This window comes from Sphingopyxis panaciterrae (genome assembly GCF_011762125.1).
GTDB lineage: Bacteria > Pseudomonadota > Alphaproteobacteria > Sphingomonadales > Sphingomonadaceae > Sphingopyxis > Sphingopyxis panaciterrae.
In genome coordinates this window covers 67239-182096 of record NZ_JAASQN010000007.1, presented here as the reverse complement: position 1 = coordinate 182096, position 114858 = coordinate 67239, and the positions used below count along the sequence as shown (strand labels likewise).

The window sequence follows — 114858 nt, the reverse complement described above, 5'->3', positions numbered from 1 at the left end:
CCCGCTGGCGAGAGCGATGGAACTCGCCGCCGTGATTGCCGACAAGAATCCGCATGCGATCCGCGGCGCCAAGCGGCTTTGCAATATGCTGGCCGACGCGAGCGACGCCGAAATCCTGCAGGCCGAAAGCGACGAGCAGGTGAAGGTGATCCGCACCCCGAACCAGATGGAAGCGGTGATGGCGGGCATGGAAAAGCGGAAGCCGAATTTTACCGATTGAGGCGGGGCGCTAGCGCTACGGCGAGCGTCTGAAAGCGGCTGTTAGCGGACGTTTATCTCCCCTCCCTTTTAGGGAGGGGCCGGGGGTGGGTAGCCGCCGAAGGCGGCGCTCATCCTCTTGCTCGCTGCGCTCGCGACCCACCCCTAACCCCTCCCTACAAGGGAGGGGAATGTCTCAAATCCACCCCCAAAACCGCCATTCCGGCACGCGATGAATTTGTCCGCGGCACTGGCGCGATATCGTCGGGCATCGCGGCTGCTGTGGATATCAAGCGGACTTGCGGGCGAATCAGAGCAGCGTCAAAAACCGCGCCGCATTGTCCCAGTCGCGTTTATGCGCCGCGCGTTGCGCCTGCGCTTCGGCATCGCTGCCCCAGCGGCGTTCCTGATATAGTTCGTCGAGGCTGACCGCCTGCCACAGCGTGTCGGCGTCGCATGCCGCTTCGGCGAGCGCCAGTCCCGCAACCAGCGATCCGCCGATCGTGACGAGCGGGTTCAGTGCCGTCATCCGCCACGGGTCGAGCGCGAACACCGCCGTCCGCAGCGCGGCGACCGTCGCCGCCGGCTGGTCGATCGGCAATATGCCTTGCGTCAGCGCGAACTCGATCCCGAAGCGTTGCTCGGCCCAGGCGAGCAGCGGGTTCCACGCGGCGGCCTGTTCGGCCTGGAGCATCGTGTCGCGGTCGTCGCGGTAGCAGAGAAGGTCGGTCGCGGCATAGGCAGCGATCGTCTCGGCAAAGCCGGCGGGATCAGCGGCGGCGAGGTCGATCGCGGCGTTGGTCATGCCCGTCATCGGCATCGCGGCGGGGTCGATCGTCTCGCCCTGTTCCTGCCATTCGGAGGCGATCGCTTCGGCAAGCGTGGCGCTCGCGACGACGAGCGGGGCGCGCTGCGGGGTGCGCACCGGCCGCCCGTCGAGCCTAATGCCCCAGCCGCCGTCCTGCGGGGCGGCGGCGGCGTCTTGCCAGAAACGCTTCACCGGCCGGTCACCGATTCTTGGGCGTGCGCCAGCGGCGCGCGAGCAGCACCGGCATCACGGCGAAATCGAAGGCGCCGAGGAGGACGACCGCGACCCCGATCCAGCGATCGGCCGGCTGGCCCGCCAGTTCGAAACCGCCGCGGATCAGCACGAAACCGGCGAGCACGAAGATCGCGCCCATCACGCGCATCGCACCGATCGCGAAGAAGCGTTTTTTGGCGAGCGCGTCGTTGGCCTGGGTCATGCGCCCTCCCTATCGCCGCCGAGGTGGCGCATCAACTGGGCGAGCGCGCCATGGCCGGTCGCCTCGACGCCTTTGATGACGCGTTCGCGTTCGCCGGCCGACTTATTCTGCGACAGCTTGACCGTCGGACGCCATGCGGTGATGCGCATTTCGAAGCCGGTGATCGCGCCGGTCAGCTTGCTGAACAGCGCGGGGTTCATCTTGTCGCGCGTCCACGGCGGATTGGCGCCTGCGCGCGCCTCATGCTCGGCCGACAGCGTGTCGAGCTGGGCGATCAGCGCGGCATCGTCCAGCTTGCTGGCCGTGCCTTCCATTTCGATCGCGACATAATTCCACGTCGGCACCTGGTCGGCGTCGGCGTACCAGCTCGCGCTGACATAGGCGTCGGGGCCCTGCACGACGGCGAGGGCGCTCGCGCCGTCGATGTGGCGGGTCAGGGCGTTGCCGCGGGCGAGATGGAATTGCAGCGAGCGGGCGTCGTCGCTCAGCAGCACCGGCGCGTGCGCGACGCGCGGACCGTCGGGGGTGGCGGCAAAGATCGCGGCGAAGCCGATCTCGCGCACCAGCAGTTCGGCGAGATCGTCCTGCCGCGGCCGGAAGGCGCTGTTCGGATGCATCAGCGCGGCCGGGCAGGGCGCGGCGGATTCTTCTTCGCGCTAGGGCTTTTTCCTGCGGGCTTCCTTGCCGGCGGCTTGCCCGTTTTCGGCTTGGGCTTGGCTTTGCCGACAAAGTCGGTCGGCTTGCTGTCGGCGGTGCGCCCGCGCCGTTCGCCGCGCCGCGCCTTGCGGATCTGCTTGCTATGCGCCTTGGCCTGCGCCTTCAGCGCCGCCTTTGGCGGCGGGCCCTTGGCGGCGTCGTCGATCCCGATCTCGCCGAGCAACCGGTCGAAACCGAGTGCGTCAAGGCTGGCGGCGAAATGTTCGGGTACCTCGGCGCTGATATCGATCGCGCCGCCGTCGGGATGGTCGATCCGCAGCCGCCGGCTGTGCAGATGCATCTTGCGGCTGATCGATCCGGTCAGGAAGGCGCCCTTGCCGCCATATTTGCCGTCGCCGACGATCGGGTGGCCGATCGCCGCCATATGGACGCGGAGCTGGTGGGTGCGGCCGGTCAGCGGCTGCAGTTCGACCCACGCCGCGCTGTTGCCGGCGCGTTCGATGACGCGGTAGCGCGTCTTCGACGCAAGGCCGCTGTCGTGGACATGCATTTTCTCGCCGCCCGATCCGGGCTGTTTGGCGAGCGGCAGGTCGATCTCGCCCTGCTGGATGTCGGGGACGCCGACGATCAGCGCCCAGTAGGTCTTCTTGGCACTGCGGTTCGAAAAGCTCTTTGCGAAATAAGCCGCGGCGCGCGGGGTACGCGCGACGAGCAGCGCGCCCGATGTATCCTTGTCAAGCCGGTGGACCAGCTTCGGCCGCACCGGCGCATCATATTTCAGCGCATCGAGCAGGCCGTCGACATGTTGCTCGGTCTTTGTTCCGCCCTGGGTCGCGAGGCCGGGCAGCTTGTTGAGGACGATCGCACTCGCGTCGCGGTGGATAACCATCCCGGTCGCGAGTTCGATATCGGCGTCGGTCAGCGGGCGGCCCTTGCGCGCCGGACGTGCTTCGGCCTCGACCGGCGGGGTCGGCATGACGAGTTTCTGCCCGGTCGCGATGCGGTCCGATACATCGGCCTTCTTGCCGTCCAACGTCAGCTGTCCCGACCGCGCCCAGCGCGCGAGCAGCGCGTGCGGCGTGCCTTCGCGGTGCCGCTTGAACCAGCGGTCGAGGCGGATGCCGTCATCCTCTTCGGCGATTATCGCCCCGTCGAGCTTGGCAATTTCGAACTTCGCCTTTGGCTCGCTCATGCCGGCACCTGCCGCACGATAAGCAGACCAAGTCCGCACGCGACGATCGCGCCGATCACCGAGGCGAGGACATAAGCCGCGGCCTGTCCGGTCTGGCCGCGTTCGAAGAGCAGCCAGAATTCGAGGCTGAAGGAGGAAAAGGTGGTGAAGCCGCCGAGGATGCCGACGCCGACGAACAGCCGCGCGGTCTCACCGCCGTCGCTGCTGCGCGCGAGGCAACCGATCAGCAGGCCCATCAACAGGCTGCCGGCGATGTTGATCGACAACGTCCACCACGGAAAGCCGGGGCCGAGGCGTGCGAGCATCGCCTGCCCGACAAGGTGGCGGCATCCGGCGCCGACCGCGCCGCCTATCATGACTGGAAACAGGCCGTTCATGCGTTCGCCCTAGCCGCAAATTGCGGCAACGCATAGCACCGCAAATTGCGGCAGGGCATAGCGCCGCAAATTGCGGCGGGGCATAACGGCGTCATTCGTCGGGGCGTTGCGGGGAGGTCAGCGCGGCGGCGGCGCGTTCGTGGCTGGCGCGCCAGTTCGCGGGGAGGATGAACTGGCCCTGCCAGATGCCGCGCCGTTTCGCCTGCGCTTCGGCTTCTTCGAGCAGATAGGCGTCGGTCGTCGCCACCGCCCAGCCGGCGCGGACCATCCCGGCGCCCAGGTCGATGCCATCGGGGAAGATATGCGTTCGGCAGGTGGCAAGCGTACGGCGGTAGATATCCTTTGCTGCCAGTTCGCAGTGCAGCGGCCCGCGCCCGGCGAGCGTCGCGAGTGCGGTACGCGCTTCGCGCCCGCACGGCCAGCGGCTGCCGTCGGGGCGCCCGCAATCCTGCCGATATTCGACCGCGTCGAGCCCGGTCAGACGGATCGTCAGCGCCGCCTCGCCCTGCCGCACCGACAGGCTGTCACCGTCGATGATATGCACCAGCGGGACGGTCGTGACCGGCGCCGGCACCCACACCCACGCCGCCATCGCGAGCCCGCCCAGAAGCAGCAGCGCGGCGAGCGACCGCAAGCGGCGGCGCCAGCGCAGGCGGGTGAGGGGTGACGGTCCGCGGAGCATGGCCACCGGCCTGACCGCCGCCCCTTCGATTGGCAAGCGTGAATAAAGGGTTGACGATGAGAACAAACCATGTCCAAACTGGACTAATTCCTGCACGGCCGACATGCGGCGACTCATGCAACGCACGGGCTTGGGTCCGCATTGGCGGCAAAAAGGAACGAACAAAAGGTGAATAGAACCGGAATGACGACATAGTTACGCCGGGGTGGAGCAAGGCGGAGGGGACAGGCAGCATGATGGACTATCAGACACAAACCCGTATCGACACGTCGGCCTTTCCGGCGGAGGGCTTCGGCGCCTGGAACGCAGGTCCCCCCGAGACGGTAGGCGGACCGATCCCCCATGGCGTCGAGTCCCCGCTCTTGGTCGTCGGGGCGAGGGCGGACTGGCCCGACATGGCTTCGCTTGCCAAAGTGCGCCTGGTGCGGGCGCTGCTTCCGTCCCAGGCGGCGAACTATATCGGGGAAACGGACGTGCTCGATATTGTCTGGCTGGTCGCGCCGGACACGATGGAGGCCGGCGTGCTTGCCGACATATGCGCGGCAGCGGAGGCGCGCTGTTGCAACCTCATTTGCGAGACGTCGCTGCCGATGATCGACCGGCTGGTGGCGGCCATTCCCGAATCGCTTTCCGTCCAGTTCCTCATCGATGCCGATCCAACCGACCGGCTCGTCGCGTTGGCAGCCGCCCGGCGCATCCGGCAGGCGACGGTTCATGACATCGCGCGCGACGATGCGATGGAGCGGATCGACCGGCTGCAGGAAGAGGTGGCGCGGATTTCGCGCCTGCTCGGCGATCTGGCCGGCCAGCGTGCGGCGCTGCCGGGAACGCCCGCCGGCTTTCCCCCGCGATCGGACGATTTTTCCGACTATCCGGGGCAGGTCCGCTCGCCGCCGCGCGATTTCGCAGCAGTGCCGCGCAGCTTCGTCCCCGAAGAACGGGTGATCGAGCGGCAGCGGGCGAAGGCGGTGCGGCGGATGCTGCGCCAGCGGCGAATGCGCGAGCAATATTTTCCCGCCGACCTGTTCGCCGATCCGGCGTGGGATATGCTGCTCGACCTCTATGCCGCGCGGCTCGAACGCCAGCCGGTGTCGGTGTCGAGCCTGTGCATCGCCGCCGCGGTGCCCGCGACGACCGCGCTGCGCTGGATCAAGACAATGACCGACGCCGGCCTGTTCCTGCGCGAGGCCGATCCGCACGATGGCCGCCGCATCTTCATCGGGCTGGCCGAAGGGGCGTGCGAGGCGCTCGCACGTTATTTCGAGGCGCTCGACGAATAGCCGCGCGGCTTGCCAGCGCCCCCAAGCTGTGGCAGGGGCGCGCATCCCGGAAGGGGCGCTTAGCTCAGTTGGTAGAGCATCTCGTTTACACCGAGAGGGTCGGCGGTTCGAGCCCGTCAGCGCCCACCATATGCCGGTCGACCGCAATTGCTCTTGCTGAGCAAGTGAAGCCTGAATAAACGTCGCTATATATCAGTGAGTTAGCGCGTTCTATCGTGCGAGCCGTTGACCTATGCGCCCGGGAAAGCGGTTCTGCAGCAACACCCTCCGGCGCATGCTCAACTCGCCCTTCTGGCCATATATTCTTTGCGCGACCCCGGCTGGCCGGGAGGAACCGGGCTTCCACCCCGACCAGCGTCAGCTTCGACTGGAGGTTCGGCCAGTGTATCGCGCACCGCGATCACATGCCCGCGCTGGCCGCACCCGCAGGTGCTCGACCCATTGGGTCAGAAATATGCTAAAAGATGTCCATATTCTTCTATCTTGATCGAGCCCGGCCCCGCAAATTCATCCCAAGCCGACGCTCCGCGCGACTCCGCCACACGGGTGAGGCGCAGGGATAGGCAGAAGGCTGACCGGGGGCGCCCGAGCAGTCTTTTACATCGATAATCGGGGAGGATGAAATGAACAAATGGTCGATCGGCCTGGCCGCAAGCACTGCGCTTTTGCCGGTCCCGGCTTTGGCGCAAGCAGCCAACGCCAGCGCTCCGGCAGCGGCGGCACCTGATGCGGATGCGCCGGACGCCGCACAAGAGATCGTCGTGACGGCGCAGAAGCGGAGCGAGCGGCTCAGGGACGTGCCCGCGGCGATCACTGCCGTGACGAGCGCGAGCCTGCAAGAGTTGAACGCGGCAAAGCTCGACGATTATGTCGCACGCATCCCGGGCCTGACCGTGTCGCAAGTCGGCGGCGCCAGCGCCGCGACGCAGCTTTCCATTCGCGGCATTACCACGGGTTCGGGCGGCAATCCCACCGTCGGCATCTATATCGACGAATCGCCGTTCGGGGCTTCGACCATTTATGGCGGCTACACCGTGCCCGACCTCGATCCGCAGGACTTGCAACGCGTCGAAGTGCTGCGCGGGCCGCAAGGCACGCTATACGGCGCCGGGTCGCTTGGCGGTCTGCTCAAATATGTCACGGCGGATCCCGATCCGACCCGCTTCTTCGGCCGCTTCCAGGTCGACGGGTCGGCCATCGACGGCGGCGGCGAGGGCTATGGCGTGCGCGCGGCGGCCAATATTCCACTCTCGGACGATCTGGCCTTGCGCATCAGCGGCTATAATCGCCTCGATCCGGGATATGTCGACAACGTCCTGACCGGCGAGCGCAATATCAACGATATGCGCTTTTATGGCGGGCGTGTCGCCTTGGGCTGGCAGAGCGGTGACTGGAAGGTTCGTCTGTCGGGGCTGTTCCAGCATTATGACGGCAACGCGCCCGTCGTCGACTATGATTCGACGACCTTCAAGCCTTTCTACGGCGATCTCAAGCAGTCGCGGGTGCCCGATTCGACCAACGTCAAACAGGACGTCGGCGCGGTCAGCTTGCTTGTCGAAGGCGACCTCGGTTTTGCGACGCTAACGTCGGCAAGCGCCTACAACCGTCAGAAAATGCAGTTCGATAACGACTATTCGCCGATCCTTTCGCCGTCGCTCGCGCCGGTTTTCGGAATCCCCACCCTGGGTTTCGTGTCGGTTTCTCCCGTCAAGGTCGAGAAGTTCACCCAGGAACTTAGGCTTGCGTCACCGGCAACGAACAGGCTCTCGTGGCAACTCGGCCTCTTCTATACGCGCGAAACCCAGAACGCGTTGGGCGATGTGGTCCCGATCGACAGCGAGACCGGTGCGGTGATCGACGGCCTGCCCAATATCGGTCGTTCGGATCTCGGTGCCTCGTTCCGCGAAGTGGCCGTGTTCGGCGACATGACCTATCATTTCAGCAGCGCGTTCGATGTTACCGCGGGCCTCCGTTACAGCCGGAACCAACAGCATAACCTGACCATCACGTCGGGCCTGATCTATGGCGACAGCACGAACAATGTGCGGTCGCGCGACAGCGCCATGACCTTTCTGATCAATCCCCGCCTGCGTCTGGACGAAAACACGATGCTATACGCCCGGATTGCCAGCGGCTTCCGGCCGGGCGGGCCGAACTCCGTCACCCCGGCCCTTCCGCAGAGCTATGCTCCGGACAAGGTCACCGATTATGAGATCGGGCTGAAGAGCGAGTTGTTCGGCAGGTCGCTGAGCCTCGAGCTTTCGGGCTATTGGATCGACTGGCGGGACATCCAGATCCAGCGCATCGCGCCGGAACTGGCTGCGTCCTATATCGACAATGGCCCGACCGCGGTCAGCAAGGGCATCGAAGCGTCCGCCTCGTGGCGTCCGGTGCGCGGGCTCGAAATATACGGTAATATCGCATATAATGATGCGCACCTGACCGAGGATCTGCCGACCAATTCGGCCATTGGCGTATCGGGCGATCGTCTGCCGTTGTCGGCGCGATGGAGCGGTGCCGCCGGAGCGAGCTATTCGCTGCCGCTCTTCGGTGCCTGGAACGGAAGCCTTGGTGTCGACTGGCGGCACGTCGGCGCACGGCTGGGCGCTTTCCCCAATGCGGGGCAGGTCCGCTACCAGCTTCCATCCTATGATGTCGTCGACCTGCGCGCAGGCATCAGCGACGATCGCTGGTCTTTCTCGATCTATGCCAAGAATATCGGCGACGAGCGGGGCCAGGGTGCCGATATCAATCTCGGCCTGACCAGGGTGTCGGTCATCCAGCCGCGCACCTTCGGCGTCTCCGCTGCGGTCAAATTCTGACCCGGCGGCCGCAGCGGCCAAGCTATAAGCGGGCTGACCGCAAACCCGGCCGATTCTTTAAAAGGTAGTGACAATGACCCTGTTAATCACCGGCGCCACGATCATCGACGGCGTTGCGGACAAACCGCTTACGGACGGCGCCATCCTGGTCGAGGGCGGCCGCATCCGTGCGATGGGCCGGCGCGAGGAGCTGGACGTTCCGGAGGGTGCCCGCACCCTCGATATCGCGGGCAAGTTCGTCATCCCCGGGCTGATGAACGCCAACGTCCACCTGCTCGTCAATGCGACGCTCGAAACGCTGCTGCGCTTCGACGGACGTTATGAGGAACTGATTACCGAGGCGGCGCAAGTCGCGCTGAAAGCCGGTATGACCACGGTATTCGATACCTGGGGTCCGCGCCGCGCGCTGATGACGGTACGCGACCGGATCGACCGCGGTGAAACCGTCGGCAGCCGCATTCGCTGCGCAGGCAACATCATCGGTTTCGATGGGCCTTTCTCCGGTGACTTCTTCGGCAAGGCGGCCGAGGTTGCGAGTTCGTGGTTCGTCGATCGCGTCAATGCGACCTGGGTCGAAAACAGCGGCCGCCATCTGATGTGGATGACCCCCGATCAAGTCGGGGAAGAAGTCGCCAGCTACATCGATCGCGGGATCGATTTCGTCAAATATGGCGCATCCGAACATGGCGCACTGGCCGCGGGCGCTTTTCTGCAATTTTCGGAGCGGACGCAGCGGGCGATCGTTGAGGCGGGGCATGCCGCGGGGCGGACCGTCCAGTCGCACAGCACCACGGTCGAAAGCCTGCGCATGTCGATCGAGGCCGGCTGCGACCTGGTCACCCATTGCAACATGACCGGCCCGGTGCCGATCCCCGGCGAGACGCTCGACCTGTTCGCGCGCAGCCAGTGCGGCGCGGTGGTCTTTCCGGTCACCGAAGCGGGACTGGCGCACGTCAAGGGCGTGGTGTCCGATCTCGAATGGACGATGTGGTCGGCGTCGGACATGAATGCCCGCAACCTCATCGGTTCGGGCGCGCCGATCCTGTTGGCGAATGACGGCGGCGTGTTCGCCCCGGAACTCCTGCGCGAGCCCTGGCTGGCGGCCACCTGGAACGGCATGCCCGAACAGGAGGCGCTCGGCCGCCTGGCGACCGGGCACTTCGCGTGGCTTCGAGCCATGGAGGAAAAGGGCATGGCAGCGATGGACCTGCTCCACGCCGCGACGCGCAACATCGCCCGGGCGTACAAGATGGACGCCGATCTCGGCACGCTCGAAACCGGCAAGATCGCTGACATGCTGGTGCTCGACAAGAACCCGCTGGAAGCCGCCGACCATTATCGCAGCATCCATGCGGTCATCAAGGATGGTGCGCTCGTCGACCTCGCTGCGCTCCCTGCAACCCCCCTGTTGACGGCGGACCTTTCGCCGCCGCTCGAAGAGGAAGCCCATTACAAGCGCTTCCTTCACCATGGCACGCGGCTGCCCGGATGCCCGTCGTGCATCAGCGGCGGGCACGGATAGAGATCAATCTGGAAGGACATGGAAATGACCATCGATTTCGCCTCGGTCATCGAGGATATCACGGGAAACGGCGAGGTGACCGGGGCGTCCTTCGCCTACTGGGACGGCGAGCGGTTGCACGAGGCGGTAGGCGGCCTGCGCAACAGCGTGACCGGCGATCCGGTGACGCTCGACACGTTGATGCATATCGGTTCGATCACCAAGGTGCTGAACGCCACCTTGTTCATGCAACTCGTCGATGACGGGCTGATCGACCTCGACGATCCCGTGACCAAGCATCTGCCCGAATTGCAGCTCGGCGATCCGGAGGCTCTGGCAAAGATCACCTGCCGGATGCTGATCAATCACACCAACGGCATCGACTATGACGTTCCCGAATATCGCGATTTTGACGAACAACGCATCGAAAATGCGATCGAGGATTGCGCCGCCAGGCCGCAGATCCATCCGCCGGGCGAAGCGACGGCCTATTCGAACATCGGTACCGTCATTGCTGGCTACATCGCCCAGAAGCTGCGGCGAGAGGGCTGGTACAGCCTGATCAAGTCGCGCATCTTCGAGCCGCTCGGGCTCCGCCATTCGCTGGCCGACATCACCGAACTGCCCCGCTTTCGCGTCAGCGTCGGCGATCAGGTCGACGGAGAAGGCAAGCTCGTTCAGAGCAGCAAGCCTTTCCTGCCCCTGAGCTTTGCCGCGGCGGGCGCCACGGTCATGATGACCGCCGCTGATCTGGTGGCATTCGCCCGCGCACTGATAAACGGCGGCGTCGGCGTCAACGGTGTTCGTATTCTTTCGAAGGCGAGCGCGTTGCTCATGGCCACGGAAACCGCCCGCTTCGCTTCTCCCGCCACATGGCGCGTGGGTCTCGGCTGGTTGCTTCTGCCAGGCGGCGTGCTGTCTCATGGCGGCGGCGGTCCCGGCGTCAATTCGATACTCTACGCTCACCCGGAGAGCGGCAGGACGTTCGCGCTTCTGACCAATTGCTCCCGGCATGGACCGTTCGACGCGCCGCTCATCGAGCCGCTTCTCGCCAGCTGGGGCGCGGCGGTCGAACCTCTGGCACCGGTCGATGGCGCGTTCGATGCTGCAGCCTATGAAGGCAGCTTCCAGAACCAGATTTACCGGTTCGATGTGTTCCGCGAGGGCGGCCGGTTATCGGCCAGAATGGTCGCAAGGTTCGCGGTTTACGAGACTGACAGCGCCCGGGCGCCAATCTATCAACTGGAGCGGGTCGGCGACCATCTTTTCCGGATGAGCCTGAACGGCGAGGCGAACGCGTTCCCGCTGGCCTTCGTCGACCCTGATGCGAACGGAAAGATGCAGCGAATGGGATCGATGGCGCGGATTTTCAATCGTATTCCCTGACGCGATCCGGGCTAAGTCAGGTGGAGGATCTGGATGAGGAAGAATCCATTGACCGATATGATCAAGACCCGTTTCGACGAAATGGAAATCGACAGGATCTTCGCCGATATCGACCAGTCGCAACTGCCGGGCGCGGCGGTCGGAATCGCGATCGGCGGGGTGCCCGTCTATCGCAAGGGTTTTGGCCTGGCGAACATGGAGCTGCCGACGCTGCTGACGCCAGGGATGCGCATGCGCATCGGCTCGACCACCAAGCATTTCGCCTGCTTGGCCTACATGCTGCTGGTCGAGGATGGCCTCGCGGGTCTCGACGATCCGATCGGTAAATATGTCTCCGGCCTCTCGCCGGTGAACGGCGCCGCGACGATGCGCCGCCTGATGGGTCACACCAGCGGCATTCGCGACCTGCTGTCGGTCACCATGTCGGTACACGGCGTCAATCGTCCCGTCACCGACGAGCAGATGCTCGCCTATTACGAGACCATCGACGACGCCGATTTCGAACCCGGCGAACGATGGAGCTACAACAACGGCGCTTATATGCTGCTGACCGCGGCGATCGAGAAAATCACAGCTAAGCCGCTCGACGACGTGCTGCGCGAGCGCATCTTCACGCCGGTCGGCATGCACCAGACGATGCTGCGGCGCTGGGACAGCGACTTTGTACCCAACAGCGCGACGCTCCATTTCCGGGGCGCCACGGGCGTGTTTTCCAAGACCCATATGGGCATGGAGATCAGCGGCGCAGGCGGCATGGTTTCGACCATGGACGACATGCTGTTATGGCTGAGGCACATGGATGCCCCGACCGTTGGCTCCAGCGAAACATGGCAACGGATGATCGAACCGCAGATGCTGAACAGCGGCCATTCGACCAACTATGGCCTCGGCCTGATGCGCGAAACCTATCGCGGCGCCGTGGTGATCCACCACGCCGGCGGGGTGATGGGCGGCAATTCGCAGATGATCAAGATGCCGGACGCGGGGCTCGATATCAGCATCGGCGTCAATCGCGCCGACGTCAGCGGCGTCACGCTCGCGCTCAAGGTCATCGATGCCTGTGTCGAGGGCCTCGCGCCCCAGCCCGACAAGCAGGAATATGCAAAGCGCACCGGCACTTTCGTATCGATGGCCGACGGCCGCGTCATCGCGCTGTCGGCGGCCGACGACATGCAGATGATGTCGGTCGACGGCGGTGCGCCGACGCCGGTCTCGCCTGATGCCGAAGGCACGCTGCACTTGCCCGACGCGGCGGCATTTCTTCAGCAGCGCCTTCGCCTCGATGGCAACAGCCTGATCTTCTCCGACTTTGGCAACGAGGATGTACTGAGCGAGATCGAGACCGACAGCGAAGCGAAGCTCGGCGATCGGGCCGGTGCCTATCGATCGGAAGCGCTCGACGCGACCTTCACGCTGATGGAGGATAGTGACGGCGCGCGGGGCAGGATGCACGGCCGCCATGGCTGGGCAGATTATATGCTGACCCCGGTCACCACCGATATCTGGCGCATCGAACAGACCGTTTTTGCGGCGGTCAGCGGCATCCTGACGTTGGCCACGGACGGGAAGAGCCTGACGCTTGATTTCGGACGCATGCGCCACATGGGCTTCGTCAAAGTTTGATCGCGAGTAGCTCGGTTCGGGGCGAGCTTGGCTAAGTCGTCTGCCATGCCACGCCGCAAGGCCCGAGCGGCCCAATGCTTTTCAAACAAGATTTGCTTGCGCCGTGCCAAGAAAGCGTGCCGCGAAGAATCTCAATCTATTTTGTAGAGAAAATCCAAGCCCCCGGGCTTCGCGGCTTTTGATTCCGTCAGCTTGCTCCGCGTCACCAACGGCTAAAGCGCACGAACACCGTGACCGCCGGATTCGTGCTTCCTGATAGTGGAGATACGAATGAGTCACCGCCGACGTCCCGCCCCCCGCCAGCGCGCTTTTGCCGTGCCGGCCCCGCTTCCCCATCCATCCTGGTCGCCGCCGAACGACGGCCACCGGATTACCCCGCAGGAATTCTGGCAGCGTCTCGGGCTGTGATCATGCTGCGATGCGGGGCAGCCGGGTCGGGTGGGCGCATCGCCCGGCAAGCATCGAGCATGACGAGTTAAAAACTCAATTAAATTAATTGAATTGATAGTTTTTCTTGAGTTTCAATAAGAAATCTTCCGGCGCTCGCTTCCGCCCGCGCCTGCTAGACCCATCGTCGGCCCTCGACCCCGCGGCAAAGCTTTTGTCATCCGGGTCGTTGGCGCCACCCCAGAATATAATATTGACCAGGAGGCTTTCCATGCACCGTTCGATCCCCTTCACTGCCAGCCTGATCGCGATTGCCGCTTTCGGTGCGGTTCCCGTCTTTGCGCAGGACAGCGAGCTTCCAGCCGACGCCGGCGCGTCGCAGGGTGATGAGATCATCGTGACCGGAACGCGTGCGGCGGGCCGTTCGCGACTCGATTCCCCCGCACCGGTCGATGTGCTCAGCGGCGAAACGCTGCGCCGTCAGGGTTCGACCGAGGTCGGGCAGGCGCTCGCGGCCATCGCTCCCTCGATCGACTTCAAGCGATCGTCGGCGGTCGACGGCACCGACGCGATCCGCCCCGCGACGCTGCGCGGCCTGTCGCCCGACCAGACGCTGGTGCTGATCAACGGCACGCGCGCGCACACCTCGGCGCTGCTCAACGTCAACGGGTCGGTCGGCCGCGGTTCGGCGGCGGTCGACCTCAACACGATTCCCACTGTCGCGCTCGACCGGATCGAGGTGCTGCGCGACGGTGCCTCGGCGCAATATGGCTCCGACGCCATCGCCGGCGTCATCAACCTGCGCCTGCGCGAAGCGCGCGAGGGCGGCGGGGTGTCGGCGACCTATGGCATTTACGCGACCGACGTCGATACCGCGCGCGGCAGCCGCAGCGTGACCGGCGAACCTGTGCTGACCGTGTCGGGCTGGCAGGGGATCGGCTTCGGCAACGACGGCTATCTCACCATCTCGGGCGAATATGTCGACCGCAAGCCGACCAGCCGCGGCGATTTCGATCCGCGCGTCACGCCATCGCGCGTCACCAGCCGCTTCGGCGATCCCGAAGTCGAACAGGCGACGGTATTCGCCAATGCCGGCGTCGGCATCGGCGAGGCGCTCCAGCTCTACGGCTGGGTCGGCTATCAGGACCGCGACAGCAAGAGCGCGGCTTTCCCGCGCCTGGCCACCGCGGCGGCGGCGGGGGGCGTCGGCAGCATCTGGCCCGACGGCTTCCTGCCGCTCATCAACACCAAGTCGCGCAACCTGACGAGCGCGCTGGGCCTGCGCGGCGATGTCGGCGAATGGAATATCGACCTGAACCTCAGCTATGGCCGCAACCGCATCGCGTTCCGGACGCTCGATTCGGCGAACTACAGCCTCGGCAGCGCTTCGCCGACCGAATTTTACGACGGCGCGGTCACCTATGACCAGTGGATCGGCGGCCTCGACGTATCGCGCAAGTTCGACGTCTTTGAATCGCTTAACCTTGCGTTCGGCGCCGAATGGCGGCGCGAGGGTTACAAGATCGCCCCGGGCGAACCCGCGTCGTACGAAGGCGGCGGCGCGCAAGGCTTCCCTGGCTTTGCACCGCGGAACGCGGTCGACGCGCATCGCCGCAACATCAGCGGCTATATCGACATCGAGGCCGAACTGACGTCGCGCTTCCTTGTCGCGGTTGCGGGCCGGGTCGAGGATTATTCGGACTTCGGATCGACCGCCAATGGCAAAGTCTCGGCGCGCTTCGACGCGACCGACTGGTTCGCGCTGCGCGGCACCGCTTCGACCGGTTTCCGTGCGCCGTCGCTGCAGCAGCAATATTATACCTCGGTCACCTCGGTGGTGGACAGCGGCAATGTGCTGCTGACTGGCCATTATCCGTCGACCAACCCCGTCGCTGTAGCGCTCGGCGGCCTGCCGCTCGAACCAGAGAAGTCGACCAACTTCTCGCTTGGCGGGGTGATCCACAGCGGACCGTTCAGCCTGACCGTCGATGCCTATCAGATCAAGATTCGCAATCAGATCGCACTGTCAGAAAATATCCGCGGCACGGGCGCGCCGGGCGATCCGATCAACGCGATCCTCGATCCGCTCGACGTTCAGGCGGCGCGCTTCTTCATCAACGGTGTACGCTCGAAAACGCAGGGCATCGACGTCGTCGCCAATTACAAGGCGCGGACCGACAGCCTCGGCACGTTCGATCTGACGCTGGCGGCGAACTTCAACGATGTCGACGTGACCCGGGTACCGACCTCGACCGCGACGCTTGACCCGGCGCCGACGCTGCTCGGACGGTCGCGCATCCTGACGCTGGAGGAAGGCACGCCGCGCACGAAGGTGACCGGCGCTATCGATTGGTCGGATGACCTGCTCGGCGCAACGCTGCGCACCACCTATTACGGCGGGGTCAATCAGCCGGGCACGCCGGCCGACGGATCGGGCGACGTCCTGTCGGGCAAGCATGTGATCACCGACCTTGAACTGCGTTATCAGCCGGTGAAGGGCGCACAGTTCGCGCTCGGGGCGAACAATCTGTTCGACGTCTATCCCGACGCGACGCCGACGGCGCTCAACAGCACCGGGGTGGTGGGTTTCCCCTATTATTCGCCCTTCGGGTTCAACGGACGCTATCTCTATGCGCGCGTCGGGCTGAACTGGTGACGGCCGCGCGGGATCGCTGACGCTTTCTCAGCCCGGCCGCAGGCCCTGATCGGCCCGTAGCCGGGCTGCGCTGGCGTTAACGGCTGCGTGTTTATCGGCGGAGATGGAGGCCATGCCGGGGCCTTCCTTCTCCGCCGATGCCGCCTTCACGCGGTTTCGCGCTCGCGCGGATCCGAAATCCAGCCAGCTTCAAAGGCCGCGGGATCGCTGTCGAAAAAGCTGATCGCTTCCTCGATCACGCCATTGTCGCGCACATAGTCGCGCCAGAGGCCGAGCAGTTCGGCAAGAATGTCGGGGTGCGTTTCGGCCAGGTCGTGCACTTCGCCGCGGTCCTTTGACAGATCGTAAAGCTGCCAGCGCGACTGGCCGTCGCCGTCGGGCACATAGACCGCCTTCCAGTCGTCCCGGCGGATCGCGCGGCGGCCGAACAGCTCCCAGCCGGTCGTCGCGCCCTCCGGATGGATCGTATCCGCGTCGCCGTTCAGCCAGCCTGCGAAACTGCGTCCCGTCGGCTCGGCGATCGTCCGGCCGCGGTAGCTGGTCCCCGGGTGCGCGGCGCCCGCAAGTTCGAGCAGCGTCGGCGTGACGTCCTTCACGGTTCCGAACACGCCCGAAATCTCACCGGCACGGCTGCCGCCCGGGGCGCGGATGATCGTCGGCACGCGGATGCCGCCTTCGGTGGTATAGGTTTTGACGAGGCGCGACGGCGCGGTCGCGGCTTGCGCCCAGCGCGGGCCATACCAGGCATAGCTGCCCGGATGCCCGAGATTGTCCAGGCTGTTGTCGCAATGCTCGGCAATCAGCTTTGCGAATACCGGCCCCATGATCGGCATCGCCTCGACGATCGCCCCCTCGGCGCCATTGTCGGAGAGGAAGATGACGAGCGTATTTTCATATTGACCGCTGCGTTTGAGATGTCCGACGACGCGGCCGACATTCTGATCGATGCGATCGACCATCGCGGCATAGACCTCCATCGTCCGCGCCGAATGCGCGCGTTGTTCGGGGGTCTGTTCGCCCCATTCGGCTTCGCCTTCGGCGACGACGGGCGCGATCGTGGTATCGGCGGCGACGAGGCCCAGCTGTTTCAGCCGTTCGAGCCGGTGTTGACGAAGTGCGTCGGGGCCGTCGTCATATTGTCCGCGATATTTCTGGATGTCGGCAGCCGGCGCCTGGAGCGGCCAGTGCGGAGCCGAGAAGGGAAGATAGGCGAAGAAGGGGCGATCATCGCCCGCGGCGTCGGCTTCCTCGAAAAATTCGATCAGCCGGGTCGCGAAATAGTCGGTCGAATAAAAAGGCGTCGGCAGGTCGGTGACCCATTCGCCGTCCTCGGCATAGATGGGTCCGCGCGCTGCGATGCGGTCGAGCGGGCCGCCGCCGAAATGGTCGGCGCCGCCGGGAAGCAGCGCGAAGCTGCGTTCGAACCCGCGCGCGTGGGGCGACCGGTCGAGCGTGTGGCCAAGGTGCCATTTGCCCGAAAGGATCGTGCGATAGCCGGCATCGCGCAGCAGTTCGGGAAGCGCGGCGACGCGGTCGTTGAGATAGCCTTCATAGCCCGGCGCGCCCGCGAAGTCGGGACGCACCGTCTCGATCATCGATCCGATGCCGGCGATATGATGGTCGACCCCCGACAAAAGCATCGCGCGCGTCGGCGAGCAGGCGGGTGCCGAATGAAAGTCGGTCAGCCGCACGCCCTCGGCAGCGATCGCATCGAGATGCGGCGTATCGATTTCGCTCCCGAAGGCGCCGAGGTCGGAGAATCCCATGTCGTCGACGACGATCAGCAGGATATTGGGACGCGTGTCTTTGGTCGCGGTCATCGCGAACTCCTTCGTTGGGGGAGGGGTTTGCTATTCGGCCTGCGGCACCCCGAGTTCGGCAAGCAGCGTGTCGCGGAGCGCGTCGAAATCGGCACCGCCGGCGCGCCGCGGATGCGGCAGGCGGACGCGGCGGTCGAACGCGATGCGGCCTTCCTTCAGCACGAGAATACGGTCGGCGAGCAGGATCGCTTCCTCGACATCGTGCGTGACGAGCAGCGTCGCGGGACCATGCGCCTGGCACAGTTCGCCGATCAGCCGCTGCATCTTGAGCCGGGTCAGCGCGTCGAGCGCGGCGAAAGGTTCGTCGAGAAGCAGCAATTTGGGTTCGCGGACGAGCGCGCGGGCGAGCGCCGCGCGCTGCGCCTCGCCGCCCGACAGCGTCGCGGGCCAGGCGTCCGCGCGATGATCGAGGCCGACTTCGGCGAGCGCCGCCCCGGCGCGTTCGCGGGAGGCATGTTTGCCGGCGAGGCCGATCACGACATTCTTCCACACCGTCTTTGACTGGACGAGGCGCGGTTCCTGAAAGACGACCGTGCGCGCTTCAGGCACCCACGCTTCGCCGCCGTCGGGCGCGTCGAGCCCGGCGAGGATGCGGAGCAAGGTCGTCTTGCCGCTGCCGGACGCGCCGAGCAGCGCGACAAACTCACCCGAATGGATGGTAAGGTCGAGGCTGTCGAGGACCGGCTGACCCGAAAAGCGCCGCGTTACCTCGCTGGCGTGGACGGCGACGGGGTGGTGCGAGAAATCGATTTCGACGAAATCCCGGGCAGCGAAATCGATCGCGAAGGCGGTGGACATGGGCTTTCTTCCTTAACGAATGGCGACACCCGCCCGCCAGGGCAGGAAGACGCGTTCGAGCGAGCGGACGACAAGGTCGGCGCCGAGGCCGAGGACGGCGTAGATGGCAATGCAGATCAGGATGACGTCGACCTGCTGGTACATTTGGGCGCTGTTGAGGAGGTAGCCGAGCCCCGCCGAGGCGTTGATCTGTTCGGCCGCGATCAGCACGAGTACCGAGACGCCGAGCGAGAAGCGGAGGCCGGTGAAGATTTGCGGCAGCGCGAGCGGCAGCACGACGTCGGCGATCAGGCGCCAGCCCGACAGGCCGAAGCTGCGCATCGCCTCGATCACCTTGCGGTCGACGTTGCGCACCCCGGCATAGGTGTTGAGATACATCGGGAACATCGTCGCGAGCGCGATGAGGAGGAGCTTCGGCGCCTCGCCGATCCCGAACCAGACGATGAACAGCGGGACGAGCGCGAGAAAGGGGATGGTGCGCAGCATCTGGAGCAGTGCGTCGAACAACTCCTCGCCGAGTTTCGAGAGGCCGGCGATGGTGCCGAACACGAGGCCGAAGACGATCCCGACCGCGCCGCCGGCGAGCGCGCGGGTGAGCGAGGTCGCGATCTGCTGCGCCAGCGCCTGTTCGGTCCACAGCTGCTGCCAGCCCTGGACGAGGCCCGAAGGCGAGGGGAGGATCGAGGGGTCGATCCACCCGGCGCTGGTCGCGATCGCCCAGGCGGCGACGAGGATCAGCGGCCCGATGGCGCGGCGGAGGAAGGAGAGCCGCCCCGAATGCTGGCTCGCTTGCCGGACGACGGGCTGGACGAGGCGGCCGGGGTCGATGCCGGGCACGAGGATGGCGGGCGCGCTCACTTGGCCACCTCCTGCGCCGCGATGACGCTGTCGTAACGCTTGTCGAAAATCGCGCGTGCATCGAGCTTTTTGCGGATCAATCCTTCCTTGAAGAAGAGGTCCGCTTCGTCCTGGTGCGCGGCGATGATGGTGTCGTCGATCGGCGCATATTGCGCGGGGGCCCGCGTCAGGATCTTCTCCGCGATATCGACGCCGACATTATAGCGCTTGGCGAGCGCCGGTGCGGCCTTCGACGGATTCTCGCGCTGCCAGCGGGTGGCGCGCGCGGCGCGCTGGACAAGATCGCCGATCGCCTTGGCCTTTGCCGGATCGGCGAGTGCGGCATCGGAGGCGACGAGATAGAAAAAGCCGGGCGTGTTCGGCGGCGCGCCGCTGGCAAGAACCCGCACCTTGCCGGCGTCGAGCGCCTGCGTCAGATAAGGTTCGCTGATCGTGATCGCATCGGCCGATCCCTTGTCGAGCAGCCCGGTCCCGAAACCGGTGGCCTGCACGGGCTTGATGTCCCTCAACGACAAGCCTTGTTTTTCGAGCAGGCGCGCGACGAAATAATGGAGCACCGTGCCCTTCATGAACGACACCGATTTGCCCTTGAGGTCGGCGACGCTGCGGATCGAAGAGTCGGGCTTCACGACCAGCGAATAGGGTGAGCCGCCGCCGTCGATGGTCTTGCTGACCGCGACGACCTTAACCGGGCTGCCTGCTGCCTGTGCGAAGATCAGCGGGGTTTCGGCCATCCAGCCGACGTCGAGCGATCCGCCGGTCTGTGCCGCGATGATCGGTGGGCCACCGACGAAATTGGCCCATTCGATCTTATAATCGGTCGGCAGGCCTTCGCCCGATACATCGAGCGAGGATTTGAGTGCGTGCAGCTGGTCGCCGATCTTGAGCGTCGTGCCGCCGTCGGCCGTGCCGCCGCAAGCCGCGAGCGAAAGGAGCGCGACGGCCGCGAGCCCGCGAAGGGGGGTGAGGGAGAGTTTCATCGTCTGCGCCGGGGTTATGCGGCGCCGGGGCCGACGGGGCGGTCACCGACGATCGTCACGCGCTCCATATGGCGCGCTTCGCTATAGTCGGGGACGGCATAATGCTGGGTCGAGCGATTGTCCCAGAAGGCGATCGAGCCTGGACGCCAGCTCCAGCGGACATGGAATTCGGGACGCTTTACCTGGTTGAACAGCTTTGCGAGCAGGGCGTCGCTCTCCGCCTCGGGCAGGCCGACGATGCGCCGCGTGAACACCGAATTGACGTAGAGCACTTTCTCGCCGGTTTCGGGGTGGATGCGCACCACCGGATGCTCGACGGGCGGGAAGCTCTTTTGCAGCGCATCGCGCTTTTCCTCGCTGTCGAGGAACTGCAGGAAGGTGCGCGTGTCGTGGACTGCGGTCAGGCCGTCGATGCGTTCCTTGGTTTCGTCGTCGAGCGTTTCATAGGCCGCGACGGCGTTGGCGAAGACGGTGTCGCCGCCCAGCGACGGCGATACGCGCTGGAGCAGGATCGACGCCGCCGACGGGTCGGTGCGAAAGGTCGTGTCGGCATGCCAGTTGCCGTCGCTGGTCTGGCGATAGCCGCCGGGCAGCCGCTCCTTCAGCTCTTCCGAAATGAGCGGCAGGATTTGCGGATATCCGGGAAGCGAAAAGACCGGATGTTCCTCGAGATCGCCGAAGGCGGCACCGAGCGCGATATGCTGTTCGCGGGTGAGATTCTGATCGCGAAAGAAGAGGACGCGATATTTGAGCAGCGTCGCGCGGAGGGCGTCATAGGTCGGGCGGTCGAGCGGGCGGGCAAGGTCGATGCCACTGATCAGCGCGCCGAGGCTCGGCTGGAGCGGGGTGATGTCGAAGAGGGCGGTGGCGGTTTCATGGTCGAGCGTCTGGACGGTCATGGAAAAAGGCTTTCGATATGGCGAAACGGCGCGCGTTCTTCGGCTGCAGAACAGGGTCTGCAGCCCCGCGTGCATCGCGGTGCATGAAGGCGCGCGTGGCAGCGCGCCGCGTCAGGAAAGGAAGCGATCGCCTAGGCTGGCTGTAGCCTGACAGTGCTGCCGGGCACCGCTGGAGATCGCTGGAACAAGTGCATCGTATCACCTCATGGACTGAGGGGAACACGATACCTGGCGCTGTCGCCTGAGCATCGCGCGCTTTAGCTGTTGGTAACGCGGAGCAAGCTGCTTCCCGATCAAAAGCCGCGGATCCGGAGGAATCGATGGCGGGTTCCGGATCATGTCCACCGCAATGTCAATTTGATCAGTTGAGATATTCGCGTCAAGCATAGTTTCGCTTTGCAGCGGCAAAGCGTCGCAATGTTCGCTCGCCTCGCCGCCGGAGCGGGGTTAAGACATTGGTAGATTGGAAGTACCGCCATGAAACGCTTGTTCGCACTGTTCGCCGCCGTCGTGCTGACGGCCATCTCGCCCGCGCTTGCCGCGCCGAAAGCGGGCGATGTAATCATCCGTCATGTCACCGTCATCGATGTCGAGGGCGCGAAGACGCTTGCCGGGCAGGCAGTGGTGCTGCGCGGCGGCGACATCGTCGCGGTCGGTGACGACGCCGGCATTGCGAAGCAATGGCGCGCGAAGCGGATGGTCGACGGCAAGGGGCGCTACCTCATTCCCGGCCTGTGGGACATGCATGTCCATTTCGGTGGCGGCGTCGACCTGATCGAGGAGAATAAGGCGCTGTTGCCGCTATACATCGCCAACGGTATCACGACGATCCGCGACTGTTCGGGCGACCTTGCCGATCAGGTGCTCGCGTGGCGCGGTGCGATCGCGAACGGCGACCTGTTCGGCCCGCGCCTGCTGACGTCGGGCGCGAAGATCGAGGGGATTGCGCCGGTGTGGAAGGGCACGATCGAGGTCGGCGGCGACGCCGATGTCGATGCTGCGCTCGCTCGCCTCACGACGCGCGACAAGGTCGATTTCGTCAAGATCACCGACAATACGCTGAAGCCCGAGCTGTTTCTCTATGCCCTGCGGCGGGCGAAGGCGTTGGGGATCAGGACATCGGGGCATATCCCGATGGCGCTGACGGTCGATCAGGCAGTCGATGCGGGGATCAGTTCGATCGAACATCTCGATTATGCTTATAATGCGGGGGCGAAAGACGAGGCCGCGATCGCCGCCGATTTCGCCGCCGGGCGGATAGACCGCGCCGAGGCGAACCGGCGGCTGGGGGCGGGGTTCGACCGCGATACGGCGATGGCGGCCTATCGCCGCTTCGCCGCGAAGGGGGTGTCCGTGACCCCGACGCTCAACGGCAGCCGCATCCTCGACTATCTCGATCGGGACGACCACAGCAAGGATGCGGGGCTCGCCTATATCGGACCGAAGCTGCGCAAGACCTATGATTGGCGAATCGAACGGGCGGCGAAGGCCGACGCCGCGGCGATCGCGGCGCGGCATGCGCAAAGCGACGCGGTCGGCGCCATCCTGCCGATGCTGGTCGAGGCGGGGGTGCCGATCATCGCGGGGACCGATGCCGGCTTTCTGAACAGCTTCAACTATCCCGGTTTCGGCCTGCACGACGAGATCGAACTTTATGTGCAAAAGGGGCTGACCGCCGCGCAGGCGCTCGCTTCGGCGACGCGCGCGGGGCCGGCGTGGTTCGGCTGGCTCGACCGTTATGGGGCCATCAAGCCCGGCATGGCGGCCGACCTCGTCCTGCTCGATCGCAATCCGCTGGACGATATTGCGGCGACGCGCGCGATCGATACGGTGATCGTGCGCGGCGAAGTGCAGGATCGCGGGGCGCTCGACGAGATGCTCGCCGATACGCGTGCGAAGGTTGCGGCATGGAATGCCGAGGCCGCTTCCCGCTAAGGCGCGGTGGCGCGTGCGGCCTGTCCGGCGCGCCGGATGCTCCACAGGGTGAACAGCCCGATCGCAGCCCAGACCACGTTCAGCACCGCCGACGGCAAGGCGCCATTGTAGCCCGAATTGACGATGAAGCCGCTCGCCCCGATTACGTTCAGCCATTGATAGAGTTGGCCACGCGCCGCGAGCTTGCCAAGCGAGAGCAGGACATAGGCGCCGAGGATGAGGACGGCGGCCGCCCAGCCGGTCACCTCGATCAGGATTTCGGAGGCATCCATCGCTTTTCCTTTTGGGAGCTCGGCTGGGAACGCGCCTAGCGCAGCGTACGCTCGATCGCCTCGACCGCATCCTTGGCTTCGGCGAGCCGCATTCCGGTCAGGTCGCGCATCCGCTTGATCGCCTCGATCTTGCGGCCGCGGCGGATCAGGTCGAGGATTTGGTCGTCGCTATGGACTTCGGTGTGGACCTGGACGGTCACCGGCCCCGTGTCGATCGGCGCGGGCCGGGGCGGGGAGGGCGCGCGCGGCGGCGGACCCGTGAGGTCGCGCGCGCCGCTGTCCTTGCGCAGCGCGAGCACGAGACCCGCGCCGCAGAGGAAGCCGAGGGCGAAGAGAAGAAGTCCGCTCATCGCCCTCGGCCGTACATCAAGCCGCGAGCTTGCGCAGCACGTAATGCAGGATGCCGCCGTTCATATAATATTCGACCTCGTTTGCCGTATCGATGCGGCAGAGCGTGTCGAAGCTGAAGGTCGAGCCGTCGGCGCGGGTGACGTTCACGGTGACCGTCTGGCGCGGTTTCAGGTCCGCGACGCCGGTGATGGTGAACTGGTCGTCGCCGGTGAGACCCAGCGTCTCGCGGGTCTGGCCGTCCTGGAACTGCAGCGGCAATACGCCCATGCCGACGAGGTTCGAACGGTGGATACGTTCGAAGCTTTCGACGATCACGGCGCGGACGCCGAGCAGGTTGGTGCCCTTTGCCGCCCAGTCGCGCGACGAGCCGGTGCCATATTCCTTGCCCGCGATGACGACGAGCGGGGTGCCGTCGGCCTTGTGACGCATCGCGGCGTCATAGATCGGCATGACTTCGGCGCCATAGCGCGACATGCCGCCTTCGATGCCGGGGACCATTTCATTCTTGATGCGGATGTTGGCGAAGGTGCCGCGCATCATGACGTCGTGGTGGCCGCGGCGCGAGCCGTAGCTGTTGAAGTCGGCCTTGCTAACCTGATGTTCCATAAGCCATTTTCCGGCCGGCGAGTCTGCCTTGATCGAGCCGGCGGGGCTGATGTGGTCGGTCGTGATGCTGTCGCCGAGGATCGCGAGCGGCTTGGCATCGACGATATCGCTGACCGCTTCGGGGGTCATCGTCATGCCCTCGAAATAGGGCGGGTTCGCGACATAGGTCGATCCGGCGCGCCACTGATAGGTCTCGCTGCCTTCGACCTGGATCGCCTGCCAATGCTTGTCGCCGGTATAGACCTGCGCATAGCGCGCCTCGAACATGTCGCGGTCGACCGCGCCTGCGACCGTCGCGGCAACTTCCTGGTTGGTCGGCCAGATGTCCTTGAGGAACACGTCGTTCCCCGACTGGTCCTGCCCGATCGGGGTGGTGGTGAAATCCTCGATCACCGTGCCCTTCAGCGCATAGGCGACGACGAGCGGCGGCGAGGCGAGGAAGTTCGCGCGCACGTCGGGCGACACGCGGCCTTCGAAGTTGCGGTTGCCCGAGATCACCGCCGCGGCGACGAGACCGTTTTCGTTGATCGCCTTCGAAATCGGTTCGGCGAGCGGACCCGAATTGCCGATGCAGGTCGTGCAGCCATAACCGACGAGGTTGAAGCCGATATTGTCGAGATGCTGCTGCAGCCCGGCCTTGACCAGATAGTCGGTGACGACCTGCGACCCCGGGGCAAGCGAGGTCTTGACCCACGGCTTGGGCTTCAGCCCCAGCGCGTCGGCCTTTTTCGCGACGAGCCCCGCGGCGACGAGCACGCCGGGGTTCGAGGTGTTGGTGCAGCTAGTGATCGCGGCGATGGTGACGTCACCGTCGCCGATGTCGAAATCCTCGCCCTCGACCGGCACGCGCGTCTGTGCCTTTTTATAGGTGTTCGTCATGTCGGCGTTGAACACATCGTCGACTTCGGGAAGCGAGACGCGGTCCTGCGGACGCTTCGGCCCCGCGAGCGACGGCACGACGCTGCCAAGGTCGAGTTCGAGCGTGTCGGTGAACACGGGGTCCGCCGCGCCCTCGACGATCCACAGCCCCTGTGCCTTGGCATAGGCTTCGACGAGCGCGATATTTTCTTCGCTGCGGCCGGTCAGGCGCATGTAATCGATCGTCTTGTCGTCGACGCCGAAGAAGCCGCAGGTCGCGCCATATTCGGGTGCCATATTGGCGAGCGTCGCGCGGTCGGCAAGGCTGAGCGTCGCAAGGCCGGGGCCGAAATATTCGACGAAGCGGCCGACGACGCCCTTGGCGCGCAGCATCTGCGTCGCGGTGAGCACGAGGTCGGTCGCGGTGACGCCTTCCTTCAGGCTGCCGGTCATCTTGAACCCGACGACTTCGGGGATCAGCATCGACACCGGCTGGCCGAGCATCGCGGCCTCGGCCTCGATCCCGCCGACGCCCCAGCCGAGCACGCCGAGGCCGTTGATCATCGTCGTGTGGCTGTCGGTGCCGACGCAGGTGTCGGGATAGGCGACGGTTTCGCCCGCGCCATCATCGCTCGACCACACCGCCTGCGCGATATGTTCCAGATTGACCTGGTGGCAGATGCCGGTGCCCGGGGGCACCGCCTTGAAATTCGACAGCGACTTGGAGCCCCATTTCAGGAAGTCGTAGCGTTCGCCGTTGCGATAATATTCGATCTCGACATTCTGTTCGAACGCTTTCGGGGTACCGAATTCGTCGACCATCACCGAGTGGTCGATGACGAGGTGGACGGGGACGAGCGGGTTGATCTTGGTCGTGTCGCCGCCGAGCTTGGCGATCGCATCGCGCATCGCGGCGAGGTCGACGACGCACGGAACGCCGGTGAAATCCTGGAGCAGCACGCGCGCCGGGCGATACTGGATCTCGCGGTTCGAATGCGGATCCTTCTGCCAGTCGACGAGCGCCTGGACATCGTCGGTCGACACGGTGAAGCCGCCGTCCTCGAAGCGCAGCAGATTTTCGAGCAGCACCTTCATGCTGAACGGCAGGCGCGACACGTCGCCGAGCTTCGCTGCGGCCTTGTCGAGCGAATAATAAGCGTAATTCTTGCCGCCGACGCTCAGCGTCGAGCGGGTCGCCAGCGTGTCGTTGCCCGTGGTCGTCATAGGATTGCAGTCCCCATATTGGCGCGGCGGGGAATGACCATCCGGTGGCAGAGCGGGAGAGCGGGGCCAGCGGGAGTCGCACGCGCAGGTTTATGTCCGCGCCGCCTTACGCCCAGGTCAAGGAAATGCAAGGGGGTGGGGGAGGTTGGGTTTGCGCGAAGGGGCGAGACGCAAAGGAAATCGGGCGGCCTATCCGCGCTTCCTCGCTCTGAATCCTTTGACGGGCTCAGAAGGGGCAGGATTCAGTTCCCGCCTTCGATGTTGTCCGGCGCGATGTCGGATCAAGGCGTTAGAGGCAGGGACCCGCAGGAGCATGAGGAAACGACAGTGGCTTGTCTGCGAAATGTTGCGATGATATCTTACCGGTATGACCAAGGAAACCAAAGTATCCGCCAAAGGGCAGGTCGTCATTCCCAAGGATGTTCGCGACCGGCTGCACTGGGACGTCGGCACCGTGCTGGAGGTCGTTGACGGCCCCGCCGGCGTTATGCTGCGCGCCAAGCCTCAGGCGAAAAAAGCGCTGAGCTTTGAAGAGGCGATGGCGAAAATGCGCCGGACCGTAAACTATAAAGGACCGCGGATAAGCGACGACGATGGAAATGCCGCGATCGACCGGATGTTTCGTGAAGACAAAAACTGGGACCCGCCGGTTTGAAGGCGGTCGACACCAATATTCTCGCGCGTTTCATGCTTGGCGACGACCCGTTGCAGTCCCCGATCGCTCGCGATCTGGTGAAAGCGGGGGTGTTTGTGCCGTTGACGGTGCTGCTCGAACTCGGATGGCTGCTGCAATCTCGTTACGGGTTCGAGCGAACCCATCTTGCCGCATCGCTGCTCGATCTTTTCGATGTTCCGGGAATTGTGCTGGATGATGACGGCGCCGTGCGGAATGCCGTCGCGGCCTATGCAAAAGGTGGCGATTTTGCCGATCATATTCATCTGGTTGCGGCCAAGGGAGTCGAGGCATTTCTGACTTTTGACCGGCGGGTGGCGGCGAACGACGCAGCCGGGATAGGAGTCGAGGTTGTCGGTTGGTGATGACGATCCCCGCCGGCGTATGACCGCCGATATGAAACGGCCGAAGATCGGGCTGATTCGCGCGGGCTGAGCCAGGATAAGTGAAGCGCGGCAAGGGTGCGGTGGACCGGGCGGCGCAGGCACCGGGACGCCTGCCGCCGCCGCAGCCTGACGCGGGTGGGCGTGGGGGGTGGTCGCGTTCGCGTCGGGGCTGTTCGAGTGCGCTGCCTAGAAGCGGTAGGAGAGGAACAATCCGCCGTTCCACTGGTCGCGCGAGCCGCGGCGGGCGACGAGCGGGGCGTCGGCGGCGTCACCGAACAGCCGCGTGTAGCCGCCCGCGGCGGTGATCGTCCAATGATCGCCGATGCGGTAATCGAGGCTGAGCCCGGCGCCGGCATCCTTGAAGCCCGCACCGGCGCGGTAGGCGGGCAGGCCGCTCGCCGCCGCCTGCGCCGCGGTGACGCCGAAATAGCTCGCCATATAATCCTTGTCGGCCCAGCCGACCTGGGCGCTGGCGGAGGCGCCGAGGCTGTCGCTGAGGTCGAAGCGCAGGCCGGCCTCGCCGGTCCCCACCAGCCCTTCGTGGCCGCCCGCGACGTCCTTTGCCAAGGTCACGCGCGCCCAGCTGTTCTGATATTCGATCGACAGCGCACCGCCGAGTTCGACCGCGGTGTCGACATTGCCGAGGCCGCGCAGGTCGCGGTTGCGCTTTTCCTTGCGATCGCGGCGGTAGCGCGCGACGGGGCCGAACTTGACCCGCAGCTCGTCGGCGGGCTCGATCCGCAACAGGTTGGCGCCGATCTCGGCCCCGCGAATATAGACGATGCCGCGATATTCGACCGAGATCGCGGGGAAGGGCATGATTTCATAGTCGTCCGAGCCTTCATAATCGGGCGCATAGATGGCGCCGGCGCCGAGCGAGACCTGCCAGTCGCCGTCGTCGCTGGTCTCCGCCGTCGCGGGCGACGCCGACAGGCAGGCGAGGACGAGACATGGCGCGAGCCAGCGGCGGCGCGGATCGGCCTGGGCGGCGGGACGGCCGGGAGCGTGGAGGGAGATCGGGGGGAGAGACATGAAAGGCTCCTGCGTGACGGGGACCCGGCGCCTATAGCCGCCGCGCTCCCCGTCCCGATTGCGCGGCGGTGTCGGTTTGTTTCAGAATGTTGCGGCTGCTGACTCGCCCCCGCGGCGCGGCTATGGCGGGGCGATGGCAAGGCCGGAACAATCGCACATCCTGATCGTCGACGACGACCGGCAGATCCGCACGATGCTGGCGCGCTACCTGGGCGACAACGGGCTGCGCGTCACCAGCGCCGAGGACGGGCGGCGGATGGCCGAGCTGATGGCGCGGTTCCGTTTCGACGTCGTCGTGCTCGACGTGATGATGCCGGGCGACGACGGCTTTACCCTGTGCCGGCGGTTGCGCGCCGAAAGCCATGTGCCGATCATCCTGCTCACCGCGCGCAGCGACGAGACCGACCGGGTGGTCGGGCTGGAACTGGGCGCCGACGATTATGTCGCGAAGCCGTTCAACCCGCGCGAACTGCTGGCGCGCATCCGTTCGGCACTGCGCCGCGCGGGGATGAATGCGGCGCCGCAGGAGGCGGCCGCGAGCCGGTTCCGCTTTGCCGGATGGACGCTCGACGCCAGCCGCCGGACACTGGTCTCGCCCGCGGGATCGCTCGTCGACCTGACGACGGGCGAGTTCGACCTGCTCGTCGCGCTGGCGCGGCATCCGCAGCAGGTGCTGAGCCGCGACCAGTTGCTCGACCATGTCCACGGCCGGTCGAGCTTCAACATCGACCGCAGCATCGACGTGCAGATCAGCCGGCTGCGGCGCAAGATCGAGGCCGACCCGCAGGCGCCGGCGCTGGTCAAGACGGTGCGCAACGGCGGCTATTTCTTCTCTGCCGAAGTCACGGACGCGGCGGCATGAGCCCCGAGGAGGCGGCGCGCGCGGTGCGGACGAAGCGCGCGGGCGGCCTGCGGCTCGCGCCGCGGCTGGGGCTGGCGGTCGTCGTCGCGCTGGCCGCGACCTTCCTGCTCGACCAGATCTTGCGGACGCTGATCCCGCCGCCGCCCTTCCTGCTGCTGCAGCGGGCGTGGCTGGTCGAGAGCGTGGCGGATGGTGCGCGCGGGCGCGAAAATGGTGCGGCGCCGGTGCGGATGGGAGCGGCGCCCAAATATCTGGCGTTTTCGGCCGGCGCGGCGGCACCCTTCGCCGCCGATGCGGTGCCGAGCCGGCTGTCGGCAGGGCTGGCCGCAGATATCGCGCGCGCTCTGGGCCGGCCGGTGGCCGACGTGCGCGTCCGCGCCGAACCCTATAGCATGAATTTCTGGGAGCAGTCGGCGCGGACGGCAGCGGCGATCGTCCCCGATTTGCCCGCGATGATGACCGCCGAGCAGCTCGCGAGCAGCGAAAGCCATGTGCTCGGCACGCTCGACATCGCGGTGCGGCTTCGCGACGGGCGCTGGCTGTCGGTGTCGCCGCAGAGCCTGACCGATCCGTGGCGCCACTATGCCCGCTCGTTGCTGGGGCTCGGCGGCAATTGCCTGATCATCCTGCTTTTTTCCTTCTGGATGGCGCGGTCGATCATCGCGCCGCTGTCACGCCTCGCGGGCGCGGCCGAGCGGCTGGGACGCGAGCGCGAGCCGACGCTGATCACCGGTATGCGGCTGCCCGAATATGTCGCGATCGCCGACACGTTCAACACGATGCAGATCCGCCTGAAGCATTATGTCGACGAGCGGGTGCAGATGCTCGCCGCGATTTCGCACGACCTGCGCACCCCGCTGACGCGGCTGCGGCTGCTTGCCGAATATGTCGGCGAGGCCGAACAGCGCGATCAGCTGCGCTCGAACGTCGCGGAGATGGAGACGATGGTCGCCGATGCGCTGGCGCTGATGCGCGAAGAGGCGCGGCACGAACCGCGCGAGACGGTCGACCTGGCGGCGCTGCTGATCAGCCTTGCGGACACCTATAACGACCTTGGCGAAGATGTCGTTTACGAGGGGCCCGACCATTTCGACATGGCGTGCCATCCGGTGGCGATAAAGCGCGCCTTCGCCAATCTGGTCGCGAATGGTTGCAAATATGGCGAGGCGGTGCGGATCCGGCTGGTCGCCCAGCCCGGCGCGGTCGCGGTCGACATCCGCGATCGGGGGCCCGGCATCGCGGCGGAGGATAGCGAACGCGCCTTTGCTCCCTTCGCCCGGCTCGAAAGCTCGCGCAGCCGCGAGACGGGCGGGTCGGGGCTGGGCCTGGCGATCAGCCGCGACGTCATCCGGGGCCATGGCGGCGAGATCGGTTTCCATGGCGGCAAGGGCGATTTCACCGTGCGCGTGATATTGCCGACCCGTCCCGCCGACGCCGTGCCTTATCCCGCCGCGATCTCCGCCGCCGGATAATCTTCGTCCGCCGACGGGCATTTGCCCTGTTTCATGATGCTGGCCTTGCCGGGTTCAAACCACTGCGACGATTGGAAATCCTCGTCATAACCGAGGCCGTCATAGATGCAGACTTCGGGTTTCGATCCGTCGGGGGCGATCACGACCGCCCAATTGTAGCGATCCTCGGCGCGCTTGGCGCCGCCCCAGGCGAGGATGCGGCCGCCATCGACCTTGACGATCGGCAGGCCGAGACCATTATCGTCGAACTGGACCGCAGCGCGCTGTTTCGCGTCGGGAACCGCGGCGGCGATCGCCGCCTTGACTGCCGGATTGTCGAGGAAGCGGTGGCCGGCCACGACGTCGAACGGATATTTGCCGATATAGGGGGCGAGGTCGACGGCGGCGCGCTGCGCTTCCTTGACGCTGACCGGCGCGCTCGGCGCGGTTTCCGGCTCGGTGGCGGCGGGTTCGGCCTTGGCGGCGGGCGCGCTTGCCTCCTGTCCGCATGCCGAAAGGGCCAGCAGGGCGACGCCTGCGAGGATGGCGGTTTTCATGGAATATCCTTTTTTTCCGAAGGGGATGGTTTACCTGATCGGCGTTTTGGCGTGGTGCGGTCAATAGAGGATATGCTCGGGCCACAATATGCGTTCGCAGTGCGCTTTCGGTTCGGCGGTCTTGGCGGCGAGGGCGGTGCGCAGCGCGGGCAGCGCCGCGACCGCTTCGCGCAGCGCCGCGATGTCGATCTTGCCGCTTGCCAGGTCCTTGCTGCCGCCGAGCCGGTCGGACGGGTGGATCAGCGTCCAGTCGAGCGCGTCATAGCCGTCGGCATAGGCGAGGAGGTCGCCGAGCGGCAGTTCGCCGTGGCCGTTCTTCAGATCGAAGCTGCCGTATGGAAAGACCTGCGTCGAGAGCGCGGTGCTGCCGATCATGCCATAGGGCTCGACCGGGAAAGGGCGTTTCATCTCGATCAGCGCGATCTCGGGCAGGTCGGTATCGATCCCGACGCGCAGCTTGAGTTCGATCTTGCGCGGCTCGACCGCGGGCTGGCGCGCCGGTTCCCAGATATAGGAAAGCTCGATGTCGAGCGGGCGCTGGGGATGCTGCGGATCATAGGCGGCGGCGGTCCAGCGCATGAAATCGCCGCCGTCGAGTTTGCCGTCGTCGGTATAGAGCCGGGCCAGCCTGACGGTGCCGCCCTGCAGCCGCTGTTCGACGTCGCAGCTATAGCGCCAGCTTTCGCGGACCGGCGGCGGGGTGAGCGTCGGAGTCTGCGTGCCGTCGCGGGGAGGAAGGCGCGCGGCGGCCGTGCAAGGGGCCAGCAAAGCGAGGGCAATCAGGCAGAGATGATGAAATCGCATGGTTTTTCCCGGTCTGTGCGGGCTTTGGACGCCGCGCCTCAATTCCTGCCTGCCAATGCCCGGGATCGGGTGCGGGCGCGGTGACGGCGATCACAAAGGCCCCGGCGGCTGTCATAACTCCGCAATCCTGCCTTTCTAGCGTCGGGCAAAATGCAGGAGCCGATGATGGACAGCATGCTTACCGACCTCGACCGCATCAAGGACGAGATTGCCGACAGCTTCGACGAGGAGCTGGAGATGGAAATGGACGAGACCCGGCTCGACTCGCTGCTTGCCGACCTGTCCGACCATCCGGATCGCGAAGCGATCGACCGGCGTATCTATTTTCGCGAACTGTTCCGGCTCCAGCACGAACTGGTCGTCCTGCAGGACTGGGTCCAGACGCAGGGGCTGAAGGTCGCGGTGATTTTCGAAGGGCGCGATTCGGCCGGCAAGGGCGGCGCGATCAAGCGCATCACCCAACGGCTCAATCCGCGCGTGTGCCGCGTCGTCGCGCTCCCCGCGCCGAGCGAGCGTGAGCGGACGCAATGGTATTTCCAGCGCTATGTCCCGCACCTGCCCGCGGCGGGCGAGATCGTGCTGTTCGACCGCAGCTGGTACAACCGCGCCGGGGTCGAGCGGGTGATGGGTTTCTGCACCGAGGACGAGTGCGAGGAATTTTTCCGCTCGGTCCCCGAATTCGAACGGATGCTGGTGCGGTCGGGGATTATCCTGGTCAAATATTGGTTCTCGATCACCGACGAGGAGCAGCAATTCCGGTTCCAGATGCGGATCCACGACCCGCTGAAGCAATGGAAGCTGTCGCCGATGGATGTCGAATCGCGGCGGCGGTGGGAAGATTATACACGCGCCAAGGAGGATATGCTCGAGCGCACGCATATCGCCGAGGCACCGTGGTGGCTGGTCGAGGCGGTCGACAAGAAGAAGGCGCGGCTGAACTGCATTGCCCACCTGCTGGAGCAGATACCGTATCGCGAAGTCGAGAAGCCGCCGGTCGTGCTGCCCGACCGCGTCCGCCACGATGATTATGCGCGGCACGAGATTCCGCCCGAGATGTATGTGCCCGAACGCTATTGATCGCGGCGCCAGGCAGGCGCGCCGGCATCGTCAGCGGTCCGCGGCCAGCAGATTGTCGCGGAGGCCCGCGATCGCCTTTTGCACCGCGGCGAAATCGGCGCCAAGGCCGGTCGCGTCGATCAGTCTGTCGCCGATGCAGGCGTCCTGCAGCCCCTGACCCTTTGACGTCAGGCGAATGCGGACCTGCCGTTCGTCGGCCGGATCGCGGCGGCGCTCGACGAAGCCCGTCTGTTCGAGCTTCTTGAGGATCGGGGTCAGCGTGTTCGATTCGAGGAACAGTTTCTCGCCGAGTTCGCCGACGGTCTGGTCATCCTTTTCCCACAAGGCGACGAGCGCGACATATTGGGTGTAGGTGAGCCCGAGCGGTTCGAGGATCGGCCGGTAGGCGCGGCCGAAGGCGAGGTTCGCCGAATAGACGGCGAAGCAGAGATAGTCGCTGAGCGGCGGATTTTTACGTTCGGTCATCGGCCTTCCTTCGGGAGCATCGGCGGACATATCGCGGACGCGATGAAATCGGAAGCCGGGCCAGCCTTTCGGCGAACCGGACGGCGCGGTGCGCCGCCCGGATCCACGATCAGACGAGGTTGAGTTCGACGTCGATATTGCCGGCGATCGCCTTCGAATAGGGGCAGATCCCATGCGCGGCCTCGATCAGGTCCTGCGCGACATCGCGGTCAACGCCCGGAACCTGCACGTCGAGACGCGCCCGCAGCACGAAGCCGCCGTCACGGTGGAGAAGATCGATCGTCGTATCGAGTTCGGGTGCGGCGGGCAGCGCGATCTTTTTCTGCGCGGCGGCGACACCGAGCGCGCCGATGAAGCAGGCCGACCAGGCGGCGGCGAAGAGATTTTCGGCGGCGGGGTGCGGATCAGGAAGTGCGATATCGAGCACGCCGTTGGTGCTGCGGGCGTAACCTTCGGCGCCGCCTTTGACGTGGGTGGTGCCGGTGAAGAGAATCTTGTCAGCCATTTGGGAAATCCTTTCGAGATAAAGATCGTATCCGTTTAGATCGGATGCGATGTAAATAAGCGAATCGGGCGTGACAGTCAATAGGACGCGATTAAATCGCACACGATTTAAATGAATCAGAAAGCTATATGATTGAATAGGAAGGAAGAAATTTACGTGCGGCGGCGCAGTAGCAGCCAGGTCGCGCTTGACGCGGCGACAGCGAGAACCGCGGCGAACAGCGTGCCGCCGAAACTATGCGCGAAGGGAAGCCCGCCGGTGTTCATCCCGAAAAAGCCCGTCACCAGCGTCGCGGGGAGGAGCAGCGCGCTCATCACCGACAGGAAATAGAGATTGCGGTTGGTACGCTGCGCGGTCTGGAGGTCGAGTTCGTCGCGCAGCGCGCGAAGCTGTGCCTGCACCCCGCCGACATCGGCATCGAGCGCGTGGAGCCGCTGGACGATATGTTCGGCGACCGGGGCGAGCAGGCGCGGCAGGTCGGGATCCATTTCGAGCCGGTGGAGCGTCGCGCGCATGCCGCCGATCAGGCGGTGGAGCCGGGCGGCGCGGCGGCGCACCGCCATCAGGTCGCGCGTCGCCGGCGATTGATGTTCGTTGAGAAACTCGTCCTCGGCGGTCTGGATATCGGCGCCGAGCGCGTGGACGAGCTGGCTCAATCCATCGGCCATCGCGCCGAGGACGAGCGCCAGCGCGGCAGCGCCATTGGCGATGTCGGCGCCCTGGACGATGCGCTGTTTGACGAGGTCGGCCGAATGGAGCGGGTGATAGCGGCCGGTGAGCATCAGGTCGGGGGTGAGGATGATGTGGAGCGCGCCGATCTGCATCGTCTGCGACGGTTCGAAATCGCGCTCGAAATCCTGGAGGACGAGGCCGACGACGCCGTCCTCGACGATCGCCTGCTGGTGCGTATCGCGCGCGAGCATCAGATCGTGGACGACGCGCGGCAGCCCGGCCTGCCGTTCGATCCAGCGCAAGGTGCGCTGGTCGGCGAGGTTGAGGTGCAGCCAGCGGAAGCGGGCGTCTTCTGCCTCGTCGCAATCCTCGATCAGCTGCGTCCCCGCTTCGGTTCGCACGCAGCCCCAGATCAGCCCGGGCTGCATGACGATGGCCTCGAAGGCCTGGAACGGCGTTGCCTCGCCCCCGGTCGTGACACGATCCTCTTAGAAGATCGCCGACAGCAGCGCGTAGAGGCTGCCCGCGAGGATGATCGACACCGGCAGCGTCAGCACCCACGCCATCAACAGGTTGCGGATCGTCGACATCTGCAATCCCGACCGGTTCGCCGCCATGGTGCCCGCGACCCCCGAGGAGAGGACGTGCGTCGTCGAAACGGGCAGCCCGAGCATATCGGCGGCGCCGATCGTGCCCATCGCGACGAGTTCGGCCGACGCGCCCTGTGCATAGGTGAGGTGCGACTTGCCGATCTTTTCGCCGACGGTGACGACGATGCGTTTCCAGCCGATCATCGTGCCGAGGCCGAGCGCGAAGGCAACGGCGATCTTGACCCAGGTCGGGATGAAGCGCGTCGCGCTGTCGAGCGACGTCTTGTAGGTGGTCAGCGCCTTGGTCTCGGCATCGGTGAAATTCAGCGTCTTTTCCTTGCCGAGCCGCTTGATCGCTTCGGAGGCGAGATACATGTCGTTGCGCATATTCTCGGTCGCGGCGGCGGGGACCTTGGCGAGCGAGCCATAGCCGCTGACCTGCGTTTCGACCTGGTCGACGAGCGCACCGAGCGCGGGGACGGTATCGGGCGACAGCGTCTTGTCGGCAATATAGGCGGTCACGGCACGGCGTGCGTCGGCGGGCGGCGTCGCGCCGCCGCCGTGCGCGGCGAGCGCCTGTTCGGCGGCGTTCGAATGGACGACGAATTCCTGCACATATTTCTCGGGGACCGCACGGTTCAGCGCGTAGGCGGTCGGGACGGTGCCGATGAGGATGAGCATGATCAGGCCCATGCCCTTTTGCCCGTCGTTCGACCCGTGCGCGAAGCTGACGCCGGTGCAGGTGAAGATCAGCAGCGCGCGGATCCACGTCGGCGGCGGCGTGTTGCCCTTCGGCGCTTCGTAGAGTTCGCGGTTGCGGACGAGCGTCTTCATCGCGAGGAACAGCAATGCCGCGACGGTGAAGCCGAGCAGCGGCGAGAGCAGGAGCGCATAGCCGATGTCGGTCGCCTTGCCCCAGTCCACGCCGGCGGTGCCGCTTTTGCCGTGGAGCATCGCATTGGCGACACCGACACCGATGATCGATCCGATCAACGTGTGCGAACTCGACGAGGGAATGCCGAAGTACCAGGTCGCGAGGTTCCAGACGATCGCCGCGATCAGCAGCGCGAAGACCATCGCGAAGCCGGCGTTCGAGCCGACCTGGAGGATCAGTTCGACCGGCAGCAGCGAGACGATGCCGAAGGCGACCGCGCCCGACGAGAGGAGCACGCCGAGGAAGTTGAAGAAGCCCGACCAGACGACGGCATAATTGGCCGGCATCGAATTGGTATAGATCACGGTCGCGACAGCGTTCGCCGTGTCGTGGAAGCCGTTCACGAATTCGAAGCCGAGCGCGATCAGCAGCGCGATGAACAGCAGGATGAAGGGCAGGAAGGCCGTCGCATGCACCCCGGCGGCAGCGGCGTCGGCATAGATGCTATAGGCGACGTACAGCAGGGTCGCGAGAATCGCCGCGCCGAAACCGAGCGTCCCGGCCGCCCCCAATCCCTTGTCGAGGTCGGGGCGTTCGATGCCGGGTTGTTCGAGGGCGATCGGGTCCGCGGTCGTGGCATTCATAGGGGCTTCTCCGGCCTCAAGGGGAATGCGTTCGCGCTAGGCCTGTCGTGTGACAGCAAGGTGACGGCGATCGGTGTGGGCACCTGCGGGGCCTTGCGCCGCCTGTGCTTGTCGGCGAAAGTCGGGCCGAACGGAAGGAAGGCGCGTGAAGGCCGACGACGACAAGACGCTGGGCATGCGAATCATGAAGCTGTCACGCATGCTGCGGCTGCGGTTCGACCGGCGCGCGGCGGGCGCGGGGCTGACGAGCGCGCAGTGGCGGACGATCGCGTGCGTGCGGCGTTTTCCGGGTGCGACGCAGCGCGAGATCGCCGGGCTGCTCGAAGTCGGCGAGGTGACGGTGGGGCGCTCGATCGACCGGCTGGCCGACGCAGGCTGGCTCGAACGGCGCGCCGACCCCGCCGACCGGCGTGCGTACCGTATCCACCTGACCGGCGCGATCGATCCGCTGCTCGGCGAACTGGCGGCGATCGGCGCGGCCGAGGACGAAGACGCGCTTGCCGGGTTCAGCGCTGCCGAGGCCGCGCAACTGCGCGCGATGCTCGACCGGATCGCAATCAATCTGGGCGGCGAGGTCGATCCCGCGGTGGTCGCCGAATGCGGCGTGCGCGAGGCGGGCTGAGGCCTGCGGTCAGATCATAGGTGCCTCCGGGTAGCAGATGGCAGGTTTCGGCTGTTAGTTGCCGTTCCCTTCGTCGTCACCCCGGACTTGATCCGGGGTCCCGCTTGACCTCGAAAACCGTCGGCGCCCTCAAAAAAAAGCGGGATCCCGGGTCAAGCCCGGGATGACGAAGCTGTAGAAAGCGACGCCCGCTCCCCACCCCAAAACCGACGTTCACCTTGGGCTGGCGATCGATATCACCCTCGTCGCGAACGGAGCTCTTATTTCCGCTTCAGTGCTTCGGACTTGGTCAGCGTGGTGACGAGCTTGCCGTCGACGATGCTGAGCGTTTCGGCCGGGATGCGGACGGTTTCTCGATGGACGATGGCGAGGATCGCGCCCGATGGCTGCACCTTGTAGACCTTGCCGACAATGCGCGCCTTGGTGTCGCGAAGAACCTCGCCCTCGACGGGCGGGCGCGCAAGGGCGGCAGCGGCGGGCGCTTCGGTGACCTGGGTGGCAGCGGCTGGTGCGGCCGATGCGGCAAGAATGACGGATGCGATGGCAAAATGAAAACGCATGGGACCCCCTGAACAGATTTACTAAGCTATGTTAGTATATGTATGCTTAGTGTGCAATGCACAAAAATTGCGGGCCGCCGCGCCGCGCCGGGCGCGTGCGCGCTGGCGCGGTTCAAGCGGTGGCGAGGAGAACGGGTTTGGGGGTGAAGGTGCGCACGCAATTGCGGCCTGAGCGCTTTGCGGCATAGAGCGCCTCGTCGGCCTGGCGCATCAGCAGCGACAGGCTAGCGCCGGGGACGTTGGCCGTGATCCCAATGCAGGTGGTCGGGGTGAGCGTCGGCGGGATCTGGTCGCCGCACGCGGACGCGAGGCCGGTGCGGACGGCTTCGGCAAGCTGGCGCGCTGCCTCGATCCCCGCGCCGGGGAGCAGCATGGCGAACTCCTCGCCGCCGACGCGCCCGGCGATCATGTCGCCCGGGCCGGTGGCGCGGGCATGCGCGCCGAAGGCGGCGATGATCGCGTCGCCCACGGCATGGCCATGGGTGTCGTTGACCTTCTTGAAATTGTCGAGGTCGGCGATCAGCAGCGCCGCGGGACGGCCTGCGTCGGCGCAGCGGCGGAGCGCGGCGCCCGCCGCCGCTTCGAAGCCGCGGCGGTTGAGCAGGCCCGACAGATCATCATCGTCGACCTGCCGCCTGAGGTCGCCGAGCATGTCGAGCGCGACCGCAACCATCAGACTGATCGCGGCCATGATCGACACCATCGCCTGGCTGAACTGCACCGTCGTCCAATAGACCGACTGCTGGAAGCCGACATAATCGTTGAAGCCGCCGCCGAGCGAGAGGATCACGATCGGGCGGATGATGAGATTGAGCGCCGAGAGGGTCGCGACCCAGAACAGCACCTTGTCGATGACATAGGGCCGGTCGAGCGGCCATAGCGCGCGGACGATCATCAGCGCGATCACCCCGGCGCCGAGGCTGACCGAATAGATGCGCGCGGCGATGCTCGGCTGGACGAGCAGGAACCAGCTGAAGACGGTCATCGACACCGCGACGGTGATCGTCATCGCGCGCCACGGGATGGGCAATGCATAGCGTTTGATGATCGCGGCGGCGAACAGCATGCCGGTCAGCAGAAAGCCGAAATTGGCCGGCAGGCGCTGTAATTCCATCGGCAGCACCGGCGACAGGTCCTGGATCAGGAACGCCGCGGCAGTCGCGACATAGGCCCCGGCAGCATAAGCGACATAGCGTTCGCGATGGTTCAGCCACAGCAAGAAAAAGGCGACGGCGAACAGCAGGCCGATGCCCGGATTGAGCAGCGAAATGAAGATTTGTCCGTTCAATTTGCCGTTCCCGCTTCCCGCCCCGCCGGGATACCGAAGCACAGATAACAAGTTGTTACTTTGGGGGGAGTTAAGTCACGGTTACGCGCTTCGGCGCGAGCCGTAGGCCGGGGGTCAGGCGGTGCCGCGTACCGCGAGGCGGACCGGTATTCGCGTGCCGCTGCGCGTATGTTCATCATCTTCGAGCGCCATCGCGACGAGGGCTTCGCCGGCGGCATCGAGGTCAGGCTCAAGCGTCGTGAGCGCGGGGTCGGCGAGGGTGCCGGCGCGAATGCCGTCGAAACCGATCAGCGCGACGTCATCGGGCACGCGGCGTCCGGCATCCTTGAGCCCCTGCAAGACACCGAGCGCGAGCATGTCCGAGGCAGCGAAGATCGCATCGATATCGGGGTGCGCATCGAGCAGCGCCCGTGTCGCGGCGACGCCCTGCGCATGGCGGTCGGCGGCGGCGGGCGGCTCGGCGACCACGGGGGTGAGGCCGTGGACCGCGAGGGTGGCGGTGAAGCCGTCGCGGCGTTCGTCGAACTGACGCTGCGGCGACTGCTGCGGGCCGATGAAGGCGATCCGGCGGCGGCCGCTGCGGGCGAAATGTTCGGCGGCGAGCGCGCCGCCTTCGTCATTCTCGCTGCGCATCCAGTGAAAGGGGCTGCCGGGGCTGCCCCAGCAGACGAAGTCTAGTCCCGACGCCTGCGCGTCGGCAAAATATTGCCACGCCGGCCGGTTGCTGGTGGTGCCGATGACGATCATCGCATCGGCGAGGCCCGAAGCGACGAAGTCGGCGCGGAAGTTGGCCTCGCTTTCCTGAAAGGAGACGAGCAGGTTGAAGCCGCGCGCCGAGGTCGCGGCGGCGATGCTGCCGAGCAGCGCGAAATAGAAGGGATTGATCGCGCTGCGATCTTCGCCGGGGCGGCAGATGGTGACGAGCGCGATCGTTTCGCTGCTTTTGAGGCGTAGCGAAGAAGCATGGCGGTCGACGACATAGCCGAGTTCGCGCGCCGCGGCGGTGACGCGCGCGCGCGTTTCGGCGTTGACCCCGGGGCTACCGCGCAAGGCGCGCGACACGGTCGATTGCGACACGCCCGCGCGCTCGGCGACGTCGAACGATGTCGGGCGCAGCATCTTTCCGTTCACCTTCGGCTTCTCCCCTCTTGCGCTGTCTCTCGCCGCGAGGCGGGAGGTTGTCAATCGGAGTAGGGCTTACGTTTCCTTTCCTGGACATGCCGGACATGATCCGGCATCCATTGCGGCGCCGGAGCGGCGGACCCCGGATCAAGTCGAACGAGCCACTTGTCTCGTTCGAGGGTGACGAAGGAGAAGGTGCGCCGTCAGAGACCATCCAATGCGAGGAGGGCAAAGCTCGCGAGCCAATGTTCGCCCATATAGTCGCCGGTGACGTGCGGCAGCGCGGCGTCGAGATGGTGCTGCGCGGCCGCCTCGGCGACCGGGCTGACGGCATGGGTGGGGCCGAGTGCCGCGGCGATCGCGCGCCAGCTCCACGCCCGGCTGAGGTTGAGACCGTCGAGATGCGCGATCTTGCCGTCGCTGCGGTCGGAGACAGTGGCGGGGGTGAAGAGCGTCGCCGGTTTCTGCTGCGCGGCGCGGGGGAGGAAGGCGTCGAACCATGGGGCGAAGCCGTCGCCGAGGATGGCCGCCATCAGATGTGCCTCGGTGAGCGCCGAAGACAGAAACTCGTCACCGCCGGGTTCCCATGCCTGACAGTCGCGGTCGCCGCCGAACCAGTCGCGGGCACGGGTGTCGATCAGCGCGACGAGCGCGGGGTCGCGGGGGCCGGCCCAGTCGCGGGCGAGGAGCAGCGCGAAAGCGATGTTGAAATGGGTGCCGACGCGGAGCGGGTAGGTGAGCCTGGGCAGGAAGGCATGGAAGCGCGCGGCAAAGGCGGCGGCGAGCGGTTCGAGCGCGGCCGCCCACGGGGCGTCGTGGCTTGCCGCCTCGGCATGGAGCGCGAGCAGCCACGCCCAGCCATAGGGGCGCTCGAAACCGGCGGCGTAGGGGCGTTCGAGATAGGCGAGTTCGCCGGCGACCTTCTCCGGCACGAGCATGTCGTCGGCGCGGGCGCCGATGTCGCCGGCGAAGGGGAGATCGGGGAAAAGGCGTGCGAGGCGCAGCACCTGCCACCAGCCGTGGACGCAGCTGTGCCAGTCGAAACTGCCGTGGAAGATCGGGTGATGCTCGCGCGGGGGCTTCGCATCTTCGGGCCCCGCCAGGACGAGGTCCATCTTGTACGGATATTCGCGGCCGAGGTGGGCGAGGGTCGCGGTCGCGAAGCGGGCGGCGTGTTCGGGGGTGAGGTTCATGGGCAGCCTAGAAAGCGAAGAGGTAGATGAAGAAGATGTTGACCGCGAGCAGCGGCAGCGCGGTGCCGACCTGCGCCTTGATGACGCCATAGGGGTTCTTGAGTTCGAGCAAGGCGGCGGGGACGAGGTTGAAGTTCGCCGCCATCGGGGTCATCAGCGTGCCGCAGAAGCCTGCGAGCATGCCGATCGCCGCGACGACCGCGGGGTCGCCATCATATTGCTTGATCAGCAGGGGCATGCCGACTGCGGCGAGCATCACCGGGAAAGCGGCGAAGGCATTGCCCATCACCATCGTGAACAGCGCCATGCCGAGCCCGAAGGCGAGCGTCGCACCGAACAGGCTGCCTTCGGGGATCGCGGTGCCGATGAGCTGGCCGACCACCTCGCCGACCCCGGCGAGAGCGAAGACCGCGCCGAGGCTGGCGAGCATCTGCGGCAGGATCGCGGCCCAGCCGACCGCGTCGAGCAGCCGGCGCCCCTGCTGGAGCGGGAGCAAGGGCGGCGGCTTGAGGCGCGCCATGCCGACGGCGAGCGCGATGAGGACGCCGATGGCGAGCGATATCAGCGTGGCCTGCTTGGGGTCGGCGAGGCCGGGGATCCATTTAAACAGGAAGGTGCCCGCGAGCGCGACGGCGGGGATGATCAGCGCGACGAGGAGGAGGAAGGGGCCGTGGCGTGCGGCGCGTTCGGTCTGGACACCGGCGGGGACATCGCCGCCGGGCGCGCGGCCGATCTGGCCGGTACCGGCGATTGCGACGAGCGCGAGGACGAGCAGGCCGTTGCCGAAGTCGCCAAGCCGGTCGCCCGCCAGCATCGATACCGCGAGCAGGCCCCAGAAGGCCGCATTGCCGAAGCGCTTCGAATTGCTGCGGTCCTGGAGCCCCAGGAGCGCGAAGAGCGCGAAACCGATCCCGGCGAGGACGTAGACGAAGCCGAGCGTGATCATGCGTCCGACTCCCGCTTTTGCATGCGCCGTTCGAGGCGGCGGAGGCGGAAGCCGTGGATCAGGAAAGCGGCGATCGCGGTCGGGATTGCCCAGAGCGAGAAGTGCAGGGGCTCGATCTGGTAGCCATAGCCTTCGAGCACGCCCTTCATCAGCAGGATCGAGCCGATGGCGAGAAAGATGTCTTCGCCGAAGAAGAGGCCAATATTGTCGGTTGCCGCGGCAAAGGCCTTCACTTCCTCGCGCTGGCCGTCGGTGAGCGCATCGTTCCCGGCTTCGGCAGCGGCTTCGGCCATCGGGGCGACGAGCGGGCGCACGGTTTGCGGGTGCCCGGCGACCGAGGTGAGCCCGACCGCCGACATCCCCTGGCGCAGCAGCAGATAGGAAGTGAGCAGGCGGCCGAGCGTCGCGCCCTTCATGCGCGTGATGAGCGTGCGGGCGTGCTGCTGGAGGCCGTAAGCTTCGAGCAGGCCGATGACGGGGAGGACGATCCAGACGATCGAGACATAGCGCGTGTCGTTGAACGCCTTGCCGAAGGCGGCGATGATGGCGGTGATATCGAGCCCGGCGGCGAGCCCGGTCGCGAGCGCCGAGGCCATGATCACGAGCAGTGGATTGAAGCGGAGCAGGAAGCCCGCGAGGATGATGAGGATGCCGATCAGGACGAGCATCAGGAGTGTGCCTGCGATGCCGGCGTTGAAAAAGGTTCACGCGAAGACGCGAAGACGCGAAGAGGCCGGGTTGGGCCGTCAGGCCCGATATTCCTTCGCCGGTCGCTTTGGCCGCAACGTCGAAAGAGAAAGCCGCTTTGCGGTAACCGCTTCTTCTTCGCGTCTTCGCGTCTTCGCGCGAACCGAATTTTTGCGTGATCCGACATCGCGTCAGCCCCCCGCTCTACCATAGCCCCCCCCGCCGGGTGTTTCGATCACGAAGGCGTCGCCCGCCGCAAGCTCGGCGCTGCCAGTAGCCGCCAGTATTTCGACCGAGCCGTCGGCGCGTTCGACCCAGTTGCGGCCGGGTGCGGCGTCTTCGCCGCCGGCGAGGCCGGCGGGCGCGATCCGGCGGCGGTTCGCGAGGATGTTCGCGGCCATCGGCTCGCGGAAGCGGATGCGGCGGGTGGCGCCGTCACCGCCGTGCCAGCGGCCCGCGCCGCCCGAGCCTTTGCGGATCGAGAACGCCTCGACGATGACGGGGAAGCGGGTTTCCATCACTTCGGGATCAGTCATGCGGCTGTTGGTCATGTGCGTCTGGATCACACTGGTGCCGTCGAAGCCGGGGCCGGCGCCCGAGCCGCCGGCGATCGTTTCATAATATTGATACGCGTCGCCCCCGAAGGTGAAATTGTTCATCGTGCCCTGCGCGGGCGCCATGGCGCCGAAAGCGGCGAACAGCGCGTCGGTGATGACCTGGCTGGTCTCGACATTGCCCGCGACGACCGCGGCGGGATAGCGCGGCGAGAGCATCGAATCGCCGGGGATGATGAGCGTGACGGGGGCGAGGCAGCCCTCGTTCATCGGGATCGGATCGTCGAGCATCGTGCGCAGCACATAGAGCACCGCGGCGCGGACGACGGGCGCGGGCGCGTTGAAATTGTCGGGGAGGGTGGCGGACGAGCCGGTGAAATCGATGGTGACGTGGCGGGCGGCGCGATCGACCTGGACGGCGACGGCAACCTCGGCGCCATTGTCCATCGCGTAGCGGAACCGGCCATCATCGAGGCGCGCGACAAGCTGGCGCACCGCGGCTTCGGCCTGGGCCTGGCCGTGCGCCATATAGGCGGCGACGGTTTTCGCGCCATGGGTGGCCGAGAGGTCGCCGAGGGCGCTGGCGCCGCGCTGGCAGGCGGCGACCTGGGCTTTCAGATCGGCGATGTTGAGCGCGGGATTGCGGGCGGGCCACGGGCTGTCGACGAGATGCGATGCGACGGCGGCGTCGCGAAAATTCCCGTCGTCGACGATGAGGATATTGTCGAAGAGGATGCCTTCGTCGTCGATGCTCTTGCTGTCGGGGGGCATCGAACCGGGGGCGATGCCGCCAAGGTCGGCATGGTGGCCGCGCGCCGCGACGAAGAAGGCGGGGGTATCCTGTCCATCGACGAACACCGGCATGATCACGGTGATGTCGGGAAGATGGGTGCCGCCGTCATAGGGGGCGTTGAGCGCATAGGCGTCGCCGTGGCGGAGGCCGCGGCCGTCACGGGGCAGGCCGTTGGGGCCGGGACCGCGCTGGCGGAGGATGGTGCGCACGCTTTCGCCCATCGAGCCCAGATGGACGGGCATGTGCGGCGCGTTGGCGACGAGGCGGCCGGCGCCGTCGAAGATCGCGCAGGAGAAATCGAGCCGCTCGCGGATGTTGATCGACGAGGCGCTGTGCTGGAGCGCGCCGCCCATCTCCTCGGCGATCGCCATGAACAGGCTGTTGAAGATTTCGAGGCGGATGGGGTCGGGGAGGGCAGGGTCGTCCTGCATCGCGGCTGCGACATAGGCAGCGCGGGCGCGAGTGAGGAGGAGAGTAGCTTCGGGCTGAACCTCGGCGCGCCACCCGGGCTCGACCACCGTCGTCGACAGCGCGTCGATGATGATTGCGGGGCCGGTGATGGTGCGGCCGGGGGCGAGGGCGCCGCGCTGGTGGAGCGGGACTTGATGCGCGGCGCCGGCGAGCCATGCGGTGACGATTTCGGGTTCGGACACGGCCGGCGGCGCGGGGATAGGCAGGGTCGCGGGCGCATCGCCGGCTTCGGTCAGCTCGACGCGGATGCGGTCGACGACGAGGTTGGCGTGCGGGGCGTAGCCGAAGCGCTGGCGGAAGGCGGCGGCGAAGGCGGCCCTGACGCCGGCAGGCGGTGCGAGCGGGAGTTCGATCGCATTGTCGCTGTCGGCGAGGCGAACGAAGAGCAGGGTTTCGCGGCTGGTTTCGGCACCGGCGCCGAGGTCGGCGCGGGCTTGCGCGCTGAGTTCGGCTTCGGCGTCGGCGAGGGTGGCCGCGCAATCCGCGTCGAGTTCGAGCGCCAGCGTGCGTTCGCGGATCGCCGACGGTTTGGCGAGCCCCATGCCATAGGCCGAGAGCACGCCGGCGAGCGGATGGAGCAGGATTTCGTCGACGCCGAGCGCGTCGGCGACGAGGCAGACATGCTGGCCCGCGGCGCCGCCGAAGCCGGTGAGGCTGTAGCCTTGGGTCAGGTCGTGGCCGCGCGCGATGGTGATGCGCTTGATCGCGTTCGCCATCTGCTGGACGGCAATGGCGAGCAGGCCTTCGGCGAGCGCTTGCGCGGTGATGTTCCCGACCTCGGCCGCCATCGCGGCGAATTTCCGCACGACGACCTCGCGGCCCAGCGGCTGGTCGCCGTTCGGGCCGAAGAGCTTGGGGAAGTGCTCGGGCTGGATCTTGCCGAGCAGGACGTTGCAGTCGGTGACCGTCAAAGGTCCGCCGCGGCCATAGGCGGCGGGGCCGGGATTGGCGCCGGCGCTTTCCGGGCCGACGAGCAGGCGCGCGCCGTCCCAGCGGCAGATCGAGCCGCCGCCCGCCGCCACCGTGTGGATGCGCAGCATCGGCGCGCGGATGCGCGTGCCCGCGACGATCGTCTCATTGTCGCGTTCGAGGCGGCCGGCATAATGGCTGACGTCGGTCGAGGTGCCGCCCATGTCGAAACCGATGAGGCGTGTCTTGCCCAGCGGCGCGGCGCTGCCGACCATGCCGACGATGCCGCCCGCAGGGCCCGAGAGGATCGCATCGCGGCCGTGGAAAGCCGATGCAGACGCGAGGCCGCCCGAGCTTTTCATGAACTGCGGGTCGATGCCGCCTTCCGATCCGGCATCGAGCTGGGCGACGAATTGATCGACATAATGACGCAGGACGGGCGAGAGATAGGCATCGGCGAGCGTGGTGTCGCCGCGGCCGACGAGCTTGATCAGCGCGCTGACGTCGTGGCTGGTCGAGATCTGGGTGAAGCCGAGTTCGGATGCGATGGCGGCAAGGCGTTGTTCGTGCGCGGGGTAGCGGTAGCCATGCATGAGGATGATCGCGACGCTGGCGAGGCCGTTTTCGCGCGCGGCTTGCAAAGCGGCGCGGGCGGCGGCTTCGTCGAGCGGGGTCAGGATGTCGCCGTCGGGGCTCATCCGTTCGGCGATCTCGGCGACCGCGGCGTGCGGTGGCGGAATGCGGTCGAGCTTGCGGGCGAAGAGGTCCGGGCGGTCCTGATAGCCGATCGTCAGCGCGTCGCCGAACCCGCGCGTGATCGCGAGCAAGGTCGGTTCGCCCTTGCGTTCGAGGAGGGCGTTGGTCGCCACCGTGCTGCCCATGCGGATCGCAAGCGGGGGCAGCGCACGGTCCCCGGCGCAGGTCAGGTCGCGGATCGCATTGACCGCGGCGTCCCCCGGGCGGGCGGGGTCTTCGGAGAGATATTTGGCCGTCACGACGCTACCGTCCGGCGTGCGCGCGACGACGTCGGTGAAGGTGCCGCCGCGGTCGATCCAGATATGCCAGCGCGGGTCGATCCCGGTGCGATCGTCAGCTTTGGTTTTCGTCATGGTCGGGCCAGCGGATAAGAATGGTGAGGCGATGGTCGACGGCAGTACGCTCCCAGCTGCCCTTGAGCTGCCGTTCGATCAGCGAGCGGATGAAGTGGCTGCCGAAGCTTTCGTGATCGATTTGCGGCGTTTCGGAAAGGCCGCTTTCAACCCAGGTAAGTTCGATATCGCCACCGTCGCGGCGCCAGGCGATCGCCAGGTCGCCCTTCCCGGCGAGCGCACCATATTTGATGCTGTTGGTCACGAATTCGTGCACCGCGAGCGAGATCGCCTGCGCGCCTTCGTCGCCGAGCCGGACCTCCGGCCCCGTCAGCGCCGCCAGCCGGTCGGCGGGCCAGCCGGCGATTTCGAGTTCGCGGCGAACGATCTTGCCCAGCTCGACGCTTCCCAATGCGCCGGTGACGAGCATCTGCTTGGCGTCGGAAAGCGCGCGCATGCGGCCGTCGAAGCGCGTCTCGAAATCCGAAAGATCCTTGGCCTCGCGCAGCGTGATCCGCGCCAGCGCGCCGATGCGCGCGAAGGCGTTCTTCATCCGGTGCGCCATTTCACCGATCATCAACTCGCGGTCCTCGGCGTGGCGTTCTCTTTCCTCGGCAAGCGCCTGCGCCGCGTCGATCCGGCGGCGCTGGACGCTGTGGAGTTGCGTCGCGAGGAAAGCGAGCGCGATACCGAAGACAAGGATGGCGAGCGGGCGGCCGAGCCGGTCGATGAAGCGGCCGTAGGAAATGCGCATCGTCCATTCGCGGTCGGCGATGCGCAATTTCTGTTCGTGCGCATCCCAGCCGATCTTGCCGTGGCTGAAGACGACGGGTGCCGCCGGGCCGTCGCCGGCGCGAACCTCGAGCCCGTCGATGGCATCGATCTGTGTGCCGAGCACGGCGGTCATCAGATCGTGCGTGCGAAAGGGCGCATAGACGAAGGCTTCGATCGGCCGGGCACCCGGCGTCGTCGCGACCGCATCGGGATCCGCCGCCCGGGCGGTGCGGGCATAGACGGGGATATAGATGAGAAATCCCGGCTGTTTGACTTTCGCGGCCTTTTCCTGGGCGAGCTGGACGATGCCGCTCGCCGCCGGCCGGCCGGTCTGCCAGGCCCGGCGCATCGCCGCGCGGCGCGTCGGTTCGCTGTACATGTCGAAGCCGAGCGCGACGTGGCGGCGCGGCGTATAAGGTTCGACGAGCACGACCGCGAAGCCGATCGGCTGGTCGGTGGCGGGCCAGATCTTGATATCCTCGCCATAATTCTGGCGCAGCTTGTCCTCGAGCGCCGCGGGCATCGCCGCGCGCATTGCGGCGGCGATGCCGACGCCCTCCATTCCCGGTGCGTTGATCTGGGGCCGCAGCGCGCCCAGATAGGCGCGGATCCCGGGGCCGCTTGCCCCGGTGTCCGACTGGTAGAGCGCGCGCACTCCTTCGAGCACCGCAATATGGTCGCGCAGGCGCATGTTGACCTGCATCGCGACGCGCGCCGCCTGATCCGATTCCTGCGTCTGATTGTAGACGAAACTCGCGGCGGCGGCGGCCAGCGTCGCCAGCAGGATCAGCAGCCCGACGAAACGGGCGAGCAGGGCCATCAGCCGGTCTGCCCAGAGCGAAGGGCGCATTGCGATTATCCCTGCATGATATCTGCCGTGGCAGCGACCCCTTGGCGACGATCTTTTCCACGCGCGCCCGGCGATGGCAAGCCTCTTTCGCGGGCCCGTTTGCGGTGCCGGAACGGATTGCAACGGGCAACCTTCCTCCTATGCTGCGCGCCAGGACAGGAAGGAAAGATGATGATAATATATGGGTCGGTGGTGTCGCCGTTCGTGCGTAAATTGCTGGGCTTTCTGGGCGAAAAGGGTCTGACGTTCGAATTGCAGGGCGTCGGGATCGGCGATCCCGACCCGGGCTTTCGCGCCGCGTCGCCGCTCGGCAAGATGCCGGCGATGGACGACGACGGCTTCCTGCTCGCCGATTCGAGCGCGATCATCCAATATCTGGAAGCCAAATATCCTGAGCCTGCGCTGATTCCCGCCGATCCGCAGGAGCGCGGGAAAGTGATCTGGTGGGAGGAGTTTGGCGACACCGTGTTCGCGGCGTGCAGCGGCAAGATATTCTTCAACCGCATCGTCGCGCCGAAGTTTCTCGGCCGCGAAGGCGATCTGGCCGCGGCCGCGCTCGCCGAGAGCGAGGAGCTGCCAAAACTGCTCGACTATCTCGAAAATGCCATCCCCGCATCGGGTTTCCTCGTCGGCGGCCGGCTGACGCTCGCCGACCTTGCGGTGGCGTCGCCGCTGATGAATTTTCGCCATTGCGGGAACGGCGTCGATCCCGCGATCCATCCGAAGATCGCGGCGTGGAGCGAAGCGATCCTGTCGCGCCCGAGCATGGCGCCGTGGATCGCGAAGGAAGAGCGAATGATGGCGAAGGTGCTGGCGGGGTAGGGGCAGGCTGCGGGCTCGACACGAACGCAAACTGGGGAGACCGGCTTCGGCCGATTGCCGCCATTACCCTTATCGTCACCCCAGACTTGATCCGGGGTCCCGCTTGAAGTCAAAGACGGATTATGCGGTAAAAAAAGCGGGATCCCGGATCAAGTCCGGGATGACGAAGGTGCGTCAAGCAGCGTCCGCTTCCCACCCCAAAGCTGATTCCGGTCGTTTCCCGGTTCATTCCCTCGACGCAGCGCTTTTGTCGCGGATCGCCTTGAATTCGCTGCCGTCCTTCCAGCCGGGCCAGCGGGCCGAGCGGGCGAGTTCGTCGCCGATCGTGTAGAAGAGCGCGATATCCTGTACCGCTCCGTCGAGCTTCCAGTCGGGGCTCCAAGCGTCGCATGCCTGATGATAGCATTTGCCGGTATAGGCATCGACCCACGCCTGTCCCGCAGGCTTGCCGCCCTCGACCAGATCGGACGCACCCGCGATGCCCATCATCAGGAGGACGGGGACGCCGCGTTTGGCGAGGCTGAAATGGTCGGCGCGGTAGAAGAGGCCGCGTTCGGGAAGGCTTTCGGGCGTCACGGTGCGCCCCTGTGCCGCAGCGACGCGGGCTAGATCGTCCTCGAGGCTGCCCTGGCCCTTGCCGACGAGCACGACATCCTTTGCGCGGCCGGCGGTCTGGAGAATGTCGAGGCCGAGGTTGGCAACGGTCGTTTCGGCCGGGAAGACCGGATTTACGGCATAGGCTTCCGAGCCGAGCAGCCCGCGCTCCTCGGCGGTCCAGAAGGCAAAGGCGATGGTGCGGCCGGGCGGCGGCGCGGCCTTGAACAGCCGCGCGATTTCGAACAGTCCGGCAACCCCCAGCGCGTCATCGTTGGCGCCGGCGCGATAGATGCGGCCCTGTTCGTCGGGCGCGCCCTCGCCATAGGCGTCCCAGTGCGCGCCGTAGATCACGACCTCTTGCGCGCGTTTGGTGCCGGAGATTTTCGCCAGCACATTCTGGCTTTGCACCACCCGGTGCTCGACGGGGATCGCGGCGTCGAAGCGGGTGCCGAGGTCGATGGGCCTGAAATCCTGGCGCCGCGCGGCGGCGCGCAGCTTGGCAAGATCCTGCCCCGCACCTGCGAATAATCTGGTCGCCGCCGCCCCCGAGATCCAGCCCTGCAGCGCGAGGCTGGTCACCTGATCGGGGGGCACGACGAGACCGTAATTTTCGCCGCCGGGGCTCTGGACGACGTTCCAGCCATAGCCCGCGCCGTCGGTGTCGTGGACGATCAGCGCGGCGATCGCGCCGCGGCGCGCGGCCTCTTCGAACTTGTAGGTCCAGCGGCCATAATAGGTCATCGTGCGGCCGCCGAACTTGCCGAAGGCGTCCTCCCCCTTCGCCGCGACGAAGTCGGGGTCATTGACCAGGAAGACCGCGACCTTGCCCTTGAGGTCCTGGCCCTTGAAATCGTCCCAGCCGCGTTCGGGCGCGCTGACGCCATAGCCGACGAAGACGAGCGGGGCATTATCGACAACCGCGCGATCCTTTGGCTGCAGCGACGAGACATAGATGTCGATGCCCGAGGCAAGCGGGGTCGCGGCGCCCTTGCGATCGAAGGCCAGCGTTTCGGGCTTGCCGAGCCGGGTGTGGAGCAGGGGCACCGGTTGGGTCCAGCCGCCGTCCACGCCCGCCGGTTCGAGGCCAAGCGCCTGCAACCGCCCGATCAGATAGCCGATCGTGCGTTCCTCGCCCACCGTACCCGGCGCGCGGCCCTGAAACTGGTCGGAGGCGAGGGTGCGAACGGTCTGGGTGATGTTGTCGGCGCTGATCGCGGGGGCGGCGGGGGCGGGCTGGGCCGCGACGGGCGCCGCGAAAGCGAGAAGCGCGGTCGCGGAAAGGCGAAGGGTCATGGCGTCGGGTTCCTGTGGTTGCGGCCAGCGTTGTTCAGCCAGCGTCGGCGAGGCAGCGTTTGAGATAGGCGCGTGCCGCGCCGAAATCGTGCATTTCCAAGGCGCGGGCCGGGGCGTCCGCAATCGTGAGCGTGAGAGTGAAACGGTCGGGCAGTGCATCGAGCTTTTCGACATGCCCGAGGCTGACGTCGTGCCAGACGATGCCGTCGGGGGCGGGCATGCTGTTGACCTCGACCTCCCCTGAACCGAGACCCGAAATCTCGAGCTTGGCCTTGCGCGGTTTGAGTTCGCGCGTTTCGTTGCCGGTGAACGGCTTGGGATCGCCTGCACGAGCATGATCGGCAACCCACAGCCGGAAGTTCGTCGTGTCGCTGTCGGTCGCGAAGGTCCAGCGGCGGGCGTCGTCGGCGGGATCGGTCCAGCTGACGCCGCACTGTATCTGGCCCTGCCAGGCAGGCGTCCCTGCATCGGCGGACCTGTCGGCCGTTTGCGCCGCGGCGGCGGAAAGCGGCACGGTGCCGGCGGCCAGAAGGAGCATGGCGGTGAGGCGCAAGGTCATGAAAACAGGCTTCTCCGGTTGATGTCCGGTGAGCCTAGAGCGTTATCATGGTTGAACAAAGGAGTTAGTGGCGAAATCAGGTGGGTTGCATGGTTCTGCGGGGTGGCGGCGTTGGGGTGGGGAGCGGGCATCGCTTCCCGCATCATCGTCACCCGGGATCAAGTCGGGGATGACGAAAAAGGAAACGGCAACGCCCAACCGATGGCGGCCGTTTCGGGGGGCAGAGGGGCCTCAGCGCTCCTTCACCGTACCTTCCTTCGCCAGCCGCGCGGCGAGGGCGCGGCGTGAGCGGTCGGCATAGGCGCGGCAGGCGCCCGGCGTGTCGTTGAAGCGCCGGCCGTCGGGGGCGGCGTTGTCGGGATGGGCGCTGATCAATATGTCACACGCGAGCGCATCCATCGTCCGGTAGCTTTGCGCGAATCCCGCGACAATGGGCGCACTGGCGGGTGCATCGTAGCGATAGCCGTCGGCGGAAACGGGATTGAGACTGGAGGCGAAGACGATGGTGCGGCAGGTCTTCGCTTCGCACGCTTTCCAGCTCCAGCTCATGCTGCCCATCGTATGGCCGGGGGTCGCGTGCGCGGTGACGACGGTCTTGCCGAGAAGGAGCGTTTCGCCGTCGGCGATCTTTTGCGCGTGCGCCACGGGCGGAAAATGCATGCCATAGGCAAGCTGGGGGTCGTCGGCGTCGGCGCGGCCCGATTGCAGTGCCGCAGCACCGCGCACGCTGGCGACGACGGTCGCACCGGTGTCGCGCGCGAGCGCGGCGATGCCGCCGGCATGATCGGAATGCGGTTCGGTGCTGAGAATATATTTGATGTCTGTCGGCTGGAAGCCGAGTTCGCGGACATGGGCGAGGATCGCGGGTGCCGCTTGCGGGAGCGCGCCGTCGATGAGGATGAGCCCGTCGCCGGTGTCGATCAGCGCGACGCTGAGCCCGCCGAATCCGACCAGATAGGAGTCACCGAAAAGCTTTTCAGCCGGTCGCGGTTCGAGCCATTCGTCGCTGTGCGAGCTGATGATCGGCTGTGTCAGCGGATCGCTCGCAACCCCACCGCCGCCGCTCGCCGCCGCGACCAGCCAGGCCAAGAACCCCATCGTTTCCATCATCATCCGTCTCCCTTCGCCCGAAGGAATGCCGATGCGGGGGCACGGCGACAAAGCATCAATTCTCGACAAAGGCATGAGATTTACTCATGACGAACTATGGACCGCGCCCAATTGCCGCTCAACGCCCTGCGCGCCTTCGAGGCGGCGGCGCGTCATTTGAATTTTACGCGGGCGGCGATCGAGCTGTGCGTGACGCAGGGTGCGGTGAGCCACCAGGTCGCGCAGCTCGAGCAGCGGCTAGGGACGCGGCTGTTCCACCGCCTGCCGCGCGGGCTGGCGCTGACCGACGACGGACAGGCGCTGGTGCCCGTGCTGGGCGAGCTGTTCGACCGGGTGGCGGCGACGCTCGATCAATATACGGGCGGGCGGTTTCGCGCGGCGTTGAAGGTCGGGGTCGTCGGCACCTTCGCGACCGGCTGGCTGCTGCCGCGCATCGATGCTTTTGCGCGTGCCTATCCGCACATCGAGCTCAAGCTGTCGACGAACAACAACCGCGTCGACCTGGCGGGCGAGGCGCTCGACTATGCGATCCGCTTCGGCGACGGCGCGTGGCATGCGACCTGGGCCGAGCCGTTGATCGAGGCGCCGATGGCGCCCGTCTGTACCCCCGCGATCGCCGAACGGCTGAAAGCACCGGGCGATCTGGTGCGCGAACATCTGCTGCGATCGTACCGCGCCGACGAATGGGCGCGCTGGTTCGAGGCAGCCGGGGTCGCCGCGCCGCTGCCGCGCGGCGCGATGTTCGACAGCTCGGCGCTGATGGCGTCGGCGGCGGCAGCGGGGATCGGCGTCGCGCTGGTCCCGGCGGCGATGTTCGCGCGCGAACTGGGCAGCGGAGCGCTGGTGCAGCCGTTCGCGGTGACGATCGACGCCGGGCGATACTGGCTGACGCGGTTGCTGTCGCGGCCCGAGAGCGAGGCGATGGGTTGCTTTCGCCGCTGGCTCGCGGCCGAAATCGCCGCCGCGACGCCCGGCTTCTAACCCGCCGTCACGATGAGATTACGGCCGCCCTCCTTCGCCGCATAGAGCCTTTGGTCGGCGCGCCGGATCGCGTCCGCCAGTCCGGCATAACCGCGGACGGGGGCGAGCCCGCAGGAGAAGGTGATCGGGCGCCCGTCGACTGCAAAGGCGTCGCTTCGCCGTATCGCCTGTTGCAGCCGGGTGAGGATTTCGCCGGCCTTTGCCGTCGGCGTGTTCAGAGGACGATAAATTCCTCCCCGCCCCAGCGCGCGGCGACGTCGGAACGGCCGAGCGCGGCGGTAAGCTTGTCCGCGAAGTGGGTTAGGAGTTGGTCGCCGCGGTCGTGGCCGTGATCGTCGTTCACCGCCTTGAAATGGTCGAGGTCGAGCAGCGCGATCGTCGAGCTTTTGGTGTCGGCGGCGAGCAGCGGCGCGACGGCGTCGAGGAAGCCGCGGCGGTTGCGCAGCCCGGTGAGCAGGTCGCGTTCGGCCGCGTCCTTGAGCTGTTCGATCCGCCGCGCGGTTTCGCTGACCGCCTGCGCGACGCCGTGGAGGAGCTGGCCGACAAGATCGTCGCCGCCGACCGGCACCGGCCCGACGCGCCCGCCGCGCTGCACCGTCTGGAGCATGACCGTCGCGCGCCGGATCGGCATCAGCAGTTCGGACACCGCAAAGATCGCGCCGATGGTGCCGAGCAGGGTCGCGGCGAGCAGGACGCCGAACAGCGACGGATCCCAGGCGCTGCGCCAGCTGAGCAGGATGACGCAGCCGATGAGCGGCAGGTGGACCGCGGCAAAGCAGATGGCGAGGATGCGGCGTTCGTAATGGCGGGGGAAAAGGAAACGCGTCGCTTCGTAGAATCGCATAGGAACTCCATCGATCGAGCCCCCCGGGCGCGATGCCCAGCCGAACAATATTTCCAGAAAGTTAAGACGCTAAGCATCTGCGGCGAAGCGTGGCGAAGGTGCCGACAAGCAGTTGGGAAACAGGCAATTATCGACGCGCAGGGTGGACGCGGGTTGGCCCGGACGGCGATCGCGGTTAAGCCCGGCCGGGACGGCGGCGACGCCAGGCAGAGGAGCAACGCATGGACTTTTCACGGCTGCAGGCATCGAGCAAGATCGGCGACGACTGGGTCTATCCGCAGCCGCCGTGCCTGAACTTCGGCTGGCTCGAGGTCGACACCGGCCCCGCGCACCGCATCTATTGGGAGGAATATGGCAATCCGGCGGGCGAGCCGGTGATGTTCCTGCACGGCGGCCCCGGCGGCGCCTGCGCCCCGGTGATGGCGCGCTTTTTCGACCCCGCCCGCTACCGCGTCATCCTGTTCGACCAGCGCGGCTGCGGCAAGAGCGTGCCCAATGTCGCGGCGGCGGGCCCCGCGGTCGCGCTCGGTAAAAACACCACCGCCGACCTGATCGGCGACATCGTCAAGCTGCGCGAGCATCTGGAGATCGCGGGGCGGATGCATGTGTTCGGGGGTAGCTGGGGCAGCACGCTGGCGATGGCCTATGGCATCGCGCACCCCGAACATATCGCGAGCCTGGTGCTGCGCGGCATCTTTCTGGGCGCGGCCGAAGATCTGGAATATCTGTATCAGGGCAATGCCGCGACGTGGGAGGCCGACCCGTACGGGCTGACCGCGCCCGGCGCCTATATCAAATATCCCGAAGAATGGGGCGAACTGCTGTCGGTGCTGACGCCGGCGGAACGCGGCGACGTGATGAAATCCTACAAGGCGATCTTCGACATGGTCCCCGCGAACGACGAAGAGAAGGCGCGGCAGTTGCAGGCGGCGCTGACCTGGTCCCTGTGGGAAGGGGTGATTTCGAACATGATCCCCGAGACCGCCGACACCGGCAAGTTCGGCGAGGCCGATTTCGCGCTGTGTTTCGCGCAGATCGAGGCGCATTATTTCGCCAATGAGCTGTTCATCGCGCCGGGGCATTTCTTCGACCATATCGGGGTGCTGGCGTCGATCCCGCTGCATATCGTCCACGGCCGGTTCGACGAGGTGTGCCCGCTGACGCAGGCGTCGCGGCTGGTCGCGGCGCTGCGCGAAGCGGGCAGCGAGCCCGCGAGCTATATCGTCACCAACGCCGGGCACAGCGCGATGGAGCGCGAAAATGCGCTGGCGCTGACCGCAGTGATGGACGGGTTGCCGGCGATCGCGGCGGGCTGAGCAGGATGGCGGTCCGGTCCATGGCAGCGGCCGCCGCCGCGGCGCTGATGCTTGCCGCCTGCGGGCCGAAGCCGCCGCTGCGCGTCATGGCGTGCGCGGCCGCCCCGCCCGTCGCGGTCGCGGCGAGCGCCGACGGCCGCGAGCGGACCGCGACGCTGTCGGTCCTGACCTATAACCTCGAAGGGCTGGGCTGGCCGGCGCGCAAGGGACGCGCGCGCGAATTGCGGGCGATCGGCGCGCAGCTGGCGGCGATGCACGCCGCCGGGACCGCCCCCGATGTGGTGCTGTTCCAGGAGATGTTCAGCGGCGCGGCGAAGCATGCGGTCGCCGCCAGCGGCTATCCGGCGATCGTCCCCGGACCGCGGCGCACGACCCGGCCGATGATCAGCGCCAACGAACGGATGCCGGGAAAGAGCAAGCCGCTGAAGGGCGAGATCGGCATCCGCCTGCTCGGCGGCGGGCTGGCGGTGGCGTCGCGCTATCCGATCGTCGAGACGCGGGTGAACGCCTATGGCCTGCGGTCGTGCGCGGGGTTCGATTGCCTGGCGAACAAGGGCATCATGCTAGCGCGCATCGCGCTGCCCGGGGTGCCGGTGCCGGTCGACATCTATAACAGCCACATGAATTCGCGCCACGCATCGCGCGTGTCCGAAGCGCGCAACCGCGAAGCGCATGCGCGCCAGGCGGTGCAGGCGTCGCGGTTCATCGCCGCGACCGAGAATATGGCGCATCCGCTGATCTTTGGCGGCGATTTCAACATGCGCCATTCGGAAGCGCGCTGGGAGGAATTTTCGGAATATCACCCGCTGATGCTGGTCCACGAAATGTGCATCGACCGCACATCGGGATGCGAGGTCAAGATGTCGTGGGACGGCGACGCGCCGTGGATGGACACGCAGGACCTGCAATTCTTCGCCAATGGCGAACGGATGGAAGTGCGCCCGATCCGCGTCGAGGCGATGTTCGACGGCGGCGCGAGCGGGCCGCGATTGTCCGACCATGACGGGTTTCTGGTGACCTATGAACTGCGCTGGCCGGCGGGGGCGGAGGGGACAGGGGCTTGTTCAGGGTAAGCCATGTTGAGTCTGCCCTGAGGACATAGGTTCATTTGGAAGGAGGCCTACCCCTTCGTCACCCCAGATCAAGTCGGGGGGAGATAGTGGACTGTGCTTCATGTACACAGCTTGGCTGGATAATGATCGGTTTCCGTCTGCCGTGAAGTCAAGGAAGCATGCAAATCGCGTGGACGTGTGGGATTGCGCGCGAGTGGAAAACAAAAAATGCAACGCTTCGGCGCCGATTGCAATCCGGCCGCTTTACATGCAAATTGCCTCTAAAGGGAGAAGGGGGAATAGTATGGATTTAGCGACACGACTCACTGAACTGTCCAAAAAGACGCAGCAGCACCGCGAGGTTTTGCTCACCGAACAAGCTGCAAAGACAGCACTCGTCATGCCTTTCATTAACCTGCTCGGCTATGACGTATTCAACCCTTCTGAAGTTGTTCCGGAATTTAATGCTGATGTCGGAACGAAGAAGGGTGAAAAGGTTGACTACGCAATCTGCATCGATGGGAAGCCGTGTATTCTGATCGAGTGTAAGCCGTCCACTGGTGAACTTACGATTAATCACGCGTCACAGCTTTTTCGATATTTTAGTGTGACCGATGCTCGCCTAGCGATCTTGACCAATGGCGTGATCTACAAATTCTTTTCTGACATTGACCAACCGAATAAAATGGACGCGCAGCCATTCTTCACTTTGAGTCTCGATGCGATCCGGAAATCCGACGTGAGAATTCTTGAAAGCTTCACTCGGACGGGCTTCGATATAGACGCGATCGTCAGAGAAGCTTCGAATCTGAAATTAGAATCTCTCGTGCGCAAAGAACTTGAAAGTGAAATGGCAACCGCGTCAGAGGAGTTCGCCCGTCTGATCGCCAAACGTGTTTACTCTGGGCAGGTCACCTCGCAGGTGAAGGATAATTTCACGCGTTTGATCGCTAATTCTTTCGCAGCCATTGTACGGGATCATGTAAATGATCGTCTGACTTCGGCTCTGAATGCAACCGCCGTACCCGAGCCCGACAACGGTCCTGCTACATCTCCAGAGGAAGTCATCACGACCGAGGAGGAAGTGAGCGGTTTTCGAATCGTGCAGGCCATCGTCTCAAAGCTGGTCGATCCCAAGCGCGTTTTCATGCGGGATGCGAAATCCTACTGCGCCGTCCTGCTCGATGACAATAACCGAAAATCGCTGGCGCGACTGCATTTTAACGGGATCACCACGAAATATGTGGGGACATTCGTTGGGCAAACGGAGACCCGCAATCAGATTAATGACCTAACGGACATCTACAAGCTGTCGGCTCAGCTCGAAGCCCGGATTAACGAAATTGAAGGCAGCAAGAGCAAATAGAGCTGGCCACGGGTGACGAGAAGGCAAAATCGCGTCCGTGTTTCGATATAACCATATAGGTTATTTCTTGTTGACATCGTCACGCTGATATGGCACAAGTATCGCGATTATGTACTTTACAAACCCACGCTGACACGCTAGGAAAAGCTCGTCAAACGGAGCTTTTGCCATGTCGGTTCTCTCTTCCCCCTATTTCCACGACGAAGCCAAGGCCTTCGAGCATCTGGAGAGCATCGTGTGGGCCGACGGCGTTGTCTGCCCGCATTGCGGTGTGATCGGTGGTCGGGTCTATGACCTGTCGGGCGTTCGCGGCAAGCCGACCCTCAAGACTCCGGAAGGCGCGCTCCGTCACGGCCTCAAGAAGTGCGGCGAGTGCCGCAAGCAGTTCACCGTCAAGGTCGGCACCGTTTTCGAGCATGCCCGCATGCCGCTTCACAAGATGCTACAGGCGGTCCACCTGATCGCGTCGAGCAAGAAGGGCATTTCTGCCCACCAGCTCGGTCGCATCCTTGAGGTCCAGTACAAGACCGCTTGGTTCCTCGCCCACCGCATCCGTGAAGCCATGCGTTCGGGCGACCTTGCTGCCCCCTTCGGTTCGGGCGGTGGCGCTGTCGAGGTTGATGAAACCTATTTCGGCACCAAGGAAGGCCGTCGCGGTGCCAAGGCTGGCACGGCCCACAAGTTCGGCGTTCTCGCGCTGGTGGACCGCGAAACCGGCACCATGCGCTCGTTCACGTTCGACAAGTTCCGCGCCGACGAGGTTCACCCCATCGTTTTGAACAACATCGCCCGCGAAGCCCGTTTGATGACGGACGAAGCGAAGATGTACAAGAAGATCGGCCGCGAGTTTGCCGAGCATGGCACGACGCTCCACGGCGCCCGCCAGTACGTCGATTATCAGGACCGCACGATCCACACGAACACCGTCGAAGGCGCGTTTTCGATTTTCAAGCGCGGCATGAAGGGCGTCTACCAGCATTGCGGCGAGCAGCATCTGCACCGCTATCTGGCAGAGTTCGAGTTCCGCTATAACACCCGTCAGGCCAACGGTATTGACGACCGTGGTCGGGCTGTTGCGGCCGCGCGCGGGATCGTGGGAAAGCGCCTGACCTATCGGCGGGCTGACGCGTAAGCGTTAGTTGCAAACGTTGTCAGCCAAATTTGTAACATCGGCATCAATATCAGCCTTCCACGCGGAGATCGATTTCCGAAAATTTTCAAGCGCGGCTGTTTCTGTTTTGCCGCATACGCCGATTTTTATAGGATTTTCGTGGCCTGATAGCGCGAGCCACCCACCGCAGCGGCGCGCAACAAGCCTTGGATCGCCGGAAAGGTTTGCCATGAGAGATTTCTCCTTTTTTCGGTACGAGGCCAAATTATAGAGAAAAAATTACGCAAAATCAAATCTATAGGCCAATATATCCATGTAACATGATCTTCAAAACACGGTATTGCAATCTCTGGTTTTGTCCGTATGCTTGTCCTGTAACCGAGGACGAGGGACGATTCGATATGCCTGTTACTACAGACAAGCCGGGACCTTACGCGCCAGCTTCTGCGATCATGTCGATTGTTGAGCGCCACCGGAACAAGGGGCTGCCCAGCGTGGTCGATGGAGACACGCTCGCCCGCGCCGGTATTTCCGACAGCTTGATCGCACGTACGCTTTACGCGCTGATTGCTCTCGACCTCATTGACGAGGATGGGAAGCCTACCCCGGTTTTGGAGGGCATCCGTCTGGCACCGGAGGCCGAGTATCAGGCGCGCCTCGCGGAATGGCTCAACGGCGCATACGAAGATGCGTTGGCCTATGTTGATCCTGCGACAGCGACGGAAAGCGACGTGCGGGATGCATTCCGTACCTACAAGCCCATTGGGCAGCAGTCGCGCATGGTGTCGTTGTTCTTCGGGCTCTATGCCGCGGCTGGCGTGGTCCAGGAACGCGCGAAGCCGGCTCCCCGTAAATCGTCAAATGGAGCAGCGGCTCGCGCCAAGCCTCCCGCTGCCAAACCTGCCGCGGCGCAGCGGCAGACGCCGCTCCGTACTGGAGGAAATCCGCCCGGTAGCGGAGCGCCGAAGATCGACGGGCTTCCGGCTCCCGTTGCAGGGTTGCTTGCCAGCTTGCCCGCGGAAGGCGCTGGCTGGACCCAGAAGAAGCGCGACAGCTTCATGGCCACGCTCGGAGCGGTGATTGATTTTGTTTACCCCATCTTGTCCGAGGCCGAAGCCGCGGCAGTCAACGAACCGGAGGCGGACGAAGATGACGATTTGTAAAAGTGAAACGGGGCGCTTGCTGGTCGGCAATCCCGCCCCGTCTCACTCGGAACCAACTAGGAAGGAGGTGATGGGCATGGCCCGGCAACAACCTAGCTAGAGGCTAGCACCCCGGAGAAAGAGACCTAGACCGTCTCCCAATCTGGCAGTGCCCACAAGGGGTACAAGAAAAGACTAAGCTCATCCACTCTAGCCCACTTGCGGCCGGGGGTCTAAACGACCCCCGGCCTTTGTGCTATATACGGGAATCGTGGAGAATTTGCAAATGACCAGCGAACCAAAGCGGTCCCAACTCGACAAGTTCAAGGAAGCCGCGCGCGACCTCGAAACCGACGACGATCCCAAGCGCTTCGACGAGCGCCTAGGGAAGCTGGTGAAGCATAAGCCGGTCGAGAAGCCCGCACCCTAGAGTTACCCGCCGGAACCTTCGCTGTCGGGCGGAGTATCCACCCCGCGCCTCTGCGTCTCTCGGGCGTGACTGCGGGACGGGCCGGGCTGCTTTTGGTCCGGCTCCCCCATAACCTCCCCGCCCATGGCTTCATGGAAGTGCTGTTTGGTGTCGTGCTTCTCAAGCTCGGCGAGCTGCCTGTACGCATTGAGTTTCGTGCGGCGTGTTCTGGGCATTGGAATATCTCCCGCCCTGACCGCCATATGGCATAATGCCTTCTGTACGGGTGGCGAGCGTACGCCCTTTCCCACCAAAAACCTATTGCTCCATGTTTTCCATGCTCTCAGCGACTTGGGGAGAGCGTCTAACCAAATAGGTTATTTTTCTTGACACAGCGTCACGCTTGGTGTAGAGATTTCTACATCATGGCGAATCGCGTCCACCGTAAGGGGCGCTCGCCAGTCAAGATGCTTGTGGGTTTGCAAACTACATAAACGCCACAAGTATCACATCATGAAGAATTGCGAGTCGGGCCGGGGCCGATCCTGAGAGGGGGAGGCGATCCGGCCCGTTTGCGTTGGATAGGGTGCGGATGATGGCGAATGATGGTGAGGAGCAGATTTCGGGATTCCAGAACGGGCCGTTGCAGCGGCGCCGGGCGCGGCCGCAGAGCTGGACCAAGGCGCGGCGCGCGGCGTTTCTGACCGAGCTGGCGTATAGCTGTAACGTGACGCGCGCGCATACGGCGGCCGGGGTGGCCGACCGCAAGGCCTATACGCTGCGCCAGCGCGATCCGGAGTTCGCGCGGGCGTGGCAGCAGGCGCTGGAAATCGGGTTCGAACGGCTGGAAACCGCCTTGTTGCGCCGGGCGCTCGAAGTCACCGGGGCGCTCGATATCGACGTCGAGGAAGAGCGCCGCGAGCCGGTCGAGAAAATGACCGTCGAGCAGGCGATGACGCTGCTCAACTTGCACCGCCGCAGCGTCCAGCAGGGGCAGGCGCATCGCCGCCATCCGGCGGCGCGCCATATCGCGACGCAGGAAGAAACCGACGCGGTGCTGATCAGGCGGATTGCGATGGTGAAACGGCAGCGCGAGCGGCGGGACCGGATTGTCGACGGCGGCGAACTGACGCCGACGCCGGCACCGGCGCCAGCCCCGGTACCGGATCAGAGCCCCGAGACCGGGGGGAGCGGCGAGGCGTGAACCGCCGCAGGGCGCCGAAGAGCGCCGGCGATTTGCGGGCGACGTCCGACGACATCCTGGCCGAATTGAGCGAGTTGGATCCCGCGGATCTGCGCAACGTGCTGTGCGAACTGAACGCCGGGCAGAAGGCCGAACTGGCGACGCGTTGGTACGGGTTCGAGAATGACGGCCAGCGCGAACCGCCGGGCGACTGGCGCATCTGGCTGATCCGCGCCGGGCGCGGCTTTGGCAAGACGCGGGCGGGATCCGAATGGGTGAGCCAGATGGCGCGCGATATGCCCGGGGCGCGGATCGCGCTGGTCGCGGCGACGCAGGCCGATGGCTTGCGGGTGATGATCGAGGGGCCGAGCGGGCTGCTGGCGGTCGCGCGGGAGGGTGAAGCGCCGCGCTGGACGAACGGGCGGCGCGAACTGCTGTTTGCGAGCGGCGCGGTGGCGACGCTTTATTCGTCCGAGGCGGGCGAGGAATTGCGCGGCCCCGAACATCATGCGGCATGGTGCGACGAACTGGCGAAATGGCGGCGCGGCGAGACGGCGTGGGACAATCTGATGCTCGGCATGCGGCTGGGCGAGCGGCCGCGCGTCGTGGTGACGACGACGCCGCGGGTCAATGCGGTGATGCGCAAGGTGATAGCCGCGCCGGGGAAGGCGGAGACGCTGGGCCGGACGCGCGACAATCTGTGGCTGCCCGACAATTTCGTCGCCGCGATGATCGCAACCTATGGCGGGACGCGGCTCGGGCGGCAGGAACTCGACGGTGAGATGCTGGAGGATATCGAGGGCGCGCTGTGGACGCGGGCGCTGGTCGAGCGGTGCCGGGTCGATGCCGCGGGTATCGGCAAGCCGGTGCGGGTGGTGATCGGGGTCGATCCGCCGGCGACGTCGCATGGCGACGCGTGCGGGATCGTGGTGGCGGCCTTGCTGCGCGACGGGCGGCTGGCGGTGGTCGAGGATGCGAGCGTCGAAAATCCGCCGCCGGCGCGATGGGCGCAGGCGGTCGTCGCGGCGGCGGCGCGCTGGGGTGCCGAGCGGGTGGTGGCCGAGAGCAATATGGGCGGCGAGATGGTCGCGGCGACGCTGCGCCAGGCCGAGGCGGCGCTGCCGGTGGTGCCGGTGCATGCGAGCATCGGCAAGGCGCGAAGGGCGGAGCCGGTGGCGCTCGCCTATGAGCGCGGACAGGTGGTGCATGCGGGGGCGTTCGCCGCGCTGGAGGACGAGCTTTGCGGGCTGCAGGTCGGCGGCGGCTATGCCGGGCCGGGGCGCTCGCCCGATCGGGCCGATGCGTGTGTCTGGGCGCTGGCGGCGTTGCTGGAGGGGGTGCGGAAGGGCCGGGGGCCGGGGGTGCGGCGGGTTTGATGCCGAAGCATCCGCTACGGACCTAAAACATGGTGCTTGCTGCCGGGTATGTTCTCCGGTTGATTGACCCCAGCCTTGATCCGTCTTAGCCGTCCGAAAATGGGGAGGCGCTTGTGGAAGCGAGACTGAAGAAGCTTGAAAAGACGATAGAACAACAAGGCTATCTGTTGTTGATCCTCATGGTCCTCCTCATTGTTGACACTGCCGCATTGCTCATATTGTGGGGAGAAAAGGGGAAGCCGGATTTCGACCACATCGCGGTTTCGTTGACTGTTTTTCAAACCCTTTTCGGTATCGCCGCCCTGTACGGATTTTGGGCATTGCGCGGCTTGACCATCGAGAGGGCGGAAGATGTTGCTGAAGCGGAGGTCAAGAAAATTGCTCCGCCCCTCATCTTGAGAGAAGTTCAGGACAGTTTGCAGAATTTGCCCCGCGACACTATATCGGACGCGGATTTGAACGATATTGTGATCGCGACAGGTGACGCCGGAAAGGAGGGCGACGATGGAAAATGAGATGCAGACCGTCGCTCGCTACCTTGGCGCGGCTCCGGTTGATTTGTATGCAATTTTCGATGCCCTGGGCATCGACTATGCCGAGAAGCCCATTGGTTCAGGTGAGTCAGCCTGGATAGAGCGAAAGGGCGACCGGTTTAGCGTTGTTGTCAACGCATCCGAGGGAGCGACGCGCCGCCGCTTCAGTGCTGCCCATGAATTGGCCCACTATCTTCTCCATCGTGATCTGATGCAGATCGATGGCGACAGGATGAATCGCCACACGGATAGGCTGTATGGGGTGCCAGAAGATAATCCGGCGTCGCCGTTTACGCGGCAGCATGAAATTCAGGCGAACCGTCTCGCGGCGCAGATCGTGATGCCTGCGCCGCTGGTTCGGAAAAAATTCGCCGAGTACCAAAATGCCGGGCAGCTTGCTGCCGCTTTCGGCGTGTCCAAGGCTGCGATGGAAATTCGTCTGAAGACGCTCGGCCTCGCCGCATAATCTTGCACTAACGCTCTCACTATTCGGGAGAACATCATGAACTGGTTTGGCCGCAAGGCCGCGCAGGGTGCTGCGCGGCCCGCTTTGTCGCGTGTCTATGGGAGCTATGGAATCGCGGGCTCGGCGCCGGCGCCGCTGTCGTATGAGGCGCAGGTCCGCGAGGGGTATCTGGGCAATGCGATCGTCCAGCGGGCGGTGCGGCTGGTTGCCGAGGCGGCGGGATCGGCGCCGGTGGCGGCGAGCGATCCGGCGCTGGCGGCGCTGGTCGCGGCGACGTCGGGCGGGCAGGGGCTGGTCGAGACCTTGGCGTCGCAGCTGCTGCTGCACGGCAATGGCTATGTCCAGATATTGGCCGACGGCGCGGGGGCACCCGCCGAGCTGTTCGCGCTGCGCCCCGAGCGGGTGACGGTCGAGGCCGATGCGCGCGGGTGGCCGGTCGCCTATCGGTACAAGGCGGGGGGCGCCAGCGCGGTGCTGCCCGCCGAGGATGGCGCGGGGCGGACGGCGGTGGTGCATGTGAAGGCGCTGCATCCGCTGGACGATCATTATGGCGCGGGGTGCCTGGGTGCGGCGGCGGGCGCGATCGCGGCGCATAATGCGGCGGCGAGGTGGAACGCGGCGCTGCTGGAGAATGCGGCGCGGCCGTCGGGGGCGCTGGTCCATGATCCGGGCGACAAGGGGGTGCCGCTGTCGGCCGAGCAGGTCGACCGGCTGCGCGAGGAACTGGCCGAGAGCTTTGCCGGCGGGGCGAATGCCGGGCGGTCGTTGCTGCTCGAGGGCGGGCTCAAGTGGCAGGCGCTGTCGCTGTCGCCCGCCGAGATGGATTTCCTGGCGCTGAAGGATATGAGCGCGCGCGAGATTGCGATGGCGTTCGGGGTGCCGCCGATGCTGCTCGGGCTGCCCGGCGACGCGACCTATGCCAATTATCGCGAAGCCAATCGCGCGCTGTGGCGGCTGACGGTGCTGCCTTTGTGCGCGAAGATTTTGGGGGCGATCGCGCAGGGGCTGGCGGGCTGGTTCGACGGCGCTGCGCTGCGCGTCGATCTGGATCGGGTGCCGGCGCTGGCCGAGGACCGGATGGCATTGTGGCGCGAGGTGTCGGCGGCCGACTGGCTGAGCGCGGATGAGAAGAAGGCGCTGCTGGGGGTGGAATAGCCGCCCCGTCACCCCGGACCCTTCGACAGGCTCAGACAGGCTTGATCCGGGGTCCATGAGTGCGGCGCTGCTGTGGATCCCGGATCAAGTCCGGGATGACGAAAGGAAAATGAGCATGGACGAGGACGAGGCGCTGGCGCGGTTGATCGCGCTGGCGGGGACGAGTGCGCCCGATGCGGCGCTGCTGCGCGCGGTGGTCGAGGAGGCGAGCGAGCTGGGCGCGCGGCGGGCGCTGGCGCGGCTGGGGCTGGCCGACGCGGCGGCGCGTGATGACGTGAGCGACCTCAGGCAACTGCTCGGCGCGTGGCGCGATGCGAAGAAGAGCGTGTGGGCGGCGGTGGTCGACTGGGCGGTGCGCGGGATGCTGGCGCTGCTGGTGGTGGGGCTGGCGATGAAGCTGGGGCTGCCGGGATTGCTGAAGTGAAGGGGCGCCTGATCCCGGCTGACGCTGGGGCCGCACCAGCCCGCTCCTCCGCCCGGGCAGGCGGGGGAGCGGGCTGGTGCGGCACGTCCTCAATAGTCCGCTTCGCTGGCTATGCCTCGGTGTTCGACCGGGTCGATCGCGGCGGCGATGTGGTGCGTGCGGGGGCCTTTGCGGCGAGCCTCGCCGAGCGGCGCGCGGTGCCCTTGCTGTGGCAGCATCGGCCGGGCGCGATGATCGGGGTGATCGAGGCGCTGGCCGAGGACCGGCGCGGGCTGCGGGTGGTGGCGCGGGTCACGCATCCGACCGCGGCGGCGCTGGTCGCGCGCGGCGCGCTGACGGGATTGAGCTTTGGGTATCGGGTGCGCGCGGCGCGCGGGGCGGACCCGCGCGAACTGACCGCGCTCGACCTTGCCGAGGTGAGTCTGGTGGCGATGCCGATGCAGCCGCTGGCGCGGGTGATTCAGGTGGTGAAGGAGTGAAAAGCATGGACGATATGGAAGTGAAGGCGGATGCGCTCGACGGGGCGTTCGATGCGGTGCTGGCGGCGGAGGCGGTCGACGAGCTTAAGGCGTCGGTCGCGGCGCTGAAGGCGCAGGTTGCTGCGCAGACGGTGGCGGCGGCGCGGCTGCCGCTCGACGGGGCGAAGGCGGCCGATCCGGCGCGTGATGCCTTTGTCGAGCGCTATTTGCGGCGCGGGATCGATGCGGGTGTGGAGATGAAGAGCCTGTCGGGGGCGTCGGGCGGCGAGGGCGGTTATGCGGTGCCGCGCGAGATCGACGGGACGATCGCCAGCATGCTGCGGTCGCTGTCGCCGATCCGGTCGATCGCGACGGTCGTGCAGACGGGGACGAGCGGCTATCGCAAGCTGGTCGCGACCGGGGCGACGGGTGCGGGCTGGGTCGGCGAGACCGCGGCGCGGCCCGAGACCGGCACGCGCAGCTTTGCCGAGATCGCGCCGCCGTCGGGCGAGCTTTACGCCAATCCGGCGGCGAGCCAGGCGATGCTCGACGATGCGATGTTCAACGTCGAGGACTGGCTGGCCGACGAGATCGCGCGCGAATTTGCGGTCGCCGAGGGCAGCGCGTTCGTCAGCGGCAACGGGACGAGCCGGCCGAAGGGCATCTTGTCCTATACGACGACGAACGAGGCCGACGGCGTCCGCGCGTTCGGGACGTTGCAGCATCTGGCGACGGGGACGGCGGGCGCGTTTCCGGCGTCGAACCCGCAGGACAGGCTGGTCGAGCTGGTCCATTCGCTGAAGGCGCCGTATCGCCAGGGCGCGGCGTGGGTGATGAATTCGGACACGCTGGCGCGGATCCGCAAGTTCAAGACGAGCGACGGCGCTTTCATCTGGCAGCCGGGGATGGTCGAAGGGCAGGCGGCGAGCCTGCTCGGCTATCCGGTCGTCGAGGCCGAGGACATGCCCGACGTCGGCGCGAACAGCCTGTCGATCGCGTTCGGCAATTTCCGCGCCGGTTACCTGATCGCCGACCGCGGCGAGACGCGTATCCTGCGCGATCCGTTCAGCAACAAGCCCTTCGTGCATTTCTATGCAACCAAAAGGGTCGGCGGTGCGATCATCGATTCGCAGGCCATCAAGCTGATGAAATTCGCCGCCAGCTGACGAGAGCCGGTGCGCGATGGGCGTCCGGCACCGCTCTTCCCTTTCGGGCGGGCCGGGCGCCAATTTTTCCTGACATCAACTGAAAAGGATGGCGCTGCCATGCCGACTCCCTTTTTCGCCGACCTGGTGCGCGAGCTGTGCCAGGAGGGCGGGACCGGGCCGCTGACGCCGACCGGCGCGGTGCCCGGCCATCGCCGCTTTGCCGGCGTCGTTCCGGTCGACACGAGTTTTCATTATGCCATTGCCGGCATCGCGCACCCCGACCAGTGGGAAGTGGGGCTGGGCCGTATCGATGGTGAAGGACGGTTGATCCGCGACAGCGTGGCGGCATCGTCATATGCCGGCGCGCGGGTCGATTTCGCCATCGGGCTGAAGACCGTCGCACTGACGGTCGGCGCCGGCTGGTTCGGGGCGGCCGATGCCGCGGCCGCGGCGGTGGCGGGCGATATCGCCGGGCTGGATGCGGCGCTGGCGGCCAAGCAGCCGCTGTCGACCGGTCATGCCGACGCCGCGACGGGGACGAGCGAAGACAAGCTGACCGTGCGGCGCGGCGCCGACTGGGTCAATATTCCCCTGTCGACCCTGGCCTATCGCGACGCGGCCGGGCGCCATGCGCTGAGCGGGGTCCTGGGCATCCAGAACGGAACCGCGGCGGCGCCGTCGGTGGCGTTTTCGTCCGACCTCGACACCGGGATTTTCCGTGCGGCGGAGAATGCCGTCGGGTTCGCGGCGGGCGGGGCCGAAAGTGCGCGATGGCATAGCGGCGGCCTGTCGGTCGGCGGAACCGCGCCGCTTGCCGGCGAACGACTGGGTCTGTTCACCACCATCGACGGCGGCGTCAGTTTCCTGTCGCGGCTCAACGACGGCACCAACAATCCCCATTTGATGGTGCGGCATGTCGCGGCCAGCAATCTGTCGCGGATCGACGTCAATGCCGCTTCGGGCGTCGCGCAAATTTCGCTCGCGATCAAGAATGTCGACGCGCTGACCGTCGACAACAGCCGCAACACGGCGCTGAGCGGCCTGTTGACCATCCCGGTGGGGAGCGCAGCCGCCCCCAGTTTGCGGTTCGCGGGCAATAGCGGCACCGGCGTGCGCGGCGGAGCATTTTTGACCCTGATAACCGGGGGAGCCGACCGGCTTGTCGTCCAGGGTGACGGCCGGGTAAACCCGGGTGCCGACAATGCACAGTCTTTGGGAATATCGGCCATGCGCTGGTCGGTCGTCTATGCGGGCACCGGTACGATCAACACGTCCGATGCCCGCGACAAATTGTGGCGTGGCGCGCCCGCCGCCGCCGAACTGCGCGCGGCAAGGCGGATCGCCGCCGAGCTTGGTTTCTACCAATGGCTGGCGAGGATCGACGAGGCCGGCGCGAACGAGGCGCGTTTCCACTTCGGGGTTCGCGCACAGGTGGTGTGGGAGATCATGGCCGACGAAGGGCTGGTCGATCCGCTGCAAGCCGACGGGACGCCGGGCGAGACGCGCTATGCCTTTCTGTGCTGGGATGCCTGGCCCGCGGAGGTCGAGGATATTTTACAGCCGTTCGAGGTGGCCGCGGTCGTAGACGAGGCGAGCGGTGCGGAGATCGAGCCCGCGCGGACCGAGATGCGGCCGACCGGCGAAACGCGCACTGTTCGCGCGGCCGGTAGCCGCTTCGGCATTCGGCCCGACCAGCTGGCGCTGTTCCTGATCGCGGCGCAGGAAGAGCGGCTGGCAGCGCTTGAGGCGGCGGCATGATCGCCGGGGCGGCGCTGGGTTCGCGCGCGATCGGTGATGTCACGCGCCGCGCGCTGGCCTGCGAATGGACGGGCCCCGAGCCCGCCGGGCAGCGCGACGCAGCGCGCGCCGAGGCGATCCCGAAGGCATCGGACCGCCGCGTGACGCCGCAGAAACCCTGACGAAGGAAAAGGAGAAGGCCATGGCGATGATGGTCAAGGATCCGGGCACCCGGATCGATATCGAATTTGACTGGGCGGCCGCCTATCCCGACGGCCAGGCGGTGATGACGAGCGAATGGGCGGTCGCACCCGAGGCGCCGGACGGCGTGGCGCTGGCGGGCGCGGCGCACGACCTGGTGCGGGCCACCGCGACGCTGGCCGGCGGTGTTGCCGGGCGGGTCTATCGCGTGAGCAACCGGGTGACGATGAGCGACGGCCAGATCGATGAGCGGTCGTTGACCGTGCGGGTGGAGGAGCGGTGATGACGATGAGTCTGGAACCGGGCGAAGCGCCGGTAACGCTTGACGAGGCACGCGGCTGGCTGCGGCTGGGGGCGAGCATCGACGATGCGGTGGTCGCGGGGCTGATCCGCGCCGCGGCGAATATTTGCGAGAGCTTTGTCGGCCAGTGGCTGATGATCCGGAGCGCCGAGGATGCGGTGCCGATTAGGTCGGGCGAGATCCGGCTTGCGGTGCGGCCGGTGATCGGGGTCGACGATGTCACGCTGCTGTCGGGCGCGGGCGATGAAAGCGTGGTGGCGGATGGTGACTGGCGGCTGCGGATTGCGTCCGACGGGCGCGGTTGGGTGTCGATCGATGAAGCCGGCGCGTCGGTCCAGGTCCGCGTGCGTTATCGCGCCGGCATGGCGGCCGACGCGAATGGCATCCCCGAAGCGATCCGCCACGGCATCCTGCGCATGATGCAGCATCTGCACGATGCGCGCGACGGCGGCGGCGGTGCGGGCGGTACGCCGCCGGCGATGATCGCGGCGCTGTGGCAACCGTGGCGGCGGATCGGGCTGGCGCGATGAGCGGCGCGGAACAGGCGGTGCGGACGCGGATGCTGGCGCTGCTGAGCGCCGACGGCGAATTGGCGGGGCTGGTGCACGGCATATTCGACGGCGTGCCGCCCCGCGCGAGCGCACCCTATGTTTCGGTGGGTGCGGCGGAGGGCGTCGATTGGGGGACGAAGGATCGCGCCGGACGCGAGGTGCGGTTGACGGTGGCGCTGGCCGGCGCCGGCGGCGTGCCGGACGATCGCGCGGCGGCGCGGATCGACGCGGCGGCGGCGATGCTGCGCGGCGAGGCCGGCGGCTGGAGCATCGTCGCGGCGCGGGTGATGCGGACGCGGTTCGCTTTCGCGCGCGATGGCGGCTGGCGGCACGAGGCGGTGGTGCGGTGCCGGTGTCTGGCGGGATAGGGTGTGGGGCGGGTTCGGCCGGTAGCGGGCATTACCCTTATCGTCACCCCGGACTTGATCCGGGGTCCCGCTGGACGTTGAAACCTGCGTTGCCCTCAAAAAAGCGGGATCCCGGGTCAAGCCCGGGATGACGAGGGAAAGGGCGAAAGCGGTCGATCGTTGCCGGGATGACGGCTATCGGAACGTCCGCTCCCCACCCCAAAACGGACATCGGATCCGGGAGGCGGCGAGCGGTGTGATGGGGTGACGAAACGGCGGGGGTCTAGTCGCTGGGGCGCGAGTTGTTTTCCGAATAATCCTTGAACTTGTCGACGAAGTTCGCGTGATAATCCTCGACCTGCATGTCGGCATTTTCGGCGGCGTCGGCTTCCGAATCGCCGCCCGAGCGGTTGAGCGCGATCACCGCGGTGCGGAAGGCGGCGCGTTCGGTTTCGCAGACCGACTTGATGGATATTTCATATTCGGCGGCGCCGACCTTGTCGTCGAGCGCCTTCTTCATGCTGGTGTTGAGGCATTTGGTGAAAGCGACGCGCGACGTGTCGACCGCAGCGGTCGGTGCGGGCGCCATGGCGGCCAAAAGCAATGTCGTGAACAGCATCCTGCGACTCCCCGTTTGCAGTGATTTTTCTGATGAGGAGATTAAACCATGGCAATCGAAAATGGGAGCGCTTTTCTGCTCAAGATCGGCGACGGCGCGGCGCCGCCCGCCTATGCCACCGTCGCCGGGTTGCGCACGACGCAATTGTCGGTGAACGGCGAGGCGGTGAACGTCACGACCAAGGATTCAGGCGGCTGGCGCGAGCTGTTGTCAGGGGCCGGAGTGCGATCGGTGTCGGTCAGCGCGGCGGGCATTTTCACCGGGTCGGATGCCGAAGTGCGGCTGCGCGGTCACGCGCTGTCGGGGATGGTCGACGATTATCAGCTGAGCTTTGAAAGCGGCGAGCGGATGCAGGGACGGTTCCTGGTCACGCGGCTCGACTATGCCGGCGATTATAACGGCGAGCGCAATTATACGCTGAGCCTGGAATCGAGCGGCCCGGTGGTGAGCCTGTGAGCGGCGCGAACATGTTGCGCGGCGAGGCCGAACTGGCAGTGGGCGGAGCGGTGCATGTGCTGCGCCCGAGCTTTGCCGCGCTGGTCGCCGCCGAAAGCGAGCTGGGGCCGCTGTTCGCGCTGGTCGAGCGCGCGGCCGACGGGCGGCTGGCGCTCGGCGAGCTGGCTTCGCTGTTCTGGCATTGTGTCAGGGACCGGCCGGCGGCGCTGACGCGCGAGGCGGTCGGCGAGGCGGTCGTGGCGCAGGGGCTGGCGGCGGTGACCCCGGCGCTGCGCGTGCTGCTGGGGCAGATCTTGCAGGGGCGGTGAGGTGGACGGGCCTTTTGGCGCCGCGGCGCTGGCGCTCGCGGGCATGATGGCGCGCGTCGCGGGGTGGCGGCCGGAGGAGTTCTGGGCGGCGACGCCCGCCGATGTGGCGGCGGCGCTGGCGGGATGGCGCGAGGATGATGCAGCGGCGGGCGTGGACCGCGCGGCGCTGGCGGCGATGATGGAGGCATGTCCCGATGGATGAGATCGACGAAATGGTGGTCGCAGTGCGCGCCGACACCGGCGCCTTTCGCCGCGATATCGCGGCGATGCGCGGCGAGCTGGACGGGCCGCTGGTCGCGGGCGCCGAACATGCCGGGCGGGCGATCGAGGGCGCGCTGTCGCGCGCGATCCGCACCGGCAAGCTGGGGTTCGAGGATCTGAAGCGGCTGATATTGTCGGTGATGGCCGACGTCGCGCGCGTCGCGATTTCGAACGGGCTCGGTGCCGCGATGGGCGGCGGCGGGTCGGGCGGCGGCGGCGGGCTGCTGTCGCTGGGGACGAGCGTGGCGATGGCGCTGTTCGGGGCGCCGGGGCGCGCGACGGGCGGACCGGTGAGCGCGGGGCGCGCCTATCGCGTCGGCGAGCGCGGGCCCGAGCTGTTCGTGCCGACCGCAAGCGGGCGGATCGAGGCGGCGGGGGCGGGCGGCGTGCGCCATATCGCGATCACGGTGAATGTGCAGGGGCAGGCGGGGAGTGAACCGCAGCGGCTGGCGCAGACCGGGCGGCAGCTGGCGCGCGCGGTGCGGCGGGCGGTGGCGATGGGAGAGGATTGATGGGCTGGGCCCTGTTGGCGGCCGCCGAGCCGCATCATCGCAAAGGGTGGCTGAAGCGGTTCGATCCGCGTTTCTGGACGGTCGATTTTGCGCGGCCGATGATGGCGAGCGTGACGAGCGATGCGCCGCGGGCGCTGCGCGTCGAGGCGGTTTTCTATCGCAAGCAGGATCTGGCCGGGCTGATCTGGGAGAGCGAAGACCGCTGGGATCATCCGCTGCTTGCCTATGAGACGAAGCGCGATTTCCGGCACACGCAACTGAAATTTCGCTGGCGGTCGGGCGGGGTCAAGCCGCTCGACGCGCTGCACGGGCCGACGCTGACGATCGAGGGGCGCGATGCGGCGGGCAGCCCACGCGCCTGGTATGTACGGCTGTGGAATTATGCGGCGGGGACGGCCGAGGATGCGGTCGTCAGCCTCGATTTCGACGCGCTCGACGGCGGGTTCCTGTTGCCGGGCGAGGCGGCCCGGGTGTGGGCGGGCGATATCGACCGGATGTTCGTTTCGCTGGTGCCGCCGGCCTATGACGGCGGCGAGGGCGTGCTGGCGGCGCCGGTCGAAGGCTGGGCCGAGATGAGCGAGATCGTGTCGAGCGGGTCGGGGTCGGTGCTGGCGATCGGCGATGTGGTGATGCCCGAGCATGGGCTGGGCATCGCGGGCGGTTATGACGACAGCTATCACCTGACCCCGGCGCGGCTGGTGCGGCAGATCGTTGGGCTCGGCTATCGCGGCGACGTCGTCCATTATGTCGGGATGAGCCATTATATGCGGCTCGAGGCATCGGGCGGCGGCTTTTATGCGAGCCTCGCGGGGGGCGTGCTCAACGCGCCGTGCGCGGCGTGGCATGCGGGCTTTGCGGGCGCGTGCCGGGCGGCGGGGCTGGGGGTGATCTGGTCGCTGTCGTATGAATATTTCGACGCCTATTGCTGGGGCGACTGGAAGCAGCGGACGGCGGATGGCGACCCGGCGCTGACCGGGTGGGAACCGCCGTCGACCCTGTTGTCGCCCGCCAATGCCGCGGCGATGGGATATTTGCAGCTGGTCGCGCGGGCGTTTGTCGCGATCGGGGCGGCGGCGGGACTGCCGCTGAAGTTCCAGGTCGGCGAGCCCTGGTGGTGGATCGCAAGCGAAGGCCGCATCTGCGCCTATGACGCGGCGACGACGGCGGCGCTGGGCGGAGCGAGCGTGGCGATTGCCGATATAGGCGGGACGCTCGATGCCGGGCAGCTGGCGATGCTCGATGCGTTGGGGGACTTGCTCGCGACATCGACCGGGGCGCTGGTCGCGGCGGCGCGCGACGAGGCGGGGGCGGCGGGGCTGGTCAGCCATTTGCTCGTCTTCCTGCCGACGGTGCTCGATACCGCGGCGCCCGAGGTGCGGCGCGCGAATGTGCCGGCGGGCTGGGCGGCGCCGGCGTTCGATGTGCTGCAGCTCGAGGATTATGACTGGGTGACCGGCGGGCGCGGGGCGGAAACCGCGGGAGCGCGGGGGGTGATGGCGGCTCGGCTCGGCTATCCGATTGCGGAACAGCATTATTTTTCGGGATTCGTGCTGCTGGCCGAACAGCGCGCGCAGTGGGCGGCGATCGCCGATGCCGCGGATAGCGCGCGGCGCGCGGGGGTGGCGCGGACTTTCGTCTGGGCGCTGCCGCAGGTCGCGCGCGACGGTTTCGTGACATTCGACGGGGAGGGCGAGATGCAGGCTTATGACGCGGTGGATTTCCCGCTGGCGATCGGGCGCGAGGCGCTGGTCGTGACCGAATTTTCGACGCAGATCATCAGCTCGCCGTCGGGGCACGAGCAGCGCGCGAGCGAATGGGCCGAGGCGCGGATGCGCTACGACGCGGGGCCGGGGATCCGGTCCGAAAGCGACGTGCGCGCGCTGAGCGATTTCTTTCGCGCCCGGCGCGGGGCGGCGCGGGCGTTTCGGTTTCGCGATCCGTTCGATTGCAGCTCGGCGGACGGCGGCGGCGTGCCGTCGGCGATCGACCAGTGGCTGGGGGTGGGCGACGGCAGCCGGCGGCAGTTCGCGCTGGTCAAATATTATGGCAGCGGCGACGCGGTGCAGGCGCGCGCGATCCGGCTGGCGGTGAACGGCAGCGTGCGGGTATCGGTGGGCGGGGTCGAGACGGCGGCGTTCGCGATGACCGAAGCGGGCGAGGTGCTGCTCGACGCGGCGCCGGCCGCCGGGGCCGCGGTGCGCGCGGGATTTCTGTTCGACGTGCCGGTGCGCTTTGCCGAGGACCGGCTGGAGGCGAGCCGCGCGACCTTCCTTGCGGGCGAGATAGCGAGCGTGCCGCTGGTCGAGGTGCGGGCGCCATGGTGATGCCCGAACCGTTAAGCGCCGCGCCCGCCTGGCTGCGCGAGGAGTTGGTGACGATGGCGTGGTGCTGGCGGCTGGCGCGGCGCGATGGCGTTGTCATCGGGCTGACTTCGCATGATCGCGATCTGGTGGTCGGGGGGCTCGTCTATCGCGCCGCGCCCGGGATGAAGCCGTCGGCGATCGAGACGAGCGACGGCCTCGATGCCGCGACGATGGATCTGGAGGGCGCGATTTCGAGCGAGGCGATCGCGATGGACGATCTCGACGCCGGGCGCTGGGACGGCGCCGAACTGGAATTGTTCGTGACCGACTGGAGCGCGGCGGACACGGCGCCGGTGACCGTCGCGCGCGGATCGCTGGGGGCGATCGAGCGGCGCGGTGCGGCCTTTGCGGCCGAGTTGCAGGGCGTCACGCGCGCGCTCGATCGCCCGGCGTGCCCCGCGACGTCGCCGGGGTGCCGCGCGATCCTGGGCGACCGGGCGTGCCGTATCGACCTGGCACCGCTGACGCACAGGCGGCGCGTCGTCGCGGTCGCAGGGCGGGCGGTCACGCTGGACGCCCCGGTAGCGGGGGCGGTAGCGGGAGCGATGATATTCGGCGACCTGCTGTGGATCGAGGGCGCGAATTGCGGGCTGGAAAGCCCGGTGATCAGTGCCGAGGGCGCGGTGCTGCATCTCGCCGAGGCGCCGCCGCTGACCGCGGTGCTGCCGGTGCGGGTGCGGCTGACCGAAGGGTGCGACAAGCAGCTTTCGACCTGCCGGTCCCGTTTTGCCAATTCGGTTAATTTTCGTGGTGAGGCACACCTGCCCGGTAATGACCTGCTGACGCGCTACCCCGGTGGATGACATCGCGGCGCGCGCATTCGCGGCGGCGCGGGGGATGGTCGGGGTGCGGTTTCTGCCGCAGGGATGCGATCCGCGCACCGGGCTCGATTGCGTCGGGCTGGTGTGGGCGGCCTATGCCGCGGCGGGGCGCGTGCTGGAACGGCCGGGCGGCTATCCGTTGCGCGGCTGGGCGCGGGCGCGGGTCGAGGCGGGGCTGGCCGCTGCCGGATTTGAGCGGGTTGCCGATGCGGCGCGCGCGGGGGACGTGGCACTGATCGCGTTCGATGCGGGGCAGTTCCACCTGGGGCTGATAGGGGCGGATCGGCTTTTGCATGCGCATGCCGGGCTGCGGCGCGTGGTCGAGACGCCGATCAATGGGATTGGGCAGGAAATGGGGCGGTGGCGATTGGTCTCGTCATGCTGAACTTGTTTCAGCATCCATGCCCGGACCTCAAGCGGGACCCCGGATCAAGTCCGGGGTGACGAAAAAAGAGCGCTCACAATCGGTTGTTCGCGGCCGAATACGGCGGGCCGGCGATCCAAATTCCATTTCGGGAGCATAGCGATGGCGACTTTGGTGCTGACGGTGGTCGGCGGGCTCGTCGGCGGGCCGGTGGGGGCGGCGATCGGCGCGTCGCTGGGCCAGCAGGTCGACGCTGCGATCTTCAAGCCCAAGGGGCGCGAGGGGCCGCGGCTGGCCGACCTGAAGGTGCAGGCGTCGACCTATGGTCAGCAGATCCCTTCATTGTTCGGGACCATGCGCGTTGCGGGAAGTGTCATCTGGGCGACCGACCTGATCGAGCGGCGGAGCAAGCGCGGCGGCGGCAAGGGGCGGCCGTCGGTGACCGAATATAGCTATGCCGTGTCGCTGGCGGTCGCGCTGTCGTCGCGGCCGATCCGCGCGATCCGGCGGATCTGGGCCGACGGCAATCTGCTGCGCGGGTCGAGCGGGACGTTCCAGGAGCGCTGCACCTTTCGCTGGTATGACGGAAGCGAGGACCAGGCGGCCGATCCGCTGATCGCATCGGCGGTCGGGATGGCGTCGGCCAGTGCGTTTCGAGGGCTTTCCTATGTGGTCTTCGAGGAGCTGGAACTGGCAAACTTCGGCAATCGCATCCCGTCGCTGACCTTCGAGGTCGAGGCCGATGCGGGTCCGGTTGACGCGGGGACGATCGGCGATGTGCTGCTGGGCGAAGCGGGACGCTGCTACGGACGGCGGGTCTTTGCGGGTTATGCCGCCTCGGGCGACCGGAAACGCGACGCGCTGGCGCCGCTGTTCGAGGTCGATGCGGTACGGCTGGTGAGCGATCCCGGCGGCTGGCACCTCGCGCCGGCCGGGACCGGGCGGGCGCCGGTCGCGCTGGCCGGGTTTCGCGAGATGCGGCGCACCGAAATGGCGGGTGACCGGATCGAGCGGAGCCGTGCGGCGCTGTCGTCGCTGCCGGGCACGATCAGGCTGCGCCATTATGAGCCGGAGCGCGATTATCAGCTGGGACAGCAGGCGAGCGCGGTCGCGGGCGGCGGGGTTCGCGAGGAACGGGTCGACTTGCCCGCGGTGCTCGCCGCCGGTTCGGCGCGTGCGCTGGCGCAGCAGCTTGCGGCAGCGGCCGCGGACGGCCGCGAGACGGTGGTGTGGCAGGCCGATCTTGGCGCGCTGGCGCTGGCGGTCGGCGGAACCGTCATGCTCGCCGACGGAAGCGCGTGGCGGATCGCGAGCCGGACCGTGCGTGCGAACGATGTGCGGCTTGAGCTGCGGCGCCACCAGCCCTTTACGGGCGATATTGCGCCCGCCGACCCGGGCACCCCGGTGAGTCCGCCCGACTGGGCCGACGCGACCGGTATGGTGCGCGTGTTCGACCTGCCCAATCTGCAAAGCCCGGCCGCCACCGCGGCGCAGTTGGCGGTCGTGGCGGCGGGCAGCAACGACGGCTGGCGGGGGGCCGATTGCTGGGTGGTGCCGATGCCCGGGTCCGAACCGGTCCCGGCCGGCACGCTGCGCCCGGCGGCGGCGCTCGGCGCACTGGCGGAGCCGCTGGCGGCGGGAAGCGAGACGATGTTCGACCTGGTCAACGCGGCGGTGGTGACGCTGGTCAATCCGGCGATGACGCTGGAGTCGGCGGACGACGCGCGGCTGCTCGGCGGCGCGAATCGGGCGATGATCGGCAGTGAATTGCTGCAGTTCGGGGTCGCGGAGGCACTGGAGCCGGGGGTCTGGCGGCTGTCGCGATTCCTGCGCGGACGCGCGGCGACCGGCGCGGGTGCGCACGACGCGGGCGAAGCTTTCGCGCTGATCGACGACCCGGCCGTGCTGATGTTGCCCGACGAGCTTGCCCGCGCCGCGGAAAGCGGAAGCGCGATCGTGCAGTGGGCGGCGCGAAACGACACGAGCATCGCGGAGGTCGCCGTGCCCGATGCGGGGCAGGCGCTGCGCCCGCCGGCACCGGTGCACGGACGCGTGCAGCCGGACGGTTCGGGCGGCGTCGATGTCATATGGGTCCGCCGGAGCCGGGTCGATACCGGCTGGCGCGACCATATCGACCTGCCGCTCGGTGAAAGCCGCGAGGCGTGGCGCGCGACGCTGGTTCCCGCGGTGCCGGGCATCGGGCCGTGGGAATGCCCGTCGGCGAGCCTGCATATCGACGCCGCGACGATGGCGGTGCTGCCGCCCGGCTCCGCGATCGCGATTCGTCAGCTGGGTGATTTCGCGGTGTCGGCGCCGCTTATCTTGACGTTGATATAAAAGGAGAAAGCCATGTCCTCGACTCCCAGATTCGGCCTGCCGCTGCTGACCGTCGCGCAGGCGCAAAAGGAGGTCACGCACAATGAGGCGCTGGCTCTGATCGACGCGCTGGTTCAGGCCGCGGTCGAAGCCGGGCCGCAGGCCGACCCACCCGCCGAGGCCGGCGAGGGGCAGTGCTGGCTGGTCGGTGCGGGCGCGACGGGCGGCTGGGCCGGCCAAGCGGACATGCTCGCGATCCGGACCTCTGGAGGCTGGCGTTTCGTCGCCGCCCGCGCCGGGATGCGCGTGGTGCGGCTGGCCGACGGGGCCTGGCTCCGCTTCGACGGCGAAGGCTGGATCGCCCCGGCAGAAATTGCGGGGCCGTCGGGCGGGTCGACAATCGACTCCGAAGCGCGTAGCGTGCTGGCAGCGCTGATCACGCTCCTTGCGGCGCATGGTCTTCTGATTTCAGGCTGAATTTGCTTCTGCTCGCGTTGAAAGTGCGACTTTTTGGCAACAGAATGATGATTTGTTCGCTTGCACGGAACCAAAGGCGCGAGTAGGACGTCTGGCGAGACGTATATCTCAATTGAAAGGGGAATTACTATGAGGAAGCTTGCCGTCGCTATGGCGTTGGCCTCCACTGCCCTGGCGTCGCCTGCTCTGGCGCGCGACGACTCCTGGTACGTGGGTGTTGGTGGTGGTGTGATGATCGTCGAGGACATGGACCTCGACATCGGCGCCACCAAAAATGCTGGCACGCTCGATCACCGCACCGGTTACGACTTCGAAGGTACGGTCGGTTACGATTTCGGCGGATTCCGCGCGGAAGTCGAAGTCGGCTACAAAGAAGCCGATATCAAGGGTGGTACCTTCGGTGCTCCGGGAATTCCGAGCCAGGTCGCTGGCGGTGGTTCGTTCACCGGCAGCACGCCGCTGAACGGCGATTCGAACGCCCTGAGCTTCATGGTCAATGGCATGCTCGACTTCGGCGACGATGACGGCATCCAGGGCTTTGTCGGCGGTGGTGCCGGTGTTGCTCGCGTTTCGGTCGAGCCGGTCTTCGCCGGTCCGTTCATCGACGATTCGGACACGGGCTTTGCCTGGCAGGCGATCGCCGGCGTTCGTGCGCCGCTGACCCGCAACATCGACGTGGGCCTGAAGTATCGTTTCTTCAACGTCAACGGCGTCGACCTGGTCGACCAGGTTGGCCGCGACGTTTCGACGCGCTTCCGTTCGCACTCGCTGCTCGGTACGCTGACGTTCAACTTCGGCGGCGCAGAGCCGGTCGAGCCGGCAGCTCCGCCGCCGCCTCCGCCGCCCCCGCCCCCGCCGCCTCCCCCGCCGCCCCCGCCGCCGCCGCCGGTTTGCGCGCCTGGGCCGTACATCGTGTACTTCGACTGGGATCAGTCGAACATCACGCCGGAAGCGGCTTCGACGCTCGACAACGCGATCAGCGCCTATAACCAGGGCTGCACGGGTACGCAGGTCATGCTCGCCGGTCACGCTGACCGTTCGGGTTCGGCCAAGTACAACGTCGGTCTGTCGGAACGCCGCAACACCGCGGTTCGCAGCTACCTCACCGCTCGCGGTGTCTCGGATGGCTCGATCAGCGCGCAGGCGTTCGGCGAAACCCGTCCGGCCGTTGCGACCGCCGATGGCGTCCGCAACGACCAGAACCGTCGCGTGGAAATCACTTACGGTCCGAACTCGGGCATGTAAGACCGGTTTCCGCTCCCGACAGGGACTGGAAGACAAAGAAGGGCGGTACCGCAAGGTGCCGCCCTTTCTTCATGGCGGCTGCGGATTCGGGTGAAGGCCGGCTGCTTCGGGGGAGGGCGGCGCGGACATTGCCAAATTCGTCGCCCCCGCCTTCGCGGGCACATCGACGGTATAACTCGCTGGAAATAGCGATTTCGGCCCCCATGGCAAACGGCGACAGGCAGCTTCGCGCCTGATTTCCGACGTTTCCTGTTGCGCGCAATCAATCCGAAAGCCGGCATTCGAAAACCCTTTAAGGTCGATGCCGGATGCCCTGGCGCGCGAGTGAAACGGAAAGTCTCGGCCGGATATGGTCAGGATTCACCGCCGAGCGTTGATATCGTGCGCCCTCGGCGGTGCGGCGGTCGATCGTCACTAAATTGCAATGCTGGCGGCGCAACTGGCGCCCTACTTGCGATGGCCGCTGCACGGGGTCGATCAAACTAGATGGGGCAGACGAGATATTCTGGCGGCGGCATGCTGCGCGCCCTCGCTCTGTCACTGGCCTTCTTTCTGCAGGTGCTAGTGGCGGAACCAGCGGGCGCGCGCGGGCAGCAGGATGATTGGGGCGTCACCGCAGGACAACCCCTGGCCGATGCGCTGCGCCAGTTTGGCAAGCGCAACGGATACGACGTTATCGTCGCCGAAGAGCTGATCGCAGGCAAACGGGCAGGCCCGGTCCACAACGCGCGGACGGCGTATGACGCATTGATGCAGATGCTGGAGGGCAGCGGCCTTGTGCCGCGCTTCACCCGCCCCGACGCCATCATCCTTGAATCGGCGGCGCGCCAGGCACCGCCGGACATGTCGCTCGAAGAGATCGACGTGCTGACCTCGGCTTTCCGGGCAAGCAACGACGAATATCGTTGGTATGGCGAAAAGCTGCTCAGGGCGAGCCTCTCGCTCTTGCGCCGGTCCAGCGAGTTGGGGACGCGGCCCTATGATTTTACGCTCTATGTCTGGTTATCGGCCGACGGGCGGATCACTGCTCTCGATGGCTTCGGTGCCGGGAGCAACGACGAGGCGCTGATAATCGCGCGGAAATTGCTCGACGGCATGACCGTCGGCTCGCCCCCGCCTGCGAATATGCCCCAGCCCGTCGGGCTGCGGATCGTCGCGCAATGAACGATATCGCCGGGATCGATGCGGGCGGCAAAGGTCCTGCGCCGGATGAGGGCGGGCACGGGGCGGGAATCGCGCTCTCCGCATCTCTTCATTTGGGGGGCATCCTCCTTTTTTGCTTCGCTTACGCCGGGAATGGCGGGGGCGGATCGCGCGAGGCGCTGAGCGGCGAGCCGATGACGGTCGAGCTTTTGTCGCCTGACTCCGCTGCCGGCCCGTCGCGCGCCGGGGGCGGGGTTCCCGACGTTCGCGATCTGCCGTTCACGCAGGAGCATAGCGATGTGGCGGTCCGGACCAAGGGATCCGGCGAAGCGCCCCGCGCCGGCAACGCGAAATTCGACGCCGAGCTGGCGAGCCTGCTGGCGGACGATCCGCTCGCGGGGACGGGCAAGTCGGCCTATGGCGCGATCTTGCGCAAGCATATCGCGGCACACAGCCGGCGCCGCGGCGATCGCATCGGACGGAACGACGCCGGGCTGGTCATGCTGCGCTTCCGGGTCGCGCGCGACGGGCGCGTCGTCGATGCGCGCGTCCTGCGGTCGCCGAACAGCCTGATCGGCGAAAAGGCGCTGGCCGCGCTGTGGCGGTCCGAACCGCTGCCGCAGGTGCCAGCCGAACTGGCCGTGCCGATCGAGGTCGATGTGCCCATCGACTTCCAGGTCCAGGGGTGAGTGCCGATGCGCCCGTCCGTGCCGGCCCGCTAGCGTCATGGAGACCTTCACCCTCCTCCAGCGTTTCATGCAACTCTATCCCGATTTCCGGGAGCGGCTGCGCCGCCGCCTCGGTTCGGCCGACCTCGCCGATGAGGCATTGAACGAGGTCTATGTCAAACTGCGCACGACCGACAAATCCTATACGGTGCGCGATGCGCCGGCCTATCTGTTCCGTCTGACCCTGAACGCCGCATCCGACCTTCGCAGGTCGGCGAAGCGGCATTCGCTGGCGGACCAGATCGAAGCCGCGTTCGACATCCCCGATCCGGCGCCCTCTATCGCACGCACGGCGGAAGATCGCGAGGCGGTCGGGCAGCTCGAAGCGGCGATTGCCGCGCTGACCGAAAGGCGGCGCATGATATTGATCGCCGTTCGGATTCACGAGCGGTCGTGTCGCGAAATCGCGGTGGAATTGGGCGTGTCGACGCGAACCGTCGAGATGGAGCTGCGCTGCGCGCTCGACCATTGCGCCGAATATCTGAATAAAAACGAACGGGAGGATTTCGCTTATGGCCGGCAAAAACCGTCTCGTCATTGAAGGACTGACCCAAGTTGACGACGCCCGACAATAATGAACTGGGAAGATGGCCCGACCGCGACGCGATGGCGCGTAGCTGGGTCGTGCGCCTGAAATCGGGCGAGGCGACGCAGCGCGACCTCGACATGCTGCTGTCGTGGCGCGCGCAAAACGAGGAGAATGAAGGCGCGTTCCGCCGGGCCGCCCGCCTTTGGGAGCAACTGGGACCGGCACTGGTCGACGGCGCAACCTTGCCGGCGGCCAGCCAGGGCGTTTCGCGCCGCTGGTTCATCGGCGGCGGAGCCGCGATGGCCGCCGCCGCGGCGGTGGCGCTCGTGCCCCTGGCGGCGCCCGTCCCGGCGGGCGCGCGCGAATATCGCACGGGCAAGGGCGAGCGCCGCTACGTCCGGCTCGATCCCGAGGTCAGCGCCGAACTCAACACCGATTCGCGACTGCTGTTCTGGGCCGATGCCGCGGAGCCGCGCGTCGAGCTGTCGCAAGGCGAGGCGCTGATTTCGGCGACCTGCGACCCGGGGCGCGGGCTGATCGCCACGGCAAAGGATGTCGAGGTCCGTGCACAGGTCGCGCGTTTTTCGATGCGGTCGGACGGCGGGCTGATGCGCGTTGCCTGTCTGGAAGGGCAGATCGAGGTGGTGTCGCAGGGCGGCCGCGCGACGGTCGATGCCGGGGCCAGTTTCGACTTCCGGGCGGGCGAGGTCCGGCCGACCCCCCGCGACGTCGCCGAAAGCGGCGCTGCGTGGCAGCGCGACCTGTTTCTGTTCAAGGACCGCCCGGCGGGCGAAGTGATTGCCGAACTCAACCGCTATCGCCCGGGGCGCGTCTATCTGCTGGGCAGCCGCAACGACGTCCGGATCAGCGGTGTCATCCACCTCGAACGCGCGGATTTTGCGGTCGACCATATCGCAAAGTCGCTCGGCATGAAGGTCATCCGGCTTCCGGGAGGCATTGCGATCCTGCGAAATTAGGGTCCTGACCCATCGCCGACCCGAAAAAAGATTTCGCATTTCCCGGCCCCCGGACGTCATCGGAGCGAGGGGAATGAAATGAGTGCGTCTCTTGCCATGAAACCGCCGGAAACGCCCGACGCCGGGCTTCCCACGCTGTCGCGCCGGCTGGCGCAGGTCCGGACGCGCAAGGACGCGTTCGACCTGCTGGCCTGCTTTCTGCAGGCGCAGGGCCTCCCCGATCTGATCCTGACCTTCATTCCGCCGGGCGACCTTGCCAACCAGACGGTGCAATGGTCGACGCTGGACGGCGAAACGGCCGACCGCGTGCGCAGCATCGGCTTCGACGGGCGCGACCCGGTCCGGCGCTTTGCACGGCGCGCGATCGAACCCTTTATGTGGACCTCGGACGAATGGCCCGGAGAGAAGTCGGCTTTCGCCAGAGATGTCATGGCAAACCTGCGCAGGGCCGGGGTCGAAGGCGGCGTGAGCGTCGCCGTATGGGGTCGCGGCGGGCGCGTGGCGATCGCCGACGCGATCGCTGCTCCGCCGGTATTGCGGACCCTGCCGCCGTCCTTTCTCGATCTCTTCTTTGTCGCGACCGTGTTGACAGCGCGCACGATCGAACGGCTTTCGCTCGTTCGCGGCCGCACGCCGCTGTCCCGCCGCGAAATCGAGATTCTCGAACTCGCCGCGCAAGGGCTGACGAACAGCGCCGTCGCCGAGCAGCTCGAGATCGTCGAAGAGACCGTCAAATTCCATTTCCGGGGAATCCGGGAAAAACTGGGCACCCGGAGCAGGGCGGACGCCATCGCGTTTTTCGCGATCCTCGATGCGTCGTGGGACGGATCGTTTCGGGAAGGCGCCAGGGTGCGGTCGTCGCAAGCCGGTTGAAGAATATAATATAACTAAAATATAAAAATAATACTCCTCATAATATCTGCCTGGGTCAATATTGATCCGGGCATTTTGTCGTACGCTATTTATAAAAATCTACCTGAAAAGGTTAGTATTACTAGTGTCATAGTGAAACCTTAGCGGAGCGACCACCGGTAGCGAATCGGGATGACCGATTCGACTTTACGAGGGGCGTTGCAAGGCGATGGTTCGAATAAAAAGATTGAGAGCGGGGCGTACTCTGCACCCGCTGCAGGGTTGCATGGCCGCGATAGGCGGTCTTGCCCTCTGTGCGGCGAATCCGGTCGCGGCGCAGGACGAGGCCGCCGCCGATGCAGCGGCGCCAGCGGGCGATCCCGAGTTCCGCTTCGACGTCATGGAATATGTCGTGCGCGGCAATTCGGTGCTGACGGCCGCGGACATCCAGACGGTGCTGATGCCGCACGCGGGTTATGGCAAGAGCGTGCCCGATGTCGAGGTCGCGCGCGGCGAGCTCGAAAAGATCTATCGCGACCGCGGCTATGCGACGGTGGTCGTCGAAATTCCGCAGCAGGATGTCAGTTCGGGCATCCTCGAACTGGTCGTCACCGAAGGCAAGGTAGGCCGTGTCCGCGTGACCGGCGCCGACTTCGTGCTGCCGAGCGAGGTTCGCGGCGCGCTGCCGAGCCTGAAGCCCGGCACCGTTCCCAATGTCCCGGCGCTCCAGCAGGAACTGTCGTCGGCGAACGCGCGCACGACGCGCACGATCACCCCCGAGTTCAAGGCGGGCGCGGCGCCGGGCACCGTCGATATCGAACTGGCGGTCGAGGACAAAAAACCGTGGGGCGCCTCGATCGAAGTGAGCGACCAATATAACCGCTCGACCGAACGCTTGCGTCTCAACCTATCGGCGAACTACGATAATCTCTGGCAGGCCGGCCACAGCGCGAATATCTTTTTCCAGACCGCGCCGCAGGATTTCGACCAGGTCCAGGTCGTGTCGGGCTCCTATTACGCGCCGCTCGGCTACGGCCGGTCGAGCCTGCTCGGCTATATCGTCAATTCGAACACCGACGTCGCGACCGTCGGCGGGCTGACCGTGCTCGGCAACGGCCTGACGGTCGGCGGGCGCTTCATGCGGACGCTCGGCAATTCGCCGCAGGGCACCGTGCAGTCGCTGCTGTTCGGCGTCGATTACAAGGATTATCTCGACCAGATCGGCCTCGTCGATCCCGAAACGGGCGAGACGCTGACCTTCGACACGCCGGTCACCTATCTGCCGTTCACCGCGCAATATCGCTGGCTTGGCGGCAACACGCAATCGAACGGCGAGTTCAGTATCGGCGCGACCTTCGCCTTCGATGGCCTCGTCGGCCGCCAGCGCGAATTCGGCTATATTCCCGACAATCCGCTGACCCCGAACGTCAACGAGGAATCGGTCGGCAAGCGCGCCGGCGCCGAAGCGAGCTTCATCTATTTCTATGGCAGCGGCGTCTATAATCGCCAGCTCAAGAATGATTTCGATCTGCGCGCGGCGCTCGACTGGCAGCTCGCGCCCGCGCCGCTGATTTCGAACGAGCAGTTCGTGCTCGGCGGGGTCGGCAGCATCCGTGGCTACCGCGAAGCCGAAGCGCTGGGCGACAGCGGTGCCCGTCTTTCGCTCGAGCTCGGGTACAAGATTCCGATCAGCACCGACGGCAAGGTCGACTGGCGCGTCGCGGCCTTTGTGGAAGGCGGTTACGCCTGGATCGAAAGTCCGCTTCCCGAAGAAAAATCATCCTTCTGGCTCGGCAGCGCCGGCCTGACGACCAAGTTCGACCTCTACAAGACTTTCTACGGTCAACTCGACCTCGCTTATCAATTTCGATCGGATCCGACGAAGTCGGGACAGCCTGTCCAGGACGACCTGGGCGGCCTGCGCGCGCACTTCAAAGTCGGCCTGAAATACTGAGGACATTATCATGAAGAAACTGATTATCGGTGCGGTCGCGGCGGCGATCGGCATGCTTGCCCTGCCGGGAGCGGCGTCGGCCCAAACGAACGAAGCGGCGTGGCTCGACGACAATCTGTCGGTACGCAAGGAGATCGTGGTGAAGCCGGGCGCCGATGGCGCGGGCCTCGATGCCAAGACCGCGACCTTTCCCTTCGTGCTGCGCCTCTCGACCCAGACCTTCGCGTTTGACGATGTAAAGCCCGACGGTTCCGATCTTCGCGTCGCCGGGCCAAAGGGCGAACGCGTCGATCATTATGTCGAGAGTTTCGACCCGAAGGCGGGGCTCGCGACGGTGTGGGTGAAGGGCGTCGGCCTCGATCCTGCGTCGAGCCAGACCTATCATCTCTATTACGACGGCGACGTCGCCTCGACCGCCAATCCGGCAGGGGTCTTCGACGCGTCGGAAATCCTCGCGCTCGACTTCACGGGCTCGCCGATGAAGGACCGCACGCGCAACAACAACAGCATCTCGACCGTCCCGACCTCGGCGGGTTTCGCCGGCCAGTCGGCGACCTTCAGCGGCAAGGAAGCGCTGCGCATTGCGGGTTCGAGCAGCCTGAACATCGGCGGCCGCCCGTTCACCTTCATGGCGTGGGTGAAACCGGGTGGCGCAGGGGGTGGCAGCCTCGTCGATCGCGCCGGTTCCTTCTCGATCGCGCTTGCCGGACTGACCCCGGTCGCAACCGTCGGCGGCGCCCAGATTCCCTCGACCGCCGCGTTAAAAGCCGGCGCCTGGAACCATGTCGCGCTCGTTGTGCGCAGCGACGGCCGCGCCGAGCTGTTCATCAATGGCACTCCGGCGGGGGCCGGCAGCGCTGCGCTTCCCGCGCAGCAGGGCGACATCGTCGTCGGCGAGGGTTTCGCCGGCCAGATCGACAATCTGCGTCTCGCCGCCGCCGATCGCAGCGCGGGTTATGTGCAGGCGGTTGCCCGGTCCGACAATGGCCGCGGTCTCGTCACCTTCGGCGCCGAACAGGAACGCACCGGCCATTTCGAGGTCGGCTATTTCGTGACGGTGGTGAAGAGCGTCACGATCGAGGGCTGGCTGGTCATCGCGCTGTGCGGCATCCTGCTCGTGCTGGCGATCCGCGTCATGGTTCAGAAGTTCCGCATGCTGAAGCGGATCGAAACCGAGAATGGCGAATTTGAAAAGGCTTATGCCGCCGAAGGGCAGATCGAAGGCGCGGCGCTTGGCCAGTTTGCGGTCAAGAACCCCAGTTCGACGCTGTCGCAGCTCTACCAGGCGGGCTTGCAGGAAATCGCCAACCGGTCGCGGGCCGGACGCGCACGTTTTACCGGCCCGGCGATCGAGGCGCTGAAGGCGCGGATCGATGCCGTGTCCTCGAACCAGGCGTACAGCCTCTCCGACAAGCTCGTCATCCTGACGCTGTCGATTGCGGGCGGACCGTTCCTCGGGCTGCTCGGCACGGTGGTCGGTGTGATGATCACCTTCGCGGCGATTGCGGCGCAGGGGAATGTCAACGTCAACGCGATCGCACCGGGCGTCGCCGCGGCGCTGCTCGCGACCGCGGCGGGTCTCGCCGTCGCGATCCCGGCGCTGTTCGGATACAATCTGATCGTCACCCGGATCAAGCGCATCAACGCCGCCAATCGCTCGTTCGCCGACGCTCTCGTCGCGCGGATTGCCGAAGAATATGGCGCTTAAGGAGCCGGGCTCATGGCCAAAGTTCAAGACGAAGATGCCATTTACGACGAGATCAACGTCGTTCCGATGCTCGACCTTGCCTATGTGCTGATCGTCATCTTCATCCTGATGGCGACCGCGCAAGTGGCCGGTATCGAACTCGACCTGCCACAGGCGTCGAACCGCCAGACGCTGGAAGCCTCGCAGACGCAGGCGATCAGCGTCGCATCGACCGGCGACCTCTATCTCAATGGCGCGCCGACGACGGCGGCCGAGCTGGAGGCCGAGATGCGTCAGCGCTTCGCCGAGGACCCCGAGGTTCCGGTGGTGATCCGTGGCGACACGCAGGCGGCGTACGGCAAGGTGGTCGAAGTGCTCGACGTGCTGAAGGGCGTCGGCATCACCAAGATCGGCCTGCCCGCCGAAAAGCCTGCGGGCTGAGCGGGGAAACGGACCGGCCATGACCGCTTTGCCTTTCCTCCGAAAGAAGCCCGACATGCGACGGGTTGCCGGACCGGCCGCGCTGATCCTGGCGCTGCTGCTGGCCGCCTGGTGGCTCGCGGGCCTCGACAAGGTCGAGGAGCGCGTGCGCGACGAAGAGGTCGAGATGTTCGACCTCGCCGTCCCGCCGCCGCCGCCGCCGCCGCCGCCCGAACTCACCGAACAGCCGCCGGAGGAGGTCGAGAAGGTCGCCGAAACCGCGCAGGCGGTGCAGCCTGACCCGCTCTCGCCGCCGCAACCGGCGAACACCAACCCGCCGGCCGGCGACCTGTCGAGCCTGCTGCAGGATCCGACCAGCGACAGCGGCGCCTTTTCGGGCGGTCCGCGCGGGCAGGGCGGGACCGGCAGCGGTGCGATGATCGGCGGCACCGGCAAGGGCGGCAGCGGCGCGTCGCGCGCCTATGCCGAACTCGTCCAGCGTGCGCTGATGCGGCAACTGCGCAAGCGGCCGAACCTCGCGCAGGCGAGTTTCCAGTTTCGCGTCCGGGTTCGCGTCTCGGGATCAGGGCAACTTGAAATCCTGGGTCTGTCGGGCGTCCGTCCGGCCGATCTTGAGGCCGAATTGCTGCAGACGCTGCGCGGCCTGAACCGGATCGACACGCCGCCACCTGCGGGCGTGCCCAATCAGATCACTCTCCAACTCAACCAGGCGTGAAACCCATGACCAAGGAACAGGGAAAATCAACGATGCGTAGCCACAAGTTCAAACCGACTCTCCTGGCCGCAACCGCTGCGCTCGCGGCGCTGGCCGCGGCCCCGCAGGGCGCCGCCGCGCAGGACCGCCCGACCGATCCCTCGACGATCGATATCCTCGACGTGCTCGTCGAAAAGGGCGTGCTGTCGCGCGACGACGCCAATTCGGTATTGTCGGAAGCGCGCAAGCGCGCCGAGGCGAACAGCGGCGTCGTGCGCGTGCCTTATGTCCCCGAGGCGGTCCGCAACCAGATCCGCGACGAAGTGAAGAAGGAGGTCGTCGCGACCGCCCGGCAGGAAGGCTGGGCCCAGCCCGACGCGCTTCCCGAATGGCTCAGCCGCTTCCGTTTCTCGGGTGACATGCGCGTGCGCGGCGAACATGTCGCCTTCGGTCAGAGCAACACGCCGCTGATCTATGATATCAACGCGATCAACGCCGATGGCGGCTATTTCGTCGACGACCTGTTGCCGCTGCGCGCGACGACGAAGGATCGCCAGCGCGCCCGAGTCCGCGCCCGTTTCGGCGTCGATGCCAAGGTGTCGGACAAGGTCGAGGCCGGCCTGCGCTTCGTCACCGGCAATCCGAGCGACCCCGTTTCGACGAATGAATCGCTGACCGGCAATTTCGACAAGTTCATGGTCGGGCTCGACCGTGCGTATATTCGCGTGCGTCCGTTCGCCAAGGACGGCCGCTTCGCCGGCAGCAGTCTCATCCTCGGCAAGTTCGACAATCCCTTTTTCTCGACCGAGCTGATGTTCGACCGCGACCTCCAGTTCGAAGGCGCGGCGGCGACACTCGAGGCGCGTCTCGGCGGCGATGACGGCGCACCCTCGGTCTTTCTGACCGGTGGCGCTTTCCCGCTCGAGGAATGGGACTTCACCGGCGACGACAAATTCCTGTTCGCCGGCCAGATCGGGGTGAAGGCCGCGCCCGTCGACGGGCTGCGCTTCAAGGCGGCGGCGGCGCTCTACGAATTCGCGAACGTTCAGGGCCAGTATAATACGCAGGGCCTGCGCGACAATGACTTCACCGCGCCCGACCGCGTCCAGTTCGGCAACTCGGTGTTCAACCTGCGCCAGGACGGCGGCGTCGTGAACACGGTCAAGTTCGGCCTCGCGTCGAAGTTCCGCGTCGGCGCGGCGACCGCACGCGCCGAATTCGACATCAACCCGACCCTCGTCGGCGCGCTCGATTTCGAAATGCTCAAGAATTTCGGCTTCGACCGTGGCGATCTCGACGACCGGCTGGTGCCCGCGTCGAGCGGCGACATGGCGTGGAACGCGCAACTGTCGATCGGCCACCGCGAGATCGCCGAAGCGAACGCATGGAGCCTCAGCGCCGGCTACCGCCGCCTCGAAGCCGATTCGACGCTCGACCTGTTCACCGACTCCGATTTCGGTCTCGGCGGCACCGACCAGAAGGGCTTCGTCGTCCGGGGCAGCTGGGGCCTTGCCAGGAATTTCTGGCTCTCTGGCTCGTGGTTTTCGGCGCGCACCATCGACCTTGTCGACCCCGCGACCGGCACGGCCGCGCCGCCGATCGATACCGACGTCTTCATGCTCGACCTGAACGCGAAGTTTTGAGGGATATCGTGATGAAAAAGCACATCATCGGGCTGTCGCTCCTCGCTCTGGTTCTCGCTCCCGCCGCGCGCGCGCAGGATAATGCGGCCGCGGGCGGCTGCATCGTCGCCGAGCAGGCGCAGCAGCTGATCGATACGCTCAAGCAGCGTAACGACCAGCTTCGCGACATGTCGGAAAAGATGCGCGCGATGGAGGCCGAGGTTGCAGCGGCGCGCAGCGCCGCCGGGCAGATCGAGGCGAGCCGCAAGGCGATCGTCATTGCCGCCGACAAGAACCGCGAACTGCGAGAACTCGGCGACGCGATCATTGCCGATTACGAAAAAATGGGCCTCGGCAAGAAGGTGGCGGCGGGCGAGCCGCTGACCGGCCTCTATCGCGTCCGGCTGGAGAACAAGTTGCAGGAGTTCAGCGACCAGGTCGCGGCGCTCGGCTTCTATCCCGAGCGCGACGCGGTGCCGGCCACCGGACCGGCGCCGTCCACCCCCTGATCCGCACACCCTCCGCGCGTACCCCTTTCCCTATCGATCCCGAGGACTCGTCATGCTGACCCCCAATGCCTTCATTGCCCCCGCCCGCAAGCGCATCACCCGTTTGAGCCGCGCCGCGCTGGCGGCATCGGTCAGCATCTCCTCGCTGCTGGTCATGGCTTCGCAGCCCGCCGTCGCGCAGGAAGCCGGCACCCTGCCCGGAACGCAGATCCTGCAGGGCGGGCGCTGGACGGGTGCCAAATTGCCGACCGTGGCGCAGGGGAACACAGGGCTGGTGATGACGATCGAGCAGGAGCAGAAGCGCGCGCTGCTCGACTGGTCGCGCTTCGACGTGGGCAAGAACGAGGAGGTGCATTTCCAGCAGCAGGGCACCGACTGGATCGCGCTCAACCGCATCTTCGACAGCAAGCCGAGCGAAATCGCGGGCAAGATCACCGCCAAGGGTCAGGTGTGGTTGCAAAATACCAACGGCATCATTTTCAAGGATGGAGCACAGATCAACGCGCACAGCATCCTTGCGACCGCGCTGCCGATCACCGAGAACCAGCTCTATAACGGGCTGCTTTCGGGCAACGGGGTGATCCGCGGCCAGGCCGCCAATCCGCTCTTTCCCGCCCAGAATATCGGCATGGTGCCGCGCCCACCGGTCGGGCTCGATCCGAACAGCCTGCTCGGACAGGCGCCGGCGCCTGTCGCGGGTGAGCGGACGAGCGTCATGGATTTCCTTGCGCGCGCCGCGATCCGCATCGCGATCCTGCGTAAAAACGGCATGGAGGGCGTCGACCAGTATAATTCGGGCTACGGCCTCGACACGCTCAGCTATTACGACGCCGCGAAGGGCAGATACGTCTATTTCGTCGATCCCGACTTTGCGAACGTCGGCCTCGGCGCGGTGCTCGAAAGCATCATCGCCACCATCGACGTGTCGAAGATGGGCGAGTATAATTATTCGGATTTCACCAACATCACCCAATTCTGGACCGGGTCCAGCTGGCAGGGGATCCCCGCGGGATCTCAAACGATTCCGCAGGCCCTGCGCGACGAGGTCGCGGCGCAGATCAAGACGCAGTTCGTCGATCAGTACAGCGCGCGCCTCGCGACGACGCAGCAGAACTACGCCAATTATCTCGCCAATTCGCGCATCACGGTCGAGCGTGGCGCGACCCTGGCCGCCAGCTCCTCCGACAGCGCCAGCCCCGGCAAGATCATGCTGTTCGGCCCCAATGTATCGAACGCCGGCAAGCTGACCGCGCACGACGGGCAGGTGTTGATGGCGGCCGGCGAGGAGGTCAAGCTCAGCGCCGGACAGGCGTTCACGAACTCGGCGCGCGGCGGCCTCGCGGTCAATGTGATGGCGACGCCCATCAACGATGCCTATGGCAGCTACCCCGGCATCCCGTGTTGCCGGCCCGAAGCGCGTTTGGAGTGGGAGGCAGACTATCTCCGGCGCGCCCGCGACGTCGGAATGACCGTCGCGAATAGCGGCGAGATCCTCGCCGATCGCGGCGCGGTGACGATGGTCGGCGCCAATGTCGACCAATCGGGCGCCATTCGCGTTACCAACGGTGTGCGCCAGCGCAACGGAACCGTCGTGCTGCAGGCCAGCCATGGTTTCATGCTCAGCGACTATTCGGTCGGCGGCAATTATTTCGCCGGCAAGGTCACGCTGGGTGAAGGCAGCGTCACCAGCATCACTCCCGACACCTCCGACATCACCGGTCTCGCCGCCGACAGTTTCGCCAAGGGGCGCGTCCTCATCGCAGGTAACGAAATCGTCCTCGAGAAAAATTCGAGCGTCATTTCGCGCAGCGGCGAGGTGGTAATCCACGCCAGCCCGAGCGGCGTCGGCGAACGCGGCGGCAGCAGCCCGGCCGCCACCGATGGTTCGGTCCAGGAAACCCGCGGCGACAAGGGCAGTTTCGTCATGAAGTCGGGCGCGCGGATCGACGTGTCGGGGCTGCGCGATGTCGAGCGCAGCGTCGCCGACAATAGCTTTGCGGTCGAGGTGCGCTCGAACGAAGTGTCGGCCTCGCCGAAGCAGCGCGACGGTATCCTCGTGGGCGAGACCGTCTATGTCGACCGCCGCGACGGCGCGGCGATCGTCGACTGGACCGGCGCGCTCGCGGGCGAACAGCGCACCGCCGAACAGATGTCGGTCGAAGGCGGCAATGTCCGTATCCGCGCGTCCGAATTCGCCATCGTCGAGGACGGCGCGACAATCGACGTGTCGGGCGGCAGCACCAGATATACCGATGCCGAAGTAACCGTCACGCGCCTGCAGGACAGCTTCGGGCGCTTTCACAATATCTCCGACGCCGATCCGAACCTGCGCTATGTCGGGATCAGCAAGGCGACGCGGCTCGAGAAAGGCTATGTCGAGGGCTCCGACGCGGGGGCGGTCGAATTGCTGTCGGGCAGTTCGCGCCTGTTCGGCAAGCTCACGGGCGACGTTGTCGTTGGTGACCGCCAGATCATGGGGGCGCTCGGCCAGATCCGGGCGCCGCGCGTTCCCGCCGGCGCGGTCGGGGCGAGTCTCGTCGGCGCAGCCGGCATGCCCAAGGCGGGATCGGCGACGCTCCACCGCGGCGGACCCGAATATGGTCCCTGGTCGTCGACCTACAGCTTCGTCGTCGCCGACGAAAAGGCGTTTACCGGCACGCTGTGGACCGAGACCGAAACCAACGGCCCGTTCGTTGAAAGCGATCCCATGCTGCTCGATCCGTTCGCGGTCGGCACCAGCCATGGCGACCAGAGCTATAACGAGGGCGATCCGCTCTGGACGTCGAAGGGAACCTATGAAAACGGCCAGCCGCGCTGGGTGTCCTACATCGAGGATGATTTCTTCTCGGGCATGGGCGACGTCGTCCTGGGTTATGGCAGCGGTCATCAGACCCAGACGATCAATCCCGGCGTCTCGATCCGTCTCGCGCCGGGTGGCGGCTTTTCGACCAGTAGCGAAAATGGCGTTGGCCGCGTCGGCAACAATGTCTCGATCGTCGCGCCTTCGGGCAATATTTCGCTCGGGGCCGCCAATGGCATGACGATCGGCAGCGATGTTCTGCTGTCGGTCGCGGCGCCGTGGATCAACGACGCCGATGCGCCCGCCAATGCGATCCGCGGCTATGTCGACGGCGGGACGATCAGCTTGCTCGGCTCGACGCTCACCGGCGACATCACGCTCGATGCCGGCGGCGGCGGCTGGTACCAGCGCGTCAGGCCGGGACAGAACAGCCAGGGACAGGGTGCGTCCACGCGTTTCAACGAGGGCGATTTCCGCCTGTTCGAGGGCAAGGGCGGCAAGGTCGAACTGGGCGGCGGCGGCCAGACCGTCGGCGCGATCCTCGACTTCGCCGATATCAGCCTTGGCGGTCTCGGCGGTGGGGGCATGCTGGCGCTGCTTGCATCGGGCGATGTCGTCGTCGGGCCCGCTGGCGGCTCGGCAGGCGAGGCCGAATATATCGACGAGACGCTGTTCCGCGACATGGGCGTCGGCAGTCTTGCGCTGGGCGCCGACACGCTGACCATCGCTTCGGGCGCCAACCTGCTGTTCCAGACGCGCAACATGCGCTTCCGCGGCCGCGCCTATGACGTCGCGAGCGGCACCGACCTTCGCGACGTGACCGACCTCACGCTCCTGCCGCCGCATTTGCGCCAGGGAGGCTCGCTCCAGCTGCTCGGTGACGCGATCACGATCGAAGCGGGCGCCCTCGTCGAGGTCGACCCGCTCGGCAGCATCCTGCTCGATGCGTCGCAGATTCGCGTCGACGGCACGCTGCGCGCGCACGGCGGTTCGATCAACGTTGGCGGGACGTCCGCATCGACCATCCATCTTGGCAACGGCGCGCTGCTCGATGCAACCGGCATCGCCCAGACGGTGAAGGTGCCGGGCGGCGCCGACGGCCGCGGTTTCTGGTACGACGGGCGGATCGTCGACGGCGGCACGGTTGCGGTGCAGGGCGCCCATGTCGTCATGGACGTCGGCGCGACGATCGACGTGTCGGGGACCAGCGGCCTGCTCTCGGTCCTCCAGCCCGGCCGCTATGCGGTGGTCAAGGTGAACCAGGTGATCGGCAGCGACGCCGGTGCGATCGATCTCGATGCCGACAGCGGCTACCTGCTCGGCAACCTGCGCGGCGAAGCGGGCAGCCAGTATAATTATGGCGGCAAGCTCGCGATCGCCGGCGGCCTCGACGGCAAACTGCTGCTTCCCGAATATACCGACTGGTCGACCGGTGATACCGGCCTGCAATCGATCCTCGACAATTTCCAATATGCCTTCTTCCCCGAACCAACCCCCGAAGCGCCGGTCAGCCTGCGCCAGTTTTTCCTGGACAATTACAGCTGGCTCGAACCGCAACTCGGTTTCGGTGCCGGTGATATCGAGGATATCCAGATCACCAGCATCGCCCAGTTCACCGATTTCATGCGCACGGTGCTGGGCCCGCTCGTCAAATATAGTCCGTCGGACGCCGACGGAGCGCTGGTGCTCGATGCCGACATGACGGCGGTGCCGAACATACCGCCGCCGAGCCGCTATGCCTTCCCCGAGGGATATGAGCCGGCCGACATGGCCGCTTTCGACCGCTCGATGACCTTCGTGCTCACCGCGCTCGGCGGCGTCCAGAATCCGGCGGGTCTCGGTCGCGGCTCGCGCACGACGGTCGGCGCGAACATCCTGCGCGACATGAAGCGTTTCGATACGCTGTCGATCGCGGGCAAGCTGGAATCGGACCAGGCGATCGATATTTCGAGCCAGCGGGTGCTGACCGTCGCGGGCGGATTCAACGGTACGCAGGACATGTCGTTCAGCAGCGGCAACGTCTATCTGACCGGCGGCGGCGGCATCGGCTTCGCGCCGAAGGCGGCGGCGAGCGGGACGCTGACGGTTTCGGGCGAGACGCTCGAGATCGCCGGCAAGTTCGAGGTCGGCGGCTTCGGGAAAGTCGTCATCGCGGCCGAGGGCGACATGCGCGGCGGCTTTGGCGTGGTGGCCGGACAGCCGGTCCCCGAAGACGGCGACATCACCCCGGGAATCCACACGACCGGCGACCTCGTGCTGCGCGCGGCGCAAATCTATCCGACCACCGACGGCGTCCTTCGCTTCGATTCCGATCAGAGCATCCGCGTCGAACAGACCGGCCGCCGCGCCGCGCCGCTGTCGGCGGGCGGAACGCTCATCCTCGAAGCGCCGAAAATCGAGCAGGCGGGCACGCTGCGCGCGCCGTTCGGCGAAATCCGCCTGACCGCGACGGGCTATAATATAACCGACGAGAGCGGCGCGGAGACGTTCGTTCCGGGCAGCGTCGCCCTGCTTCCGGGCAGCGTCACGTCGACGGCCGCCGATGGCCGGACCATCCTTTATGGCTACACCTATGACGGCCAGAGCTGGTATTCGCCGACCGCGGCGGGCACGCCCGGTTCGACCGAATTGTCGACCCCGCCCGAAAAGCGTGTTTCGCTGAGCGGCGATATCATCGACGTCCAGGAAGGCGCGACGATCGACGTGTCGGGCAGCGGCGATGTGCTCGGGCTCGAGTTCGTCGCGGGCCCGCTGGGACAGACGAACATTCTCGACGCGTCGGGCAATTATGCGATCGTCCCGGCCTATGGCAACGACATCATCGCGCCGATCGATCCGCTTTATAATCCGGGCACCTCGAGCGACACGGTCAACAGCGGCACCGCGGCGGGCTATCTGCCGCTCGGTTCGTCGGTGTGGCTCGCCGCGTTCGACGGCAACCCGGCGGGCTGGTACACGCTGCTCCCCGCCGAATATGCGCTGACCCCGGGCGGCTACCTGCTCTCGCTCGCCGGCGGTACGCCGATGACGACCGAGGCGCGCCGGGCGTCCGACGACAGCTTCCTCGTGCTCGGGCGCCGCGGCCTGTCGGGCACCGGCATCACCGACCAGACGCTGTCGACCTGGCGCCTGACGAGCGGCAGCGACGTGCGCAAACGCTCCGAATTCTTCGAAACCTATGGCAACAGCTTCTTTTCGAGCGAGCGTTTCCTCGAAGGGCTGCTGCGCTCGGGCAATCCCTATAACGCCGATCCGCGCCTGCCGGTCGACGGCGGCTTCCTGACGCTCGCGGCAAACCGCTCGCTCGAACTCGACGGCACCATTCTTGCCGGCGGCGCCAGCGGCGTGAAGGATGCCCGCGGCGGGATCGTCGATATCACCTCGGACAATATCGTGATCGCGGCGCCGGGCACCGACGTCAGCGACCTCGCCGGTTATCTGGTGCTCGATCCCTCCAAGATTTCGAACATCGCCGAAAGCCTGTTGATCGGCGGCGTCCGCCGTCAGGGACAGGGCGGCCTCGAAGTCGTCACCGGCCAATATACGCGTGATTCGGCCGACGAGGTCCGCTCGCCCGAAAAGAGCGTCGGCGCCGAAAATGTCGTGATCCGTACCGATGGAGCCAACCCGCTGACCGGCACCGAACTGCTGTTCGCCGCGAACCAGAGCGTGCGCGTCGAAGGCGGTTCGGTGATCCGCGCGCAGGGCGACGGCGCGGACGCGGCGAATATCGCGATCGCGCCGAGCATGCCCGCCTATTTCAACCAGCAGGGCGAGCTGGAAGCGGCTGCGGAAGATCGCGGCGGTGCCTTCCTGCGCGTCTCTAACCTCGGCGATATCACCGTGTCGCGCGAGAATGTGCAGAGCGTCGCGGGCGACATGATCGTCGAAGCGGGCGCCGTGCTCGAAGCGGCGGATTCGGTCCTGCTCGACTCGACCGAGAACACGATCGTCGGCAATGGCGCAGTGATCAAGGCCGATGCGATCACCGCCGCGGCGGGGCTCGTCAGCCTCGGCGCGGTACCGCAGGGCGCCGACGGCCTCGTCTTCTCGGGGGCGACGCTGGCTGGGCTGGCCGCCGCCGACAAGCTGACGCTCAAAAGCTACTCGAGCATCGATTTCTACGGCGATGTTTCGCTCGACCTGACCGGTCGCGTCGCGCTCGATGGCGCGGCGTTCGTCTCGCGCGGTGAAACGCCGGGCAATGTGAGCATCACCGCCGGCACGATCGAGCTTCGCAACAGCGATGCCGCGGCGATCGATGCCACCGGCAACGGCGGCACCCTGGCGCTGGGCGGCAAGAATATCGTGATGGGTGAAGGCGAGATCGATTTCGCCTTCGACACGACGACGATCGATGCCGAACAGCGGGTGATCTTTGCCGGCCTCGGCGAAAACAGCTTCGACGGTGCGCTCACGATCCGCGCCGCCGAGATTACCGGCGAGAGCGGCGCGGGCCATGTCGTGAGCGCGGCCGGCGCGGCCGAACTGCTCGGCAACGGCCGCACGGCGGCGCTTCCTGCCCTCGCTTCGGCGGGCGCGCTGCTCGATTTCCGCGGGACCGATGTCCTGATCGATGCCGCGATCCGCGCCGGATCGGGCACGGTGCGCGCGACCGCGAGCGAAGGTGACGTCCGGTTGGCCTCGGGCGCGAAGATCGACGTCGGCGGCGCCGATGTGTCCTTCTTCGAAGTTCAGGGCTTCCTGCCCGGCGGCAGCATCCAGCTCACCTCGGTCAACGGCGACACGCTCGTCGAGGCAGGTTCGCTCCTCAACGTGTCGGGCGGTTCGGCGGGCGGCGACGCGGGCGCGGTGGCGCTGTCGGCCGGCCGCGGCGTCGTCATGCTGGATGGCACGCTGAAGGCCGACGTCGCTGATGGCTACCGCACCGGCAGCTTCGCGCTGACCACGTCGACGCTCGACGATTTCGGCGGCCTCAACGCCAAGCTCAACGACTGGGGCTTCTCGCGGCGCCGCGACTTCGCCATCCTCGACGGCGATGTGCTGCTCAACGGCACGACGCGTGTCGATGCGCTGCGCATCGTCACCGGGAACGGCGATATCACGGTCGCGAGCGACGCCATCCTCGGCAGCGACAGCGCAAAGGGCGGGACGATCCTGCTCGCGTCGGGCGGCGATCTGACCGTCGCCGATGGCGCGCGCTTCGACGTGAGCGCGAAGGGCGCGGACCAGCGCGGCGGTTCGGTCGACCTGCAGGTTGCGGTCGGCGGCAATATCGATGTTGGCCATGCATCGCTCGACGTTTCGGGCAAGGGCAAGGGGCAGGGCGGCACCGTGCGGCTGCGCGCGGCGCAAACCGGCAACGACATCGCCGTCACGCGCTGGGGCGCCGATGTTTCGGGCGGCGATACGCAGCTCGAGGCGTTCCGCGTCTATGATCTGGCCGATGCCGACGGCGACGCATCGAACGGCCATCTGGCCGAAATCGACACGGCGTTGCAGCAGCAGGTGATCGCCGATGCGACGGCGTTCATGGACGCCAATGGCACCGGGATCCGGGCGCGGCTCGGCCAGACGGGCAATGCCGCCTTCCAGCTCCTGCCGGGGATCGAACTGCGCTCCGAGGGCGACATGGACCTTGTTCACAACTGGAACTTCAAGAATGCGCGCTTCGACGGGAAGGGCGGCGTCCTGACGCTGCGCGCCGGGGGCGACCTGACGATCAACGCCAACCTCTCCGACGGCTTCGTTGACGGGCATGCGACCCCCGATACGATTTCGCCCGAGGGCCTGCCCTATGGCTGGACGCCGGGCTCGGCCCCGCTTCCCGACACCCCTGCGTCCGATTTCACCAACGACGACAGCTGGAGCTACAACCTCGTCGCGGGCGCCGATTTTGCCCAGACCAATGTGCTGTCGACGCAAACCGGCAGCGGCGGTGCGATCGAGGTCGGGGGGCTGGTGCGCACCGGTACCGGCGACATCAATGTCGCCGCCAGCGGCGACCTGACCTACGAAAAGGCTTCGCTGATCAATTATCAGGGCAGCTGGAACGAATCCGATCCGGCGACCCGGATCACCGTTCCGAAGGGGACGCCGGTCGCCGACGGCACGATCCTGAAGCCGACGAGCTACGCCTCGGCCGACGGTGCCGGGCGGACCATCTACCCCGAGCTTCCGGCGGGGACGATACTGCGCAAGGGTACGAAACTGCCCGCGGGGACCGAAATGCCCGATGGCAGCGTGCTCGCGGCGGATACGGTGCTGACCGCCGATGTGACGCTGGCCGCCGACACGCGTTTCCCCGGCGAAGTCGTCATCGCCGGCAAGACCTATCTCGGCGGCGACCTCGTCTGGGAAATCGCGTCGAACCGGTCGAACGACCCGAGCGCGCCGGTCCAGATGCGCGTGCCCGCTTCGATCGCCGGTCTTGGCGACCTCGAGGTCCGGGTCGTGGTTGGCGGCACCGGCGATGTCGCGCTGATCCTCGCCGACGGGCGCTATATCCCGGACAACATCACGTTCGGTTTCGAGGACGTGCGGCCGGTCGAGATGGTGAACGGCGCCATCTATACCGTCGGCGTCGAGGATGGCCCGGTTGGCAACTTCATCGACAAGACGCACGTCGGTTTCTCGAGCAACAATGCACCCGGTATCATCGCGCACCGATCGTACATGACCAGGGGCGGCGACGTAAATGTGAACGTCGGCGGTGCGATCACCGGTGCGGGGACGATCCTCGAAAATTACCGCTGGATGGTGGCAAGCGGCTCGACGCCAACGACCGCGCTGTTCGGCTACAGCTATCCGGGCAAGGACCCGAACGCGCTGTTCAACATGGAATATGCGCAATATCAGGCCGACCAGACCGGCCAGACGGCGCTGTCGCTGCTGGCCGACCAGTTTGCGCAGGGCATCGGCGCACTGGGCGGCGGAGACATCAGCATCACCAGCGGCGGTGACGTCGACAATCTGGTCGTCGCGCTGCCGACATGGGTGCGCGTCTCGGGCGGCACGGTCGACATGCCGGCCAAGACGCTGCATCTGTCGGGCGGCGGCGATCTGGTGATGAGCGTCGGCCAGAATATGAAGGGCGGCCTCGTGCAGGTCGGCAAGGGACGCGCGACGATCGACGTCGCGGGCAGCGTGATCGCGACCGATCAGCGCACCGGGATCGGCCTCGCGCTCGACAACGCCGCCTATCTGCAACTCGCCATCGACGATGCGCAGCTCAGCCTGCAGGCGGGCGGCGACGTCAATCTGCGCGGCGTATCGTCGATGCTCGGCGTGACCTCGCTGCCGCTGTGGCTCAGCGGGCGCTATGGCAGCAGCGGCAATCAGCCGAGCTGGCTCGGCTACACGGCCGACACCAGCTTGCGCGTCACCTCGCTGGGCGGCGACATCAATTATCGCACCCAGTCGGGCGCCAACGGCGGAGTGAATATACTGCCCAGCCAGACCGCCTTCGTCGCGACGGCGGGCTCGATCAACTTCGGGATGGAGGACAGGGCCGGTGACCGCGTCATCGTCGACATGTGGCCCGACACGCGGCTCGACCTCCTCGCGCAGCAGAATATCCAGTTCCGCCTCGCGGGCAATTACGACGGTGCGGGCTTCACCATCGGCTATGCCGACCCGCTCTGGGTGCCGCGCGCGATCAATCCCGGCGGAAACAACTTCGGGATCGGACTGTTCCAGTCGACGGTCACGCAGGATCCGCTGAACGGTCACTGGATGTTCAACCAGGCCGGGCCGGGTTACGGGATCGACGGGCCCAACGTCCACAGCGGTTCGTCGAGCTACAGCCGCATCTATGCTGCGCAGGGCGACATGATCGGCTGGAACGAGGGCTATGACGTCGATCCGACCGGCGGCAACGGCATGCATGGCGGCACCTTTACCTTCGGGCACGAAACGCGGCTGAAGGCGGGCGGCGACATCCGCATGGGCGACATTACCTTCATCACCCACGACGGCAGCGACGTGCCGGTGATGGAGGCTGGCGGTTCGATCTATCTGCCCGACGCGGTGCTCTATGGCCCCGGACGCCTGTGGGTGCAGGCCGGCGACGAAATCTGGATGGGCCGCACCGAGGGGCGGGGCATCCGGGCGCGCGAGGCGTACAGCATCGTTCCGACCGCGGCGCCGCTCAGCGGCGGCAGCATCAGCGTGCTCGCCGGGATCGATCAGGAACCCGAGTATCAGGCGTTTTTCGACTATTATCTCGATCCCGAGAAGGTCGCCGATGCGCCGGTGTGGCTCCGCCAGTATTTCGTCGAAGGCGATCGCGAGGGGCTGACGGTCTCGACCGATGTCGTGCTGGCCGACGGCCGGACGCGGACCACCGTCTATGCGATCGAGCTTGTCAATTACATGCGCGAGATGGCGGGAGAGGCCCCGATCCCGACCGAGGCGCCCGACGCGGTCAGCGGCAGCCGTCCGATCACCCGCGGCAAGCTGGCCGCCGCGATCGATCCGGCCGAATATGCCGAAGCGCTGGCCGCGTTCAAGATGCTCGACCCCGTGCTCCAGCGGCCGCTCGCGGTCCGCATCCTCAACGCCGAGTTGAAGACGGCCGGGCGCGAGGCGGTGGGCCGCTCGCCCGAAACCGACGGCCGCTATGTCCGTCAGGGCGACCCGACGCGCGGTTATGATGCGGTGGGCCGCCTCTTCCCCGGGGCGCAGCGCAAACCGGGCGAGACGCTGGCCGAAGGCGAGCATCGCTGGACGGGCAATATCGAGATGATGGTCAGCCAGATCCGTGGCGAAAGCGGCGGCAATGTCGACCTGCTCGCGCCTGGCGGCTCGATCCAGCTTGCCAGCCTCGCGATCTCGAACACCAATCCGGGCACCGCGGGGATCGTCACCCAGCGCGGCGGCGGGGTCAATGTGGTCACCTATGGCGACTATATCGTCAACCAGAGCCGCACGATGACCGCCGACGACGGCGATATCCTGATCTGGTCGTCGTACGGCAACATCGATGCCGGGCGCGGTCGCAAGACGTCGCTCTCGGTGCCGCCGGTGGCCTTCCCGATCAATGCCTGGGGACAGACCAACATCCAGCTTTCGGGCCTGCCCAACGGCGCGGGTATCGCGACGCTTGACCAGGTAGACGGCAAGCAGGGCGGCGACGTTGACCTCTATGCCTTCAACGGCATCGTCAACGCCGGCGATGCGGGCATCCGGGCATCGCGCGACCTGTTCGTCGGCGCCGTCGAAATCCGCGGGCTCGACAACATCACCGTGGGCGGGGAAACGAACGTCGACCTGACGACCGAGGAAGGCTCGGTCGGCCCGCTCAACCTCGAAAACTTCGCCCAGTCGGCGGAGGACGATGCGCTCGACAAGGCGTTCGACATGGCGGCCGAAGTCGAAAAACTGCGCACCGTCCGCCAGACGATCCTGACCGGCTCGGTCGTCAGTTTCGGCACCGACGACTGCGTCGAAACGGCAACCAATCGCTGCCCGGTCGATCGAGACTGATCGGGCGCGGGCCGGGAGGGAAGGGTCGTCCCTTCCGGCCAACGGAACGTGCGTCTTGTCAGCTTATGATTTTCTTCCCTTTCCGACAGACAGGTTCGACATGACTGAAAAAACCGAAACCCCGCTTCCGCTCTTCTATCGGCAGCCCGAATTTCTCACGGCGGCCCGGCACGCCGACCTGCGGTTCCATCCGGGCGCTTACGGCTTCGCAAAGGACGCCAATGCGATCCCGCTCACGATCACCGAATTCGGCGCCGCGATGCGGCACTATCCGATCGTCTTCGCGGCGGGCGACGGTTTCCCCGTGGTGCTCCTCGGGCTCGATCGCAGCAACAGCTTCGTCGACGGCGATGCGTGGGCGTCCGATTGCTACGTGCCGGCTTATGCCCGCCGCTACCCGTTCGTCTTCGTCGACCGATCACAGGACAGCTTCGTCCTTGCGATCGACAGGGCCGCGCCGCATTTTGCGGGGGGCGACGAGGACGAGGCACTATTTTCGGACGGGACGCCGACCGGGCTTGTTGAAAATGCCCTGATCTTCTGCCGCGATTTCCACGGCGCGCATATCCAGACCGACGCGTTCGTCGAGGCGTTGCTGGTGCAGGATCTGCTTGTCGACCAGCACGCCGACGCGCGGTTGGATTCGGGGCAGGCCTTGCTGCTTCGCGGTTTCAAGATCGTCGACCGGGCGAAGTTCGAAGCACTTGCGGATGAGATAATTCTCCATTGGCATCGCAAGGGATGGCTTGCCCTGATCCATTTTCATTTCCTGTCGCTCGATCGCTTCGCCGATCTTTTGGCGCGTACGCAGAAAAATACCGCTCCGGCGGAAGCCCCTGCCGAAACAGAGGATGCCTGAAATGACCCCGATGAAGATGATGTGCTCGGTGATCCTGGCCATGCTGGCGGCATCGTCGCTTACCACGCCGATAGCGGCGCAGCAGCCCGCGCTCGGCGGTCCCGCGATTCCTGGCGTCTGTCTGTTGTCGCGCGAGGCGGTGTTCGCCAATGCGGCGGTCGGCAAGGCGGCGTCGGCCCGGATCGCGGAATTGACGCGCGCCGCTCAGGCGGAAATCGACCAGCTCCGCGGGCCGCTGGAGACCGAAGCCACCGCGATTGCGGCGCTGGGCCAGGATGCCAAGGCAAAGGCGCGCCGCGATGCCCTCGCGACCCGCTGGCAGGCGCTGCAGAGTCAGGCGGCGCATGGCAGCCGGGAGATTGACGCGACGCGCGCCAAAGCGCTGGCGCGCGTCGCCGACGAAGCGCAGCCGGTGATTGCAAAAATCTATGCTGCGCATAAATGCGGGCTGTTGTTCGATCGGGGCGCGGCCCTTGGCGGGAATTTTTCGAACGATTTGACCGCCGACGTGGTGACCGCACTCGACGCCAAGATCACGACCTTCGGTATCGAGCGCGAAAGATTGCCGCAACTGCCCGACAACGCCGCCCCCCGCGGAGCCGCCAGCTAGCTATTGCCGGCGCTGGCTTTCCCGGAATTGTTGCGACGCGTTGGAGAGTTTCCCGATCCTTGGCGGCTCCACGGAGCCGCCAAGGATCGGGCGTTATCGGACATCATGTTTGCCATGGTATAATCGCGGTCCGGTTTTGCGCGCTAACACCCGGTCGTTCCGCGTCCATATTCCGCTTGCTCCTTGGGTATTATGATATACCATTACAATCGGGCGCGGGATGATCCCGTGCCCTGGATGAGGGGGCGGGCGCCCATCGATCGTGGCGCGGACTCCCCTGTTCGGGAGAAAGCCGATGCGCCGACGCCGCAGCCAATTTCACCACAGCATTTTTCGCGCCGATCCCAACGGCGATCCCGATATCAACACCACGCCGCTGATCGATGTGATGCTGGTGATGCTGGTGATGTTCATCATCACCATTCCGCCGCCGACGCACAGCGTCGATGTGACCTTGCCCACCGGCGACACCGGGCTGCGGGTCGAGGATAAGAACAGCGTGACGATCGACACCGCCGACGTGATCCGCTGGAACGACGAGGCGGTTGACTTGGCCGAGCTGGGCGCGCTGGTGAAGCAGGCAACCGAACGCCCCGAACCGGCGGCGATCCTGTTCCGGCCCGAGGCGCGGGCGCGCTATCTGCGCGTCGACGAGGCGATCGGCGCAATCCGGCGCAACGGCGGCGGCAAGATCGCCTTTCCGGGGATCGATCAATATCGCGAACTGATCTGAGCGCGATGTCGCTCCCGCCGGCGATGAGCCGGCGGGGGGCTGGCCCCGTCAGGCAGCGGGGGACTGCCTCCGTTAAGCGGCGGGGGCAGTGCCCGGGCGCAGATAGGCCATCATATAGCTGACATAGTCGGCCTTGCCGAGCGGCACGCCCATGTGGCGGAGGATGCCGTAGGCGGCGACGAGGTGGAAATAATATTGCGGCTGCGCCCAGTCGCGCACGTATGTGGCGGCGGTCATGTCGAAGGCCATGCCGTTGGGGAGGTCGAAGCCGACCGGCCGGCCGGGTTCGCCCCCGAGCGCCGCGGCGTCGATGCCTTCGAGCCAGGCGAGCGTTTCCGCGATCTGCGCCTGGAGACCAGCGAAGTCGTCCGCGTCGTCGGGCATCGCGGGCGCACCGGGGGCGCCGAGGCGGGTGGGGGCCTGCATCGCCTGGATGCACGAGAAACGGACCTGCGACGCAAGCGGGAACATGTCGGGCGCGAGGCGCGCGGCGAGGAATTGGAGCTCGCCGATGTCGTTGTCGCGGCCCCATGCGAGAGCCCGGCCGAGCTGGCCCGAGAGAGCTTTCAGGCCGTTGACATAAGCGGGCACGGTGAGGTCGTAGAGCATGGCGTCGTCCTTCGAAGGGTGGCGTTCGGTGGCGGGGTGGCCGGTCAGGCGGCGGCCAGATTGTCCTGGAATTGCAGGCGCGCGAGGCGGGCGTAGAGGCCGTCGGCGGCAACGAGCTCGTCGTGCTTGCCTTCCTCGACGATGCGCCCGTCATCCATCACGATGATGCGATCGGCGGCGCGGACGGTCGCGAGTCGATGCGCGATGACGATCGTCGTGCGGTCGTGCATCAGCGTTTCGAGCGCGTCCTGAACGAGCTTTTCGGACTCGGCGTCGAGCGCCGAGGTCGCTTCGTCGAGCAGCAGCAGCGGTGCACGGCGGAGCAGCGCGCGCGCGATCGCGACGCGCTGGCGCTGGCCGCCCGACAGGCGGGCGCCGCCTTCGCCCATGAAGGTGTCGAGGCCTTGCGGTAGTTTGCGCAAGAACTCCTCGGCATTGGCGGCGCGCGCGGCATCCCAGAGTTCATCGTCGCTGGCCGCCCAGTTGCCGTAGCGCAGATTGTCGCGCGCCGAGGCGGCAAAGATCACCGTTTCCTGCGGCACCATCGCGATGCGCGCACGGATGTCGGCGGGGTCGGCGTCGGTCAGCGGGACGCCGTCGAGGAGGATCTGGCCGCCCTGCGGATCGTAGAAGCGCTCGGCGAGTTGAAAGAGTGTCGACTTGCCCGCGCCCGAGGGACCGACGATTGCCACCGTTTCGCGCGGGCGGATCGCGAGGCTGAACCCATGCAGCGCCGGGGCATCGGGGCGGGTCGGATAGTGAAATTCGACCTGGGCGAATTCGAGCGTGCCGACGGGAGGTTCGGGGAAGGGACGCGGCTTTGCCGGCGGCGCGATGGTCGCCTCGGCGTTCAGCAATTCGCTCAGCCGTTCGGCCGCCCCCGCGGCGCGGAGCAGGTCGCCATAAACTTCGGTCAGGGCGCCGAAGGCGCCCGCCACAAGCCCGCCGGTAAGAACGAAAGCGGCGATCGTGCCGCCGGTGATCGTCCCCGCCGCGACCCCTTCGGCGCCATACCAGAGCAAGGTGGTGATCGCGCCGAACAGCAGCCCGATGACGATCGCGGTCATCGTCGCGCGGAGGCGGATGCGGCGCTTGGCGGTCGTGAAATTGGCTTCGACGGCGTCGGCGAAGCGCGTCGCTTCGCGCGCTTCCTGCCCGAACGCCTGGACGATCTTCATCGCCCCCAATTGTTCGGCGGTGGTGGCGCCGATGTCGGCGACGCGGTCCTGGCTCGACCGCGAGACATTCTGGAGCTTTCGCCCGAGCAGGACGATCGGCATGATGATCACCGGGATGCCGAGCAGGATGCCGCCGGTGAGCTTGGGCGAGAGCGAGAAGAGATAGGCGATACCGCCGATCCCCATCACGACGTTGCGCAGCGCGACCGAGACGGTGGTGCCGACCGTCTGTTCGATGATCGAGGTGTCGGACGTCATGCGCGAGGCGATTTCGGAGGGGCGGTTTTCCTCGAAAAAGCCGGGTGCGAGGCGCAGCAGGTTGCGTTGCACCCCCCGGCGGATATCGGCGACGGTACGCTCGCCGAGCCAGCTGACGAAATAGAAGCGCAGCGCCGTCGCGATCGCGAGCAGCAGCACGATGATGTAGAAGAAGCGGAAATGCGGCGCGACGTCGCCGCCGCCCGCGACGAAGCCGCTGTCGATCATTTCCTTGAACTGATACGGAATGGCGAGCGTCGCGATCGCCGCGATACCGAGCGCCACCACCGCGATCAGCAATTGCAGCGGATATTTGCTGGCATAATGCCACACCATGCGCAGGCTGCCGAGCTTGCGCGGACGCTTGTCCTGCGGATCGGCGGAAGCGCGCGGGGCGGGCTGGTCTGATGATGTCGCCATATTGCGCACGCCCTAGCAGTGCCGGCGCCGCCGCTCAACGCCGCAGAATGATGTGGTGCTTCAAGCGGTTTGAAGGGGAGCGCGATGATCGGTCGCGCTCCCCTTCCGCTCCTACCGGTTGTCGAGCTGCGCGCGCACGGCGCGCAGCCCCGCCTGGGTGATGCGGTACGGTGCGCCGTTCTGCGAGCCGATGAAGCCGCGTTTGCGCAGCCGGGCGAACAGCGGCAGCTTCATGTCCGCAAGGACGAAGCCGTCGCGGGTGAAGCATATCGCTTCGATGATATGACCGTCTTCATCGCGCCGATGGCGGATCATGCCGCCCTGCGCCAGCACATGGAGCACGCGCTGCTCCGCTTTCGAAATATTCATGAGATATGTCCGGGATTATAAGGAACAAAGGCGCGCCGACATCTTGGTCGGCACGCTTCCCACATCCCGTTTTTGCCGGGATGTTAGCGGTTGCCCGCAATCTCAGACATATTCACTCCATCGGCGCATGAGGCGCCGTGCGTGCAGAATATGGACAAATATCGCGTCCCGCAACAATTTTGATGCATTGCACAATGAAATGCAGGGCCTAGACTGGTCCCAACGAACGGGCGCCCGACCGAGAGCGCCGGGGCTGCGCAAGGAACGATCATCTATGTTGTATCACGCGTTTGAAATGCAGAAGAGCTGGCTTGCGGGGGCGAGCGCGCTGGCGACCGCCGGGGCGCAGGTGATGCAGCATCCGGCAAATCCGCTTGGCTATTTCAGCGGCAGCCCGATGTTCGCCTCGGCGCTGGAAGTCTTTGCCCATGCTGCCGCGCCGCGCGGCAAGCCGGGGTTCGACCTGTATGAAACCATCGTCGATGGCGAAACGGTGCGCGTCACCGAAGTCGTCGAGGCGCGCAAGCCGTTCGGCCAGCTCAAGCATTTCAAGCATAAGGGCACGAAAGACGCGCCGAAGCTGCTGATCGTCGCGCCGATGTCGGGTCATTATGCGACGCTGCTGCGCGGCACGGTCGAGCGCATGCTGCCCGGCCACGACGTGTGGATCACCGACTGGCGCGACGCGCGCAACGCGCCGCTGGAAGCGGGCAAGTTCGATCTGGACGATTACATCGACTATCTGATCTCGTGGCTCGAGCATATCGGGCCGGGCGCGCATGTGCTGGCGGTTTGCCAGCCGTCGGTGCCGAGCCTGGCCGCCGCGGCGGTCATGGCGGCGAACGGGCACAAATGCCGGCCGGCGACGCTGACGATGATGGGCGGGCCGATCGACACGCGCAAGGCACCGACCGCGGTGAACGCGCATGCGACGACGCGGCCTTATGCCTGGTTCCAGGAAAATGTCATCGCGACCGTTCCCGCTTATTATCCGGGCGCGGGGCGCCGTGTCTATCCGGGCTTCCTGCAACTCGCGGGCTTCATGTCGATGAACCTCGGCAATCATATGATGAGCCATTGGGAGATGTTCCGTCATCTCGTCGACGGCGACGGTGAGAGCGCCGACAAGACCAAGGAATTCTACGACGAATATCGTTCGGTGTGCGACATGACCGCCGAATTCTACCTGCAGACGGTCGATGTGGTGTTCCAGCGCCATTTGCTGCCGAAGGGCGAGATGCTGCACCGCGGCCGGCCGGTCGACCTCGGCGCGATCGAGGATATCGCGATCCTCGCGATCGAGGGCGAGCGCGACGATATTTCGGGCATCGGGCAGACGAAGGCCGCGCTGACGCTCGCCAAGGCGCTACCGGCGGCCAAGAAGAAATATCTGATGGCGAAGACCGTCGGCCACTACGGCATTTTCAACGGCCGCAAGTGGCGCGAGGAAATCGCGCCGGTGGTCGAGGGGTGGATTCGCAGCAACGGCGGATAGGTTGAGGCGCGCGGAACGACGGCGTATACCGTGCCGGTTCGCCGGTAGAGGAGCAGTATCCATGCGTTCAGTATCGCCGTTTCGGATCACGGCCTGCGCCGGCCTCGTTCTCGCCACCGCCACGGCGGCGGTTGCGGCATTGCCGCCCTATCACCAGCGTACGCGCGAAATCGCCGCGATCGTGGAAAGCCGGGAGGTGCAAGAAGCACTTCGCGAATCGCCGATCGAATCGATCGTCTGGACCGGGCAGGAGCGGGTGCAGGTGAAAGGCGGCTTTTGTAGCGTCGAGGTGCAGATCGTCGACACCGGCAAGCGCGGCGATCCGCCCGGGCCGCGGAAGTTCAAGCTGAAGGTGCGCAAGGCGGTGTGCCAGTAGATGGCATGGCTGTTTTGGGGTAGGAAGCAGGCATCGCTTTCTACAGCTTCGTCATCCCGGGCTAGACCCGGGATCCCGCTTTTTTGAGGGTAACGCAGGTTTCGACGTCCAGCGGGACGCCGGATCAAGTCCGGGGTGACGATGGACGGGACGGCAACTCCCGGCCGGAACCGGACAGCCTCCTTCGTCCCCAATCTAATGCCATGGCGACGTTCGCACGCTCCAATAGACGATATAGAGCAGTCCTGCCCACAGCAGCAGGATGAAGGCCATCCCGGCGCGGCTCGACGGGCGTTCGCTGGCGATCTCTGCTGCGGCATGGAGTTCGGCCCAGAGCGGATCGGGGATCAGGCGGCGGACGAGCCACAGGCCGAGCGGCACGATGATGAGGTCGTCGAGCCAGCCGAGCACGGGGATGAAATCGGGAATGAGGTCGATCGGCGACAGCGCATAGGCGGCGATCGCGATCGCGAGGATGCGCGCGGGCCACGGCACACGCGGGTCGCGCGCGGCAAGCCAGGCGGCGTGCGCCTCGACCGCGAGGCGGTGGCCGAGATCGCCGATATGTTCGGAAAGGGATTTGCCGGTCATCGCGGCATAGACTAGCTGTTTGTAATGGCTATCCAACTGAAAAGCGCGCGTGTCGAACGCTGGCCGGTAGCGGGCGAGTTCGTCATCAGCCGCGGCGCGAAGACGCATGTCGACGTCATCGTCGCCGAAATCGAAAGCGGCGGCGATATCGGGCGCGGCGAAGGCACGCCGGTCTATTATCTGGGCGAGGATGCCGCGGGGTGCCGCGACCAGTTGCTGCACGCGGCGCCGCACATCGCCGACATGGGCGCGGCCGAGGCGCGGGCGGCGGTGCAGGAAATCATGGCGCCAGGCGCGGCGCGCAACGCGCTCGACTGCGCGCTGTGGGATCTCGATGCGCGCCAGCGCGGCCTGCGGCTGTGGCAACTCGCGGGATGCGACGGGGCACCGACCGCGCGCGTCACCGCTTTCACCATTTCGCTCGGCACGCCGGGCGCAATGGCCGAACGCGCCGCGACCGCCGAGGCCGACGGCTATCGCCTGCTCAAGATCAAGCTGACCGGCGAAGATGATCGCCTGCGCGTCGCAGCGGTGCGCAAGGGCGCGCCCGAGGCCCGGCTGATCGTCGATGCCAATGAAAGCTGGGGACAGATCGACCTGCTCAGCGAAGCCGAGGCGCTCGCCGACATGGGGGTCGAAATGATCGAGCAGCCGGTGCCGGTGGGCGCCGACGCGCTCCTCGATCCGATTTATGCGCCGGTGCCCTTTGTCGCCGATGAAAGCTGTCACACCGCCGCCGACGTGGCGCGGATCGGGACTTTCTATGACGGGGTGAATATCAAGCTCGACAAGGCGGGCGGACTGACCGAGGCGTTGCGTCTGGCGGATGCCGCCGACGCCGCGGGGCTGTCGATCATGGTCGGGTGCATGCTGTGCACCAGCCTGGCGATCGCTCCCGCCTTCGTGCTGGCACAGCGGGCACGCTGGGTCGACCTGGATGGGCCGGCTTTGCTGGAGCGCGACCGCGACGGCGGGTTTGAATTTCGCGAGGGGCGGATCGGACCGCCAGTCGGCTAGGCGCTCGTACAATATCCTTGTACAATTCCATGGGTCCCCGCCTGCGCGGGAACCCATGGGCCAATCAAAAAGGGCTAATCAAAAACCGGCGGTCAGAGCGCCACTTCGGCGTGCTTGCCGAGGTCGCCTTCCTTCATCGTCATGCCGGTCGCGAGCTTGAACATGCCCTTGATCCCCGGGTCGGCGGTCCAGATTTCGGCATCGTCGAGGTCGAAGCGGAGGAGGACGAGTTTCGGGTCGTTCTTCCCGCCTTCGTACCAAGCGGCGATGCCGTTGTTCCACAGCCGGTCGAGCACCGCGCGGTCGGTCTCGTCGCGCAGCGTGCCCGAAATGCAGGCGAAAAGGTCATGCCCCTTCGACGCGAATTGCGCCATCGCGGGGCCGCCGCCGGCGAGACGGTTGTCCGTCGCGGTGAAGAACCAGAAGGCGCTGTTGGCATCCTTGTCGAGTTGGGCGTTCATCGGAATATGGTGCGCGCGCTCGCCGGTCTGGCCAACCATGACATAGGGACTGTCGGCCAGCGCCTTCCAGAACTGCTGCTTGATGTCGTCGCTCATCGGAAAGACTCCTTCATGCCCCCCGATGACTGATCAACGCGGCAGCGGCGCGGTTGTTGCCCGGTTCAGCGCGGCTGCGGCTCCGCATAGCTGACGACTTCATATTCGATGCCGTCGGGGTCGAAGAAATAGAAGCGGCGGCCGGGTTCATAATCGCCATGGTTGAACGGTATGAGCCCGATCGCCTTTACGCGTCTTTCGGTTTCGTCGAGGTCGTCCACCTGCACCCCGACATGGTTCAGCGGTTCGCCTTTCGGATAATGCACGTCGGCGCGGGCGCCGTCGGGGCCGGTGTAGAGCGCGATATAGGCGTGGTCGCTGCCGACGTGGATCGTGTGGCCGCCACCCTGCGCCGGGCCGCGCCAGCGTTCGTGCCAGCCGAAGATGGCGATCATCAGCGAGGCGGTGCGCGCGGGGTCGCTGACGGTCAGGTTCACATGTTCGATGAAGGGATGCGTCACTTGAGGGCTCCTGATTCGGGTTGACGCCGGATTTTTACAAGCTCAAGTGAGCTTTAGATCAAGCGACATTTGCGAAAGCGAGGCAATCGATGCATCGGCGCGACCTCATCGCCATTGGCGAACTGGCGGCACGCACGGCCACTGCGGTGTCCGCGATCCGCTTTTACGAAGCGAAGGGGCTGATCGAGGCGCTGCGCACGCGCGGCGGGCAGCGGCGTTTCCTGCGCGCCGACATCCGGCGCGTGTCATTCATATTGATTGCGCAGCAACTCGGGCTGACCCTGGAGGAAATCGCGGCGGAACTGGCGCGGCTGCCCGCGGGGCGGACGCCGAACGCTGCCGACTGGACGCGGATCAGCACCGGGCTGCGCGCGCGGATCGATGCGCGGATCGTCGCGCTCGCCCGGACGCGCGAGCTGCTCGACAATTGCATCGGTTGCGGTTGCCTCAGCCTCAGGAAATGCGGGCTGTATAATCGCGGGGACAAGGCGGCGCAGCGCGGCGCGGGTCCGCGCTACCTGCTCGGCGACCATGCGGGGGAGATTGCCGAGGTGGAGTGATGACGGCTTTGGGGTGGATTTGAGACATTCCCCTCCCTTTTAGGGAGGGGTTAGGGGTGGGTAGCGAGCGTAGCGAGCCAGAGGCAGAGCGCCGCCTTCGGCG

105 protein-coding genes and 1 tRNA gene (1 of these 106 cut by a window edge) are annotated in these 114858 nt (G+C 66.2%); 65 read left to right on the top strand and 41 right to left on the bottom strand.

The window, feature by feature from the left end; all coding sequences use genetic code 11:
* Positions 1 to 220: the end of a crotonase/enoyl-CoA hydratase family protein gene (locus FHR22_RS20315; RefSeq protein WP_166945678.1), read on the top strand. 584 nt of this gene lie to the left of the window's left edge; only the last 220 of its 804 coding nucleotides appear in the window; its start codon lies beyond the left edge, outside the window; it ends in the stop codon at positions 218 to 220.
* Positions 221 to 508: 288 nt separating this feature from the next.
* On the opposite strand, the gene FHR22_RS20310 is transcribed toward FHR22_RS20315, so the two are convergent.
* The 6 genes from FHR22_RS20310 to FHR22_RS20285 all read right to left on the bottom strand — a co-directional run bounded on the left by FHR22_RS20310 (position 509) and on the right by FHR22_RS20285 (position 4350).
* Positions 509 to 1198, bottom strand: a complete 690-nt coding sequence (locus FHR22_RS20310) for an ATP12 family protein (RefSeq protein ID WP_166945677.1) — start codon at positions 1196 to 1198, stop codon at positions 509 to 511.
* Positions 1199 to 1205: 7 nt separating this feature from the next.
* Entirely contained in the window at positions 1206 to 1442 is a 237-nt protein-coding gene (locus tag FHR22_RS20305; protein WP_166945675.1) for a hypothetical protein, read from the bottom strand.
* Positions 1439 to 2059 (bottom strand): FMN-binding negative transcriptional regulator, encoded by a 621-nt coding sequence (locus tag FHR22_RS20300; RefSeq protein ID WP_166945673.1) that lies wholly within the window; start codon positions 2057 to 2059, stop codon positions 1439 to 1441. The genes FHR22_RS20305 and FHR22_RS20300 overlap by 4 nt, the downstream gene beginning before the upstream one ends.
* Positions 2059 to 3291, bottom strand: a complete 1233-nt coding sequence (locus tag FHR22_RS20295; protein WP_166945671.1) for an RluA family pseudouridine synthase — start codon at positions 3289 to 3291, stop codon at positions 2059 to 2061. Before FHR22_RS20295 ends, FHR22_RS20300 begins: the two co-directional genes overlap by 1 nt.
* A complete protein-coding gene (crcB, locus tag FHR22_RS20290) occupies positions 3288 to 3668 on the bottom strand; it encodes a fluoride efflux transporter CrcB (protein ID WP_166945669.1) in 381 nt (126 codons plus the stop codon). Before crcB ends, FHR22_RS20295 begins: the two co-directional genes overlap by 4 nt.
* A gap of 91 nt (positions 3669 to 3759) precedes the next feature.
* Positions 3760 to 4350: a thermonuclease family protein gene (locus FHR22_RS20285; RefSeq protein ID WP_243853917.1), complete on the bottom strand. Its 591-nt coding sequence runs from the start codon at positions 4348 to 4350 to the stop codon at positions 3760 to 3762.
* A 233-nt stretch (positions 4351 to 4583) separates the two neighbouring features.
* On the opposite strand from FHR22_RS20285, the gene FHR22_RS20280 reads away from it, so the two are divergent.
* From FHR22_RS20280 to FHR22_RS20250, 7 genes are all read left to right on the top strand, one after another.
* A complete protein-coding gene (locus tag FHR22_RS20280; RefSeq protein ID WP_208417835.1) occupies positions 4584 to 5630 on the top strand; it encodes a MarR family winged helix-turn-helix transcriptional regulator in 1047 nt (348 codons plus the stop codon).
* Between the two features lie 53 nt (positions 5631 to 5683).
* Positions 5684 to 5759: transfer RNA gene (locus FHR22_RS20275), tRNA-Val, on the top strand.
* Between the two features lie 494 nt (positions 5760 to 6253).
* Positions 6254 to 8452 (top strand): TonB-dependent receptor, encoded by a 2199-nt coding sequence (locus FHR22_RS20270; protein ID WP_166945665.1) that lies wholly within the window; start codon positions 6254 to 6256, stop codon positions 8450 to 8452.
* A gap of 73 nt (positions 8453 to 8525) precedes the next feature.
* Positions 8526 to 9974, top strand: a complete 1449-nt coding sequence (locus FHR22_RS20265; protein ID WP_166945663.1) for an amidohydrolase family protein — start codon at positions 8526 to 8528, stop codon at positions 9972 to 9974.
* A gap of 24 nt (positions 9975 to 9998) precedes the next feature.
* Complete coding sequence (locus FHR22_RS20260; RefSeq protein WP_166945661.1) at positions 9999 to 11339, top strand: serine hydrolase domain-containing protein; 1341 nt, start codon at positions 9999 to 10001, stop codon at positions 11337 to 11339.
* A 57-nt stretch (positions 11340 to 11396) separates the two neighbouring features.
* Complete coding sequence (locus FHR22_RS20255) at positions 11397 to 12962, top strand: serine hydrolase domain-containing protein (protein WP_243853915.1); 1566 nt, start codon at positions 11397 to 11399, stop codon at positions 12960 to 12962.
* 658 nt (positions 12963 to 13620) lie between these two features.
* Positions 13621 to 16005 (top strand): TonB-dependent receptor plug domain-containing protein, encoded by a 2385-nt coding sequence (locus FHR22_RS20250; RefSeq protein ID WP_166945657.1) that lies wholly within the window; start codon positions 13621 to 13623, stop codon positions 16003 to 16005.
* Positions 16006 to 16151: 146 nt separating this feature from the next.
* On the opposite strand, the gene FHR22_RS20245 is transcribed toward FHR22_RS20250, so the two are convergent.
* The 5 genes from FHR22_RS20245 to FHR22_RS20225 are packed head-to-tail and all read right to left on the bottom strand — an operon-like array spanning position 16152 to position 21360.
* Positions 16152 to 17825, bottom strand: a complete 1674-nt coding sequence (locus FHR22_RS20245; protein WP_166945655.1) for an arylsulfatase — start codon at positions 17823 to 17825, stop codon at positions 16152 to 16154.
* A gap of 30 nt (positions 17826 to 17855) precedes the next feature.
* Positions 17856 to 18623: an ABC transporter ATP-binding protein gene (locus tag FHR22_RS20240; RefSeq protein ID WP_166945653.1), complete on the bottom strand. Its 768-nt coding sequence runs from the start codon at positions 18621 to 18623 to the stop codon at positions 17856 to 17858.
* A gap of 12 nt (positions 18624 to 18635) precedes the next feature.
* The gene (locus FHR22_RS22440; protein ID WP_208417834.1) at positions 18636 to 19481 is read right to left on the bottom strand and encodes an ABC transporter permease subunit; all 846 of its coding nucleotides are present in this window, start codon (positions 19479 to 19481) and stop codon (positions 18636 to 18638) included.
* Positions 19478 to 20461, bottom strand: a complete 984-nt coding sequence (locus FHR22_RS20230) for an ABC transporter substrate-binding protein (RefSeq protein ID WP_166945651.1) — start codon at positions 20459 to 20461, stop codon at positions 19478 to 19480. The genes FHR22_RS22440 and FHR22_RS20230 overlap by 4 nt, the downstream gene beginning before the upstream one ends.
* Positions 20462 to 20475: 14 nt before the next feature.
* On the bottom strand, positions 20476 to 21360 hold the full coding sequence (locus FHR22_RS20225; RefSeq protein WP_166945649.1) for a TauD/TfdA dioxygenase family protein: 885 nt from the start codon (positions 21358 to 21360) through the stop codon (positions 20476 to 20478).
* Between the two features lie 477 nt (positions 21361 to 21837).
* On the opposite strand from FHR22_RS20225, the gene FHR22_RS20220 reads away from it, so the two are divergent.
* Positions 21838 to 23295, top strand: a complete 1458-nt coding sequence (locus tag FHR22_RS20220) for an amidohydrolase family protein (RefSeq protein WP_166945647.1) — start codon at positions 21838 to 21840, stop codon at positions 23293 to 23295.
* On the opposite strand, the gene FHR22_RS20215 is transcribed toward FHR22_RS20220, so the two are convergent.
* Genes FHR22_RS20215 through acnA form a run of 3 tightly spaced genes read right to left on the bottom strand, consistent with a single transcriptional unit; the run spans position 23292 to position 26606 of the window.
* Positions 23292 to 23567: a CBU_0592 family membrane protein gene (locus FHR22_RS20215; RefSeq protein ID WP_166945645.1), complete on the bottom strand. Its 276-nt coding sequence runs from the start codon at positions 23565 to 23567 to the stop codon at positions 23292 to 23294. The genes FHR22_RS20220 and FHR22_RS20215 overlap by 4 nt on opposite strands.
* Before the next feature lie 35 nt (positions 23568 to 23602).
* Complete coding sequence (locus FHR22_RS20210) at positions 23603 to 23917, bottom strand: ribosomal protein L7/L12 (protein ID WP_166945642.1); 315 nt, start codon at positions 23915 to 23917, stop codon at positions 23603 to 23605.
* A 16-nt stretch (positions 23918 to 23933) separates the two neighbouring features.
* Positions 23934 to 26606, bottom strand: a complete 2673-nt coding sequence (gene acnA / locus FHR22_RS20205; RefSeq protein WP_166945638.1) for an aconitate hydratase AcnA — start codon at positions 26604 to 26606, stop codon at positions 23934 to 23936.
* 367 nt (positions 26607 to 26973) lie between these two features.
* Between acnA and FHR22_RS20200 the strand changes: the two genes are divergently transcribed.
* Both FHR22_RS20200 and FHR22_RS20195 read left to right on the top strand, forming a co-directional pair.
* Positions 26974 to 27261, top strand: coding sequence for an AbrB/MazE/SpoVT family DNA-binding domain-containing protein (locus FHR22_RS20200; RefSeq protein ID WP_166945635.1), 288 nt, complete (start codon positions 26974 to 26976; stop codon positions 27259 to 27261).
* A complete protein-coding gene (locus FHR22_RS20195; RefSeq protein WP_166945632.1) occupies positions 27258 to 27644 on the top strand; it encodes a type II toxin-antitoxin system VapC family toxin in 387 nt (128 codons plus the stop codon). The genes FHR22_RS20200 and FHR22_RS20195 overlap by 4 nt, the downstream gene beginning before the upstream one ends.
* Positions 27645 to 27851: 207 nt before the next feature.
* Here FHR22_RS20195 and FHR22_RS20190 read toward each other — a convergent pair whose 3' ends face one another.
* The gene (locus FHR22_RS20190; protein WP_166945630.1) at positions 27852 to 28697 is read right to left on the bottom strand and encodes a MipA/OmpV family protein; all 846 of its coding nucleotides are present in this window, start codon (positions 28695 to 28697) and stop codon (positions 27852 to 27854) included.
* Between the two features lie 133 nt (positions 28698 to 28830).
* On the opposite strand from FHR22_RS20190, the gene FHR22_RS20185 reads away from it, so the two are divergent.
* A complete protein-coding gene (locus tag FHR22_RS20185; protein ID WP_166945627.1) occupies positions 28831 to 29559 on the top strand; it encodes a response regulator in 729 nt (242 codons plus the stop codon).
* On the top strand, positions 29556 to 31031 hold the full coding sequence (locus FHR22_RS20180) for a sensor histidine kinase (RefSeq protein ID WP_166945623.1): 1476 nt from the start codon (positions 29556 to 29558) through the stop codon (positions 31029 to 31031). Before FHR22_RS20185 ends, FHR22_RS20180 begins: the two co-directional genes overlap by 4 nt.
* Here FHR22_RS20180 and FHR22_RS20175 read toward each other — a convergent pair.
* On the bottom strand, positions 31001 to 31567 hold the full coding sequence (locus FHR22_RS20175) for a hypothetical protein (RefSeq protein ID WP_166945619.1): 567 nt from the start codon (positions 31565 to 31567) through the stop codon (positions 31001 to 31003). The two genes, FHR22_RS20180 and FHR22_RS20175, sit on opposite strands and share 31 nt — an antisense overlap.
* Positions 31568 to 31627: 60 nt before the next feature.
* On the bottom strand, positions 31628 to 32371 hold the full coding sequence (locus tag FHR22_RS20170; protein WP_166945616.1) for a hypothetical protein: 744 nt from the start codon (positions 32369 to 32371) through the stop codon (positions 31628 to 31630).
* A gap of 165 nt (positions 32372 to 32536) precedes the next feature.
* On the opposite strand from FHR22_RS20170, the gene ppk2 reads away from it, so the two are divergent.
* Positions 32537 to 33448: a polyphosphate kinase 2 gene (gene ppk2 / locus FHR22_RS20165; protein WP_208417833.1), complete on the top strand. Its 912-nt coding sequence runs from the start codon at positions 32537 to 32539 to the stop codon at positions 33446 to 33448.
* Between the two features lie 30 nt (positions 33449 to 33478).
* On the opposite strand, the gene FHR22_RS20160 is transcribed toward ppk2, so the two are convergent.
* The 4 genes from FHR22_RS20160 to FHR22_RS20145 all read right to left on the bottom strand — a co-directional run bounded on the left by FHR22_RS20160 (position 33479) and on the right by FHR22_RS20145 (position 37198).
* Positions 33479 to 33913 carry a MarR family winged helix-turn-helix transcriptional regulator gene (locus FHR22_RS20160; protein WP_208417832.1) on the bottom strand — a complete coding sequence of 145 codons (435 nt, stop codon included), beginning with the start codon at positions 33911 to 33913 and terminating at the stop codon, positions 33479 to 33481.
* A gap of 109 nt (positions 33914 to 34022) precedes the next feature.
* Complete coding sequence (locus FHR22_RS20155; protein WP_166945607.1) at positions 34023 to 34418, bottom strand: Ohr family peroxiredoxin; 396 nt, start codon at positions 34416 to 34418, stop codon at positions 34023 to 34025.
* Positions 34419 to 34570: 152 nt separating this feature from the next.
* Complete coding sequence (locus tag FHR22_RS20150) at positions 34571 to 35518, bottom strand: CorA family divalent cation transporter (RefSeq protein WP_166945605.1); 948 nt, start codon at positions 35516 to 35518, stop codon at positions 34571 to 34573.
* 60 nt (positions 35519 to 35578) lie between these two features.
* Positions 35579 to 37198 carry an inorganic phosphate transporter gene (locus tag FHR22_RS20145; RefSeq protein WP_166945603.1) on the bottom strand — a complete coding sequence of 540 codons (1620 nt, stop codon included), beginning with the start codon at positions 37196 to 37198 and terminating at the stop codon, positions 35579 to 35581.
* Positions 37199 to 37343: 145 nt separating this feature from the next.
* Here FHR22_RS20145 and FHR22_RS20140 point away from each other — a divergent pair, with 145 nt between their 5' ends.
* Entirely contained in the window at positions 37344 to 37820 is a 477-nt protein-coding gene (locus FHR22_RS20140; protein ID WP_166945601.1) for a MarR family transcriptional regulator, read from the top strand.
* A gap of 260 nt (positions 37821 to 38080) precedes the next feature.
* Here FHR22_RS20140 and FHR22_RS20135 read toward each other — a convergent pair whose 3' ends face one another.
* From FHR22_RS20135 to FHR22_RS20100, 8 genes are all read right to left on the bottom strand, one after another.
* A complete protein-coding gene (locus FHR22_RS20135) occupies positions 38081 to 38380 on the bottom strand; it encodes a hypothetical protein (protein ID WP_166945599.1) in 300 nt (99 codons plus the stop codon).
* A gap of 112 nt (positions 38381 to 38492) precedes the next feature.
* Complete coding sequence (locus FHR22_RS20130; protein WP_166945597.1) at positions 38493 to 39668, bottom strand: GGDEF domain-containing protein; 1176 nt, start codon at positions 39666 to 39668, stop codon at positions 38493 to 38495.
* Between the two features lie 114 nt (positions 39669 to 39782).
* Positions 39783 to 40799, bottom strand: coding sequence for a substrate-binding domain-containing protein (locus FHR22_RS20125; protein ID WP_166945595.1), 1017 nt, complete (start codon positions 40797 to 40799; stop codon positions 39783 to 39785).
* 194 nt (positions 40800 to 40993) lie between these two features.
* Positions 40994 to 41983 (bottom strand): DUF2891 domain-containing protein, encoded by a 990-nt coding sequence (locus FHR22_RS20120; protein WP_166945593.1) that lies wholly within the window; start codon positions 41981 to 41983, stop codon positions 40994 to 40996.
* A gap of 7 nt (positions 41984 to 41990) precedes the next feature.
* Complete coding sequence (locus tag FHR22_RS20115) at positions 41991 to 42929, bottom strand: DUF979 domain-containing protein (protein WP_166945591.1); 939 nt, start codon at positions 42927 to 42929, stop codon at positions 41991 to 41993.
* Positions 42926 to 43597: a DUF969 domain-containing protein gene (locus FHR22_RS20110; protein WP_166945589.1), complete on the bottom strand. Its 672-nt coding sequence runs from the start codon at positions 43595 to 43597 to the stop codon at positions 42926 to 42928. Before FHR22_RS20110 ends, FHR22_RS20115 begins: the two co-directional genes overlap by 4 nt.
* Before the next feature lie 210 nt (positions 43598 to 43807).
* Positions 43808 to 47452 carry a hydantoinase B/oxoprolinase family protein gene (locus tag FHR22_RS20105; RefSeq protein ID WP_166945587.1) on the bottom strand — a complete coding sequence of 1215 codons (3645 nt, stop codon included), beginning with the start codon at positions 47450 to 47452 and terminating at the stop codon, positions 43808 to 43810.
* Positions 47433 to 49055 carry a CHASE domain-containing protein gene (locus tag FHR22_RS20100; protein ID WP_166945585.1) on the bottom strand — a complete coding sequence of 541 codons (1623 nt, stop codon included), beginning with the start codon at positions 49053 to 49055 and terminating at the stop codon, positions 47433 to 47435. Before FHR22_RS20100 ends, FHR22_RS20105 begins: the two co-directional genes overlap by 20 nt.
* Before the next feature lie 168 nt (positions 49056 to 49223).
* Here FHR22_RS20100 and FHR22_RS20095 point away from each other — a divergent pair, with 168 nt between their 5' ends.
* Entirely contained in the window at positions 49224 to 49877 is a 654-nt protein-coding gene (locus tag FHR22_RS20095; protein WP_341787039.1) for a glutathione S-transferase family protein, read from the top strand.
* Between the two features lie 225 nt (positions 49878 to 50102).
* Here FHR22_RS20095 and FHR22_RS20090 read toward each other — a convergent pair whose 3' ends face one another.
* The 3 genes from FHR22_RS20090 to bla form a co-directional block, all read right to left on the bottom strand.
* Positions 50103 to 51767, bottom strand: coding sequence for a M20/M25/M40 family metallo-hydrolase (locus FHR22_RS20090; protein ID WP_166945583.1), 1665 nt, complete (start codon positions 51765 to 51767; stop codon positions 50103 to 50105).
* A 34-nt stretch (positions 51768 to 51801) separates the two neighbouring features.
* A complete protein-coding gene (locus FHR22_RS20085) occupies positions 51802 to 52326 on the bottom strand; it encodes a hypothetical protein (RefSeq protein WP_166945581.1) in 525 nt (174 codons plus the stop codon).
* Between the two features lie 231 nt (positions 52327 to 52557).
* Positions 52558 to 53436, bottom strand: a complete 879-nt coding sequence (bla, locus tag FHR22_RS20080) for a subclass B3 metallo-beta-lactamase (RefSeq protein ID WP_166945788.1) — start codon at positions 53434 to 53436, stop codon at positions 52558 to 52560.
* Between the two features lie 96 nt (positions 53437 to 53532).
* Between bla and FHR22_RS20075 the strand changes: the two genes are divergently transcribed.
* Complete coding sequence (locus FHR22_RS20075) at positions 53533 to 54417, top strand: LysR family transcriptional regulator (RefSeq protein ID WP_166945579.1); 885 nt, start codon at positions 53533 to 53535, stop codon at positions 54415 to 54417.
* 214 nt (positions 54418 to 54631) lie between these two features.
* On the opposite strand, the gene FHR22_RS20070 is transcribed toward FHR22_RS20075, so the two are convergent.
* Complete coding sequence (locus FHR22_RS20070) at positions 54632 to 55261, bottom strand: GGDEF domain-containing protein (RefSeq protein ID WP_243853900.1); 630 nt, start codon at positions 55259 to 55261, stop codon at positions 54632 to 54634.
* Between the two features lie 221 nt (positions 55262 to 55482).
* Between FHR22_RS20070 and pip the strand changes: the two genes are divergently transcribed.
* The 4 genes from pip (at position 55483) to FHR22_RS20050 (ending at position 60127) form a co-directional block, all read left to right on the top strand.
* Positions 55483 to 56577 carry a prolyl aminopeptidase gene (gene pip, locus FHR22_RS20065; RefSeq protein WP_166945577.1) on the top strand — a complete coding sequence of 365 codons (1095 nt, stop codon included), beginning with the start codon at positions 55483 to 55485 and terminating at the stop codon, positions 56575 to 56577.
* A 20-nt stretch (positions 56578 to 56597) separates the two neighbouring features.
* Entirely contained in the window at positions 56598 to 57650 is a 1053-nt protein-coding gene (locus tag FHR22_RS20060; protein ID WP_243853898.1) for an endonuclease/exonuclease/phosphatase family protein, read from the top strand.
* Between the two features lie 193 nt (positions 57651 to 57843).
* The gene (locus tag FHR22_RS20055) at positions 57844 to 58995 is read left to right on the top strand and encodes a type I restriction endonuclease (protein ID WP_341787035.1); all 1152 of its coding nucleotides are present in this window, start codon (positions 57844 to 57846) and stop codon (positions 58993 to 58995) included.
* A gap of 169 nt (positions 58996 to 59164) precedes the next feature.
* Entirely contained in the window at positions 59165 to 60127 is a 963-nt protein-coding gene (locus tag FHR22_RS20050; protein WP_166945573.1) for an IS1595 family transposase, read from the top strand.
* Positions 60128 to 60130: 3 nt separating this feature from the next.
* Here the strand turns inward: FHR22_RS20050 and FHR22_RS20045 are convergent, their stop codons facing one another.
* Positions 60131 to 60337 carry a hypothetical protein gene (locus FHR22_RS20045; RefSeq protein ID WP_166945571.1) on the bottom strand — a complete coding sequence of 69 codons (207 nt, stop codon included), beginning with the start codon at positions 60335 to 60337 and terminating at the stop codon, positions 60131 to 60133.
* An 89-nt stretch (positions 60338 to 60426) separates the two neighbouring features.
* Here FHR22_RS20045 and FHR22_RS20040 point away from each other — a divergent pair, with 89 nt between their 5' ends.
* The 15 genes from FHR22_RS20040 to gp17 all read left to right on the top strand — a co-directional run bounded on the left by FHR22_RS20040 (position 60427) and on the right by gp17 (position 71558).
* Complete coding sequence (locus FHR22_RS20040; RefSeq protein WP_341787033.1) at positions 60427 to 61269, top strand: DUF5343 domain-containing protein; 843 nt, start codon at positions 60427 to 60429, stop codon at positions 61267 to 61269.
* Between the two features lie 265 nt (positions 61270 to 61534).
* On the top strand, positions 61535 to 61678 hold the full coding sequence (locus FHR22_RS20035) for a hypothetical protein (RefSeq protein ID WP_166945567.1): 144 nt from the start codon (positions 61535 to 61537) through the stop codon (positions 61676 to 61678).
* Positions 61679 to 62249: 571 nt separating this feature from the next.
* A complete protein-coding gene (locus tag FHR22_RS20030; protein ID WP_166945565.1) occupies positions 62250 to 62861 on the top strand; it encodes a hypothetical protein in 612 nt (203 codons plus the stop codon).
* Positions 62858 to 64216, top strand: coding sequence for a DNA-packaging protein (locus FHR22_RS20025; RefSeq protein ID WP_341787030.1), 1359 nt, complete (start codon positions 62858 to 62860; stop codon positions 64214 to 64216). The genes FHR22_RS20030 and FHR22_RS20025 overlap by 4 nt, the downstream gene beginning before the upstream one ends.
* Positions 64217 to 64329: 113 nt before the next feature.
* Entirely contained in the window at positions 64330 to 64731 is a 402-nt protein-coding gene (locus FHR22_RS20020; RefSeq protein WP_166945563.1) for a hypothetical protein, read from the top strand.
* Positions 64721 to 65215: an ImmA/IrrE family metallo-endopeptidase gene (locus FHR22_RS20015; protein ID WP_166945561.1), complete on the top strand. Its 495-nt coding sequence runs from the start codon at positions 64721 to 64723 to the stop codon at positions 65213 to 65215. Before FHR22_RS20020 ends, FHR22_RS20015 begins: the two co-directional genes overlap by 11 nt.
* 36 nt (positions 65216 to 65251) lie before the next feature.
* Positions 65252 to 66370, top strand: coding sequence for a phage portal protein (locus FHR22_RS20010; protein ID WP_166945559.1), 1119 nt, complete (start codon positions 65252 to 65254; stop codon positions 66368 to 66370).
* 115 nt (positions 66371 to 66485) lie between these two features.
* Positions 66486 to 66794: a DUF6127 family protein gene (locus tag FHR22_RS20005; RefSeq protein WP_208417831.1), complete on the top strand. Its 309-nt coding sequence runs from the start codon at positions 66486 to 66488 to the stop codon at positions 66792 to 66794.
* A 92-nt stretch (positions 66795 to 66886) separates the two neighbouring features.
* Positions 66887 to 67273: an HK97 family phage prohead protease gene (locus FHR22_RS20000; protein WP_166945782.1), complete on the top strand. Its 387-nt coding sequence runs from the start codon at positions 66887 to 66889 to the stop codon at positions 67271 to 67273.
* Between the two features lie 5 nt (positions 67274 to 67278).
* Positions 67279 to 68418, top strand: a complete 1140-nt coding sequence (locus tag FHR22_RS19995) for a phage major capsid protein (protein ID WP_208417830.1) — start codon at positions 67279 to 67281, stop codon at positions 68416 to 68418.
* A 99-nt stretch (positions 68419 to 68517) separates the two neighbouring features.
* Positions 68518 to 70158, top strand: coding sequence for a tail fiber domain-containing protein (locus tag FHR22_RS19990; protein ID WP_166945555.1), 1641 nt, complete (start codon positions 68518 to 68520; stop codon positions 70156 to 70158).
* The gene (locus tag FHR22_RS19985; RefSeq protein WP_166945553.1) at positions 70155 to 70319 is read left to right on the top strand and encodes a hypothetical protein; all 165 of its coding nucleotides are present in this window, start codon (positions 70155 to 70157) and stop codon (positions 70317 to 70319) included. The genes FHR22_RS19990 and FHR22_RS19985 overlap by 4 nt, the downstream gene beginning before the upstream one ends.
* 20 nt (positions 70320 to 70339) lie before the next feature.
* On the top strand, positions 70340 to 70621 hold the full coding sequence (locus FHR22_RS19980; RefSeq protein WP_166945551.1) for a phage fiber-tail adaptor protein: 282 nt from the start codon (positions 70340 to 70342) through the stop codon (positions 70619 to 70621).
* Entirely contained in the window at positions 70621 to 71169 is a 549-nt protein-coding gene (locus tag FHR22_RS19975) for a head-tail connector protein (RefSeq protein WP_166945549.1), read from the top strand. Before FHR22_RS19980 ends, FHR22_RS19975 begins: the two co-directional genes overlap by 1 nt.
* Positions 71166 to 71558 (top strand): tail completion protein gp17, encoded by a 393-nt coding sequence (gene gp17, locus FHR22_RS19970; protein WP_166945547.1) that lies wholly within the window; start codon positions 71166 to 71168, stop codon positions 71556 to 71558. The genes FHR22_RS19975 and gp17 overlap by 4 nt, the downstream gene beginning before the upstream one ends.
* Positions 71559 to 71820: 262 nt before the next feature.
* On the opposite strand, the gene FHR22_RS19965 is transcribed toward gp17, so the two are convergent.
* Positions 71821 to 72156: a hypothetical protein gene (locus FHR22_RS19965; RefSeq protein ID WP_166945545.1), complete on the bottom strand. Its 336-nt coding sequence runs from the start codon at positions 72154 to 72156 to the stop codon at positions 71821 to 71823.
* 48 nt (positions 72157 to 72204) lie between these two features.
* Between FHR22_RS19965 and FHR22_RS19960 the strand changes: the two genes are divergently transcribed.
* The 25 genes from FHR22_RS19960 to FHR22_RS19840 all read left to right on the top strand — a co-directional run bounded on the left by FHR22_RS19960 (position 72205) and on the right by FHR22_RS19840 (position 106864).
* Positions 72205 to 72612: a phage major tail protein, TP901-1 family gene (locus FHR22_RS19960; protein WP_166945543.1), complete on the top strand. Its 408-nt coding sequence runs from the start codon at positions 72205 to 72207 to the stop codon at positions 72610 to 72612.
* 11 nt (positions 72613 to 72623) lie between these two features.
* The gene (locus tag FHR22_RS19955) at positions 72624 to 72920 is read left to right on the top strand and encodes a gene transfer agent family protein (protein WP_166945778.1); all 297 of its coding nucleotides are present in this window, start codon (positions 72624 to 72626) and stop codon (positions 72918 to 72920) included.
* A 1-nt stretch (position 72921) separates the two neighbouring features.
* Positions 72922 to 73122, top strand: a complete 201-nt coding sequence (locus FHR22_RS19950; RefSeq protein ID WP_425057480.1) for a phage tail assembly chaperone — start codon at positions 72922 to 72924, stop codon at positions 73120 to 73122.
* A complete protein-coding gene (locus FHR22_RS19945; RefSeq protein WP_166945541.1) occupies positions 73115 to 73693 on the top strand; it encodes a tail tape measure protein in 579 nt (192 codons plus the stop codon). Before FHR22_RS19950 ends, FHR22_RS19945 begins: the two co-directional genes overlap by 8 nt.
* A complete protein-coding gene (locus FHR22_RS19940) occupies positions 73693 to 76017 on the top strand; it encodes a DUF2460 domain-containing protein (protein WP_166945539.1) in 2325 nt (774 codons plus the stop codon). The genes FHR22_RS19945 and FHR22_RS19940 overlap by 1 nt, the downstream gene beginning before the upstream one ends.
* Positions 76011 to 76859 carry a DUF2163 domain-containing protein gene (locus FHR22_RS19935; protein WP_166945537.1) on the top strand — a complete coding sequence of 283 codons (849 nt, stop codon included), beginning with the start codon at positions 76011 to 76013 and terminating at the stop codon, positions 76857 to 76859. The genes FHR22_RS19940 and FHR22_RS19935 overlap by 7 nt, the downstream gene beginning before the upstream one ends.
* A complete protein-coding gene (locus tag FHR22_RS19930; protein ID WP_341787021.1) occupies positions 76852 to 77262 on the top strand; it encodes an NlpC/P60 family protein in 411 nt (136 codons plus the stop codon). The genes FHR22_RS19935 and FHR22_RS19930 overlap by 8 nt, the downstream gene beginning before the upstream one ends.
* Positions 77263 to 77403: 141 nt before the next feature.
* The gene (locus FHR22_RS19925; protein WP_166945535.1) at positions 77404 to 79578 is read left to right on the top strand and encodes a phage tail protein; all 2175 of its coding nucleotides are present in this window, start codon (positions 77404 to 77406) and stop codon (positions 79576 to 79578) included.
* A 12-nt stretch (positions 79579 to 79590) separates the two neighbouring features.
* Positions 79591 to 80034, top strand: a complete 444-nt coding sequence (locus FHR22_RS19920) for a DUF2793 domain-containing protein (RefSeq protein WP_166945533.1) — start codon at positions 79591 to 79593, stop codon at positions 80032 to 80034.
* A 129-nt stretch (positions 80035 to 80163) separates the two neighbouring features.
* Positions 80164 to 81279: an OmpA family protein gene (locus tag FHR22_RS19915; protein ID WP_166945531.1), complete on the top strand. Its 1116-nt coding sequence runs from the start codon at positions 80164 to 80166 to the stop codon at positions 81277 to 81279.
* A 516-nt stretch (positions 81280 to 81795) separates the two neighbouring features.
* On the top strand, positions 81796 to 82443 hold the full coding sequence (locus FHR22_RS19910) for an STN domain-containing protein (RefSeq protein ID WP_166945529.1): 648 nt from the start codon (positions 81796 to 81798) through the stop codon (positions 82441 to 82443).
* Complete coding sequence (locus FHR22_RS19905; protein WP_166945527.1) at positions 82440 to 83111, top strand: energy transducer TonB family protein; 672 nt, start codon at positions 82440 to 82442, stop codon at positions 83109 to 83111. Before FHR22_RS19910 ends, FHR22_RS19905 begins: the two co-directional genes overlap by 4 nt.
* 37 nt (positions 83112 to 83148) lie before the next feature.
* A complete protein-coding gene (locus FHR22_RS19900; protein ID WP_166945525.1) occupies positions 83149 to 83691 on the top strand; it encodes an RNA polymerase sigma factor in 543 nt (180 codons plus the stop codon).
* 14 nt (positions 83692 to 83705) lie between these two features.
* Positions 83706 to 84656: a FecR family protein gene (locus tag FHR22_RS19895; protein ID WP_166945523.1), complete on the top strand. Its 951-nt coding sequence runs from the start codon at positions 83706 to 83708 to the stop codon at positions 84654 to 84656.
* A gap of 78 nt (positions 84657 to 84734) precedes the next feature.
* Positions 84735 to 85529 carry a helix-turn-helix transcriptional regulator gene (locus tag FHR22_RS19890; protein ID WP_166945521.1) on the top strand — a complete coding sequence of 265 codons (795 nt, stop codon included), beginning with the start codon at positions 84735 to 84737 and terminating at the stop codon, positions 85527 to 85529.
* Between the two features lie 265 nt (positions 85530 to 85794).
* Positions 85795 to 87462, top strand: coding sequence for a ShlB/FhaC/HecB family hemolysin secretion/activation protein (locus FHR22_RS19885; protein ID WP_166945519.1), 1668 nt, complete (start codon positions 85795 to 85797; stop codon positions 87460 to 87462).
* Positions 87463 to 87472: 10 nt separating this feature from the next.
* A complete protein-coding gene (locus FHR22_RS19880) occupies positions 87473 to 89170 on the top strand; it encodes a DUF2341 domain-containing protein (RefSeq protein WP_166945517.1) in 1698 nt (565 codons plus the stop codon).
* Positions 89171 to 89182: 12 nt separating this feature from the next.
* Complete coding sequence (locus FHR22_RS19875; protein WP_166945515.1) at positions 89183 to 89590, top strand: ExbD/TolR family protein; 408 nt, start codon at positions 89183 to 89185, stop codon at positions 89588 to 89590.
* A gap of 55 nt (positions 89591 to 89645) precedes the next feature.
* Positions 89646 to 90305, top strand: a complete 660-nt coding sequence (locus FHR22_RS19870) for a hypothetical protein (RefSeq protein ID WP_166945513.1) — start codon at positions 89646 to 89648, stop codon at positions 90303 to 90305.
* Positions 90306 to 90337: 32 nt separating this feature from the next.
* A complete protein-coding gene (locus FHR22_RS19865) occupies positions 90338 to 91927 on the top strand; it encodes a putative porin (protein WP_166945511.1) in 1590 nt (529 codons plus the stop codon).
* Positions 91928 to 91938: 11 nt separating this feature from the next.
* Positions 91939 to 92415, top strand: coding sequence for a hypothetical protein (locus FHR22_RS19860; RefSeq protein WP_166945509.1), 477 nt, complete (start codon positions 91939 to 91941; stop codon positions 92413 to 92415).
* A gap of 52 nt (positions 92416 to 92467) precedes the next feature.
* Positions 92468 to 104662 (top strand): filamentous haemagglutinin family protein, encoded by a 12195-nt coding sequence (locus tag FHR22_RS19855; RefSeq protein ID WP_166945507.1) that lies wholly within the window; start codon positions 92468 to 92470, stop codon positions 104660 to 104662.
* A 100-nt stretch (positions 104663 to 104762) separates the two neighbouring features.
* Positions 104763 to 105521, top strand: a complete 759-nt coding sequence (locus FHR22_RS19850) for a SapC family protein (protein WP_166945505.1) — start codon at positions 104763 to 104765, stop codon at positions 105519 to 105521.
* 1 nt (position 105522) lies between these two features.
* The gene (locus tag FHR22_RS19845; RefSeq protein ID WP_166945503.1) at positions 105523 to 106131 is read left to right on the top strand and encodes an OmpH family outer membrane protein; all 609 of its coding nucleotides are present in this window, start codon (positions 105523 to 105525) and stop codon (positions 106129 to 106131) included.
* A 295-nt stretch (positions 106132 to 106426) separates the two neighbouring features.
* Complete coding sequence (locus FHR22_RS19840; RefSeq protein ID WP_166945501.1) at positions 106427 to 106864, top strand: ExbD/TolR family protein; 438 nt, start codon at positions 106427 to 106429, stop codon at positions 106862 to 106864.
* 72 nt (positions 106865 to 106936) lie between these two features.
* Here the strand turns inward: FHR22_RS19840 and FHR22_RS19835 are convergent, their stop codons facing one another.
* From FHR22_RS19835 to FHR22_RS19825, 3 genes are all read right to left on the bottom strand, one after another.
* Positions 106937 to 107473: a DUF1993 domain-containing protein gene (locus tag FHR22_RS19835; protein ID WP_166945499.1), complete on the bottom strand. Its 537-nt coding sequence runs from the start codon at positions 107471 to 107473 to the stop codon at positions 106937 to 106939.
* Positions 107474 to 107517: 44 nt separating this feature from the next.
* Entirely contained in the window at positions 107518 to 109329 is a 1812-nt protein-coding gene (locus tag FHR22_RS19830; RefSeq protein WP_166945497.1) for an ABC transporter transmembrane domain-containing protein, read from the bottom strand.
* A gap of 111 nt (positions 109330 to 109440) precedes the next feature.
* On the bottom strand, positions 109441 to 109698 hold the full coding sequence (locus FHR22_RS19825; RefSeq protein WP_166945495.1) for a YjhX family toxin: 258 nt from the start codon (positions 109696 to 109698) through the stop codon (positions 109441 to 109443).
* Between the two features lie 274 nt (positions 109699 to 109972).
* Between FHR22_RS19825 and FHR22_RS19820 the strand changes: the two genes are divergently transcribed.
* Both FHR22_RS19820 and FHR22_RS19815 read left to right on the top strand, forming a co-directional pair.
* Entirely contained in the window at positions 109973 to 111193 is a 1221-nt protein-coding gene (locus FHR22_RS19820) for a polyhydroxyalkanoate depolymerase (protein ID WP_166945493.1), read from the top strand.
* A 61-nt stretch (positions 111194 to 111254) separates the two neighbouring features.
* Entirely contained in the window at positions 111255 to 111569 is a 315-nt protein-coding gene (locus FHR22_RS19815) for a hypothetical protein (protein WP_166945491.1), read from the top strand.
* Between the two features lie 195 nt (positions 111570 to 111764).
* Here FHR22_RS19815 and FHR22_RS19810 read toward each other — a convergent pair whose 3' ends face one another.
* On the bottom strand, positions 111765 to 112160 hold the full coding sequence (locus tag FHR22_RS19810) for a YkvA family protein (protein ID WP_166945489.1): 396 nt from the start codon (positions 112158 to 112160) through the stop codon (positions 111765 to 111767).
* 24 nt (positions 112161 to 112184) lie between these two features.
* On the opposite strand from FHR22_RS19810, the gene FHR22_RS19805 reads away from it, so the two are divergent.
* Entirely contained in the window at positions 112185 to 113177 is a 993-nt protein-coding gene (locus FHR22_RS19805) for a dipeptide epimerase (RefSeq protein ID WP_166945487.1), read from the top strand.
* 92 nt (positions 113178 to 113269) lie between these two features.
* Here FHR22_RS19805 and FHR22_RS19800 read toward each other — a convergent pair whose 3' ends face one another.
* Entirely contained in the window at positions 113270 to 113734 is a 465-nt protein-coding gene (locus FHR22_RS19800) for a pyridoxamine 5'-phosphate oxidase family protein (RefSeq protein ID WP_166945485.1), read from the bottom strand.
* A 65-nt stretch (positions 113735 to 113799) separates the two neighbouring features.
* Positions 113800 to 114195 (bottom strand): VOC family protein, encoded by a 396-nt coding sequence (locus FHR22_RS19795; RefSeq protein ID WP_166945482.1) that lies wholly within the window; start codon positions 114193 to 114195, stop codon positions 113800 to 113802.
* A gap of 89 nt (positions 114196 to 114284) precedes the next feature.
* Between FHR22_RS19795 and soxR the strand changes: the two genes are divergently transcribed.
* Entirely contained in the window at positions 114285 to 114755 is a 471-nt protein-coding gene (gene soxR / locus FHR22_RS19790) for a redox-sensitive transcriptional activator SoxR (RefSeq protein ID WP_166945480.1), read from the top strand.
* The last annotated feature ends 103 nt before the right edge of the window (positions 114756 to 114858 follow it).

Coding starts and splice junctions, on each gene's coding strand:
- FHR22_RS20305 (WP_166945675.1), bottom strand. CDS start 1,442: ATGACCCAGGCCAACGACGCGCTCGCCAAAAAACGCTTCTTCGCGATC.
- FHR22_RS20300 (WP_166945673.1), bottom strand. CDS start 2,059: ATGCATCCGAACAGCGCCTTCCGGCCGCGGCAGGACGATCTCGCCGAA.
- FHR22_RS20295 (WP_166945671.1), bottom strand. CDS start 3,291: ATGAGCGAGCCAAAGGCGAAGTTCGAAATTGCCAAGCTCGACGGGGCG.
- crcB (WP_166945669.1), bottom strand. CDS start 3,668: ATGAACGGCCTGTTTCCAGTCATGATAGGCGGCGCGGTCGGCGCCGGA.
- FHR22_RS20285 (WP_243853917.1), bottom strand. CDS start 4,350: ATGCTCCGCGGACCGTCACCCCTCACCCGCCTGCGCTGGCGCCGCCGC.
- FHR22_RS20280 (WP_208417835.1), top strand. CDS start 4,584: ATGATGGACTATCAGACACAAACCCGTATCGACACGTCGGCCTTTCCG.
- FHR22_RS20270 (WP_166945665.1), top strand. CDS start 6,254: ATGAACAAATGGTCGATCGGCCTGGCCGCAAGCACTGCGCTTTTGCCG.
- FHR22_RS20265 (WP_166945663.1), top strand. CDS start 8,526: ATGACCCTGTTAATCACCGGCGCCACGATCATCGACGGCGTTGCGGAC.
- FHR22_RS20260 (WP_166945661.1), top strand. CDS start 9,999: ATGACCATCGATTTCGCCTCGGTCATCGAGGATATCACGGGAAACGGC.
- FHR22_RS20255 (WP_243853915.1), top strand. CDS start 11,397: ATGATCAAGACCCGTTTCGACGAAATGGAAATCGACAGGATCTTCGCC.
- FHR22_RS20250 (WP_166945657.1), top strand. CDS start 13,621: ATGCACCGTTCGATCCCCTTCACTGCCAGCCTGATCGCGATTGCCGCT.
- FHR22_RS20245 (WP_166945655.1), bottom strand. CDS start 17,825: ATGACCGCGACCAAAGACACGCGTCCCAATATCCTGCTGATCGTCGTC.
- FHR22_RS20240 (WP_166945653.1), bottom strand. CDS start 18,623: ATGTCCACCGCCTTCGCGATCGATTTCGCTGCCCGGGATTTCGTCGAA.
- FHR22_RS20230 (WP_166945651.1), bottom strand. CDS start 20,461: ATGAAACTCTCCCTCACCCCCCTTCGCGGGCTCGCGGCCGTCGCGCTC.
- FHR22_RS20225 (WP_166945649.1), bottom strand. CDS start 21,360: ATGACCGTCCAGACGCTCGACCATGAAACCGCCACCGCCCTCTTCGAC.
- FHR22_RS20220 (WP_166945647.1), top strand. CDS start 21,838: ATGAAACGCTTGTTCGCACTGTTCGCCGCCGTCGTGCTGACGGCCATC.
- FHR22_RS20215 (WP_166945645.1), bottom strand. CDS start 23,567: ATGGATGCCTCCGAAATCCTGATCGAGGTGACCGGCTGGGCGGCCGCC.
- FHR22_RS20210 (WP_166945642.1), bottom strand. CDS start 23,917: ATGAGCGGACTTCTTCTCTTCGCCCTCGGCTTCCTCTGCGGCGCGGGT.
- acnA (WP_166945638.1), bottom strand. CDS start 26,606: ATGACGACCACGGGCAACGACACGCTGGCGACCCGCTCGACGCTGAGC.
- FHR22_RS20200 (WP_166945635.1), top strand. CDS start 26,974: ATGACCAAGGAAACCAAAGTATCCGCCAAAGGGCAGGTCGTCATTCCC.
- FHR22_RS20190 (WP_166945630.1), bottom strand. CDS start 28,697: ATGTCTCTCCCCCCGATCTCCCTCCACGCTCCCGGCCGTCCCGCCGCC.
- FHR22_RS20185 (WP_166945627.1), top strand. CDS start 28,831: ATGGCAAGGCCGGAACAATCGCACATCCTGATCGTCGACGACGACCGG.
- FHR22_RS20180 (WP_166945623.1), top strand. CDS start 29,556: ATGAGCCCCGAGGAGGCGGCGCGCGCGGTGCGGACGAAGCGCGCGGGC.
- FHR22_RS20175 (WP_166945619.1), bottom strand. CDS start 31,567: ATGAAAACCGCCATCCTCGCAGGCGTCGCCCTGCTGGCCCTTTCGGCA.
- FHR22_RS20170 (WP_166945616.1), bottom strand. CDS start 32,371: ATGCGATTTCATCATCTCTGCCTGATTGCCCTCGCTTTGCTGGCCCCT.
- ppk2 (WP_208417833.1), top strand. CDS start 32,537: ATGGACAGCATGCTTACCGACCTCGACCGCATCAAGGACGAGATTGCC.
- FHR22_RS20160 (WP_208417832.1), bottom strand. CDS start 33,913: ATGACCGAACGTAAAAATCCGCCGCTCAGCGACTATCTCTGCTTCGCC.
- FHR22_RS20155 (WP_166945607.1), bottom strand. CDS start 34,418: ATGGCTGACAAGATTCTCTTCACCGGCACCACCCACGTCAAAGGCGGC.
- FHR22_RS20150 (WP_166945605.1), bottom strand. CDS start 35,518: ATGCAGCCCGGGCTGATCTGGGGCTGCGTGCGAACCGAAGCGGGGACG.
- FHR22_RS20145 (WP_166945603.1), bottom strand. CDS start 37,198: ATGAATGCCACGACCGCGGACCCGATCGCCCTCGAACAACCCGGCATC.
- FHR22_RS20135 (WP_166945599.1), bottom strand. CDS start 38,380: ATGCGTTTTCATTTTGCCATCGCATCCGTCATTCTTGCCGCATCGGCC.
- FHR22_RS20120 (WP_166945593.1), bottom strand. CDS start 41,983: ATGAACCTCACCCCCGAACACGCCGCCCGCTTCGCGACCGCGACCCTC.
- FHR22_RS20115 (WP_166945591.1), bottom strand. CDS start 42,929: ATGATCACGCTCGGCTTCGTCTACGTCCTCGCCGGGATCGGTTTCGCG.
- FHR22_RS20110 (WP_166945589.1), bottom strand. CDS start 43,597: ATGCTCGTCCTGATCGGCATCCTCATCATCCTCGCGGGCTTCCTGCTC.
- FHR22_RS20105 (WP_166945587.1), bottom strand. CDS start 47,452: ATGACGAAAACCAAAGCTGACGATCGCACCGGGATCGACCCGCGCTGG.
- FHR22_RS20100 (WP_166945585.1), bottom strand. CDS start 49,055: ATGCGCCCTTCGCTCTGGGCAGACCGGCTGATGGCCCTGCTCGCCCGT.
- FHR22_RS20095 (WP_341787039.1), top strand. CDS start 49,224: ATGATGATAATATATGGGTCGGTGGTGTCGCCGTTCGTGCGTAAATTG.
- FHR22_RS20090 (WP_166945583.1), bottom strand. CDS start 51,767: ATGACCCTTCGCCTTTCCGCGACCGCGCTTCTCGCTTTCGCGGCGCCC.
- FHR22_RS20085 (WP_166945581.1), bottom strand. CDS start 52,326: ATGACCTTGCGCCTCACCGCCATGCTCCTTCTGGCCGCCGGCACCGTG.
- bla (WP_166945788.1), bottom strand. CDS start 53,436: ATGATGGAAACGATGGGGTTCTTGGCCTGGCTGGTCGCGGCGGCGAGC.
- FHR22_RS20075 (WP_166945579.1), top strand. CDS start 53,533: ATGGACCGCGCCCAATTGCCGCTCAACGCCCTGCGCGCCTTCGAGGCG.
- FHR22_RS20070 (WP_243853900.1), bottom strand. CDS start 55,261: ATGCGATTCTACGAAGCGACGCGTTTCCTTTTCCCCCGCCATTACGAA.
- pip (WP_166945577.1), top strand. CDS start 55,483: ATGGACTTTTCACGGCTGCAGGCATCGAGCAAGATCGGCGACGACTGG.
- FHR22_RS20060 (WP_243853898.1), top strand. CDS start 56,598: ATGGCAGCGGCCGCCGCCGCGGCGCTGATGCTTGCCGCCTGCGGGCCG.
- FHR22_RS20050 (WP_166945573.1), top strand. CDS start 59,165: ATGTCGGTTCTCTCTTCCCCCTATTTCCACGACGAAGCCAAGGCCTTC.
- FHR22_RS20045 (WP_166945571.1), bottom strand. CDS start 60,337: ATGGCAAACCTTTCCGGCGATCCAAGGCTTGTTGCGCGCCGCTGCGGT.
- FHR22_RS20040 (WP_341787033.1), top strand. CDS start 60,427: ATGATCTTCAAAACACGGTATTGCAATCTCTGGTTTTGTCCGTATGCT.
- FHR22_RS20035 (WP_166945567.1), top strand. CDS start 61,535: ATGACCAGCGAACCAAAGCGGTCCCAACTCGACAAGTTCAAGGAAGCC.
- FHR22_RS20030 (WP_166945565.1), top strand. CDS start 62,250: ATGATGGCGAATGATGGTGAGGAGCAGATTTCGGGATTCCAGAACGGG.
- FHR22_RS20015 (WP_166945561.1), top strand. CDS start 64,721: ATGGAAAATGAGATGCAGACCGTCGCTCGCTACCTTGGCGCGGCTCCG.
- FHR22_RS20010 (WP_166945559.1), top strand. CDS start 65,252: ATGAACTGGTTTGGCCGCAAGGCCGCGCAGGGTGCTGCGCGGCCCGCT.
- FHR22_RS20005 (WP_208417831.1), top strand. CDS start 66,486: ATGGACGAGGACGAGGCGCTGGCGCGGTTGATCGCGCTGGCGGGGACG.
- FHR22_RS19995 (WP_208417830.1), top strand. CDS start 67,279: ATGGACGATATGGAAGTGAAGGCGGATGCGCTCGACGGGGCGTTCGAT.
- FHR22_RS19990 (WP_166945555.1), top strand. CDS start 68,518: ATGCCGACTCCCTTTTTCGCCGACCTGGTGCGCGAGCTGTGCCAGGAG.
- FHR22_RS19985 (WP_166945553.1), top strand. CDS start 70,155: ATGATCGCCGGGGCGGCGCTGGGTTCGCGCGCGATCGGTGATGTCACG.
- FHR22_RS19980 (WP_166945551.1), top strand. CDS start 70,340: ATGGCGATGATGGTCAAGGATCCGGGCACCCGGATCGATATCGAATTT.
- FHR22_RS19975 (WP_166945549.1), top strand. CDS start 70,621: ATGACGATGAGTCTGGAACCGGGCGAAGCGCCGGTAACGCTTGACGAG.
- gp17 (WP_166945547.1), top strand. CDS start 71,166: ATGAGCGGCGCGGAACAGGCGGTGCGGACGCGGATGCTGGCGCTGCTG.
- FHR22_RS19965 (WP_166945545.1), bottom strand. CDS start 72,156: ATGCTGTTCACGACATTGCTTTTGGCCGCCATGGCGCCCGCACCGACC.
- FHR22_RS19960 (WP_166945543.1), top strand. CDS start 72,205: ATGGCAATCGAAAATGGGAGCGCTTTTCTGCTCAAGATCGGCGACGGC.
- FHR22_RS19955 (WP_166945778.1), top strand. CDS start 72,624: ATGTTGCGCGGCGAGGCCGAACTGGCAGTGGGCGGAGCGGTGCATGTG.
- FHR22_RS19945 (WP_166945541.1), top strand. CDS start 73,115: ATGGATGAGATCGACGAAATGGTGGTCGCAGTGCGCGCCGACACCGGC.
- FHR22_RS19940 (WP_166945539.1), top strand. CDS start 73,693: ATGGGCTGGGCCCTGTTGGCGGCCGCCGAGCCGCATCATCGCAAAGGG.
- FHR22_RS19935 (WP_166945537.1), top strand. CDS start 76,011: ATGGTGATGCCCGAACCGTTAAGCGCCGCGCCCGCCTGGCTGCGCGAG.
- FHR22_RS19925 (WP_166945535.1), top strand. CDS start 77,404: ATGGCGACTTTGGTGCTGACGGTGGTCGGCGGGCTCGTCGGCGGGCCG.
- FHR22_RS19920 (WP_166945533.1), top strand. CDS start 79,591: ATGTCCTCGACTCCCAGATTCGGCCTGCCGCTGCTGACCGTCGCGCAG.
- FHR22_RS19915 (WP_166945531.1), top strand. CDS start 80,164: ATGAGGAAGCTTGCCGTCGCTATGGCGTTGGCCTCCACTGCCCTGGCG.
- FHR22_RS19910 (WP_166945529.1), top strand. CDS start 81,796: ATGCTGCGCGCCCTCGCTCTGTCACTGGCCTTCTTTCTGCAGGTGCTA.
- FHR22_RS19905 (WP_166945527.1), top strand. CDS start 82,440: ATGAACGATATCGCCGGGATCGATGCGGGCGGCAAAGGTCCTGCGCCG.
- FHR22_RS19900 (WP_166945525.1), top strand. CDS start 83,149: ATGGAGACCTTCACCCTCCTCCAGCGTTTCATGCAACTCTATCCCGAT.
- FHR22_RS19890 (WP_166945521.1), top strand. CDS start 84,735: ATGAGTGCGTCTCTTGCCATGAAACCGCCGGAAACGCCCGACGCCGGG.
- FHR22_RS19885 (WP_166945519.1), top strand. CDS start 85,795: ATGGCCGCGATAGGCGGTCTTGCCCTCTGTGCGGCGAATCCGGTCGCG.
- FHR22_RS19880 (WP_166945517.1), top strand. CDS start 87,473: ATGAAGAAACTGATTATCGGTGCGGTCGCGGCGGCGATCGGCATGCTT.
- FHR22_RS19875 (WP_166945515.1), top strand. CDS start 89,183: ATGGCCAAAGTTCAAGACGAAGATGCCATTTACGACGAGATCAACGTC.
- FHR22_RS19870 (WP_166945513.1), top strand. CDS start 89,646: ATGCGACGGGTTGCCGGACCGGCCGCGCTGATCCTGGCGCTGCTGCTG.
- FHR22_RS19865 (WP_166945511.1), top strand. CDS start 90,338: ATGCGTAGCCACAAGTTCAAACCGACTCTCCTGGCCGCAACCGCTGCG.
- FHR22_RS19860 (WP_166945509.1), top strand. CDS start 91,939: ATGAAAAAGCACATCATCGGGCTGTCGCTCCTCGCTCTGGTTCTCGCT.
- FHR22_RS19855 (WP_166945507.1), top strand. CDS start 92,468: ATGCTGACCCCCAATGCCTTCATTGCCCCCGCCCGCAAGCGCATCACC.
- FHR22_RS19850 (WP_166945505.1), top strand. CDS start 104,763: ATGACTGAAAAAACCGAAACCCCGCTTCCGCTCTTCTATCGGCAGCCC.
- FHR22_RS19845 (WP_166945503.1), top strand. CDS start 105,523: ATGACCCCGATGAAGATGATGTGCTCGGTGATCCTGGCCATGCTGGCG.
- FHR22_RS19840 (WP_166945501.1), top strand. CDS start 106,427: ATGCGCCGACGCCGCAGCCAATTTCACCACAGCATTTTTCGCGCCGAT.
- FHR22_RS19835 (WP_166945499.1), bottom strand. CDS start 107,473: ATGCTCTACGACCTCACCGTGCCCGCTTATGTCAACGGCCTGAAAGCT.
- FHR22_RS19830 (WP_166945497.1), bottom strand. CDS start 109,329: ATGGCGACATCATCAGACCAGCCCGCCCCGCGCGCTTCCGCCGATCCG.
- FHR22_RS19825 (WP_166945495.1), bottom strand. CDS start 109,698: ATGAATATTTCGAAAGCGGAGCAGCGCGTGCTCCATGTGCTGGCGCAG.
- FHR22_RS19820 (WP_166945493.1), top strand. CDS start 109,973: ATGTTGTATCACGCGTTTGAAATGCAGAAGAGCTGGCTTGCGGGGGCG.
- FHR22_RS19815 (WP_166945491.1), top strand. CDS start 111,255: ATGCGTTCAGTATCGCCGTTTCGGATCACGGCCTGCGCCGGCCTCGTT.
- FHR22_RS19810 (WP_166945489.1), bottom strand. CDS start 112,160: ATGACCGGCAAATCCCTTTCCGAACATATCGGCGATCTCGGCCACCGC.
- FHR22_RS19805 (WP_166945487.1), top strand. CDS start 112,185: ATGGCTATCCAACTGAAAAGCGCGCGTGTCGAACGCTGGCCGGTAGCG.
- FHR22_RS19800 (WP_166945485.1), bottom strand. CDS start 113,734: ATGAGCGACGACATCAAGCAGCAGTTCTGGAAGGCGCTGGCCGACAGT.
- soxR (WP_166945480.1), top strand. CDS start 114,285: ATGCATCGGCGCGACCTCATCGCCATTGGCGAACTGGCGGCACGCACG.